Annotated in this window: 103 protein-coding genes, 4 pseudogenes and 1 other annotated feature (1 of these 108 only partly in view); of the genes and pseudogenes, 19 read left to right on the forward strand and 88 right to left on the reverse strand. The window is 50.9% G+C overall.

Features of this window, described 5'->3' with window-relative positions:
• The 13 genes from FPL14_RS00270 to FPL14_RS00330 all read right to left on the reverse strand — a co-directional run.
• Window positions 1-1773 carry the 5' end (the start) of a non-ribosomal peptide synthetase gene (locus FPL14_RS00270; RefSeq protein WP_182301145.1) on the reverse strand. It extends 8430 nt beyond the left edge of the window, so only the first 1773 of its 10203 coding nucleotides appear in the window; its start codon is at window positions 1771-1773; the stop codon falls past the left edge of the window.
• Between the two features lie 53 nt (window positions 1774-1826).
• Window positions 1827-3455, reverse strand: coding sequence for a type II CAAX endopeptidase family protein (locus FPL14_RS00275; RefSeq protein ID WP_182301146.1), 1629 nt, complete (start codon window positions 3453-3455; stop codon window positions 1827-1829).
• Window positions 3455-4744 (reverse strand): ACP S-malonyltransferase, encoded by a 1290-nt coding sequence (fabD, locus tag FPL14_RS00280; protein ID WP_182301147.1) that lies wholly within the window; start codon window positions 4742-4744, stop codon window positions 3455-3457. Before fabD ends, FPL14_RS00275 begins: the two co-directional genes overlap by 1 nt.
• Window positions 4741-13770 carry a non-ribosomal peptide synthetase gene (locus FPL14_RS00285; protein WP_182301148.1) on the reverse strand — a complete coding sequence of 3010 codons (9030 nt, stop codon included), beginning with the start codon at window positions 13768-13770 and terminating at the stop codon, window positions 4741-4743. Before FPL14_RS00285 ends, fabD begins: the two co-directional genes overlap by 4 nt.
• 19 nt (window positions 13771-13789) lie before the next feature.
• On the reverse strand, window positions 13790-14509 hold the full coding sequence (locus tag FPL14_RS00290) for a thioesterase II family protein (protein WP_182301149.1): 720 nt from the start codon (window positions 14507-14509) through the stop codon (window positions 13790-13792).
• Window positions 14506-16365 carry a cyclic peptide export ABC transporter gene (locus tag FPL14_RS00295; protein WP_182301150.1) on the reverse strand — a complete coding sequence of 620 codons (1860 nt, stop codon included), beginning with the start codon at window positions 16363-16365 and terminating at the stop codon, window positions 14506-14508. Before FPL14_RS00295 ends, FPL14_RS00290 begins: the two co-directional genes overlap by 4 nt.
• Window positions 16362-17135, reverse strand: a complete 774-nt coding sequence (locus FPL14_RS00300; RefSeq protein WP_182301151.1) for a 4'-phosphopantetheinyl transferase family protein — start codon at window positions 17133-17135, stop codon at window positions 16362-16364. The genes FPL14_RS00295 and FPL14_RS00300 overlap by 4 nt, the downstream gene beginning before the upstream one ends.
• Entirely contained in the window at window positions 17122-20532 is a 3411-nt protein-coding gene (locus FPL14_RS00305) for a non-ribosomal peptide synthetase (RefSeq protein WP_182301152.1), read from the reverse strand. Before FPL14_RS00305 ends, FPL14_RS00300 begins: the two co-directional genes overlap by 14 nt.
• The gene (locus tag FPL14_RS00310) at window positions 20532-21599 is read right to left on the reverse strand and encodes a hypothetical protein (protein ID WP_182301153.1); all 1068 of its coding nucleotides are present in this window, start codon (window positions 21597-21599) and stop codon (window positions 20532-20534) included. The genes FPL14_RS00305 and FPL14_RS00310 overlap by 1 nt, the downstream gene beginning before the upstream one ends.
• Window positions 21596-22636, reverse strand: a complete 1041-nt coding sequence (locus FPL14_RS00315) for a hypothetical protein (protein WP_182301154.1) — start codon at window positions 22634-22636, stop codon at window positions 21596-21598. Before FPL14_RS00315 ends, FPL14_RS00310 begins: the two co-directional genes overlap by 4 nt.
• A gap of 17 nt (window positions 22637-22653) precedes the next feature.
• Window positions 22654-26538 carry a non-ribosomal peptide synthetase gene (locus FPL14_RS00320; RefSeq protein ID WP_182301155.1) on the reverse strand — a complete coding sequence of 1295 codons (3885 nt, stop codon included), beginning with the start codon at window positions 26536-26538 and terminating at the stop codon, window positions 22654-22656.
• Window positions 26539-27698: 1160 nt separating this feature from the next.
• Window positions 27699-27992, reverse strand: a complete 294-nt coding sequence (locus FPL14_RS00325) for a hypothetical protein (RefSeq protein WP_229263727.1) — start codon at window positions 27990-27992, stop codon at window positions 27699-27701.
• Window positions 27993-28093: 101 nt separating this feature from the next.
• Window positions 28094-28873, reverse strand: coding sequence for a nuclear transport factor 2 family protein (locus FPL14_RS00330; RefSeq protein WP_182301156.1), 780 nt, complete (start codon window positions 28871-28873; stop codon window positions 28094-28096).
• A gap of 191 nt (window positions 28874-29064) precedes the next feature.
• Between FPL14_RS00330 and FPL14_RS00335 the strand changes: the two genes are divergently transcribed.
• The gene (locus tag FPL14_RS00335) at window positions 29065-29679 is read left to right on the forward strand and encodes a TetR/AcrR family transcriptional regulator (RefSeq protein WP_182301157.1); all 615 of its coding nucleotides are present in this window, start codon (window positions 29065-29067) and stop codon (window positions 29677-29679) included.
• Here FPL14_RS00335 and FPL14_RS30645 read toward each other — a convergent pair.
• The 7 genes and pseudogenes from FPL14_RS30645 to zwf all read right to left on the reverse strand — a co-directional run.
• Window positions 29669-29830, reverse strand: a pseudogene (locus FPL14_RS30645) (IS3 family transposase); the annotation flags it as partial. The gene FPL14_RS00335 and the pseudogene FPL14_RS30645 overlap by 11 nt on opposite strands.
• A 70-nt stretch (window positions 29831-29900) precedes the next feature.
• Window positions 29901-30106: pseudogene (locus FPL14_RS30650) on the reverse strand (IS3-like element IS655 family transposase); the annotation flags it as partial.
• Between the two features lie 191 nt (window positions 30107-30297).
• Entirely contained in the window at window positions 30298-31383 is a 1086-nt protein-coding gene (asd, locus tag FPL14_RS00345) for an aspartate-semialdehyde dehydrogenase (RefSeq protein ID WP_182301158.1), read from the reverse strand.
• Between the two features lie 139 nt (window positions 31384-31522).
• Window positions 31523-31792, reverse strand: a binding site (T-box leader).
• A 74-nt stretch (window positions 31793-31866) separates the two neighbouring features.
• On the reverse strand, window positions 31867-33285 hold the full coding sequence (gene gndA / locus FPL14_RS00350) for an NADP-dependent phosphogluconate dehydrogenase (RefSeq protein ID WP_182301159.1): 1419 nt from the start codon (window positions 33283-33285) through the stop codon (window positions 31867-31869).
• Between the two features lie 39 nt (window positions 33286-33324).
• Entirely contained in the window at window positions 33325-33990 is a 666-nt protein-coding gene (gene fsa, locus FPL14_RS00355) for a fructose-6-phosphate aldolase (protein WP_182301160.1), read from the reverse strand.
• Window positions 33991-34023: 33 nt separating this feature from the next.
• On the reverse strand, window positions 34024-36018 hold the full coding sequence (tkt, locus tag FPL14_RS00360) for a transketolase (protein WP_182301161.1): 1995 nt from the start codon (window positions 36016-36018) through the stop codon (window positions 34024-34026).
• Window positions 35996-37531 carry a glucose-6-phosphate dehydrogenase gene (zwf, locus tag FPL14_RS00365; protein WP_182301162.1) on the reverse strand — a complete coding sequence of 512 codons (1536 nt, stop codon included), beginning with the start codon at window positions 37529-37531 and terminating at the stop codon, window positions 35996-35998. The genes tkt and zwf overlap by 23 nt, the downstream gene beginning before the upstream one ends.
• A gap of 121 nt (window positions 37532-37652) precedes the next feature.
• Here zwf and FPL14_RS00370 point away from each other — a divergent pair, with 121 nt between their 5' ends.
• The gene (locus tag FPL14_RS00370; RefSeq protein WP_182303775.1) at window positions 37653-38531 is read left to right on the forward strand and encodes a LysR family transcriptional regulator; all 879 of its coding nucleotides are present in this window, start codon (window positions 37653-37655) and stop codon (window positions 38529-38531) included.
• Window positions 38532-38587: 56 nt separating this feature from the next.
• Here FPL14_RS00370 and FPL14_RS00375 read toward each other — a convergent pair whose 3' ends face one another.
• The 5 genes from FPL14_RS00375 to FPL14_RS00395 all read right to left on the reverse strand — a co-directional run bounded on the left by FPL14_RS00375 (window position 38588) and on the right by FPL14_RS00395 (window position 43073).
• Window positions 38588-40063 (reverse strand): protein adenylyltransferase SelO, encoded by a 1476-nt coding sequence (locus FPL14_RS00375; RefSeq protein ID WP_182301163.1) that lies wholly within the window; start codon window positions 40061-40063, stop codon window positions 38588-38590.
• A 361-nt stretch (window positions 40064-40424) separates the two neighbouring features.
• On the reverse strand, window positions 40425-41054 hold the full coding sequence (locus tag FPL14_RS00380) for a copper resistance CopC family protein (RefSeq protein ID WP_182301164.1): 630 nt from the start codon (window positions 41052-41054) through the stop codon (window positions 40425-40427).
• 89 nt (window positions 41055-41143) lie between these two features.
• Window positions 41144-41785 carry a TVP38/TMEM64 family protein gene (locus FPL14_RS00385; protein WP_182301165.1) on the reverse strand — a complete coding sequence of 214 codons (642 nt, stop codon included), beginning with the start codon at window positions 41783-41785 and terminating at the stop codon, window positions 41144-41146.
• Between the two features lie 50 nt (window positions 41786-41835).
• Entirely contained in the window at window positions 41836-42396 is a 561-nt protein-coding gene (locus FPL14_RS00390; protein WP_182301166.1) for a 5' nucleotidase, NT5C type, read from the reverse strand.
• Complete coding sequence (locus tag FPL14_RS00395) at window positions 42393-43073, reverse strand: hypothetical protein (RefSeq protein WP_182301167.1); 681 nt, start codon at window positions 43071-43073, stop codon at window positions 42393-42395. The genes FPL14_RS00390 and FPL14_RS00395 overlap by 4 nt, the downstream gene beginning before the upstream one ends.
• A gap of 184 nt (window positions 43074-43257) precedes the next feature.
• Between FPL14_RS00395 and FPL14_RS00400 the strand changes: the two genes are divergently transcribed.
• Entirely contained in the window at window positions 43258-44250 is a 993-nt protein-coding gene (locus FPL14_RS00400) for a cation diffusion facilitator family transporter (protein ID WP_182301168.1), read from the forward strand.
• A 61-nt stretch (window positions 44251-44311) separates the two neighbouring features.
• Here FPL14_RS00400 and FPL14_RS00405 read toward each other — a convergent pair whose 3' ends face one another.
• The 3 genes from FPL14_RS00405 to FPL14_RS00415 all read right to left on the reverse strand — a co-directional run bounded on the left by FPL14_RS00405 (window position 44312) and on the right by FPL14_RS00415 (window position 46447).
• Complete coding sequence (locus tag FPL14_RS00405) at window positions 44312-44680, reverse strand: hypothetical protein (protein ID WP_182301169.1); 369 nt, start codon at window positions 44678-44680, stop codon at window positions 44312-44314.
• Window positions 44681-44735: 55 nt separating this feature from the next.
• Entirely contained in the window at window positions 44736-45533 is a 798-nt protein-coding gene (locus FPL14_RS00410; protein WP_182301170.1) for a DUF2935 domain-containing protein, read from the reverse strand.
• Window positions 45534-45601: 68 nt separating this feature from the next.
• Window positions 45602-46447, reverse strand: a complete 846-nt coding sequence (locus tag FPL14_RS00415) for an MBL fold metallo-hydrolase (RefSeq protein ID WP_407644634.1) — start codon at window positions 46445-46447, stop codon at window positions 45602-45604.
• A 154-nt stretch (window positions 46448-46601) separates the two neighbouring features.
• On the opposite strand from FPL14_RS00415, the gene FPL14_RS00420 reads away from it, so the two are divergent.
• Window positions 46602-46985 (forward strand): hypothetical protein, encoded by a 384-nt coding sequence (locus FPL14_RS00420; protein WP_182301171.1) that lies wholly within the window; start codon window positions 46602-46604, stop codon window positions 46983-46985.
• A 104-nt stretch (window positions 46986-47089) separates the two neighbouring features.
• Here the strand turns inward: FPL14_RS00420 and FPL14_RS00425 are convergent, their stop codons facing one another.
• Window positions 47090-47608 carry a DUF3231 family protein gene (locus tag FPL14_RS00425; protein WP_182301172.1) on the reverse strand — a complete coding sequence of 173 codons (519 nt, stop codon included), beginning with the start codon at window positions 47606-47608 and terminating at the stop codon, window positions 47090-47092.
• Window positions 47609-47778: 170 nt separating this feature from the next.
• On the opposite strand from FPL14_RS00425, the gene FPL14_RS00430 reads away from it, so the two are divergent.
• Window positions 47779-48267 carry a hypothetical protein gene (locus FPL14_RS00430; RefSeq protein ID WP_182301173.1) on the forward strand — a complete coding sequence of 163 codons (489 nt, stop codon included), beginning with the start codon at window positions 47779-47781 and terminating at the stop codon, window positions 48265-48267.
• 62 nt (window positions 48268-48329) lie between these two features.
• Here FPL14_RS00430 and FPL14_RS00435 read toward each other — a convergent pair whose 3' ends face one another.
• The 17 genes from FPL14_RS00435 to FPL14_RS00515 form a co-directional block, all read right to left on the reverse strand.
• Window positions 48330-48743, reverse strand: coding sequence for a MarR family winged helix-turn-helix transcriptional regulator (locus FPL14_RS00435; RefSeq protein ID WP_182301174.1), 414 nt, complete (start codon window positions 48741-48743; stop codon window positions 48330-48332).
• Window positions 48744-48840: 97 nt separating this feature from the next.
• On the reverse strand, window positions 48841-50010 hold the full coding sequence (locus FPL14_RS00440; RefSeq protein ID WP_182301175.1) for a murein hydrolase activator EnvC family protein: 1170 nt from the start codon (window positions 50008-50010) through the stop codon (window positions 48841-48843).
• Between the two features lie 218 nt (window positions 50011-50228).
• Complete coding sequence (locus FPL14_RS00445; RefSeq protein ID WP_182301176.1) at window positions 50229-50996, reverse strand: ABC transporter ATP-binding protein; 768 nt, start codon at window positions 50994-50996, stop codon at window positions 50229-50231.
• 15 nt (window positions 50997-51011) lie between these two features.
• Window positions 51012-53351 (reverse strand): ABC transporter permease, encoded by a 2340-nt coding sequence (locus FPL14_RS00450; protein ID WP_182301177.1) that lies wholly within the window; start codon window positions 53349-53351, stop codon window positions 51012-51014.
• A 9-nt stretch (window positions 53352-53360) separates the two neighbouring features.
• The gene (locus FPL14_RS00455) at window positions 53361-53996 is read right to left on the reverse strand and encodes a TetR/AcrR family transcriptional regulator (RefSeq protein ID WP_182301178.1); all 636 of its coding nucleotides are present in this window, start codon (window positions 53994-53996) and stop codon (window positions 53361-53363) included.
• A gap of 150 nt (window positions 53997-54146) precedes the next feature.
• Window positions 54147-54614 (reverse strand): NUDIX hydrolase, encoded by a 468-nt coding sequence (locus FPL14_RS00460; RefSeq protein WP_182301179.1) that lies wholly within the window; start codon window positions 54612-54614, stop codon window positions 54147-54149.
• Between the two features lie 208 nt (window positions 54615-54822).
• Window positions 54823-56337 carry an FAD-dependent oxidoreductase gene (locus FPL14_RS00465; RefSeq protein WP_407644635.1) on the reverse strand — a complete coding sequence of 505 codons (1515 nt, stop codon included), beginning with the start codon at window positions 56335-56337 and terminating at the stop codon, window positions 54823-54825.
• A gap of 42 nt (window positions 56338-56379) precedes the next feature.
• On the reverse strand, window positions 56380-58440 hold the full coding sequence (locus FPL14_RS00470) for an MMPL family transporter (protein ID WP_182301180.1): 2061 nt from the start codon (window positions 58438-58440) through the stop codon (window positions 56380-56382).
• A 7-nt stretch (window positions 58441-58447) separates the two neighbouring features.
• Complete coding sequence (gene fabF, locus FPL14_RS00475) at window positions 58448-59704, reverse strand: beta-ketoacyl-ACP synthase II (RefSeq protein ID WP_182301181.1); 1257 nt, start codon at window positions 59702-59704, stop codon at window positions 58448-58450.
• A 13-nt stretch (window positions 59705-59717) separates the two neighbouring features.
• Window positions 59718-60857: an NAD(P)/FAD-dependent oxidoreductase gene (locus FPL14_RS00480; protein WP_182301182.1), complete on the reverse strand. Its 1140-nt coding sequence runs from the start codon at window positions 60855-60857 to the stop codon at window positions 59718-59720.
• Between the two features lies 1 nt (window position 60858).
• Window positions 60859-61536, reverse strand: coding sequence for a methyltransferase domain-containing protein (locus FPL14_RS00485; RefSeq protein ID WP_229263728.1), 678 nt, complete (start codon window positions 61534-61536; stop codon window positions 60859-60861).
• A gap of 44 nt (window positions 61537-61580) precedes the next feature.
• Window positions 61581-62681, reverse strand: coding sequence for a type III polyketide synthase (locus tag FPL14_RS00490; protein WP_229263729.1), 1101 nt, complete (start codon window positions 62679-62681; stop codon window positions 61581-61583).
• Between the two features lie 201 nt (window positions 62682-62882).
• Window positions 62883-63800 carry an aldo/keto reductase gene (locus FPL14_RS00495; RefSeq protein WP_182301184.1) on the reverse strand — a complete coding sequence of 306 codons (918 nt, stop codon included), beginning with the start codon at window positions 63798-63800 and terminating at the stop codon, window positions 62883-62885.
• A gap of 117 nt (window positions 63801-63917) precedes the next feature.
• Entirely contained in the window at window positions 63918-64268 is a 351-nt protein-coding gene (spoVAE, locus tag FPL14_RS00500; protein ID WP_182301185.1) for a stage V sporulation protein AE, read from the reverse strand.
• Window positions 64265-65281 (reverse strand): stage V sporulation protein AD, encoded by a 1017-nt coding sequence (spoVAD, locus tag FPL14_RS00505; RefSeq protein ID WP_182301186.1) that lies wholly within the window; start codon window positions 65279-65281, stop codon window positions 64265-64267. Before spoVAD ends, spoVAE begins: the two co-directional genes overlap by 4 nt.
• A gap of 2 nt (window positions 65282-65283) precedes the next feature.
• Complete coding sequence (gene spoVAC, locus FPL14_RS00510; protein ID WP_407644655.1) at window positions 65284-65715, reverse strand: stage V sporulation protein AC; 432 nt, start codon at window positions 65713-65715, stop codon at window positions 65284-65286.
• Between the two features lie 64 nt (window positions 65716-65779).
• Entirely contained in the window at window positions 65780-66640 is an 861-nt protein-coding gene (locus FPL14_RS00515; protein ID WP_182301188.1) for a DUF421 domain-containing protein, read from the reverse strand.
• 158 nt (window positions 66641-66798) lie between these two features.
• Between FPL14_RS00515 and FPL14_RS00520 the strand changes: the two genes are divergently transcribed.
• Complete coding sequence (locus FPL14_RS00520; protein WP_182301189.1) at window positions 66799-67005, forward strand: DUF1657 domain-containing protein; 207 nt, start codon at window positions 66799-66801, stop codon at window positions 67003-67005.
• 320 nt (window positions 67006-67325) lie between these two features.
• Here the strand turns inward: FPL14_RS00520 and FPL14_RS00525 are convergent, their stop codons facing one another.
• From FPL14_RS00525 to FPL14_RS00545, 5 genes and pseudogenes are all read right to left on the reverse strand, one after another.
• On the reverse strand, window positions 67326-68240 hold the full coding sequence (locus FPL14_RS00525; protein WP_182301190.1) for an NAD(P)/FAD-dependent oxidoreductase: 915 nt from the start codon (window positions 68238-68240) through the stop codon (window positions 67326-67328).
• A gap of 56 nt (window positions 68241-68296) precedes the next feature.
• Complete coding sequence (locus FPL14_RS00530; RefSeq protein WP_182301191.1) at window positions 68297-68728, reverse strand: RrF2 family transcriptional regulator; 432 nt, start codon at window positions 68726-68728, stop codon at window positions 68297-68299.
• A gap of 127 nt (window positions 68729-68855) precedes the next feature.
• Window positions 68856-69335, reverse strand: a complete 480-nt coding sequence (locus tag FPL14_RS00535; RefSeq protein WP_182301192.1) for a hypothetical protein — start codon at window positions 69333-69335, stop codon at window positions 68856-68858.
• Between the two features lie 72 nt (window positions 69336-69407).
• Window positions 69408-70279: pseudogene (locus FPL14_RS00540) on the reverse strand (NAD-dependent epimerase/dehydratase family protein).
• Window positions 70276-71211 (reverse strand): DMT family transporter, encoded by a 936-nt coding sequence (locus FPL14_RS00545; protein ID WP_182301193.1) that lies wholly within the window; start codon window positions 71209-71211, stop codon window positions 70276-70278. Before FPL14_RS00545 ends, FPL14_RS00540 begins: the two are co-directional and overlap by 4 nt.
• Window positions 71212-71343: 132 nt before the next feature.
• Between FPL14_RS00545 and FPL14_RS00550 the strand changes: the two genes are divergently transcribed.
• Window positions 71344-72684, forward strand: a complete 1341-nt coding sequence (locus FPL14_RS00550; protein WP_182303779.1) for an aminotransferase-like domain-containing protein — start codon at window positions 71344-71346, stop codon at window positions 72682-72684.
• A 69-nt stretch (window positions 72685-72753) separates the two neighbouring features.
• On the opposite strand, the gene FPL14_RS00555 is transcribed toward FPL14_RS00550, so the two are convergent.
• Together FPL14_RS00555 and FPL14_RS00560 are read right to left on the reverse strand one after the other, a co-directional pair.
• On the reverse strand, window positions 72754-74097 hold the full coding sequence (locus tag FPL14_RS00555; RefSeq protein WP_182301194.1) for an MFS transporter: 1344 nt from the start codon (window positions 74095-74097) through the stop codon (window positions 72754-72756).
• A gap of 38 nt (window positions 74098-74135) precedes the next feature.
• On the reverse strand, window positions 74136-74804 hold the full coding sequence (locus FPL14_RS00560) for an ArsR/SmtB family transcription factor (RefSeq protein WP_182301195.1): 669 nt from the start codon (window positions 74802-74804) through the stop codon (window positions 74136-74138).
• 95 nt (window positions 74805-74899) lie between these two features.
• Here FPL14_RS00560 and FPL14_RS00565 point away from each other — a divergent pair, with 95 nt between their 5' ends.
• The 3 genes from FPL14_RS00565 to FPL14_RS00575 all read left to right on the forward strand — a co-directional run bounded on the left by FPL14_RS00565 (window position 74900) and on the right by FPL14_RS00575 (window position 78028).
• The gene (locus tag FPL14_RS00565) at window positions 74900-76093 is read left to right on the forward strand and encodes an oxalate decarboxylase family bicupin (protein WP_182301196.1); all 1194 of its coding nucleotides are present in this window, start codon (window positions 74900-74902) and stop codon (window positions 76091-76093) included.
• A 130-nt stretch (window positions 76094-76223) separates the two neighbouring features.
• A complete protein-coding gene (locus FPL14_RS00570) occupies window positions 76224-77111 on the forward strand; it encodes a permease (RefSeq protein ID WP_182303780.1) in 888 nt (295 codons plus the stop codon).
• Complete coding sequence (locus tag FPL14_RS00575) at window positions 77108-78028, forward strand: TIGR03943 family putative permease subunit (protein ID WP_182301197.1); 921 nt, start codon at window positions 77108-77110, stop codon at window positions 78026-78028. The genes FPL14_RS00570 and FPL14_RS00575 overlap by 4 nt, the downstream gene beginning before the upstream one ends.
• Window positions 78029-78036: 8 nt before the next feature.
• On the opposite strand, the gene FPL14_RS00580 is transcribed toward FPL14_RS00575, so the two are convergent.
• Window positions 78037-79224, reverse strand: a complete 1188-nt coding sequence (locus FPL14_RS00580) for a GTP-binding protein (RefSeq protein ID WP_182301198.1) — start codon at window positions 79222-79224, stop codon at window positions 78037-78039.
• A 181-nt stretch (window positions 79225-79405) separates the two neighbouring features.
• Window positions 79406-80842, reverse strand: coding sequence for an MFS transporter (locus FPL14_RS00585; protein ID WP_182301199.1), 1437 nt, complete (start codon window positions 80840-80842; stop codon window positions 79406-79408).
• A 192-nt stretch (window positions 80843-81034) separates the two neighbouring features.
• Here FPL14_RS00585 and FPL14_RS00590 point away from each other — a divergent pair, with 192 nt between their 5' ends.
• Window positions 81035-81457 carry a hypothetical protein gene (locus FPL14_RS00590; protein ID WP_182301200.1) on the forward strand — a complete coding sequence of 141 codons (423 nt, stop codon included), beginning with the start codon at window positions 81035-81037 and terminating at the stop codon, window positions 81455-81457.
• 58 nt (window positions 81458-81515) lie between these two features.
• Here the strand turns inward: FPL14_RS00590 and FPL14_RS00595 are convergent, their stop codons facing one another.
• From FPL14_RS00595 to FPL14_RS29695, 7 genes are all read right to left on the reverse strand, one after another.
• A complete protein-coding gene (locus FPL14_RS00595; protein ID WP_182301201.1) occupies window positions 81516-81785 on the reverse strand; it encodes a hypothetical protein in 270 nt (89 codons plus the stop codon).
• Window positions 81786-81790: 5 nt separating this feature from the next.
• Window positions 81791-82354 carry a GNAT family N-acetyltransferase gene (locus FPL14_RS00600; protein WP_182301202.1) on the reverse strand — a complete coding sequence of 188 codons (564 nt, stop codon included), beginning with the start codon at window positions 82352-82354 and terminating at the stop codon, window positions 81791-81793.
• A gap of 47 nt (window positions 82355-82401) precedes the next feature.
• The gene (locus FPL14_RS00605; protein WP_182301203.1) at window positions 82402-83049 is read right to left on the reverse strand and encodes a 3-oxoacid CoA-transferase subunit B; all 648 of its coding nucleotides are present in this window, start codon (window positions 83047-83049) and stop codon (window positions 82402-82404) included.
• Between the two features lie 37 nt (window positions 83050-83086).
• On the reverse strand, window positions 83087-83791 hold the full coding sequence (locus FPL14_RS00610; protein ID WP_182301204.1) for a CoA transferase subunit A: 705 nt from the start codon (window positions 83789-83791) through the stop codon (window positions 83087-83089).
• A gap of 153 nt (window positions 83792-83944) precedes the next feature.
• Window positions 83945-84598: a FusB/FusC family EF-G-binding protein gene (locus FPL14_RS00615; protein ID WP_182301205.1), complete on the reverse strand. Its 654-nt coding sequence runs from the start codon at window positions 84596-84598 to the stop codon at window positions 83945-83947.
• A 234-nt stretch (window positions 84599-84832) separates the two neighbouring features.
• Window positions 84833-85597 carry a stalk domain-containing protein gene (locus FPL14_RS29690; protein WP_229263730.1) on the reverse strand — a complete coding sequence of 255 codons (765 nt, stop codon included), beginning with the start codon at window positions 85595-85597 and terminating at the stop codon, window positions 84833-84835.
• Between the two features lie 74 nt (window positions 85598-85671).
• Complete coding sequence (locus tag FPL14_RS29695) at window positions 85672-86832, reverse strand: RCC1 domain-containing protein (RefSeq protein ID WP_229263731.1); 1161 nt, start codon at window positions 86830-86832, stop codon at window positions 85672-85674.
• A 178-nt stretch (window positions 86833-87010) separates the two neighbouring features.
• On the opposite strand from FPL14_RS29695, the gene FPL14_RS00625 reads away from it, so the two are divergent.
• Both FPL14_RS00625 and FPL14_RS00630 read left to right on the forward strand, forming a co-directional pair.
• Window positions 87011-87613 (forward strand): acetylglutamate kinase, encoded by a 603-nt coding sequence (locus FPL14_RS00625; RefSeq protein ID WP_220471198.1) that lies wholly within the window; start codon window positions 87011-87013, stop codon window positions 87611-87613.
• Between the two features lie 189 nt (window positions 87614-87802).
• A complete protein-coding gene (locus tag FPL14_RS00630; RefSeq protein WP_182301206.1) occupies window positions 87803-88261 on the forward strand; it encodes a CBS domain-containing protein in 459 nt (152 codons plus the stop codon).
• Window positions 88262-88353: 92 nt separating this feature from the next.
• On the opposite strand, the gene FPL14_RS00635 is transcribed toward FPL14_RS00630, so the two are convergent.
• The 9 genes from FPL14_RS00635 to FPL14_RS00675 form a co-directional block, all read right to left on the reverse strand.
• On the reverse strand, window positions 88354-89559 hold the full coding sequence (locus FPL14_RS00635; protein ID WP_182301207.1) for an MFS transporter: 1206 nt from the start codon (window positions 89557-89559) through the stop codon (window positions 88354-88356).
• Between the two features lie 25 nt (window positions 89560-89584).
• Complete coding sequence (locus FPL14_RS00640) at window positions 89585-90613, reverse strand: ROK family transcriptional regulator (protein WP_407644636.1); 1029 nt, start codon at window positions 90611-90613, stop codon at window positions 89585-89587.
• A gap of 168 nt (window positions 90614-90781) precedes the next feature.
• Window positions 90782-91243, reverse strand: a complete 462-nt coding sequence (locus tag FPL14_RS00645) for a MarR family winged helix-turn-helix transcriptional regulator (RefSeq protein ID WP_182301208.1) — start codon at window positions 91241-91243, stop codon at window positions 90782-90784.
• Between the two features lie 89 nt (window positions 91244-91332).
• The gene (locus tag FPL14_RS00650) at window positions 91333-91794 is read right to left on the reverse strand and encodes a DMT family transporter (RefSeq protein WP_182301209.1); all 462 of its coding nucleotides are present in this window, start codon (window positions 91792-91794) and stop codon (window positions 91333-91335) included.
• A gap of 15 nt (window positions 91795-91809) precedes the next feature.
• Window positions 91810-92508, reverse strand: a complete 699-nt coding sequence (locus FPL14_RS00655; RefSeq protein ID WP_182301210.1) for a Crp/Fnr family transcriptional regulator — start codon at window positions 92506-92508, stop codon at window positions 91810-91812.
• A 23-nt stretch (window positions 92509-92531) separates the two neighbouring features.
• Window positions 92532-92957: a DMT family transporter gene (locus tag FPL14_RS00660; protein ID WP_182301211.1), complete on the reverse strand. Its 426-nt coding sequence runs from the start codon at window positions 92955-92957 to the stop codon at window positions 92532-92534.
• A 124-nt stretch (window positions 92958-93081) separates the two neighbouring features.
• Window positions 93082-93606 (reverse strand): GNAT family N-acetyltransferase, encoded by a 525-nt coding sequence (locus FPL14_RS00665; RefSeq protein ID WP_182301212.1) that lies wholly within the window; start codon window positions 93604-93606, stop codon window positions 93082-93084.
• Window positions 93607-93767: 161 nt separating this feature from the next.
• Window positions 93768-94232 (reverse strand): GlcG/HbpS family heme-binding protein, encoded by a 465-nt coding sequence (locus tag FPL14_RS00670; RefSeq protein WP_182301213.1) that lies wholly within the window; start codon window positions 94230-94232, stop codon window positions 93768-93770.
• Window positions 94233-94309: 77 nt separating this feature from the next.
• Window positions 94310-95077 carry a spermidine synthase gene (locus FPL14_RS00675; RefSeq protein WP_229263732.1) on the reverse strand — a complete coding sequence of 256 codons (768 nt, stop codon included), beginning with the start codon at window positions 95075-95077 and terminating at the stop codon, window positions 94310-94312.
• Window positions 95078-95189: 112 nt separating this feature from the next.
• Between FPL14_RS00675 and FPL14_RS00680 the strand changes: the two genes are divergently transcribed.
• From FPL14_RS00680 to FPL14_RS00695, 4 genes are read left to right on the forward strand one after another with little or no spacing between them, the layout of a single operon-like run.
• Window positions 95190-95786, forward strand: coding sequence for a bifunctional transcriptional activator/DNA repair enzyme AdaA (locus tag FPL14_RS00680; RefSeq protein ID WP_182301215.1), 597 nt, complete (start codon window positions 95190-95192; stop codon window positions 95784-95786).
• Entirely contained in the window at window positions 95770-96303 is a 534-nt protein-coding gene (locus FPL14_RS00685) for a methylated-DNA--[protein]-cysteine S-methyltransferase (protein ID WP_182303783.1), read from the forward strand. The genes FPL14_RS00680 and FPL14_RS00685 overlap by 17 nt, the downstream gene beginning before the upstream one ends.
• A gap of 5 nt (window positions 96304-96308) precedes the next feature.
• Complete coding sequence (locus tag FPL14_RS00690) at window positions 96309-97022, forward strand: 2OG-Fe(II) oxygenase (protein WP_182301216.1); 714 nt, start codon at window positions 96309-96311, stop codon at window positions 97020-97022.
• 22 nt (window positions 97023-97044) lie between these two features.
• Complete coding sequence (locus FPL14_RS00695; protein ID WP_182301217.1) at window positions 97045-97863, forward strand: SPL family radical SAM protein; 819 nt, start codon at window positions 97045-97047, stop codon at window positions 97861-97863.
• Between the two features lie 9 nt (window positions 97864-97872).
• Here FPL14_RS00695 and FPL14_RS00700 read toward each other — a convergent pair whose 3' ends face one another.
• The 9 genes and pseudogenes from FPL14_RS00700 to FPL14_RS00740 form a co-directional block, all read right to left on the reverse strand.
• Window positions 97873-98559, reverse strand: coding sequence for a DNA alkylation repair protein (locus FPL14_RS00700; protein WP_182301218.1), 687 nt, complete (start codon window positions 98557-98559; stop codon window positions 97873-97875).
• A gap of 24 nt (window positions 98560-98583) precedes the next feature.
• The gene (locus FPL14_RS00705) at window positions 98584-99201 is read right to left on the reverse strand and encodes a DNA-3-methyladenine glycosylase family protein (protein WP_182301219.1); all 618 of its coding nucleotides are present in this window, start codon (window positions 99199-99201) and stop codon (window positions 98584-98586) included.
• Window positions 99202-99366: 165 nt separating this feature from the next.
• Window positions 99367-100218, reverse strand: coding sequence for a hypothetical protein (locus FPL14_RS00710; protein ID WP_182301220.1), 852 nt, complete (start codon window positions 100216-100218; stop codon window positions 99367-99369).
• 39 nt (window positions 100219-100257) lie between these two features.
• Window positions 100258-102701, reverse strand: a pseudogene (locus FPL14_RS00715) (heavy metal translocating P-type ATPase).
• A gap of 151 nt (window positions 102702-102852) precedes the next feature.
• Window positions 102853-103485, reverse strand: coding sequence for an NAD(P)/FAD-dependent oxidoreductase (locus tag FPL14_RS00720; RefSeq protein ID WP_182301221.1), 633 nt, complete (start codon window positions 103483-103485; stop codon window positions 102853-102855).
• Between the two features lie 113 nt (window positions 103486-103598).
• Window positions 103599-103967 (reverse strand): thioredoxin family protein, encoded by a 369-nt coding sequence (locus FPL14_RS00725; RefSeq protein ID WP_229263924.1) that lies wholly within the window; start codon window positions 103965-103967, stop codon window positions 103599-103601.
• Between the two features lie 49 nt (window positions 103968-104016).
• The gene (gene tatA, locus FPL14_RS00730) at window positions 104017-104193 is read right to left on the reverse strand and encodes a twin-arginine translocase TatA/TatE family subunit (protein WP_182301223.1); all 177 of its coding nucleotides are present in this window, start codon (window positions 104191-104193) and stop codon (window positions 104017-104019) included.
• A gap of 27 nt (window positions 104194-104220) precedes the next feature.
• A complete protein-coding gene (locus tag FPL14_RS00735) occupies window positions 104221-105414 on the reverse strand; it encodes a ZIP family metal transporter (protein WP_182301224.1) in 1194 nt (397 codons plus the stop codon).
• Window positions 105415-105434: 20 nt separating this feature from the next.
• Window positions 105435-106478: a multicopper oxidase domain-containing protein gene (locus tag FPL14_RS00740; protein ID WP_220471199.1), complete on the reverse strand. Its 1044-nt coding sequence runs from the start codon at window positions 106476-106478 to the stop codon at window positions 105435-105437.
• Window positions 106479-106829: 351 nt separating this feature from the next.
• Between FPL14_RS00740 and FPL14_RS00745 the strand changes: the two genes are divergently transcribed.
• Complete coding sequence (locus FPL14_RS00745) at window positions 106830-107468, forward strand: rhomboid family intramembrane serine protease (protein ID WP_182301226.1); 639 nt, start codon at window positions 106830-106832, stop codon at window positions 107466-107468.
• Here FPL14_RS00745 and FPL14_RS00750 read toward each other — a convergent pair.
• The 6 genes from FPL14_RS00750 to FPL14_RS00775 form a co-directional block, all read right to left on the reverse strand.
• A complete protein-coding gene (locus FPL14_RS00750; RefSeq protein ID WP_182301227.1) occupies window positions 107416-107847 on the reverse strand; it encodes a universal stress protein in 432 nt (143 codons plus the stop codon). The genes FPL14_RS00745 and FPL14_RS00750 overlap by 53 nt on opposite strands.
• 32 nt (window positions 107848-107879) lie before the next feature.
• Window positions 107880-108374 (reverse strand): hypothetical protein, encoded by a 495-nt coding sequence (locus FPL14_RS00755; RefSeq protein ID WP_182301228.1) that lies wholly within the window; start codon window positions 108372-108374, stop codon window positions 107880-107882.
• A 185-nt stretch (window positions 108375-108559) separates the two neighbouring features.
• A complete protein-coding gene (locus tag FPL14_RS00760; RefSeq protein ID WP_182301229.1) occupies window positions 108560-109393 on the reverse strand; it encodes a sulfurtransferase in 834 nt (277 codons plus the stop codon).
• A 19-nt stretch (window positions 109394-109412) separates the two neighbouring features.
• A complete protein-coding gene (locus FPL14_RS00765) occupies window positions 109413-110717 on the reverse strand; it encodes an LLM class flavin-dependent oxidoreductase (protein ID WP_229263733.1) in 1305 nt (434 codons plus the stop codon).
• A gap of 214 nt (window positions 110718-110931) precedes the next feature.
• Entirely contained in the window at window positions 110932-111204 is a 273-nt protein-coding gene (locus FPL14_RS00770) for a hypothetical protein (protein WP_182301230.1), read from the reverse strand.
• 140 nt (window positions 111205-111344) lie between these two features.
• Entirely contained in the window at window positions 111345-111911 is a 567-nt protein-coding gene (locus FPL14_RS00775; protein WP_182301231.1) for a hypothetical protein, read from the reverse strand.
• A 223-nt stretch (window positions 111912-112134) separates the two neighbouring features.
• Between FPL14_RS00775 and FPL14_RS00780 the strand changes: the two genes are divergently transcribed.
• Window positions 112135-113067, forward strand: a complete 933-nt coding sequence (locus tag FPL14_RS00780) for a cation diffusion facilitator family transporter (protein ID WP_182301232.1) — start codon at window positions 112135-112137, stop codon at window positions 113065-113067.
• Between the two features lie 78 nt (window positions 113068-113145).
• On the opposite strand, the gene FPL14_RS00785 is transcribed toward FPL14_RS00780, so the two are convergent.
• A complete protein-coding gene (locus FPL14_RS00785) occupies window positions 113146-114210 on the reverse strand; it encodes an ABC transporter permease (RefSeq protein WP_182301233.1) in 1065 nt (354 codons plus the stop codon).
• Window positions 114207-114932, reverse strand: coding sequence for an ABC transporter ATP-binding protein (locus FPL14_RS00790; RefSeq protein ID WP_182301234.1), 726 nt, complete (start codon window positions 114930-114932; stop codon window positions 114207-114209). The genes FPL14_RS00785 and FPL14_RS00790 overlap by 4 nt, the downstream gene beginning before the upstream one ends.
• Between the last annotated feature and the right edge of the window lie 411 nt (window positions 114933-115343).

Consider the following 115343-nt stretch of genomic DNA (forward strand, 5'->3'; position numbering starts at 1 on the left):
CCCGCTTTCCGAGAGTTCGGCAGCCTTAACGCTTTCGCTCGTTGCCTTGGAATCGGCTTTGCCGAGCCATATCCCGGTCGCAAGCCCGTTATTGTCCGTCAGCATGGCGACATCCTTCCACCGCTTGCTGCCTGTCTCGTCCGCGGCTTTACTCAGTTCGCTTTCAAGGCGCAGCAGCTTGTCCCTCAGTTCCCCTATCGATCGAACCGTTAATACCGCTCTGAATTCGTAATGTCCCCTCCCCGTATTCGCCGTATAGCAGAAATCGCTCGCATCCGCCTCAAGATCCGTGCATCGTTCGGCATATTCGCGATAGCTCGCGGCTATCGCCAGCAGCGCGGTCGGGCTTTTGGCCGACAGCGTTAGCGGCTGCGCTATACCGTCCCATGCTCCCGCCGCAACCATCGACCGCGGCGCTTCCTCGAGCACGGCATGGGCGTTCGTGCCGCTCATGCCGAACGAACTGACTCCGGCACGCAACGGCTCGCCGCTTTCCTCCGGCCAAGGACGGAGTACATCGCTTACGTATACCGGAGAATCCGCAAAAGGGATCTCCCGGTTCGGCTGGCGGAAGTGCAGCATCGGCGGCAATTGGCGATGGCGAAGGGCAAGCGCTGCCTTGATTAAACCTACGATCCCCGCCGCCGTATCCAGATGCCCGTAGTTCGTCTTTATCGAGCCGATCGCGCAAAACTGGCGGCGATCGGTATATCGCCTGAACGCCTGCGTAATTCCTCCGATCTCGATCGGATCGCCAAGCTTCGTTCCTGTTCCATGCGCTTCGATGTATCCGATCGTGGTCGGATCTACCCCGGCGTCCTGCCAAGACTTCACGATCGCTTCTTCCTGCGCGCGTCCGTTCGGCGCGGTAATGCCGATCGAAGCGCCGTCCTGATTAATCGCGCTCCCCTTGATAACCGCATAGATGGCATCCTTGTCGCGGATCGCCTTGCCAAGCGGCTTGAGCAGCACGGCCGCGGCGCCTTCCCCGCCTCCGGTTCCAGCGGAGCCGTCATCGAACGTGCGCGCGCGGAAATCCGGCGATTCAATTCCGATCTTGATGCCAAGATCGACGGGCAACAAATAGGTTTTGACTCCGCCGACGAGAGCTTGCTCGCACTCCCCCGCCCGAAGCGCCTGAACCGCGAGGTGCAGCGCTACCAGCGAGGATGAACAGGCCGTATCGACGGTCAGGCTCGGCCCCTTGAAATCCAGCAAATACGATATCCGGCTAGCCGCGATCGATGACAAATTCCCGGGAATCGCAAGGGACAAAGACTCCGGTTCCCGTTCCGCGATCAGCCGTTTATAGTCGTGGAACGAGTCGCCGTTGTAACCAAGGTATACGCCCGTCGAACTGCCCGCGAGCTTGTTCGCCCCGTATCCGGAATCTTCGATGGCGTTCCATGCGACTTCCAGCCATAGGCGCTGATTCGGGCTCATGAGCGCTGCTTCCTTTGGCGACAAACGGAAGAAACGAAAGTCGAACTTGTCGATTTCGCTAAGATACGCCCCATCGTAATACGAAATTTTGCCGCCGGGAAGCTTCGTTCCGGCCAGCAGCGACTCCACGTCCTTCCTGCGTTGCTCGGGGAACGGACCTACGGCGTCATGCCGCGTGGAGATTTTGTCCCATAGGGCGGTGACGTCTTCGGCATCCGGAAGCCGGACTGCCATTCCGATAATGGCGATATCGCGGTTGGACGTTTCCTCCACCGCAACCGGCAGCTCCTCTTCCCCCTCCGATTCCCACCATGCTTTTTCTGTCGCCATACTGCTCTCTCCTTTGCTTTCGTTTCCGTCTCCGTCCCCAGGCTATTCGCTGCTTAAATCGCCTCGGCTCTGGCGGATTCCTGCTGCTGGCGGCGAACCGCGGATGGAGCCGTTTTGCTTTTCCATAAACCGTACAGCAGCGCAAGGATGGCGATCGAGCTGAATCCGAGCAGCGAATACTGGATCGCGCCTTCCGGAATTCCCCCGCTGTGGCGGATAATATAATACGCGGAGAACAAGACGAATTCATTGATGATCGTGAGAACAATAGACCGGTACCACACGTAGATCAGACCGAAAATAATCGCTCCTGCCGTACCGTAAAGCATCAATGGAATATCGCCCGAGAAGAACAGAATGCCGTACAAAATACCCGTAATAATCATTGCCGCCGTCAGCGGCAGCGCTCTTTTTAACTCATTGAAGATCAAGGCGCGGAATAAAATTTCCTTGTACACCGAATTGATGACGAAAAAGGAGAAGAATACCCAGGCATTGTGCGCGAGAAAAAAGCCGACGATATTCTCGAAGCCCGGCGCGACTTTGATGACTTCCGGGATGCTGAACAGCGTCATCACCCATACGGCCATGCAGACGGCGAGCAACAAGTTCAGCACGTGAACCTTGCCGCTTGCTTTGCGGAACTGCGCGATGGCGATCAAATCTTTCTTATAGAAAACCTTCAGCACGAAATAATAGAGCGGCATCGCTAGAATCGCGTTCGTATACAACCCGATAATGCCGTGGGAGGCCAAGCTTGGATATTTGGGCAGTACGGCTTGCTCCCAGATAATGACCAGCACCTGCAGCAGCCCGTAATAGATGCCGACGTACACGGCCAAATTTCCGGCCATCACTGCGTACTTTTTCATCGCCGAAGCGCCTTTCCACATCCAGACCAACGTGCCGACGATGATCAGCAGACCCGCCGCCGCGAACAGAACCAGCAGGACGTCCGACAATTTGGCGAACGCATCCACCAACCCGGCCTTGTCCGCGATCATGATCAAACAGTTCACGAAAGCGCCGATGCCGATCGAGCCCCAAATCGAACCCAGCCGAATATAGACGAGACAATACAACACGCTAAGGAAGAAAGATGTGACGCTAATCCAGAACGATGGCTGAAAATAACTATAAATAAGCGAAGTGAGCGGCACCGTTACCCACACGGGCATTCCTTTGCGGAATGCATTGAAGACGATGCCCCGGAATAGCAGTTCCTCGAAAGCCACGGCGAAAAACCCAACGCCCAGGATGACGTAGACGAAAGACTCCGCCGTGCCGAATACGTTGATGTAATCCTCGAAGTCCTTCGTATTGTCGCGTACGCCCGACAGGTTCATCACCGCGAGGAACAGCAGCGCCCCCCCGAAAGCCATCAGCGCTAGCTTGACCCAATCGTTCATCGATAACCGGGCGAAGTTGGCCGTACGGATAATTCCGGGGATTTTTCCTTTGGACAAAATCTTCTGCAGCTTGGAGATCAACAAAAACAATAGGAATGCGATGCCGAAAACGGTACAGAGGAAAATCGGGATATTACGCTCCATGAACGCTCGGTAGTCTGGGAAATTTTGCAACAAAAGCGTTTCATGCAACACCGAGACAAGCCAGAAAGTGAATAAATAAACGGCGATATGCGCGATCGAACGCGCGACGGTTAACAGTTTGGCTTTCATTACGCAACCCCTCCATCGTTTGGTTTCGGCACCGCGAATAGGTTCTCCGTGCCCGTTTCATTGATTAATGTCGTTAATCTTAAGATCCTTTCGGAAGCCTCCGTGCCTTTCGTCTCGAACACGCTCAGCAGCATGTCCCATCCTTGGCGCAGTTGGTCCTCCGAAGGCAACTCTGCGCTCTCCCGGCTTGCCGCAACCAGACGCTCTACCGCGCGATAAGGTTCAAGTACCCCTGTCCGATAAGTTTCGGTTTCAGCGCGGTTATTGCGGGTAGATACGGCGATTCCGAGACATCGGGGGAGAAAATCGGCGATCCCCCCGCGTCCTTGTAGCGCTTGCGCCGTTCCGGAGAGACTCGTTCCCGACTGTTCGTACAACCGCGGATCGTCGGAATACTGCGAATCGGCATCAGGTTGGAAAGACTTCCAAAGTCGGGTCAGCACCGACCCTGGCCCCAGTTCCACGGTACGCTCGATCCCGTAAGCCTGCATAGCCTCCATGCAAGCGACCCATTGTACGGGCCATGTCATCTGAAGCGTCAGCCGTTCGATTAAAGAGGCGGTGTCTCTTTCGGCAACGTGCTGCGTTCCGGTTACGTTGGACAGTACAGGCCAACTTGGGGCGTTAAAGACGCAGTCTTCCAATCGGACCTTGAGTTGCGCGGCGGCATCCGCCATGAATGGACTATGAAATGCCCCGCCGACGTTCAGCGGCGTATACTTGGCCGTACTCCCTTCGATTCGACGGGCCAATTGCTCCAGCGCCTTACGATGTCCGGATACTACCCGTTGCCGGGCTGAATTGATGCCTGCGACGACCAATATCATGTCCTCGCTCCGAATTTCCTGAAGCACCCGTTCTAACCTATCGTCATCCATCCCGCTAATCGCGGCCATGCCTCCGTCTGCCGTCCCGGCTGCGGCCTGCATCAATTCCCCCCGATACCGGACAAGCCGAACGGCGTCCGCGAAACGGAAGACGCCGCTGCACGCGAGCGCGGAAAATTCCCCTAAGCTATGTCCTCCGCCAACGGCAGGCATCCCTTCGTAAATCTCCGTCCAAACCCGGTAAGCGGCGACGCTGTGGGTCAGTATCGCCGGTTGGGCGTTGGCGGTCGCAGTAAGCGTCATCTTGTCCCCTTCCAAACATAGCCTCAGAACGTCCCATCCGAGATAGTCCCCGGCTTCCTCGAACGTCCTTCTAGCCGACACGTACCGCTCCGTCAACGCTTTGGCCATGCCAACGTATTGGGAGCCTTGTCCGGGAAACAGCAAACCGGCCTTCGTCATTCCCGTTCACTCCTTTCCTGTACGCCCGCCGCGGCGGTCTGTTCCTTGGCCTGCCCTTCGACGGCCATGCGCCGACACCAGATCGGAAACGACTGCAGCAGCTCCTTCACTTTGTCCTTGCTTATTTTGCCCGCGTCGTATTCGGCTTGCAGCGTCTTCTCCGTACCTGTTCCGCTTAACCCGACCGTTAAATCCGCTGCGGTCAGCCACTGCTCGGGCGCGGCGGCGGAATAGCTTCCCCGGTACAACGGCAAAATTGCCGTCGGCGAGTCTTTTCCTTCCGGTTTGACAAGCACGGGGTAAGGAGGCGCAGGTTGAAGCCTTGTCTCGCGAATGGATCGAAGCAGCTCCGGATATCCCTTCACCGCATTCAGATCGACCGACGCGATACCCGCGCCGTCGCTTAAGCCGCATAACAACAGATCGTACCGGGGCTGACGGAACGCCTGCGCAAACATAACGGCCCAGATCGCGATTGCCGCAAGCTCCGGATCTACGCCCTCAAGCTCGCCGATCCGCTCCAACTGCCGAACGGTCTGGCTATTCAGCGGCAATCGCAGTAAGTCTCCCTGCCGCGCATGTCGGTCTAACGGTCTCGCTTGTTCAGGAACCCGAATAGGAACGACGGTTAGGTTCGTCATAGCCGATCCTTCTTCGGAGAGTCTGACGGCCAGCTTCGACACGGTAGGATAGGCGAACAAATCTGCTACCGTCAACATGCCGGGATACGAGGTTTCGAGCTCCTTATGCATGCGGAGCAGCAACAACGAATTTCCACCCAGCTCGAAAAAGTTATCGTCGATGCCGACTTTGTCCCGTTGCAGCAACTCCTCCCATAACGCGGCCAATCGTTGCTCCGTCGCCGTGGTCGGCTCGGCGTACGCCACCCCAGTGTCCATCTCCGCTTCCGGCGCCGGCAGCGCCTTCCGGTCGGCCTTTCCGCTCGCCGTCAGCGGCATCCGCTCCAGCTGCGCGAACAGCGCAGGGATCATATAGTCCGGCAGCCGCTCTCCGCAATGCTTGCGCAGCTCGCCCGACGTGCAGGCGCGGTCCGCCACGATGTACGCCACTAGACGTTTGCCGCCCATTCCGTCATCCGCCGCCACGACCGCTGCCTCCGACACCGCATCATGCGCCAGCAGCGTTCGCTCGATCTCGCCAAGCTCGATCCGGTACCCCCGGATTTTCACTTGGTCGTCGATTCGGCCCAAGTATTGAATCTGTCCGTCCGCCGTCCAACGGGCCAAATCGCCCGTCCGGTACATGCGCGTCCCCGGCACGAACGGGTTCGCCACGAATTTGTCCGCCGTCAGTTCCGGCTGGTTCGCATAACCCGCCGCCAGCTGCACGCCCGCGATGCACAGCTCCCCGGGCACCCCGATCGGCTGCGCCTGATCGCTTTCGCCGACGATATAGATCGCCGTGTTGTCGATCGGCTTGCCGATCGGCACGTAATCGAGTTCGCTGTCCGGCTCGCAGACGTAAGCCGTCACGTCTACCGTCGCTTCCGTCGGGCCGTACAGGTTAACCAGCTTCGTTTCGGTCAATCCAGCTTGGCGCATTAACGCGTAGAATTTCTCGACGTGCGCCTTATGCAGCGCTTCACCGCTGGCGAACACGTGCCGCAGCGTGCCCAGCTTCTCCCGCAGCCGCTCCGGCTTCTCGCCCTGCGCCGCTTCCAAGAACGCCGCCAGCATCGACGGAACGAAGTGCATCGTCGTGATGCGGTTTGCTTCAATGGCTTCCAGCAGTTGTCCCGGGTCTTTCTCCGCGCCCGGGGCGAGGAATGCCACGCTCGAACCGGATAACATCCACCAGAACAGTTCCCACACCGACACGTCGAAGCTGTACGGCGTTTTCTGCAAGATGACGTCCCGCTCGCCGAGCGAGTAAGCCTTCTGCATCCAATGAATCCGGTTAATAACGGATCGGTGCCGGATCATGACGCCCTTCGGCCGTCCCGTCGAGCCGGACGTGTAAAGAATGTATGCGTTTTGCTCAGGGGAAACGGCGATATAGGGTGCTTCGCTCGGCTCCGCCGCTAAAGACTCGCCGGTCACTGTCGATCCCGCAGGCTTGAGGCATTCATCTAGGTCGAGAAGCTCGGCACCCGGGCAAACCTCCGCAGCGGCGTCTAACCAACTCGCTTGCGCGCAGACTTGGCGAATGCCCGCATTGTCGGCCATATAGCGCAGCCGATCCGCCGGGAAATCCGGCGGCAACGGTACGTACGCGCCTCCTGCCTTCAATATGCCGAGCAGCCCGGCCATCATCGCCGGAGAACGCTCGGTCATGAGTCCGACCGGCTCGCCCGACCGAAGGCCATGCGCGAGCAAACGATGTGCGACGCTATTCGCACGCGTTTCCAGCTCGCGGTACGTGAGCCGCTCCGTTTTTCCGAACACGGCGGCAACGCGATCCGGCGACTTCTCCGCCTGACGCCGGAACAGCTCCGGCAACGTCATCTCGTCCGGGAACGGCGTTTCCGTGGCGTTAAACGTCTCGACCACTTGCCGCCGTTCTTCCTTTGTCATTAAGCTAATATCGTTTAGCGCGCTGTCTGGGTAACTTGCCGCCTGTTCCGCTAGACGCAGGAAGTGGCGAGCCATCCGCTCCACCGTTTCCCGGCGAAACAAGGACGTACGATACTCGAAGCGACAGACCAATTCGTCGTTCTTTTCTACGACTTCCAGCGTGAGATCGAACTTCGCCGTCGTTCTGCGATGGTCGAGCGGTTCGAAGCGCGTTCCGCTCGAGCCGACCTCTCCGGCTCCCGTGTTCTGAAGGACGAACATCGCGTCGAACAGCGGATTGCGGCTTGTATCGCGGCGCACGCCCAGCTTGTCTACCAGTTCCTCGAACGGGTAACGATCATGGTCCAATGCGCCGAGGACGCTTCCTTTTACGTCCTCCAGCAATTCAAAGAACGTCCGGGAGCCGTCGATTCGGTTGCGCAAGACGACCGTATTGACGAACATCCCGACAAGATCAGCAAGATCGGCATGCGGCCTTCCGGCTACCGGGGAACCGATCCAGATTTCCGCTTGGCGGGAATACCGATGCAGCAGCGTCGAGAAAAGCCCAAGCAAAGCCATGTACAACGTCGTACCGGTACGCAAGCCCAACTCCTTTAGCTCCCGAGTCCGTTCCGCGCCAAGAAAAACGGTAACCGAATCCCCCTCGTAATCCAGTCGTGCGGGGCGCGCGTAATCTGTCGGCAAATCCAGCGTCGGGACTGCTCCCGACAGCCGTTCCAGCCAGTAACGCTCTTGCACGAGGCTTTCATCCGTGCTGAGCCAATTTGTTTGCCATGCTGCGTAATCTTTGTATTGAATCGGGAGATCTTCCAGCCGTTCTCCCTCATATAGCCTAACGAATTGCTCCGCAAGCACGGCCGTCGACACTCCGTCAGCGATGAGATGATGCATATCCATCAGCAGCAAGTGGTCCTGCGCCGATCTGCGAATGAGCTTCACCCGAAAGAGCGGCGATTCGCCCAAGTCGAACGGCTTGACGAATTCGCGCAGGCAGGCGTCCGGATCGGCATCGCGCTCGACTTCGTACTCGATTTCCGCGATCGGTTCGCTGGAAATTCGTTGCATCGGCGTTCCGTCGAGCCATTCGAACGAGGTGCGCAGCGTCTCATGACGCTCCGACAGAGTTCTCACGGCTAGAAGCAGCTTCGCCCGATCAAGCGGACCGGCAATTCTAATCGCCGTCGGCAAATGGTAAGCGGTGCTTTGCGCATCCATCGCCTGAAGAACGAATAATCGGTTTTGCGCCGAGGACAACGGATATCTCGCGCGAGGGGCGATCGCCGGAATCCGTTCATGCTTAACGTCCCCTCCCGAAGCAACGGATTGTTCCATGCGTTGCGACATCGTCCGTAAGGTCGGATATCGGAAAATATCTCTCATGGACAACTGTAGGTGAAATTCCTTATGCACACGCGCAGCCAACGTAGCGGCTTTCAACGAATGACCGCCGATGGCGAAGAAATCGTCGTCGATGCCGACTTTGTCCCGTTGCAGCAGCTCCTCCCATAACGCGGCCAATCGTTGCTCCGTCGCCGTGGTCGGCTCGGCGTACGCCACTCCCGTGTCCATCTCCGCTTCCGGCGCCGGCAGCGCCTTCCGGTCGGCCTTTCCGCTCGCCGTCAGCGGCATCCGCTCCAGCTGCGCGAACAGCGCAGGGATCATATAGTCCGGCAGCCGCTCTCCGCAATGCTTGCGCAGCTCGCCCGACGTGCAGGCGCGGTCCGCCACGATGTACGCCACTAGACGTTTGCCGCCCATTCCGTCATCCGCCGCCACGACCGCTGCCTCCGACACCGCATCATGCGCCAGCAGCGTTCGCTCGATCTCGCCAAGCTCGATCCGGTACCCCCGGATTTTCACTTGGTCGTCGATTCGGCCCAAGTATTGAATCTGTCCGTCCGTCGTCCAACGGGCCAAATCGCCCGTCCGGTACATGCGCGTCCCCGGCACGAACGGGTTCGCCACGAATTTGTCCGCCGTCAGTTCCGGCTGGTTCGCATAACCCGCCGCCAGCTGCACGCCCGCGATGCACAGCTCCCCGGGCACCCCGATCGGCTGCGCCTGATCGCTTTCGCCGACGATATAGATCGCCGTGTTGTCGATCGGCTTGCCGATCGGCACGTAATCGAGTTCGCTGTCCGGCTCGCAGACGTAAGCCGTCACGTCTACCGTCGCTTCCGTCGGGCCGTACAGGTTAACCAGCTTCGTTTCGGTCAATCCAGCTTGGCGCATTAACGCGTAGAATTTCTCGACGTGCGCCTTATGCAGCGCTTCACCGCTGGCGAACACGTGCCGCAGCGTGCCCAGCTTCTCCCGCAGCCGCTCCGGCTTCTCGCCCTGCGCCGCTTCCAAGAACGCCGCCAGCATCGACGGAACGAAGTGCATCGTCGTGATGCGGTTTGCTTCAATGGCTTTCAGCAGTTGTCCCGGGTCTTTCTCCGCGCCCGGGGCAAGGAATGCCACGCTCGAACCGGATAACATCCACCAGAACAGTTCCCACACCGACACGTCGAAGCTGTACGGCGTTTTCTGCAAGATGACGTCCCGCTCGCCGAGCGAGTATGCCTGCTGCATCCAATGAATCCTGTTAATAACGGATCGGTTCCGGATCATGACGCCCTTCGGCCGTCCCGTCGAACCGGACGTGTAAAGAATGTATGCGTTTTGCTCAGGGGAGACAGCGACATCGGGTGCTTCCGCGCTCCCTTCTCCGTCTAAATCCAGGTCGATAAGCGCGGCATCCGAGCAAGCCTCCGCGGCGAAGCCTAACCAGTTCGCTTGCGCGCAGACTAGGCGAAGGCCCGCATTGTCGGCCATATAGCGCAGCCGATCCGCCGGGAAATCCGGCGGCAACGGTACGTACGCGCCTCCTGCCTTCAATATGCCGAGCAGCCCGGCCATCATCGCCGGAGAACGCTCGGTCATGAGTCCGACCGGCTCGCCCGACCGAAGGCCATGCGCGAGCAAACGATGTGCGACGCGATTCGCACGCGTTTCCAGCTCGCGGTACGTGAGCCGCTCCGCTCCGAACACGGCGGCGACGCGCTCCGGCGTCTTCTCGGCCTGACGCCGGAACAGCTCCGGCAGCGTCAGCTCTGCTGGGAACGGCGTTTCCGTGGCGTTAAACGTCTCCACCACTTGCCGGCGTTCATCCTCGGTCAGCAAGCAGATGTCGTTCAGCACCCGTTCCGGTTCGTTCGCCGCCTGTTCCGCCAGGCGCAAGAAGTGGCTTGCCATTCGTTCCACCGTCTCCCGGCGGATGAGTTGATCGTTGTATTCCCATACGCAGGAAAGAGATCCCGCCGGCTCCGGGTAAACGTCCAGCTTCAAATCGAGCTTTGCCGTTCCCGTCTCCAGATTAACTTGCTCGAATCTACAGCCTGCCGCTTCGAAGCGCGCACGGGCTTCCTGAGATTGGTTATGGTAGACGAGCATCGTGTCGAATAGCGGGTTCCGGGATCGATCGACGCCCCGGCCGGACATTTCTATTAGTTTCTCATAGGGAACGTCCGAATGGCTCAAAGCGTCCCATAGTTTATCCCCCGTACGTCGCCATAGCTCATGAAAGTCCAAAATCCCGTCGACGGCGACGCGAACGGGAACGTAATTGTTGAACATTCCGACCATATTCAGCGTCTCGGGATTGGTTCTTCCCGCAAGCAGAATCCCGACGGAGAAGTCTCGATACCCGCTGAACCGACTGACAATCGCGGCATGAAGAGTCAACAACAGGGAAGCAACCGTACCTTTGCCCTGCTGAAGCTTCTTCTGCCACTTCCGCATCAACTCGGGCGGAAGCTCCAGCCGGACCGTACTTCCGCGGAAGCTTCGCTTGTCCGGTCTGACCGCAACGTCCGGCCAATCGATCGGCGGGGACGGGAGCTCCAGCTCCTTGCGCCAATACGCTTCGCTATCCGGCTTCGCGTTCCGGTTTTGCCGTTCCCATTCGGAGAATGCGGCATACGGCTTGCCTAGAATAGGCAAAGCTTCTCCGTTCAATAAAGCGGAAAACTCTCGCATCAACACGTTCATCCCGATTCCATCCGAAGCGATGTGGTGAACGTTCAACAGAAGCAAATGTCGGTTAACCCCGTCCGTCCACATCCCCGCTCTTAACGGAAGCGGTTGGCCAAGGTCAAAAGGGGCCAGCATCGCTTTGGCTTCCGCGTTCGCGAACGAAACCGCATCTGCCAAGAGCTCCGTTCGTACCGGAAATACGCTGAGCTCAAATCGGACGGATTCCCCGGAACTCACTTTCTGAACGAGTTCATCCTCCTCCCAATGGTAAGAGGTGCGAAGCGTAGCATGTCTGCGGATCAGCTGTTCGATCGCGGTTTGCACGGCATCCGGCCGCAACGGGCCTTCGATCGATAGCGCTACGGGAATGTGATAAGCGCAGCCGATATCCTCGGTCTGATCGACGAACGCCATCCGAGTTTGGGCGACCGATGCCGGATAACGCGCGATTGCCGCTTCGTCGAATTCTGGCAATTCCGGCAACGCCGGCGCAGACGTCGCTTCCGCCGTTCCCGCGCTCAACCGGATTTTTTCCAGGAGCACCCTAGGCGTCGCGTAGTCGAACAATTCGCGGATCGAAAGTTCTATCCCCCATTGTTGCCGAATATTCGCCAGCAACCGGGCGGCTTTCAACGAATTTCCTCCCCTTTCCAGAAAATGATCGTCGGACCTTACCTCCGCAACGTCGAGCGCTTCCCGCCATATTTGCTTAAGCTTGGCCATCTCGGGAGTATCGTCTTCCGGCTGCTCGACGGCAGTCTCTACGTCGGAATTAGCGCGAATCAATTGTGCCAGCTCGCGCAACGTTTCGTCCCATTCTCCCGACCTTAATCGCTCGGACAGCTTATAACGTTGGATTTTGCCGCTCGTCGTCCGGGGGATATTCCGAATCGGCAGCACGAGACCGATATCGAAACCGGTTTCTCTGGATAGCTGGCGTTGGACTTTATCCGCGAGTTGGGCGAATTTCTCCAATTTTCCTCGATGCTGGACGAAAATCACGATTTCCTCTTCGCCCGATTCCCGATTCGGGGCGCCGCATGCGGCCGCTTTGCCGTACCCGATTCCTTCGATCGACTCTACGCGTTTCTCCAGGTCGTGGGGATAGACGTTCTGCCCGCGGACGAAGATGATGTCTTTATATCTTCCGGTAATGACCAGCCTGCCCCCGCGCATGAAGCCTAGATCTCCCGTTCGAAGCCATCCTTCGGAAGCGAACGCTTTCAGCGTCTGCTGCGGTGCATTGTAATACCCCTTCGTTACGTTCAAACCGCGAATGAGAATATGACCCGTTAGCCCGTCGGCCAACTCGCCGTCCGCCTCGTCGCGAATGGAAACCTCGCAATCCTCGACCGGATAACCTACGTCGACGAACTCGATTGCACCGGCGTCTCCCTGCTCCGCAAGCCAAGCTTTTTCGCCTACGAGCAACGTACGCGGATCGACCCGGACGGGAACGAGCGGCTCTCCGACCGGCGGAAAGGTGACGGCCAGCGTCGCTTCGGCCATTCCGTATACCGGGAACATCGCTTCCGCGCGCAAGCCGCTCGGAGCCAGAGCGGCGACGAATTTGTCGGCCCATTCCGCGGAAATCGGTTCCGCGCCGTTAAAGATCAGCCGGATGCAGCTCAAATCCCACCCCTCGGCATCTTTGGGCTTATAACAGCCTAGAAAATGCTTGTATCCGAAATTGGGAGAAGCGATTGAAGTAATCCGATGCTCGTTCGCTTTGGATAACCATAGCATCGGATCGAGCATGAACTGGGCCGGCTGCATGAGGTATTGCTCCATTCCGGCATAGATCGGCGCAAGATGGAAGCCGATCAGTCCCATATCGTGGGTGAGCGGCATCCAACTCAAGGAAGAATCGTCCGCGGTCGTTCCCGAGTTGGAGACGATGGCGTTCATGTTCGACAACAGATTGCCGTGCGTGAGCATGACGCCCTTCGGCTCTCCTGTCGAGCCGGAGGAAAATTGCAGGAAAGCGAGATCGTCGCCCGCAGCCCGGTAAGGCAGTTCTTTTCGGCGGCCTACGGCGGAATCCAACGGCGATCGTTCGAGTTCTAGACAATAGGATGATCCATTTAACCGATCCGCCCCAATCGTCTCTTCGGCATCCGCCAATCCTGCCGGGTCCGCCAATAGTCTTGGCCGGTTCAAGGTTCCCCACACTTGCAGCAGCTTGGCCCTGTTTTCATCGCTGCCCCCCGCCGTCACGGGAACGGGAATCCATCCTCCGAGCAAGCATCCCCAGAACGCCGTGACGAAAGCGCGCGGATCATCGATTCGGATGACTACCTCTTCCCTCGCTTGCCAGCCTAGATCCAACAATCGGGCAGCCAATGCCAACCCTTCTTCGTACAGTTGTCGATAGGTCAACCGGGATTCCGATTTCTTATGTATAAACACGATGCCTTTCCCGCTACCCGCCGCGCTATCCAGCATTTCCGCCAAATGGGTGAACGGCTTCATCGCGCGCCTCCTTCTATGATTAAGTCGATTTGATCATCGGTGATGCCAACAATTCCTGTCGTAGCAGCAAATGCAACGCGTGCAGCGATTCGGGGCGATCTTGCCAGTAGAAATGGCCGCCCGGCAGTCGCGCGACGCGGCAATCCGCGGACGTATGGCTCTTCCAGCCCTCCACCTCCGCGGCCGTCCACTTCTCTTCTTCCCCCGCAATGGCCGCGATCTCCCATGGCAATGGTTTTTTTGCTTCGTACTTGTATGTTTCCACTAGCCGAAAATCCGCCCTTAAGATCGGCATGAATACGTCGCGAAGCGGCTTGCTTGCAAAGATCTCCTCTGAAGTAGCGCCCATGTCCAGAATTCGCTCGGCAAACTCCCCGTCCGGCAGACGATGGATCGGACTTTCCGGGGCCGGCGTCTCCGGCGCCGGACGTCCGGAGAAAAAGAGCTTAACGGGGGCCGGCAGATGACGATCCCGAATTAACCTCGCGGTTTCATATAGGATCATTCCCCCCATGGAATGGCCGAATAAAGCGTAAGGAGTTCCGTCCATTCGCGCTTCCAGCAGGCGAAACACGTCCTCGCGCGCTTCCTCCATGCCTTCGTAGAACCGTTCTGCCGAGCGAGTCCCTCGCCCGGCCAATTCTAACGGAATGCAATCCAAATCCGGGGCAAGGCACTTCTTCCATTTGAAATAGATCGCTGCCGATGCGCCCGCGTAGGGCAGACAGTAAAGTTTCATGCGATTTTCCCCATTTCGAGTTTGATCAGCTTATCGGCCATCCCGAAATAGCGGTCGTCATGGGTAATGACGATAACGCACTTGCCCTTGCCCCTCAGCTCGGGAAGCAGCGTCGTGTAGAAATATTCCCGGTATTCCGGGTCTTGGTCCGCCGCCCATTCGTCGAATAGGCAGATCGGCTTATCGTCGAGATAGCTAACCAGCAGCGCAAGCCGTTTCCGTTGTCCGGTTGATAGCCGAGTCGTGCTGAATCGTCCGCCTTCGATGGCGACCTTGTCCTGTAAACCCAACACGTTCAAATAATGCCGGGCTTCTTCGGCTTTAGCCTCGAAATCGATACCGTACAAACGATCGAATAAATAAGCATCGCTGAAAATCGTCGACACGTAGTCCCCTATCGCGCCGGCGCTAATCCTGTCGCCGTTGAGGGTAACCCGACCCTCGTTCGGCTCGTAGAGCCCCGTGACCAGCTTCGCGAGCGTGGATTTTCCGCTGCCGTTGCCGCCGATGACGAAAACGAGCTCTCCGGAACGAAACTCGTAATCTATCGGTCCGACGGAGAAGCTTCGATCCGAGCCGCGGCTGTACTCGTAAATGGCTTGCTCCAGACGAAGCATGACATCCGATGTATCTTTCGATTCCGGTTCCGCGTCGACTCTGCCGCCCAATTCGGAGAGCTCATCGGTAAACTTGCGAATTCGTCTCCAGCTTATGCGAGCTTGGAACAGATCCGGCAACGTATTCAGAATCGAGGTAAGCGGTCCCGCCATATACAGGAACACGAATACGAAGCTCCGCAATTCCCCGTTTCCGATACCCGGCAACAAATGCGGGAAAGCGAACACGACCGTCCCGATGACGGAAGCGAACAACAAGTCGCCGATGACGACGACGTTCGCCACTTTAACTTCCGCTTGAGAACGTTTGTCGCGATATGACGCGCAGCTTAGCTCCATATCGTCTCGGAAATCGCGCGCCTTGCGACGGTTCAAGTACAGTTCCTTGAAACCGTGGATCAAATCTTGTATGAACTTGAAAAAAACATTTTGGATATCCCTCGTTTGCTCCCATAGGCGGTTAGCGGAACGAAGAATAACGAAGAAAGCCCCGGATGCGACAAGAACGACCGCTAGCGAGAAAAGAAATCCGGGCAAGCTCAGCGCAGCCAAATACGCGAATCCCGCTATGATGGTGACAGACCACGTCCCGACGCTGACCATCCGGTTAGCGAAGCTGCTCACCGTCTCCGTATCGTTGTTCAAGCAAGCTTCGATCTTCCCTCTTTCCATCGCCTCCACGTTCGCATACGGGGCGTTCAAGACGACGGAGAGCACTTCCATTCTTTTGTCGTACACGATGCCGTTCGTCATGCGGATCAGCCGGGATCTAAGCAACTTCTGTCCGCAGACGAACCCCAGCATGCCGAGCACGAAAAACGGCAGCAAGCCGGTGCTGAAATTCCCGCTGCCCGCGATTGCCGCATTGACGACGAAGATCATCGAAGCATTTCCAACGCCGCTGGCGACGCTTAGCAGCAACATGGATCCGTAAGGTCGTTCCTTTGGCTTCGGATAAGCCGCAGTCAGAGTCAGATACGCTCCGAACAATGCAAAAGCCGTATACGTCTCTCCCAGCACGAAACGTTCCGTCATGGAAGCCTCTGCCCATAATCGCGCAATGCAGTAACCTAACCAGCCGTAGAATACCGTCGCAAAGACGAGCTGTACGGTGACCGTCGCGCTTTTCTGCTTCTCCTTGAACCGTTTATTCTTGCGAATGCCGCGAAGCACCCAGCCCAACCCGATCAAATTTCCGACAATGGCCAGCCCCGGTAATCCGATCCAAAGAGCATTCACTCCCTGCATTCTCCTCTCATCGCTTCAATATCGTTGACCAACAAGTTCCCGACGCCATTAGGCGACAAGATGGTCCATTGTTGCGGAATGGCCGCCAGCGCGCATACCGCCGCCGGATGGCGGTCGTCCAGCCAATATCCGGTTACCCGATATGGCTCTAAACGGCTTACGGATGTCTTCGCTACGGAGAACGTATTCAGCCCGTGCGAGAGTCCTTTTCCCAGCGCCTTTACGTAGCTTTCCTTTAAAGTCCAGATTTCGAAGAACCGTTTTAGTCGCTCTATTCCGGCAGTCGCATGCAGCTCGATTTTCTCGTCTTCGGCAAGCAATTTGTCCGCCCAGCCGAGCTCCTGTTGCCGCACCTGTTCCACGTCGACTCCGATTGGCGATTCCGAGACCGCGCAGGCGCACCAATCCCCGGAATGCGACAGATTGAAATGCACGCGGGGAACGCCCGTCAGGTTCGGTTTGCCGTAGGCGTTCTCTTCGAAGACCAACGGAACCCCATCGCTTCGCTTAAGCCAATCCTTACGCAACGCGGCTCTCAGGAGCATCTCGGCCATCAGGGAACGTCTTGCGTCTTCTTCCCGTACATAGCGCCGAAGCTTGTCCCGACGGAACGGGGAGCATAGCGCAAGGAATTGCGCGTGCAACTCGCGGGGGAGCGGGCGCTCCGCCTTCACGGCGTACAGCTTCACCCGCTCATCCGGCCGATCCGGCTCGCATGCGGTTTCTGCCGCATGCGCAACCTCATCTCTAGGAAGCCTCATCGCAGGCCCGCGTCGTATATTGGCTCAGATCGCGTATCGTATAACACTGTTGGAAATCTTCCGGCGAGATGACCAAACCGCGTTCCTCCATTTCGATCTCCAGCTTGACGGCAAGCAAGGAATGGCCTCCCAACTCGAAGAAATTGTCGTTGACGCCGACGGTATCGATCTCTAGCAGCTGCTTCCAGAGCTCCACGAGTTCCGCTTCGATATCATTGGCCGGCGGTTCGTAGGCCGCATCGGAGCGAACTTGGGATTGCGGCGCCGGAAGCGCTGCGCGGTCTACCTTGCCGTTCGACGTCACCGGGATGGCCGGCAGCCTTACGAAATAGGAAGGAATCATGTAGGCCGGCAAATCCGTCGCCAGGAAATCCTTAAGAGAGCGTGCGGAAAGATCTTCGGAAGCCGCGTAATACGCGCATAACGCTTTTTGTCCCGACCCATCCGCGTTGTCGATGACGACGCATTGCGAAATGTCCGGGTGGCGCAGCAGCTTCGCCTGAATTTCTCCGAGCTCGATTCGATAGCCGCGAATTTTGACCTGATGATCGACGCGCCCTAGAAACTCGATGTTCCCGTCGCGTCCGTATTTGGCCAAGTCCCCCGTTCGGTACATACGGGCCGTCGGCTCCGAACGGAACGGATCGGGAATGAATCTCTCGCGGGTAAGCGCCTCAGCGTGATAGCCGTTCGCCAAACATTCGCCTCCGATGAACAGCTCGCCTCTGGCACCGATCGGGCAGGCTTTCATGTCGCGGTCCAGAATATAATACCTGGCATTCCGTATAGGTTTGCCGTAAGGAATGCTGAGCCAGCTAGGATCGGTCTCGCCGACCTCGTAACAGTTCGACCAGATGCACGCTTCCGTCGCTCCACCGAGCGCGGCGATCGCGCATTCCGGAAACAACTGGCGCAATTGTCCCGGGAGCGGCACGGGAATCCAGTCTCCGCTCAACAAGAACAAGCGGACTCGGGCTTGCGGACCGGCATGCTTCTGGAAGAACGGAATACTCTGCGCGAGCGCGGCCGGCGCGGAGTCCCAGATCGTGATTCCGCTGTCTGCCATGCGTTGCGGCCAAGTTTCGGGCTTGCGAACGTCTTCCTCCGTAATAATGTCGATGGCGGCGCCCGAGGACAGCATTCCGAACACGTCGTACACCGACAGATCGAAGCAGAACGACGTAATGAAGAATAAGCGATCTCTCTCGTTCACGCCGAACCGGCCGTTTACCCAGTCAATAACGTTAACGACGGGGCGATGGGACACGACGACCCCCTTCGGAGTTCCCGTCGATCCGGACGTGAATAACACGTAAGCGGTACGCGAAGCATCGTCGGCGACATCCGGCTCGCGGCTTCCGTCTTCCGCGTTCAAATGTGCTCGTGTCAAGATCTGCTTAATCGCGGACGATTCCTCTTCCGCTTGGATTTCGGCCGTCTTGGAAATGACGACGTCGTAACGGTAACGCAGCTCATTCTTGAAGCCCTTCGTGCGTTTTCGTACCTCAACCTTTAATCCGGGATATCGCGTCTCCAGACCGGCGAAATAATCTTCATGGCAATACAAATGTTGATCAAGTTGAATGCGCGTCTTGTAGAATGCACCGTGATTGCGCTTGAATTCCTCGAGCGAAGCGCGGAATTCCTCCTTGGCCGCTTCGTCCGGTACATCCGATACGATTAGCGCCCCGCCTGGCCGAACGAGCCGGATTGCCTCTCTCAGTACGTTGTCCAAATATAGATAATCGGGGAAAAACTGTATCGTGCTCGGCAGAAGAACGACGTCGTACGCTCGATCTTCCATGCTCGCGATCTCGTCGGCGAACCCGGTCAATAGCTTGACGTTAGCTTGTAGATTGTTTTCCATCACGCGTTGCAGGTTGCGTTCCTGAGTGATTCGGGAAGCGTCCAAGCCGGTATATTGACCGAAAGCGTCGGCAAGCTCGAATAGAACAAGTCCCGAGCCGCATCCGATTTCGAGAGCGGATTTTCCTTCTCCCGCGAACGGCTGGGCCAATTCGACAACTCTGTCGCGGTATTCATCAACTTCCGCTTCGGTGAAGTACAGCCCCGTATAGGTACTGATGAAGCCGCCCGCGGAAATCCGGTCCGTCGCGGATTCGGCTAAGTCGTCGAACATTCTGACCATAGCCTGCCGGTCAAACCGGGAAGCGGTCGGATCGATCTCGTCCTCGTCGAGCAAAACGACCTGACGCAACGAATCCGATCTCCACAGCAGATCGGCGATAGGAGCGAACAGCTCCTTTTGCGTGACCAAATGGGTAGCCCCCACTTCGTCCAGCACGGTCTGAATGCGACGTTTCGGCCATGATGCATCCATCGGGACGTAAGCGCCTCCGGCCTTTAGAATGCCGATCGCGCCTACGACCGGATCGAATGAACGTCTACACAGCAGCGCGACCCGCACCTCCGGCCCGACCCCGCTGTTGCGAAGCGCATTCGCAAGCCGGTTGGACCTTTCGTCCAACTCTCGATAGGTCAACGTTTCGTCCTTGTACATCGCGGCGATCCCATCCGGAGTCCGGGCCGCCTGTTCAGCGAACAACCGGTGAAGCGTCTTGTCCGCCGGGAATTGCCCGTCCGTCGCATTGAAGCCGCGGACGATCTTCTCCCATTCGGCAGGGTATAGCAAATCAATAGACGACAACGGGGCATCCGGGTCGTTCAATAAGACGTCCATCGCGCGCAGCCAATGGGAGGCTACGGCCTGCGCGAATTCACCCGTATAACGCGATGCGTTGCAACGGAGGCGCAAGTCCCATTCGCCGTCGCGTTCTTCGAACCAGAACAGGAAGTCGGTTTTCGTCCCCTCGAACGACTCGGCCGCATGAATACGGCTGCACCCCATAGCGAGCGGAACGACGAATTCTTCGGCGTTGTCCGCGCCTCCCCATCCCCGATCGAGAACCAACTGAGAGAACGGATAGTTCTGATTCTCGGAGATATTCGCGATTCTTGATTTTAACGAATTAAGATAATTACGGTAGGAGGCGCCCGCGTCCGGCGCGAACGGAACGACCAAATAACGGTTTATTCGTCCTTCTTCTTGTTTACGGGTGTCTAATACCGGCGTGACCACGAGCGTCTCTGCGGCGTGGGCGTACTTCTGGGCTACGATCTGAACGCCGCTCAGCAATACAAGAAAGGCAGCTAGATCGGAAGCTCCTGTAAATGCATTGATTTTGAGCGACAAGCTTGCGCCGCATTCGATTTGTAATTCTTGGTATCGCGTCTGCTCTGAATCCGCCGGTCTGCGGTCTTCGGGAATCCGAGTTAATTCGCGGTCTCCCTCCAGAAGAGCCGACCAGAAGTCTTTTTCCTTATTCAATCTTCCACTGGCCAATATTTTCTGGATTTCCAACGCTTCCAAGCTCATTATGCTTCCTCCTTTAGAATATTCAGGTATCTTTTGCCGCCGCTGCGCGCATAGTCATCCAGCACTCGCTCGATCGCGAAGGACTCTTCCTTCTTCAACGCCGCCAGACGATCTTTCAATTGCTCCAGGAACCGGTTATTGAAGCTCATCAAGTATTTCAACTCCAAGTTGCGCGCGAGCAACGCCGATTGTTCAATCTTCAGCCACTCCTCCTTCGAACGATCCGAAAATTGATAGAATCCGTTCTCCTCCATATAAGCGATCCGACGATTCATCATTCTTTTGTGTTCCCATAACACGTAGAAAGGCCGATGGTCGACTATCCCCTCCTTGGCGATATGCCGGTCAATCTGCAATTGAAGTCTCTCGTACACGTCCGAACCCCATATTTTCGGTAAAGTCGTCGTCTCCTCGTACGCTTCCATTCTCCTTGAGGAGGGCTTCGCGAGCCAGTATTCCTCCAGTTGCTCCATAACCCAGTGCGTCTTGAACTCGTACAATTTTTTGAAATAGCTGTTAAGCTTCAGCATCCGAACGAAATTCGTCCAATGAATGTGATCATTCGGTTCGAAGCCGTAATAGGCTTTCTCCATGTCGGCGTAACTGGCTTCGGCTTCGCCATAATGCTGATTCTCGAAATAACCCGTTAACAGAAAAGCGCTTCTGGAATCGTCATAACCATGAATCAATACCGCATGCGGATTCGAACGATTCTGATATGCGGAAGTCCCGGGGATAAAAAATTCGTCCACGCATACCCATACGTAATAACCGTCCTCGATGCTTTCCCGCGCAAAGTTCACGAAGCCGCCGGGATATTTCTCGAGCGTCTTGCGCGTCAAAATTTGCGAGCCGCCAAGACAGGGAATAAGATGGTGCTCCGCCGTCTGGGTATAATGATCGACTTGGATTGCGTGGCCCCAATCCCACGTGAACATCTGAACGTAGTTGCTGTACACCCAACGGAGAGCGTCGCGATCCGTATGCATGACAGACAGCGCGTAGGTAACATGGGTGTACGATGTGATATCGGGAACGGCGAGCGGCAGTATTCTACCGGCGGTCATACTTCCTTCCTCCTTCGGTTGCTATTCCATTCGTATTGCGCCAACATCTGTTCGATCGTCTTCGACTCCGCTTCTCTCAAACCGTCAAGACGATCGATGATCTGCGTCAAATAGCGGTTTTCCCTGGTGATTAAATATTTCAGCTTCAGGTTTAGAATCGTCTTCGCCTTCGTTTCGATATCCCTGTAGCCGTTCCGGACCGCGTCCGAAAACACGAAATGACCTTTGTCGGCCATATAAGCAAGCCGTTTGTTCATCGTTTTTTTATGTTCCAGCAAAATGAAAAACGGACGATGATCGACGAACGTCTCTTCTCTCATGTGTTGACGAAGCTTTTCCTGCAATCCGTCGATTACGTCGATTCCCCAATAGTAAGGACAATCCTTCCGTTCCTCGAATACTTCCATTCGGACGTCGGAAGGTTTGGCGCCGCCGTAATCGGAGAGCTGCTCCATGATCCAATGCGTTTTGAATTCGTATCCGTTCGGGCTTCTTGTAAGCAAATGCGTGTTGTTGGCAAAGTGAATTTCCGGAACCCGCATCTCCGTAAAGGCAAGCTCAGCCGTATCGTAGGCGATCGTAGACTGCTTGTAACGCTGACTCTCCAAGTAACCGCTAATATGGATCTCGCGGCGCTCGTCGTCATATCCATGGATCATGATGGCGTGTTCGAACGATTGATTCCGATAAGATCGCGTCCCCGGAATATAGTACTCGTCCACGAATGTCCACACGTAAAATCCCCGATCGATGCTGAATCGGACGAAGTCGGTAAAGCTCGGGCAATAGTGCAGAATCCAGTCTCTCCGTACGTGCTGGGTGCCGAACAATCCAGGAAAATGGAACAAATCCGCGTTAGGGACGAAATAGCGCATTTCGACCGTCGACCCTTGATCAAGCATGCAAAGCTGCACGTAATTGCTGAACACCCAGTCGATTCCTTCGGGAGCTAGCGACACGACGGACATGGCGTAAGAAATATGCGGATAGGAGACGATCTCCGGTACGGCCAACGGAAGAATCCGGCTAGCGGCCATGAATTCTCCTCCTCGCATCAAAATTGAAAATCGAAGGCCAATCCGGTTGCCGTAATCGGGCGATAATCGACCGTCAGACCGACTTCGGACAACGGAGTATCGGGGTGTTCGGATAACATCGCGAGCAGCTTGCGATAGTCTTCGGCAATCGCCGCCGCCGTTTCCGGACGGAACAGCGAGCTGGCGTAAGTGATCCACAACAACATGCCTTCCTCGTTCTCCCAAGCCTGGAATACGAGATCGAAACGCGAGAGCTTCTCTTTAAGAATCACCGGAAGCCAGCGCGACGTTCCAATCGCCGTTGGCGCGGCGTCCAAATTCTGCAGGACGAACATCGTGTCGAACAGCGGGTTGCGCGCGGCGTTGCGGACTTTCTGTTTGCGCGCCAAAAGTTCGAACGGGTAGTCCGAGTGTTCATAATCTTCCAGCACTCTTCTCTTCACCAGAGCGGCGAATTCTCGGAATGTCAGTGATCCGTCCGCACGATTGCGGTGAGCTAGCGTATGAACGAACATTCCGACCATCCCCATGGCGTCCGGATGGTTTCTTCCGGCATGAAGCGAACCGACAACGCCGTCCTCGGACCCGGTAAGCTTGGACAAAAGCGTATAATAGGCCGCCAACATCGTCATATGCACCGTCGCTTGGCAAGCCTCCGACAGCTTTCGAATGCACGCAGCCATCTCGCGATCCCACTGAATCGCTAACGTATCGCCTTCGGGACGGCGAACGGTGGGACGAGGATAATCGATGGGCAAGTCCGCCGTCCCTTCGTAATCCGCGAAGCGGTTCGTCCAGAAGAGCTCATCCTCTTCACGGACTTCCCTCCCGTTCAACCATTCGCAATAATCTTTGTACTGCAAGGGAAGCGGTTCAAGCGTCTCCCCCGATAAAATCGCGTTCAGGTCATGGAGAAGAACGCCAAGGGAAAGACCGTCGGCGATAATGTGGTGGAGCTGCAAGAACAACCGAACGGAGCCGGCCTCCTCGTCGATCCAAGCGATTCGAAGCAACGGCGCCCTGGCCAAGTCGAACGGCTCGATTAGCCGTTCGGCTAATTGCTCCGGCGTTTCCCCGCGCCCCGCGACCCGCGTGATAAGGAACTCCGCATCGGATGCCACTAACTGAACGGGCTCGTTTCCTTCCCAGCCGAACGATGAACGAAGCGGTTCGTGACGTTCGATTAATTGGCGGAATGCCGCTTCCAACCTTGCGTAATCAGGCGTCGGCTCCAGTTGAAACAGGAATGGCAACACATAGAGCGTATTGTCGGGGCTTGAGCTTTCCGCAATGAAGACGCGGCTCTGCGCCGGCGATAGCCGATAAGCGGCTTTCATAGGCGCTTGAGGAATTACGGTCGCCAGACCAAGACGTCCAATATCCGTAATCCAACTCGCCATCTCGAAAAGCTTGGAATGACGAAAAATCAATTCGATAGGCATATTAGCGCCGAATGCTCCGTAGATTTCCGCCGCAAGCTTGGCCGCTTTCATGGAATGGCCGCCAAGCATGAAGAAATCGTCCTCCCTGCCAATCCGTTCCACGCCGAGAACCTTATGCCAGATGTCCGCAAGTTTCGTCTCGCATTCGCCTTGGGGTAATTGCTCGTCCGATTGCTCTTGATTCGCAAGCCATGCCCCCGGTTCGGGGAGCGACGCAAGATCGGGTTTACCGTTGGAGGTTAGCGGTATAGTCGAAAGCTTGATCAGAAACGCCGGTACCATATAACCCGGCAGGCGATTCGCTAGTTGGTCGCGCAGCGCCGCCGATCCGTCCTCGCCGGCGTAGTCCCCAACGTAATAACCGACTAGCGCCGGTTCCTCCTGAGGATCGGGTTTCACGGTGACTATGGCATCCTTTACGCCTTGCAGACCTGCCAGTACGTGCCGAACTTCCTCCGTCTCGATCCGATACCCGCGAATTTTGACTTGACGGTCGATTCTTCCAAGAAAGATGAGATTGCCGTCCGCTCCCCATTTGGCTAAGTCGCCCGTGCGGTACGCCCGCGTTCCTTCACCGGGTAAACTCACGAATTTCTGTTCGGTCATCTCTTCCTTGTTCCAGTAGCCTCTCGCGAGTCCGGTTCCGGAAACGACCAACTCGCCCGGGATGCCGGACGGGAGCGTCTGAAGATATCGGTTGACGATGCGAATCTGCGTATTGGGCAACGGTTTGCCGACCGGTACGGGAGCGGTCGTGACGATCCGGTCCGGCTTCCCGGTCCAAGCCGAAGCGCATACGGTCGTTTCCGTCGGACCGTATGCATTCACGTATTCGACATGCTCTGCCCATATCGCCAGTAGTTCGCGATTAGACTCGGAGCCGGCCGTAATCAGCATTCGTAATTTGTCGAGGTTCCGGGGAGCGAGCTTATCCGCATAAGTCGGCGGCAGCGTGGCTATCGTAATTCCGCTATCCGCAGCCCATCGTTCGAAACGAGTCGGCTCTCCGATGATTTCCGGCGTTGCGATATGCAATTGAGCGCCTGTAAGCAACGCCATTGAGATTTCCCATATCGAAGCATCAAACGATGCGCTGGCGAATTGCAGCACGCGGTCGGCTTCTCCGACACGATACGCGGACATAAAATAATGCCGTAAATTCAGGACCCCACGATGTTCAACCATTACTCCTTTGGGCGCGCCCGTAGAGCCGGACGTATATAACAAATAGGCGAGATCGTCCGGCAGCGTCCGGCAAGCGGAGCTAATAACGTTTTCTACTCCGACATGCAGAAACAAGTCCTCATTATAGTTAAACCTTATTCCGCTGTAAGCTTGGCTTGCTTCGTTATCATCCCGTAAAATCAATGCCGATGCCTGGCTGTCCTTGAGCATGTAATCGATGCGTAAATTCGGATAAGCCGGATCGATCGGAATGTAGACGGCGCCGGATTTAAGCACGGCGAGCAGCGAGACGATCCAAGCCGAAGAACGTTCCATCATGACGGCTACACGATCTCCTTGCCTGACTCCCCGTTCATGCAAGCAAAGCGCTAATTGTTCCGCTTTGGCGTTCAGCTCGCCATAGCTTAAAGTTTCGCTGCCGCAGACGACGGCAATCGCGTTCGTTCTGGCCGTAGCGACTAACGCGAACATGCCATGAATCGTCTGATCCGACGCGAATTCGGCTGCCGTATCGTTCAAGATCGCTTGATTAGCCACCTCTGCGAGCGAACGCAGCTCGAAAGCGATCAGTTTGCGCTCAGGTTGTTCAACGGCCTGCTCCAATACGGCAACGCAGCTCTCGGCGATCGTCTCGGCGAGGTGGCGGCTATAATGTCCGGAATCGTAAACGATGACGAGGCTCCATATCCCCTTGCCGTTCGCACTTATTCGGCACTCGATTAAAGTTTCGTTCGTCTCCGCGAACGTTGTCTTCATTTCCCTCCTTTGCGGGTTGATATAGTGAAATCTAAATCGTTCAAATCCGGCCGGCAGCTCCGAAGCGTCGGATCGGGCTAACCAATAAGCGAGATGTTTATCGTTATTCTTGAAAGTCTCCAGAAGATGAAGTAGCAAATCCTTAAAGCTCGTCTGCTTCTCTGGCCGATCGAAGGTGATTGGAACGACTCTACTGTCGTAAGCTTCTTCATCGTCGTTGCCTCGGCTGACAGGAACGGCGATGGCAATCTTGCTCTCCGACTGGGTAAACGCGAGCAATACGGTCGCCCATGCCGCCAGGTAAAAAACCATCCTCAAATCTTCACGCCCGTTGCAATATTTGTCCATCTTTGCAACTAGGCTATCCGGTACGGCAATCTCGACTTGCCGTTTGTCTCCTGTCTTTCCGTAACCGTCAGGCTGCAACGGCGGTTCGCTTCCCCACCCCCTCATGACGCCGGACCAATAAGTTTCTGCCTGGCGATCTAATGATCGTTCTATTAATTTACGGGGTGACACGAAAGCATCATCTCCTTAGTGAAGATCAAATCCTATGAATCTCCTCTTCCTCTTTTCTCCATCGTTCGACAAAATTCGATATCAGTATCCAGTAATAGAAATTTATGTATGTTTTCATCATAACGAGTATTCCGGGATTTGGTCAACAGCGATTATTGTAAAAAAACTCGAAAAATATAAAAACACAGAATAGGAAGAGTTGAACTCCGCCTTTCCTGCGTTTTTATTTCGGCTAACCCGTGATCCATATTGATCTTTTTATTTCTCGTTATTCCGTTCGGCTATTTTAGCTTTCTATTCTTAAGTTTCGATGCGGCAGCATTCGAATCAGTCGGTTTGATCGGCTTTTTGATTGGCTTAGCTTCAACTAATCTTGCGTTATAAAGAGAGGATTCCCCGGTAACGCTTTCGCCTGATCCCTCATTGTCATTCGACATGTCGCTTGTGGAGATGGTGTCGACATTTCCGACAACGACCGTTCCTTCGTTGTTTACGATAATAATCCTACCGATTTGACATGACATGAATAGATCAACTTCCTTTTCACTCCTACTTGTCGGTACATGCCATTATTTTATGCGGAAATGTCGGTATCCGCATTGGCTTTTCCAATAGGAGCACGAGCCCTATAAACGGATAGCAAGGAATATGAGATCAATTGGAAGAGTTTATGAAAGTTATGTATGTTTCCAGAGGATATGTCTTTGATCCTGAAGGGTCGCATTCAGATATTAGAAGTATTGAACTGCTATATTTTGAAACGGGAGGCGGATTCTGGTTATTGTAGAATTTGCAAGACAAGCCGGATTAATAAAGCTGAGGTTGGACACTGAGAAACAATCTTATAAAGCGATGTCAGTGTTTCGAAGTTTTGGCTTTTATGAGATACCAAAATACAATCATAATGATATTGCTGAAATATTTATGGAATTATCCGTTGTGTCAACTCAACATCAGAATTTAACATAGCCTTTAAATTAAAGGGTATTCGGATTTTATGGTGGAAAAGGGCTTATAATTCGCCCTTCTCCCATTTTTCAATCAAGGTGGAAATGTCGATACCAAGAGGCAACTCGCTTCGCTCACGAACAACGCTAATCGGGAACATTTTTTAACCGCCTGTAACAGAAGTAGGTGCAGCATTTGTCGCTCGACCGGCCTTAAATCCGGAAGCGAGCAGCAGGACCAGAAATCCCCCGACGACGCCCCATAAAACGAAGGTGTTCGAGCCGACCGCGTCCAGTCCATATGATGAAGCCCGACGCTATGCCGACGATCGCAAGTCCTACGATCGCTTGCAGCGCACTGACCGTCCATCTTCTTGAACCCGCGGCCACCGCTTTCTTGCTAGCCAGGAACAAGACTATTCCGGTCACCAGGCTGCCGATCCACATGATCTGGGTCAACAAAGCCGGCGCATTCCCCGACGCATCGTTCACCCCCGGCGAATGCATGACTTCCTCCTGAACGTTCAAGGTCAAGTACATTCGCGATGCGAAAGACATCACCGTAATTCATTTCGGTGATGTCTTTTCGTGATTCAGTTGCACCAAACTCAAAACCTGCTGTTCGAATTCTTTCGTTTTTCTTCTGGCAGTATGCCCTCGATGACGTCCCAATGTTCGGCGATCTTTCCATTCTCCACGCGGAACATGTCATAGAAAGCAGTAGGCTGACCGTCGAAGAGACCTTCACTCACTGTAAGTACAAAATCGCCTTGTCCAATCACCTGATGGACATGAGTATATTCAAATTTAATATTTTTCTTCTTCAGCGCCTGCAATGCAGCATGGAGGCCGGAAAGGTCATCTGCTATATGTGGACTATGCTGAATGTAGTTATCCCCATCAAAGTAAGCGTCAAGCAACTCGGGGTTCTTCCCAAGTAAGATGTTTTCAACATAGCTTTTGACAAATTCTTTGTTGGCATCTGTCTTGTCGATATCCTTTATCGTGACCGGTCCGTCAATCATCGTATGATTGCTTGGTGTCTTTTCAACCATTTCTTGCATATTGTCCCAATGTTCAACAATCAATCCATCCTCAAAACGGAAAATATCAATGATGATTTTGGGGCCGAAAAACTCATATACGGAATGAAGTACCACATAATCTCCGTCGACCAAAACACGCTTAATACTTACCTTCGTACCAATTTCCTTTAAATGATCAAGTGCACCAAGCATAGCCGCACGACCATCGGATAAGCCTTGGTTGTGCTGAATATATTGATTTGGATGAACGTAAGCCGTAATCGCTTCGGGATTGCCGCTCTCAAAACTTTCCAGCACGGCGATTGCCTTAAGGACAAGCTCATTTTGGTTTTGTGATGACATTTGTTATCCTCCTTGGTTTTTAAAGACATGAGATAAATAATGATCGTCGTGTTGTTTATTTATCTATCGCTCATTATAATAAAGGTTAATATCACGCTCAATATTCAATATTTTTAGTTTTGAAGGATAACAGACAAGTCATCAAACTTTGTCGCTTAACTGCTCTAAATAAATTAGGGGGACCGAAAATAATGAACAAGAAAACCGACCTAAGAATACTTCGCACAAAACAATCGATTCGAAAGGCTTTTTATGAGCTTATTCAAGAAAAAGGATATGGAGCGATAACAATCCAGGATATTGCCGATCGGGCTATGATCAATCGAAACACTTTTTATCTGCACTACCAAAATAAACCTGATTTATTGGATAGGTGTATGAATGAATTGTTGAGCGAACTAAAAGATACCGTTGTTCTTTGTCCCATCAGCATGAATCCTTTCAGTATTTCTATACTTGAGACCGTCATGCAAACTGTACTGGAACATATTTCTCTCAACACTACCTTTTACTACGCCATGTTAATTGAAGAGAATAGAATCTATCAGTTTCGAGCAAAAATGGAAAATATCATTAAAGATAAATTAAATGAGGGGTGGAATCCTGCTCAGGGACATTCCCCCTTAGCGATATCCAAGGAATTGCTGCTCGAATATCTCGTATCGGCTTTCATGGGGATTGTAATTTGGTGGATTAAAAACGATCGGCCTCTTCCTGCGGATGAAGCTTCATCTCAGTTTAGTAGAATCGTTACCTATGGGCATTTGAAAGCTGCCGGCATCGCTGTCGAAGAAAGGAATCGTTAAAGGTCGACACATTTGGTTTATACTGGGCAACCGGGGCAACCGTATAAACCGATACAAGGCCATTATTCTTCATCAAACGTCCAATACGCCGTCTGGAAACCACCATTCCTTCTTTCCGGAGAATGGCCTTGATCTCTCTTGCTCCATAAACGCGCTGATTCTCTTAGAAAACACGGTCGATCGCCACTTCGTCATCAGTAGAGGACTGCTGCCTACTCTCAGGTGCTCCGATTGACTTTGAGGATGTTGCACATGGCCGACACAGTGTACTTATGTGCAATTTGCCGGATCACCATTATCTTCGTCCGAAGATCAGCGCCGCTTGCTTTAAAATATCGTTCTCCATCTTGAGACGCTGATTTTCCTTACGCAGCTGAATCAGCTCATTCTGCTCATCCGTACGATAGTCACTTTCTTTGAAACAACCTGTGACCCTGCTTTGTTTTATGACTGGCTTTCAACCAAAAAATCCGATTTTACAATACCGAATTATAATACAGTGTTCAACCGCATTTTCCGAAGAGCCAAATTAAAAAACCGCTAAAAGCCGCAAGCCCCTGAAAGATCGGAATGCTTGCATGCTTTATAGCGGTCTTTAACTTAAATCGTATATCGCTTTTACTTCGCCTGAATGTAGCCTTCCGCTTTGAGCAGTTCCGCGATCAGCACGGCTCCGCCGGCAGCTCCCCGCAACGTATTATGCGATAGTCCAACGAATTTGTAATCGTACAACGAATCCTCGCGCAATCTTCCCGCGGAAACGCCCATGCCGCGCTCGATGTCGCGATCCAATTTCGTCTGCGGTCTGTTCTCTTCTTCGAAATAGGTGATGAATTGCTTAGGAGCGCTAGGCAGTCCAAGCTCTTGCGGACGTCCTTTGTATTGCGACCAGCGTTGAAGAATTTCTTCTTTGGAAGGTTTATTCTCGAACGATACGAATACGGTCGCCAGATGTCCGTCCGTTACCGGAACGCGAATGCACTGGGTCGTAATTAAAGGCGCGCTTGCTTTTACGATTTGGCCGTCCGCGACGCTACCCCAGATGCGCAAAGGCTCCTGCTCGCTTTTTTCTTCTTCGCCGCCGATATACGGAATGACGTTATCGAGCATCTCCGGCCAGTCGGTGAAGTTTTTTCCGGCTCCGGATATGGCTTGATAGGTAGACGCGACGACTTGCGTCGGCTTGAAATCAAGCAACGCGTGAAGGGCAGGCACGTAGCTTTGAATAGAACAGTTCGGCTTCACGGCAATAAATCCGGTCGAAGTTCCGAGACGTTTTCTCTGGGCGGCGATCACTTCAAGATGGCTCGGGTTGATTTCCGGAATGACCATCGGAACGTCCGGCGTCCAGCGGTGCGCCGAGTTGTTGGAAACGACGGGCGTACCCGTTTTGGCGTATGCTTCCTCCAACGCTTTGATTTTATCTTTTTTCATATCTACCGCGCAGAAAATAAAATCGACTTGGGAAGCGACCTCTTCCACTTTCGAAGCATCCAGAACGACGATTTTTTTCACGTCTTCCGGAATCGTGCCGGTCAGCTTCCATCTTCCTTGTACGGCCTCTTCATAGGTTTTGCCGGCCGAACCGGCGCTGGCTGCTATTGTCGTTACTTGAAACCAAGGGTGTTGATCCAATAATTGAACGAAGCGCTGGCCGACCATGCCCGTTCCTCCGACGATACCGACTTTCAATTTAGCTGACATAGCTGTTCAATTCCTTTCGAAAAAATATGATTAATGGCATTAACTTATTTATGGCTTCACATCTGCTGTACCGTATGCGCGATGCGAGCCGAGTTTTCCTTCGCGGCAATAAAAAAATCCCACCCCCAAGACCTTAAGTCTTAGGGACGAGATTGTATGCTCGTGGTACCACCCCAGATTCGCCGATAGGTCGCCCAATCAGCCTCTTCAAGTACGGCATTACTAAGTAATGCTTATACTCTAGCTCTGTAACAGGAGCTCCTGTCACACCATCGCCTATTCGTGATTCGTAAGGGTCCGATGTGCTGCTCGGAGTCTTTGTTCAATAAGGAACTCTTTGCTCCTTTTCAGCTATCGGAGCTCTCTGTGAAAGAATTCATTTATTTACTCGTCTCGTCATCGCGTTTGATATAAAAATGATTTTATCAAATTTCCAATCCGGCGTAAATATCTGTTTTATAATTTCTGCCGAGATTCGTTCTGTTACGCGTTATTGTCCATCCATTGGAAGTGAAAGCTTCCTTTACGATCAAGCCGTTCGAACGTATGCGCTCCGAAATAGTCCCTCTGCGCTTGAAGCAAGTTAGCCGGCAGACGTTCCGTGCGGTAGCTGTCGTAATAGGCAAGAGCGGAAGCAAACGCTGGAACGGGAATTCCTCTGGTCACGGCGATCGCGATGACTTTTCTCCACGCCTCTTGGTAATTTCTTACGACTCCGCCGAAATAATCGTCCAGCAACAGGTTTTTCAATTCCGGATTGCTGTCGTAAGCATCTTTAATATTTTGCAGGAATCTCGCGCGGATAATGCAGCCCCCGCGGAAGATCATCGCAATGCCGCCGTAATTGAGATTCCAGCCGTACGCCTCGGAAGCCGCTCTCATTTGCGCGAAACCTTGCGCGTACGAAGCGATCTTGCTGGCATAGAGAGCTTTGCGAACGGCCTCTACGAACTCGCGAGGATCGCCGTCATAGCCGGAAACCGCAGGACCGTCCAACTTCTTGCTTGCGGCAACGCGTTCTTCTTTCATCGCGGAGATAAACCTCGCGAACACGGATTCGGTAATAATGGACAACGGAACTCCCAGATCCAGTGCGCTCTGACTCGTCCATTTGCCTGTCCCTTTTTGTCCGGCCGAATCCAGGATAACATCGACCATCGGCTTGCCCGTTTCAGGGTCCGTCTTCGAAAAGATATCGGCCGTAATCTCGATCAGATAGCTATCCAACTCGCCGTTGTTCCATTCGGTGAAAATGTCGTGCAGTTCGCTTGTTTGAAGGCCCAATACATCCTTCAGCAAGTGATACGCTTCGCCGATGAGCTGCATGTCTCCATACTCGATGCCGTTGTGCACCATTTTGACGTAGTGGCCTGAGCCGTCTTCGCCGATATAAGTCGAGCAAGCATCGCCGTTCACTTTGGCCGATATGGCGGTCAAGATCGGTTCTACGAGTTCATACGCGTCTTTCTGTCCGCCCGGCATAATCGCAGGTCCGTTCAACGCTCCCTCTTCGCCGCCCGATACGCCGGCTCCGATAAAACGGAAGCCTTTGGCTTGCAGATCTTTGTTTCTTCTTTGGGTGTCGGGGAAATAGGCGTTACCGCCGTCGATGAGAATATCCCCTTGACTCAAGTAAGGCACTAGTTGATCAATAGTATCGTCGGTCGCTTGTCCCGCTTTGACCATGATCAATATTTTACGCGGCGTTTCGAGCGATTGGACGAATTGTTCGACGCTGTATGCGCCGACTAAGTTTTTGCCTTTCGCTTCCTCCAATAGCTCATTCGTTTTCTCTGGCGAACGATTATACAGGGCTACGGAGAATCCTTTGCTTTCGATATTCAAGGCAAGGTTCTTCCCCATGACGGCTAGCCCGACGACGCCGATTTGCTGCTTGCTCATAGTCCGTTCTCCCCATCCTCTCCAACTTGATTCTCTATATTATTGAACTGCCTTTTTCCAATCCGCCGCGAATTTTTCCATTCCTTGATCCGTAAGCGGGTGCTTCGAGATTTGTTCGATAACGGAGAATGGAATCGTCGCGATATGCGCGCCGGCCATGGCCACGCGAGTGACGTGATCCGGATGACGAACGGAAGCCGCGATAATTTGCGCATCCAGATTGTGCGTACGGAACAATTCAGCCACTTTGGCTACCAGTTGAACGCCGTCTTCCGAAATATCGTCCAAGCGGCCAAGGAACGGCGATACGTAAGTAGCGCCAGCGCGAGCTGCGAGTAGAGCTTGGTTCACCGTGAAGATCAACGTTACGTTCGTTTTCACGCCTTTTTTCGTCAGGTAACGGCAAGCCTCCAAGCCTGCAAGCGTCATCGGTAGTTTGATCGTGATGTTTTTGTCGTTGTTGTTGATTTTGATCAGTTCGTTCGCTTGGGCGATCATTTCTTCGGCCGTTAATGCGTCTGGCGTTACTTCTGCGGATACGGACTCCACCTCGGGCACTTCCCGCAAAATTTCCGCGATGCGGTCTTCGAATTTAACCCCTTCCTTGGCAACCAAAGAAGGATTCGTAGTTACTCCGGATAGAACGCCGATTTTATACGCTTTTTTGATGTCTGCCAGATTAGCCGTGTCGATAAAAAATTTCATGTTAACTACCTCCGATTTTTTGGGGTTATATGTTTATTTCAGTAATTCTTTCGCCAGGCGAACCACGTTGCTTACCGAGAAACCGAAGTATTCCATCACTTCGCCGCCCGGACCGGAAGCGCCGAACGTATCGATCGACAACACTTTACCGTTAGGTCCCGCGTAACGATCCCATCCTAACGAAATGCCGGCTTCAAGCGTGACGCGCTTAGTCGCGGAATCCGGTAATACGCTCTGCTTATAGGCAGCGGATTGACGTTCGAACAGCTCTCTGCTCGGCATCGCAACGACGCGAACGGACAAATCGTCTTTCTCAAGCTCCGCTTTGGCGTTCACGGCCAAGGAAACCTCAGAACCGGTACCGATAAGAATGACGTCCGGTTGATTATTGGTTTCCGTCAGGATGTAAGCACCTTTGGCTACCTCTTCCTTATTCGCTTTAGTCGCTTCGTATACCGGAAGATTCTGTCTGCTCAGCACTAGGGCTACCGGGCCTTCTTTTTGCGTGAGCGCATATGCCCATGCGCTTGCCGTTTCGTTAGCGTCGGACGGACGAATGACCGTAAGACCGGGAATCGTGCGCAGCGCCGCCAAATGTTCAACGGGCTCATGCGTAGGTCCGTCTTCCCCGACGGCAATGGAATCATGGGTGAAGACATAAGTAACAGGCAATTTCTGCAACGCGGCCAAACGGATGGACGGGCGCAAATAGTCGCTGAATACGAAGAAAGTACTTACAAACGGATTGACGCCTCCGTGCAGCGCCATGCCGTTGCCGGCAGCGCCCATTGCATGCTCGCGGACGCCGAAGTAAATGTTGCGGCCCGCGTAGGATTCAACCGCGAACGTTTGCTCGCCTTTGATATCCGTCATCGTCGAGTGGGACAGATCCGCGCTTCCTCCGAAAATGGAAGGAACGGTTTTCACGTAATGATTGATCGCTTCGCCGCTCGCTACGCGAGTGGAGACGGTTTTCGAAACATCAAATGTAAGGATGTCGGAATGATCAAGGGATACGGTACCGTCGATGGCTTGCGCGAGCTGCTTCCCTTGTTCCGGATACTTTGCCGAATAAGTTGCGAGTAGTTTGTTCCACTCTTCTTCTTTGGCCGCGCCCTGCTGCTTGAGTTGCTCGAAATGCGCTTTCACTTGATCCGGAACGGTGAACTCTTCCTCGTAGTTCCAGCCGTACACGGCTTTCGTCGCTTTAGCTTCTTCTTTGCCGAGCGGATTTCCGTGTACTTTGTTCGTTCCCGCAGCTTTGCTGCCGAAACCGATAATCGTCCGAATCTCGATAAGCGTAGGCTGCGAGTCGTTTTGCTTGGCCGAGGCGATCGCTTCGGCGATTGCCGAGACGTCATTGCCGTCTTCCACTCTTAAGTATTGCCAATTCGCCGATTCCGCTCTCTTTTGCACGTTTTCGCCGAAGGAAAGGTTTAACGCGCCGTCTAACGAAATGTCGTTGGAATCATACAGCACGATTAATTTGCCTAGCTTCATATGTCCAGCCATGGACATCGCTTCGTAAGAGATTCCTTCCATTAAGCAGCCGTCTCCGACAAGCGCATACGTATGATGGTCGACGACCGGGAAACCGTTTTGATTGAATTTCGACGCCAAATGCGCTTCGGCCATTGCCATTCCGACCGCCATTGCGATCCCTTGTCCCAACGGACCAGTCGTCGCGTCTACGCCATCCGTGTGTCCGTATTCGGGATGTCCCGGCGTTAGGCTGTTCAGCTTGCGAAATTGTTTCAAATCGTCGATGGACACCCGATATCCGGACAAATGCAAGAGGCTGTACAACAAAGCGGAACCGTGCCCCGCCGACAGAACGAAGCGATCGCGGTTAAACCATTTGGAGTTGCCCGGATTGTGATTCAGATGCCCCGACCATAGGGCGTAAGCCATAGGCGCCGCTCCCATAGGCAATCCCGGATGACCGGAATTGGCTGCGTTAATGGCATCAATGGACAAAGTACGGATCGTGTCGATCGCTAACTGATCAATGGTTTGAGTTGTAGGCATACTGTTGTTCTCCTTCTACGTTAGGGATTTGTTGTTCGGGTTTGGCATCGAACCACCAATGGAAGCCGTCTTTCGCAAGCAGCGCGTCGGACTCGGCAGGACCGTACGAACCCGCTTCATATAGATAAAGAGGAACCAAGTTCTCCTCGAATGCTTCTAACAGGGGTTGAACCCATTCCCAAGACATTTCGACCTCGTCCCAATGCGCGAAGAACGTCGGATCTCCGAGCAATGCATCGTAAATCAGATTTTCGTAAGCCTCGGGAACGTTGTCTTGACTATCTTGAAGGTCGATATCGATATGAACGGGTTTGAACTCCCCTTTGCGTTCGGGATCCTTCGTGTTAAGTTGCAACGTAATGCCTTCGTTCGGTCCGATGTCGAATACGAGCAGATTGGGAGCGATGTTATCCTCGTTACTCGAAGAAACCGGTTTTAACGGTTCTTTGAACTCCACCACGATTCTCGTGGATTTCTCGTTTAACCTTTTGCCGGTACGGATGTAAAAAGGAACTCCCCGCCAATAAGAATCGTCGATCTCCAATTTAGCGGCGATAAACGTATCGTTCATGGAGTCGGGCGCGATCCCCGGTTCGGAAGTATAGCCGACGACCGGCTTCCCTTGCATGCTTCCCGCTTTGTACTGCCCGCGAATCACGTTGGCGCTGACATCTTGTTTTTGCAACGTTCTGAGGGATTCCATGACCTTCTTCTTCTTAAAGCGCACCTTATCGGGGGCGCTGTCGTGAGGAAGGTGAATCGCCGTCATCATGAACAACTGCAGCAAATGATTTTGGAACATGTCCCTTACCGCGCCGATATGATCGTAGTACCCCGCTCTTTCCTCGACTCCGACCGTTTCATTGGCCGTGATCTGCACGTTGGCAATGTAACGATTCGTCCATAACGCTTGAATAACCGGGTTGGCTTGTTGCAATGCGCCTAGCTTCTGTACCATCGGCTTGCCGAGATAATGGTCGATACGGAATACTTCCTGTTCCGCGAACGATTTGCTCAGATTCCGATTAAGATCCCGTGCGGATTGCAGATCATGGCCGAATGGTTTCTCGATGACGAGGCGTTTCCAACCGTTCGCGGAACCAAGCCCGCTGTCTTGGATGTTCGCTGCGATCGTCTCGAAATATTCCGGTCCGACGGACAGGTAGAACAGTCTATTCGGCGCAACGTTAAGCTCGTTTTCACGTTGCTCGATCATCTTCAATAGCTTCTGGTAGTCTTCTTTACGGCCTATATCCAGAACGCAGAACCGGAATGCGTTCAAGAAATCTTTAACGAGTCCGGCATCATCCGCTTCGCGTCTGGAAAACCGACGGATGGATTGCTCGACGTTCGCTTGAAAAGACTCGTCGGTCCATTCCCTTCTACCGAGGCCAATGACGGAGAACGATTGCGGCAGTTTGCCGTCGACGAACAAATTATACAAAGCAGGGTATATTTTTCTTTTGGCTAAATCCCCTGTCGCTCCAAACAATACAAACGTAGTAGGCTCCATCTTCCTTCTCCTTCCGGCAGAGCGCTCGTAAGCTCTGGTTTCTTATTCGTAATTTCACTATAATACGAATAACAGCCATATACGTAATCAATATATTTGACAGGAGATATAGACCGTGTCTATGACCAATAACTACGAGTTGTACAAAGTGTTCTATTGGGCGGCGAAAACAGGCAGCTTGACTCAAGCGGCCAAGACGCTGTACCTCACGCAACCGAGCGTCAGCCACGCTATCAAACAGCTTGAAGACAGCGTCGGCATGACTTTGTTTTATCGGAATTCCAAAGGCGTCTCCCTAACGCAAGAAGGCGCCATACTGTACTCCTATATTGAACAATCTCAGATCTTGATCGCGTTGGCGGAAGAAAAAATGTCAGCTCTTAAAAATTTGGACAGCGGCGAACTGAGAATCGGCGGAAGCGACTCGCTCTTCAAGCATTATGTGCTTCCGTATTTGGAAGACTTTCACCGGAAATATCCCGGCATCAAGCTGCACTTGAATCACGGGACGACTCCGGAAGTCATTTCCTTCTTAAAGGAAGGAAGAATCGATTTGGGCGTCGTGCGGATGCCGATCGTCGATTCCCAGCTAGAAGTAAAGGAAAGCTTCATGCTGCAGGATTGTTTCGTAGCGGGTGCGCGTTACGCAGAGCTTAAGGACACGGCTCTATCGCTCCCTAAGCTGCTCGAGTATCCCGTCATCCTCTTCTCGCGGAACAGCCGGGCCCGAATGGCGATCACGGAATTATTCCAAAGCTACGGTTATACGATCAAACCGGAAATCGAGGTAGGCAGCGTTGACCTTCTGATCGAATTAGCTCGGAGAGGCCTTGGAATCTCGTACGTAACGAGGGAGTTCGTATCCAAAGAGCTCGAAGAGGGTTCCCTCTTCGAGATCAAACTTGATGTGCAGTTGCCTCCCTCCCGCGTAGGAATTATGACGATGCGCAACATGCCGCTTACAAGCGCGGCAAGCAGGTTTATTGAATTAATCCAATAAGTTTGCACGCAAAAGAACCCTGACGGATATCCGTCAGGGCATTTACAAGTTGTATATCAAGTACCGCAATAAGTCCGGTAAGGTCTGTTGGAATGTTCCGGTAGCGCACAGTATTCGAGCTGTTCGGGGATGTGCGCGAAGGGGTTCCGAAGGACATCGACAAGCCGCTCCATCACGCCGTAATCGTCTCGTATTGTCGCGGCTTCCAGCGCTTCTTCTACCCGGTGGTTGCGCGGGATTACCGAAGGATTGCTGCTGCGCATCAACTGATGCGAAGATTCTTTGGTTTCCTGCTGTCTCGTTAATCTCGCCTGCCATAGTTCGTACCATTGAACAAATTCTCCGGAACCGTACAAGGGATTGTTCTCCGGCGTACCGAAAGTTAAACCGCGGAAAGTATTGGTGTAATCGGCACCCTGCTTCTGCATCATGCCAAGGAGATCATTGACTAGGGATTCATCTTGCGGCTCTTCGTTGAAAATGCCCAATTTCCCCCTCATTCCCTCTAGCCAATTCCGTTGATAAACTTCGGCGAAATTCCCCAGCGCATCCTCGGCTAATTTGATAGCTCGTTCCTCGTCGTCATGCAGAAGAGGCAAGAGGGTTTCGGCAAATCGCGCAAGATTCCAAGCTGCAATACGCGGTTGGTTGCCGTAAGCGTAGCGGCCATGAGTATCAATGGAGCTGAAGACCGTAGCCGGGTCATAAGCATCCATGAAGGCGCATGGACCATAATCGATCGTTTCACCGCTAAGAGCCATATTGTCGGTGTTCATCACTCCGTGTATAAAACCGACAAGCTGCCATTTGGCAATGAGAGATGCCTGACGCCGTATCACCTCCCGAAGGAAATCAAGATAGCGGCTCTCATTCGTTTCAACTTCCGGATAATGCCTCTGCAAGGTGTAATCGGCCAATGCCTTGAGTTCCTCGAGCTTGCCGAATTGCGCAGCGTATTGGAAAGTCCCGACGCGAATATGGCTGGCAGCCACGCGAGTAAGAATGGCGCCGGGTTGCTCGGTTTCGCGTTGTATCGGTTGGCCTGTCGTCACCACAGCCAAGCTCCTAGTAGTCGGGATTCCGAGCGCATGCATCGCTTCGCTGATGATGTATTCCCGCAGCATCGGCCCAAGCGCCGCTCTGCCATCGCCTCGGCGGGAATACGGAGTGATACCCGAGCCCTTAAGCTGAATATCGAATCGCTCGCCTTGAGGAGTAATTTGTTCGCCGAGCAGGATAGCGCGACCGTCCCCTAACATGTTGAAATAACCGAATTGATGTCCCGCGTAAGCTTGAGCCAGAGGCGAAGCGCCTTCGGGAATTCGATTGCCGGCGAATACCGCTACATTATCGTTGTTTATTAGCGCTTGGACATTCAGACCTAGGGATGTTGCCAACGGACTATTCGCAATGATCAATTTCGGCGAGCGTACAGGAGTTGGATTGAGCTTGGTATAAAATGTTTCCGGCAGACGAGCATAACTGTTGTCGAAGTTCCATCCTGTTTCCGTTATTGCTTTATTGTCCGTCATCGTATCTCTCATTTCCTTTTGGCTTTATGTATATGATCGTGCTTCATTATAAGCTGGTCTTCCGTTCATTAAGTATACCCTTGTTTGCTTAAAACTCCTATTTGATAAATCAAAGATGATATCTCGATTAATGTTTTGCGGGGATGTATCTCCTTCCGGTTGCTGCTCCACCCCACAAAGTGAAGAAGACGCTATCGAAGCCGATTCCGATTACTTTGCGGGGACCCCGGGTTGAAATCGTGAAATCTGATTCATCTAAGCCTACACCATAAAACGCAAAAGAAACCGCGCTTAGATAAATGGAAGAGCCCCCCCATTTACGAAAGTTACGGTTCCTTTAATTCCCTTCGTTTCTTCATCGTTACTTCTTTTTCTTGAAGAAGACAACGTACACAACTGCGATAACAAGAAGTACGGCAGCCAAAACGAGAACGATGTTCGAGATCAGGTTGCTCGTGTTAAGGGGCGACGACGTTGAATCCTCGTCTACTTCCGTAGGCGACTCGACCGTTGTCGGAACAGGTGTCCCGGCCGACGCATCGGAACCTGTTGGCTCGGAACTCCCCTGCCCCACCGCTTCCGATGCGGAAGGCGATGGCGAAGGAGCCGTTTCCGTAGGCACAGGCTCCGGAATACGAACTACGAATGAATAACTGCCTTTGATCGCATGTCCGTCTTCGCCGATTATTTTCCAATCGACCGTGTATTTACCGTCGGTTAGCGGCTTTTCCAGCACGCCGGTCAAGAATTTGCCATCCGTGTTGGTTTCCTTTAGGGGTTGTAAGCTTCCCGCTTCATCCTTAACTTTAATGCTGCTAAGCGGTTCGATCGGCGTATTAAACTCCAGCTTCAGTTCCGACACCTCCGTCGTGGCGGCTTCCGAATAGGAAGGCACAGCGGATACAAGCGCGGAGTGCGCCAACACGATATTCGGTATTACAATCAATCCCAATAGAATTACGGCGAATATAGCTTTGATTTTTAATTTCAATCCAAAACTCTCCTTCTTTAACGACGAAATAACAGACATAATAACACACTACAAAACTAACGCCCTATCGTGAGGACGATTCTTTGGAGCTATGAGGCGTTGTCATTCGCCCGTTTAGAAAAAACATATCTGTAGGTTAACGCAACAAAAAGCAGAAAAACGCCATAAATCATCAGGACGGGTAACGTGTCACTCCATTGGAACGAGACTAGAACGCTTTCTCCTAAAAGAGTAGTCGCAACCATGAATGGGATCTTTCCAACGATCGTGGCAACGGCGAAAGGGAGCATTTTCATACGGGTAAGCGCAGCATAAACGTTAATGGCTTGCGCCGGGATAACGGGAAGCAACCGCGCGACCATGACGGATAAGAAAGGATTGCTCTCCGTTATCGCGGTCAATCGGGTAAGCCCTCTTATTTGCGCTGCTTTGGTTCTTTGTTCTGCATTGAACGCATAACGGACGATTAAGAACAAAACGATTGCAGCCATACTGGACAAACCCAGATTAATGAAGCTGCCGGCCAACGCTCCGAATTTGGCCCCGAACAAAGCGGCAATTAATCCATAAGGGATAGCGGGAACTAGCGCGATGATAAAAGCGATCGCGAATAAGATCAGATAATCATTCCATGATGACTCCGCATGAATCCAGCTCATGATGGAATGCCGCTTCAGGAGCAACAATCCGGCTGTCGCCATGTACACGGCAACGATGATCCACTTTTTCAACGGCTGTCCCCTTTTCCTCTTAACGGATATCGATCGCATGAACGTTGGTATTAACGATCATTCAGGAGTTGGTCGATCCGTTCCTTAGCGTTGTGCCAATCGGTCAGCAACGGAAAGTCGTATTGTTCTCGCGCTTTCAGATTCCATGGATGCGGAATGCAGAGCACTTGTTTGCCCAGATTCCTAGCAGGCACTAAATTATGCGGTCCGTCGTCGATAAGCAGATCGAAATCGATCAAGCTTTTGCGCTTGCACGCGAAGAAATTTTCGATAGGGATGAACGGCATATGCTTTTGAAGCCAGTTCCACTTCTCGACCATCGTCTTCGGTTCGCCTGCCGTTACGATTATCACGTCGTATGCGTTGTGAAGTTTCTCCATTTCCTCTACGACATGTTCGTCGAACAATTCAAGTTCCTCGAACAGACCGGGTCTGCCGTAAAATACGTCATGCGTGCTGTCCGGATGACGCAAGTGTTCCGTGTTCCAATCGAACATCTCTTCGTATCGAAGCGGATGAGTCGGAAATTCGATGTTATTGTGGTATATGGCTCGTTTGACGAGATGGCAAATCGTATCGTCCATGTCGACCGCGATTATGGATTTCCTCACCTGCACTCCTCCGTTTGTTCCCTCAGATCGCCTATATCATAAGCAAATAGTTGCTCAATCGGCTTGAAGTATAAATACCCGTCATCTTCCCACGGTTGAAAATGTAAATCCATCCGCGAATCGTTCCAGTTGTCCGGCGTTCCGTTCGTGCTCAATCTTCCCGGCACGACCGGCTCTTCGATAACATTCGGAAATTCCTGATAACCGAACAGCAAATTCTCGTGCATCGCGATTATTTCATATTTGTCCCCGGAGAAAGCCCGCTCTTCCTGAAGCTGATAATGAAAGTAGACGTAACTGCTTATCCTCTCCGGTTTCAAATGCGCTACCCTTCCCACCCGTTTCTCGACAGGCGTCTTTCGCATCCAATGCTCGTAACTGGCCGGCTCGTTGAAGTGGAACACATCGACCATCGGAATCCATTTTCTCGGCTCCGATTGTCCCGGCCATTCCTTCAAATAAGCGACCGCGGCTCCGGCGATTTCATCGGCCGCAACTTGACGGTCAACGCACTCGTAGTACAGAAAAACATTGTTCCTCCAACTGAAAGCCGCTGCAGTCATTAACGCGCCCTGCTCGACTAACATTTTAGCCTGATCGCCTTTTCCTAATGCTTGCAAGCCGTCAGTCTCCATCCCTTGACGCCATTCCGCACGATATATCATTCGTTTGATCATTCGATTCGCCTCGGATTATTTCATCATTGAGTTCGAACACAGGCAGCGCCAAGCACAACTCTCGTTCATTATAACGAACAGAACTCGAAACCGCATCAAGATTTCCCCGTATATAGAATGACCATCTTGTCCATGTATAGGATGGCAATCATATTCGAAACAACACTAGGAGGAAATTCACAGAATGGACCCAGAGGGAAGTCGAAACGGTTTTTGGCAGTTGGTTAAGAAAGGCAATACATCTTCGGGAGTCGCGGCAATCGGCAATACGGTCATAGCAATCGTTAAAGGAATAGCTGCTTTTATTACCGGCAACGGCGCCATGTTCGCCTCGACGATGCATTCGATCGCGGATGCGGTCAACCAAATGTTCGTATTCGTAGGAAGCGTGCTCGCGGAAAAAAAGCCGACGCGAAGATTCCCTGCCGGGTTCGGCAGAGTCATTAATATATTTTGTATGGTCGCGGTTCTCGTCGTCACTTTGATGGCGTACGAAACGATACGCGAAGGGATTCATCTCGTTCAACATCCCGTTGAATCTCATGGGTTCTGGCTCAACTTCGGCGTTCTTCTCGTATCGATCATAATCGATGGATACGTCTTGATTAAAGCTATGAAAGAAATCGTTAAGGAATCCAGGGTTGAAGCCAAAGGATGGTCGGTTGTCAGCGCGTCTTTCCGCAATGTCAAACGTGCCGCTCCCCCCACCAGACTCGTATTTTACGAGGATCTTGTCGCTACGCTTGGCGCGGTTCTGGCTCTGGTCGCGGTCATCTTTACGGCATTTGCCGATGCGAGCGCCCTGGATGGCACGATGACGATCGTTATCGGATTATTGATGGTCGTCGTGGCCTTTAGAGTCGGATACGATAATATGGTCGGCTTGATCGGCGTCTCGGCCCCGCCCGACGTGGAAGACAAAGTGGCCAAGATTATTTTCAGCGAGCGGCAAGTGACGGATATTTTCCAGTTACGGGTACTTCAAGAAGGCCGTTATTATCACGTTGAAGGATTGATAGAATTGAAACCCGGTTTAACGCTCGCCGACGCGGACGATATTAAATTCAAAATTCGCGACCGCCTGTTGAACGATCCCGACATTACGGACGTTACGCTGGGAATTGTGGAAGACAACGGCGTGCAAGATTGGATACCCATCGAGAAAAGGTTAAATTAACCCGCAAAATGAAACGAGCAGTCTCCCCTTACAGGGAACTGCTCGTTTTTTTGCCGGTCAGTCAGAGTGCGCCGCATTCGCGAGCGATCTCCATTGCCCTTTCGCCGTCCTGTTCTTGGACGATCGCTGTCAGAATAATGTCTACGCCGGAGATCATGTTGCCCGGTCCTCCGGAACTGTAGCCGCTGGCGCTAACGCTTGAAGCCGCCAATATTCCGGCATCCCTGCCGAAGTTTCCGCCTAGCGTCAAGGAGCCAAGACTTGGGATATCGCCAGTAATCGGATTGTTGGGATTGTATCCCTCGCCTGGGTAACCGTCGAAACGGTCGATCGCGGACTCGATCACTTCGAATTCGCTTTTCATTTTCTCCAGCGCTTTGTTGGCTTGGTCCGGAGAGTTGAAGTAAACGATAACCGGTTTTTCGGGCATTCCGCATTCTCCTTTGGTGCTAATTGTATTACGAAAATATAGCTTACCCGTTTAGTTATTCCGCTATCCTCGGTCTTTCCGCCTGACATTCCGGGTTAGGGACCAATCCGAGTTGTGCGAGTTTAGTCAGATAGTAGCATTCTTCCCTCATCATATGATCCGGCATTAACGGGCTGATTCTGTCCAATACTTCGGCGGTCAATTCCATCTCCAAGAGTTCGTTCTGGAACGCTATGAATAGCTTCATCTCTAAGTCGACTTCCTTGTGAAGCCTGCGAAACGCAGGGAAATCGGTAAGTTGCGTTCTCATATATCCGGCCATTTCTATGCTTTTTAAATATAACTGCTGGAAATGCTTCTCGAATTGTTCGCTTCTGGCCAACAGCCTCTTCTCAACGGAATCCAAATCCGACGCGATTGCCGCAGCATGGCCGGCTGCATCCGGCAGCCACAAAAAATCATGATGCAAAGCATCGAATAGTGGTACGGGTTTTCCCGCGGCCAATTCTGTCAAGATCCGCAAATATTCCTCCAATTCATTGATCATATGATTAAGGAACGTGGGCGTAAGCCCTATCGATACTTTACCCAGGATAGCCCTTCGAAGAAGCTCCAGTTTGAACTTTCGGAACTCGATCGTCAATTCATAAGATTTTTTGCTTATCGGCATGGTTTCGGATTCCGAATTCGCTCGCCTTGCTTGTTCCAGAAGCCGGTCGTAAGCCTGAATAAAAGATCCGGCGGTTTGAATAAACTCAGTTTCTTTCGGCGAAAGCGTATTAAATATGAACCGGGCATGGTCCCCCATAATTTGCAACCAAAAACGATGCTCATACAATGCGGACTGAACCAAAAACGATTCCCCCTCTCGAAATAAAGCTCATTCCGAAGAATATGAAAGAAATCGCGGATTTAATCCTGCTACACATATTTCCCTTCGCTCGGCATGGCAATGCTATCGAAATCGCTGACTAGTCGGCGTAGGTTCTTCGACAAGGTTTGTCCGCTCATAGGCATTCCATGACCAGTAACGGCGATTGCCGGTTTTAATGCTTCCAACTTGATTACGGATTGCCTGGCCGAAGTCCAATCCGTCGTAAAATATTTCGGCGGACCGCTAATTTCCGGTTCCTGCGTAAAAACTTTATATACGGACTCTTGTTTGACGGTAACGAATGCGTCGCCGGCAATTAATGAACGATTGTTTTCGTTAAAAAAAGAAACATGACCTGGCGTATGTCCACCGGTATGGATCCATTTCCATCCGGGCATAAAGGGAATCGTCCCATCCGAAGGCAGCATTTGTATGCGACTTCCGAGATCGATAGGCTCATTAGGGAACCAGGACGACATTTTCGCAATTAGTCCTCCCTCTACGGACGGATCTGGAGGTAAATAGGCTTGCAAACCCGTCAAATAGGGGATTTCCTCATGATGCGCATAGACAGGAGCGTTCCAATGGTTTATCAATTCGATTACCGAACCGACATGGTCGAAATGCCCATGCGTCAACACGATGGCTTTGGGAGGAGTGCCTGTTCCGAAACGTTCTTCCGCTGCGGAAATAATATCGTCGGCGGCCTTGGGCATTCCCGCATCTACGAGAACCCATTCCTTTTTCTCCGGGATGCCGACAAAGTAAACATTCACGATCTGGACCGTTAATCCGAACAGCTCGGGCGTCGCTTCATGTCCGGCACCGCTTTGGATCGAAGTGATCGGCAAATAATGATAATCGCTTCCGTACGACATCGTTTGTTCTTCCATTGAAACCTTCCCTCGATAGCTATTTGAAATACGCGCTAAGCATTATTCGTTATTATCCGCTTCTTTTATTCCTCAATATTCCGATGATTACGCACATATTTCCCCTCCAGATAGGAATCCTAATTCCGTTCTTCAAACAAAAGGAGGAAATAACGTGAATTTCGCTAACAATCAATTGAATCAGAATTTGCACCAATGCGAACAAATTATCCAACAACTGGTCAACCAAACGCAGCAGGCTAGCCAAAATTACCAACAGCTGCTTCAACAAGAACAACAGAACGCGCAACGGCTCGAGGAATTGGCGCATAGAGAGCAAAGAGCCGCTCAGATGATTCAAACCGCGCTGCATGGCCACCAAACCGCGATCCAACAATTGCAACAAGTTGCTAATCTTTGCAGGCAAATCGAGCAAATGGCACAAGTCCAGTTCAATTCGTCGATCACGCATGCTAATGTTAATCCATATGCTCAACCGGCAAACGCCAACTTTGCTCAACCTATCGGGATGAATACGAATTATAGATCCATGCAATAACGCAATGAACATAGCCCCGGTTTAAGCGACTTGCCTAGGTAGCTTGATCCGAGCAAAAGAAAAAGCAGCAAGGTCTAGCCTGCTGCTTTTTCTTTGACGTCATTTTAAGCTTTCACGGGTTCAGGCCGTTTAAGATGCAGCGGCGGCGGGATTAGCCATCCTTTTTCTTTGAGCAATCTAAGAAGCCTTCCGGATAGGATCGTTTTGGCCGCGTGATATTTGGCGAACAACGCCCCGATGTCTTCGCGAATGCACATGGCCATCGCTTGGCTGCAATAGACGAGCCCTCCTACGGAGTCTGCCGACAAAGCCGCCGCGATTTCTTGATCCGCAAACCGCGCGCCTACCGGGATATCTTCGAGTTTAACTTTAGGTCTATCCGGCATCATTGGCGCTGGCGCAATGCCATTGTCTTGAAGCAACACGTCCAACTCCTTGACTTCTAGTTTTGCCTGGTCGATATAGTCGTCAATCAGCTTTTTCAAGTCGCTGTCCCCGGCGTGATTGAGATAGGCTTGATAACAAGATATGACTCCTTTGGCCATCGTCGAGGAGCCCCAAACATTGGATACTTCTCCATAATGCATAGGCTCGTCCTTCGGATTTCCGCTTAAAATCCCCACAGCAATACCTCTTTTCTATTGTTCGGATTATTTTTAATCCACTCTAATATGCGCCCTCGTGCTCGCTGTTATTCAAAGCAAAGAAGGCATCCGCGCAATCACTCGTTCGAATATATGAATATGGTAACTGTGACCCTGATTATGAGAAAACCATTCATGTAGAGGGCGTGGTGCGTATTAAGAAGATCATTCCGAAAAAAAAGCCGATAGCCAATAAAAGACCTTCTTCAGCCGTCGCGAAACAACCGAGTTTTTACCTGTACCGCGATCCCAAGTTTGGATTCACCCTGCGACTTCCGCAATCTTGGAAAACCTATACCGTCGTTCGAAGAAGAACTAATCTTGACGATGCGGAATACGGCGCTTTTTTCCTCTTCAAGTACCAAGGAAAAGTATATGAAGACGTGTTATCGATTCTTGTGTTCAGGATGACCAAGAAAGAATGGCTCGCGATTTATGAAGACTCCCCAGTCATCTTCCTTGCCGAACGCAATGGCTTGGTTTATGCTTATACGGTTCCGGGAGAGCTTCCGAGCGATTTTCTGGATCCGACCGGAAATGACTACGATTACAAAAAGTACGGCAAACAGATTCGATTGCTTACCCGAATGGTAAACGACGATGTCCCGAAAATCGTTAAAACGCTGCGATTTACTTGAATACCAAAAAAAACTCGAATGTCGATTATCGACTTCGAGTTTTTTATTTAAGTTATCGATCATTAACGGGATTTCTCGGTGAGCGTCACTTCAAGCAAACCCGCCCTCTTTAACTCATCCCGATGAATCTCCGATAAATCCTCCAACAATCCCATTCCGTATTCGGTCAAACGCACCAACACGCTTCGTTTGTCCTCCGGATTCGGAATTCGTTGCACCAATCCCAGCGCCTCGCAGCGCTTAATAAGCTCCACGCATGCGTGCGGAGTTATTTGCAACCGTTCCGCAAGCTCTTTAGGCGTGGCGTGCTCCCGCTCCTGAAAACCCATGATGGATAACATCAATTGATGGTACTGAGGAGTAAGTCCTTTTGCTCTGGCCGCTTCCTCGCTGAATCGAATAAATTTCCGGATTCTATAGCGAAATAAAGCTAGTTGCTCATAAACCTCCTTAGGCAATCGTCCTTGATGATTCATATCCATTCCCTCTCGATTTCTAGAATACTCCCAGTGTACGCCATTCTTCCGCTCGGGACAATCAATCCGTTACCAAATCGATTCGATTTACATGATGTTATTTAAGGTAAGGAGCGGGATCGACGCGTTCGAAGTTTTTGCGAACTTCAAAATGCAAATGATTACCGGTAGATAAACCGGTTGAACCTACGAGCCCTATCTTTTCGCCTCTTTTGACAGTCTCGCCTTTTTTCACCTGAATAGCGCTTAGATGACCATATAAAGTCAACAAATCTCCGCCGTGATCGATGATGATCGTATTGCCGTAACCGTTCGTTGTTTGGGCGACGGTAACTACGCCCGACTCGGCCGCGTAGATAGGCGTGCCTTTCGGGGCAGCCATATCTAACCCCCCATGGAGCTTTTTCTTTCCGGTGATCGGATGATCCCGAAAACCGAACTCGGACGAAAGTCTATATTCGGATTTTAACGGCATGCCGAGCTTACCGCCCTTGTAGTAGTTTTTGATCCGGTTCTTTTTCGCTTCCAAGGCCGAAGCTTGCTTAGCGAGTTCCGTTACCTGTTTCTCGGATTCCTCGCTGATCTCTTCCATGGATTCGATCTGCTTGTTTATGTTCGCGATCAACACTTCTTTATCCAACTCTTCTTGCTGGAGTTCCGCTTTCTGGTTTTCCAACCTGTCGTAGAGCTCCTTTACTTGTTTCAATTCTTTTTCCCTTTGCGTTTTCTTCTTAACGACGGCTTCCGAATATTCTTTTTTCTCCAGAGCAATGTTGCGATCCTGGGTCGCGATCGATTCCACCGCATCGAACCGATTCAAAAAATCCGAAAAGCTTGACGAGCTAAATAAGACGTCCAAATAAGAAACGGGACCGGCCATATAAGCCATCCGAACTCTCGAATCCATCAGTTCTTTATGGTTATCCAATTGCTTAATAGCTTCTTCAAGTTGTACGCCCGTCGCGAGAAGCCTCTCTTCCGCTTTGTCAATATCCCCTAAAGTCGAATCCAGCTTTTTCTGAATTCTCTCGATTCGTCCTAGAATGGCTTCTATATCTTCTTTAGTGGCCTCTTTCTTGCCCGTTAACTCAATGATGCTCTTGGTTGCATATCTTTGTTTATGTTGCTCCCTTTCCATATCGTCTTGAAGCTTTTTCAAGTCTTGATTGATTTTATCGATTTCCGACAAAGCCTGTCCATTATAGGGTTGGGCAACCAATCCGCTCGTCAACAGCAGAGCTGCCAACAGCAAGAGCTTCCTTCTCACGACATTTCTCCTCCGCATCGGTAATCTCTCGACATAATACCTTATTTTTCTTGTTTTGTAGATGTTTACACAAGCGTATTTTTCGTTTCATTCCACTGGAAACCTATATAGGAATTGGGATTTGGTCCAATTCTTATAATTTTATCATTAAAGAAACCGCATCCTAAGGACGCGGTTTCTTTATTGAACTTTTACTAGCCGGTAATGACATCGCGAACCTAGAATCCCATCTTCTTCAACCAAGCGGACAGCAGTTCTTCCCGATCCTTACTATCGTCGTTATCTCTTCTATATTTGCCAAGATGTTGCTCGGCCACGATGCTGCCGTCGAGCATAAACAGTACTCGATCCGTCTTAGCCGCAACTTTAACGTCATGCGTCACTAGAAGAATAGTCGTCCCCGAAGCATTGATGTCCGCTAACATATCCATGATTTCGCCGGCGGATTTGGAATTGAGCGCGCCCGTCGGCTCATCGCCGAAAATCACGTCCGGATAGTTGATGAGCGCCCGGCAGATCGCCACTCTTTGCAGTTGTCCGCCCGACGCCTGCGTGATGTCGTTCCCCGCGAGCTCTGCAATGCCGGCTTTCCCCATTAACTCCGCCGCTCTTTCGTTCACTCTTTTACGGCTGCTTTTATTAGCCAAATATGCGGAAAGAATAATATTATCGATGACGGACAGATTTTTTAAGAGATGCATGTGTTGAAAAATAAAACCCATATTATTCAGACGCAGTCTGGACAATTCCTTCTCGGTTAACGCGGATATCTCTTGGCCGTTGAATACAACTGTTCCTCCGCTCGTCGCATCCATTCCGCTGATGCTATAGAGCAATGTTGATTTACCCGAGCCGGATGGCCCCATCACGGATACGAATTCGCCTTTCTTGATTTGCAGATCGATATTTTTCAGAACCTGTTGTTCGTTTTTATGCCCGACCGCGTACGTTTTGCTTAATCCCTTCGCTTCCAATACGATTTCCATCCCATAATCCCTCCTTTATTCCGCATTCATTTTAGCGACGCTCGTATTTTTGATTGAAATCAAGTTTATTAAGGCCGTAACCGCCACTACGATCATGAACGCAATCGGAAGCAACATGTAAGATTGAATAGGATCGATCACGAAATCGATTCGCGAAGCCCCCATGAAAGACATGAGAACCCCTGCCATGCTCTGCCCCATCGTGTTAGATAGCACGGTTCCGGCGACAATGCCGATTCCCAATATGAGAATCGCCCTAACGACATACTGCGCTCGAATCTGGCGAAGGGAAAATCCGATGCTCCTCATTATTGCGATTTGAGCGTTATCTTTGGCTACGGCCATCTTCAGGAACAATGAGGTAATCAATATGGATACGAGGAATGCAACGACAATGGCCGCTATCGTAAGAAGCTTTAATTGATCGATCGTATTTCCCAGAGTTTGACCCAGATACCCTTCTAAATCCGTAACTTTCGCCGGATGGAGAGCAGTTGCGTATTGTTCCAATTTCTCGCTGACGTCGATACCCGGTTTAAGATCTATGCTCACTTCATAGCGAAGTACGGTTTCCGGGTCGAAGGGCAATACCGCTTTGGCCGTGCGTCCCCCATTGGTGACATCCTGATAAATCCCGCTTACCGTCATCTCGCTTTCCTTCCCTCCCACGACCAGCCGGACTTGATCGCCAACGGTTTTATTCATTTCTTTGCCGTTCAAGTAGGATAGCGCGATTTCATTGTTCCGTAACGGTGCTGCTCCGTTAAGATAATCTAGCGGAAATTCGGAAAAATCCCCCGATTCGACCGTCAAATTCTCCAGTACGCCATCGCTGTTCACCATTTTGAATTGGCTGACGTACATCGGAGAATACCGTTCAATGTCCTCATCTTTGTTAAGGTAGTTAATTATTTGCCCGAAGTCGCTTTCGATAAGGTCCGATTGCTGCAAGTCCACCCGCAGATCGCTTCGTTCGATTCCCATATACGTGTTGAAATCAGGTGACTTAACGGTGTTCAAGAAATTGACCGGAACGATAATCAGAAAGGAACAGATCAAGAAAACGAACAATAACAATCCATACGATTTGAACCGCCCTAGCACATCCCTTATTCCAAGGAAAATAGGGATGTTTAACCATCTGTTTCTGTGCACCGCCAAAAAACGTTTATTATTGCGCGCCTCGCCGATATTGCCAGACCGCAATGCTTCTACCGCCGATATTCTATTAAACCTTCGGAGCGTTAACATGCAAGAAAATACGACGATCATATAGATGAACGCAACCGCTACGAACGGGATAAGGTTCAACAGTAAGCTCTTCGGAACTGTCCCGATATAGAGCAATATATTGGCCGTGAACATTCGACCGAGTAACAACGTTCCCGCATAACCGGCGACCGATGCCAGAGCGGCCAACACGATATATTTGAACAAATAGATCCGTTTAATGTCCCGCTGACCGATTCCGATCGCTTTCATGACGCCGATGTCCCTATAGTCTTCTTCCATCGCCGCAAGAATGGTATATCTTAGGCAAAGCATCGCAATGATACTTAGCAATAGGCTTGCCAAGATGATTACCGCTGCGACAATGCCGTCCGTTAACGCATTTAAGGTTTTGAACAAAGGAAAGTCGATGCTCGGACCTAGCTTAGGCAAGGTTGAAGCTTGATAAGCATTTCTGAATTCGCTTAGCTTGCTTGTATCGGCAAGCCGAAATTCTATCAGATATTCCGCTTCGCCGATGTTGGCCTTGAGCCGATCCAAATCAAGTTCATTCACGACAAAACGCTTGGAATGAATGATGGACGGGTTCATTTGAGCATCCCTTACGAAGTCGACGACTTTGAACGCCATCCGGAAATCCGAGCCGGCAATCTCTACGGCGTCGCCTATTTCCATGTCGTTACGCTGCATGTAATAGATGGGCACTGCGATTTCGCCTTGCGCGACGTCGATGGCTTGGCTATCCAGATTTAGCAAGCGATCGAATGACGGATTCTGTTTGACGAAATAATGATCCATAACGCTGTTATTCTCTTGTGTAGAGACATTGCCTATCGTGAGATTCAAGCCGTCGATCTTGATCATCTCGGCCGTTTGATAATCTTCAACGAGTTTGTTGCCTGCGGCAAATCGGTCTATCTCGGCTTCGTCCAAAGGTCCGGCATGCATTTGGACGAAATGCGGCACGCTCGATTTCGTAAATAAGGCGGTTAACGAATTCGTTAATTCCGTAATCATGTTCGCGCCGCTGGAAACAAGGAAAGCCGACAGCGATACAAAGATGAACAACGTTATCGAGATGCTTTTTTTTCTGAGCAAATCTTTTTTCAATATTCTGAATAGCATCTTGTCGTCCTAGCTCCTCTCTCTCTTGCCGATGGCCTCGAGCATATAACCGAAGCTGCCTTGTTCTGCGCCTAAAGTCTTTTCCATGACTGCAGTAAAAGCTACGGCTTTCCGCATCAGTTCCTCTGGCCGCCACTGAAAGATGCCATCATCGAATAAAAATGACGACGATACCAACAGAAATTCCACCGTTTCTCGAGGATAAGCCGTATGAAACGTCCCTTCCTCTATGCCTTGTTCAATGACATCCGTCAATACGGGGGTCAGTTGAAGTATCGTTTCCACCAAGCTTTTCTGATGCATCTCCGCATTATGGACTTGGTGCAGCTGCTCGATCATTCGTTCTTTTCCGTCATCCGGCTTTTGCGCCATTACGATCCTAAATATTTTCTCATGTGCCGTAAGGGCGATATCCGAAGCGATCAATCTGGCGGCATCTACGCCTGCTGCGATAAAACGCATGACGATCGCATCCATTACCTCTTCCTTGGACTGGAAGTGGTAATAAAACGTGCCTTTGGCGATCGCTACAGCCTCCAAAATGTCATTGATCGTCGTATGGTTGTAACCTTTTGTGGCGAATAGTATTTCTGCAGCGTCTAATATTTCATTTTTACGTACATCGGGGTTTTTGGATATTCTCAACGGTACTCCTCCCTTCCGATCGACCGACGGTCGGTCAAATAGAATCGTAACACTTTTCCAATTCATCCGTCAAGCGTCATGCGAAATAACCCGGACCAAGATTTATCCATCTCGGACCGGGTAGTATTTTCTAGAATAGCCACTCGCGAATCAGAACATTTCCGAGAAAATGACTTGCTCCACGTTCGCTAAAATAAGATCTTTAATCTTCGGGCTGAAAGCTGCAGGCAATTCGGATAGCGGGAAGAATCTAACTTCCGTACCTTCCTCCCCGTCCGCCTTTAAGCAGCCACCCGTTATCTCATTGGTCACGAAAGCGATCGTCACCGAATAATATTCGTCCCCATTCGCAAGCTTTACGAAATGTTCTTCGCCGGAAAATACCCCGACTAACCTCATATGGCCAAGCCGAAGACCTGTTTCCTCGGCGATTTCTCTTCTCCCCGTATCCTCCGCGGATTCCCCCAACTCCATGAATCCGCCCGGAATAGCCCACGTCCCGTCCCGTTTCTTCTGAAGCAGCAGCTCATACTCATCGTTAATGACAAGAACCGCCACTCCCGCGAGAATGACCGGCCGGTTCCCTATCCTATCTCTAAGCTCCTCGATATAGCCCATTCATTCCCCTCCTCCATATCGATCATCGAATCCGTCAACATATTCATTATGCGATTCGATAATAGGAAGATAAATAGAAATGTTCGATTCGTTTATTTCCTATTTTTCGGGCGCTATGGATTGAGAGTCTTATGGTAAGAGTAAAACAAGGAAACGGCCATAATCATTCTTCACAGATTTTCTATTCAGACGGCAACGGCGGGGACGGCTATTCGATCTTACCCAAGGGTGCTTTAGCCGGTCCTTCGACGACTTCCCCGGTATAGGAAAATCTGGATCCGTGGCAAGGGCAATCCCAAGTTCGGTCCCCATCGTTCCAGTTCGTCTCGCAACCCATGTGCGTGCATGTCGTATCGACCAAGTGCAAAGTTCCTTCGGAATCGCGGTATGCCCCTGCCCGTTTGCCGTTAATGCGAACTAGAGCTCCTTCGTTGTTAGCCACGCTGTCCGGAGAGCGATAGACCGACTCCAGTTTTCCCGAAATTAAGTTCTTTGCTACGTCTACGTTTTCCTTCATGAAGGTTTTAATGTCCGGATCCGCATGCAGCCGCGAAGGATCGAACACATCGCGATACCGGTCCTCGATTTCTAGAACCCTGTTTTTCAGAAGATGGGCGGCCGCCGTTCCGTTCGTCATCCCCCATTTGCGATAACCCGTCGCAACGAAAATGTTGGTTGCGCCGGCGCTGATCTGTCCCACGTAAGGCACTTTATCCAAGGTGACCAGATCCTGCGTCGACCAACGATAAGCGATTTCCTTCACATCGAACACGGATTCCGCGAACGACTGCAACGCTTCATAATGATTAATCGTGCATGCGCTCTGCCCTGCCTTGTGGCCTTCTCCGCCGACGAGGATCAACGGCTCGTTACCGCTCTGAACTTCCCTGATCGAACGCTTTGGTTGATCCACGCCGAGGTACATCCCGCCGTTATAGGGCTGCCCGATGCGTACTCCAAGCACATAAGAGCGTTCCGCATGCAATCTCGCGAAATAAAAGCCTTTCCAATCAAGAAAAGGGAAATGGGAAGCGGAAATGACATGCCGGCAGACGATGCGATTACCCGATTCGGTAACAACGACGGGAGACTCGCCCTCTTCCACCTTTATCACGGTCGTATTTTCATAAACTTGAGAACCCAGTCGGCTGAGTCTTTCGTTTAATGCCGTTAAATAAGCAACCGGGTCAAACCTGGCCTGACTTTTCATGATTAACGCGGATTTAATGCCAATCGGAATATCGATACGATCGGTAAGCTTCCCTTCGATTCCGAGCTTCTCATACGCGCGAAGTTCTTTCTCAAGCTTTGCTATCTCATTATCCGATTGAGTATACAGATAGGCATCCTCATCCGATAAGTTGCACGATATCCCTTCTTCTTCGACCGTCTTCCTGATGAAATCCAAAGCGTCGCGATTAGCTTCGTAATACAACCGCGCTTTCTCTTCGCCAAAATGCTGAATAAGCTCGTCATAGATGATGTCGTGCTGGGCCGTGACTTTCGCGGTCGTATGCCCCGTGGTGCCGTGAAGGATGCGCCCGGCTTCCAGAATGACTACTTTTTTGCCTTCTTTGGAGAGTAAATACCCTGCGGTAATTCCGGTGATTCCCGCGCCGACGATAACAACGTCCGCTTCTATGTCTTTTGCAAGCTTAGGGTACTCCGGTATGTCCGCCGACGATGTCCAATACGATTGAGGAAATTGAGGAAGCTGAATCAATGGAATGGCCCCTTTTCTCTGGCTAGGTGATCTTCATTCGCGTTAGTTTTTACCAAAAGGCAGCCACCAATTCCATTTACCGAACAATTTCATTAAGGAAGGAACCAGGACCATCCTCATAATGGTTGCATCCAAGAACAATGCCGCAGCTATTCCGATACCCAACTGCTTGACTCCAGTGACGTCGGCGTAAGCAAAAGGAACCGTTACGGCAATCATGATGGCTGCCGCCGAAGTGATGATTTTGCCCGATGCCGCAAGTCCTTCCCGGATCGCTTCGACATTGTCTGCCGTTTCCCTATAGCGTTCGTAGATTCTTGACAAGAGGAAGACGCCGTAATCCATGCTGATCCCGAAGGTTAACCCGAAGATGAATACGGGAATCATAATCGCAATGTCGGTTGGCTCCATTCCAAAGCTCCCCTGTTGAAAAATCCAAGTCAAGATCCCGAAGGAAGCACCGATACTAGCGAGATTCATCGCTACGGCCTTCAACGGAATGATTAGCGAGCGAAACGCGATGGATAGGACGATGAAATTCGAAAAAAGGACAAAAATCAGCACGTATCTCATTCGGTTAAACACTTCATCGTGCACTTCTTGATGGTATTTCGGCTCTCCTCCGATTCGAACGTCAAATTGGGAGTATAGATCGGAACGATCGCGTACCCACTGCATCGATTCAGCGGACGACTCTTTTCCCCGAAGCCATACGGTTAAGTAATAAACCCCTTCTTCAACGGACGATCTTACCGTATCTATGCCAATAACTCCGGGATCGCGTGCAAGATGATGCCGAATCGGGTCTACGATATTTCGGTTCCGTTCTCCCGTAACGTCCCTCTCTTCCTTTACTATCATCAATACTTGCGATACGGAGTATTCTCGGAACCGTTCCGCCATCCTCTCCGCCGCGACGCGCGATTCTTTATCCTTCGGCAACGACTCGGAACCGGGAATGCCGACTTCCATCGCGCGGACGGGGTACAAGCTAATGAACAGCACGAATAAGGCCAATAGCGCGGATGCCAGAGGCCGCCTCAATACTACGGTTAGGAAGAACATCCACAATCCGTTTCTCCCACTACGGTTATCCTTAGCTCGTGTTGAGAAAATAGGGTTACGAAGACGATAGAGAAGCGCCGGAACGAAAGTCAAATTGATCATTAACGAAACGAGGAGAACGACAAGCGTCCCAAGAGCAACCGAGTTAAAAATAGGCATGCGAATAAAAAAGGTTCCGATTAACGCCAGGATAACGCAGCCGACGGAAACGACGATAGCTCTGCCGGATGTAGCCATCGTTTTTAAGATCGCCTCGTCGGCGGACAAGCCTTTTCTTTCCTCTCTGAACCGGCTGACCATCAGCAGCGCGAAGTCTATGACGGCCATCCCTACCATCGGGATGACGTTATAAACAAACACGGACAAAGACGAATGTCCGTAAGCGCCTATCGCATACATCATTCCCATTGCAATGAATACGGACATGGCGCCGGCGATGATCGGAATGATCGCGGGTAAAAGCCCTCCCAAAGCAACCGCCAAGATGACGAAAGCGATCGGAATGCCGATCCTTTCCGCTGTCTTCAGATCCTGCTTGCTTAACCGGTTCACATCTTCTTGAATGACCGGTTTGCCGGTTGCGGCAACCTTGAATTCGCGTTCCTCCGATATCTTTTCGCGTATTTGCCCGATAGCTTTCTTTCTTTCCAGAGCGGAGCCCGTGACGGAAACGAGGGCATAGGCGTAGTTTCCTTGTTCCATCTCCTGTCGTTCTAACGGAGAGGCAGCAACGGACACGCCTCTCACTCTCTCGAGTTGGTTCAGCTTGTACGCGATGAAAGCATGGAAGACGCGTTTCGGCCTGCTATTGTAATTATCGAATAGAATAATGACAGGCTCGTCCGGCATACGAAGCTCGCGCGACCAAACTTCTTGCACTTGCTCATATTCTCCGTGGGTCTTCAGGCCGTGATCTCCTAGAACGTTGGATAGTCGAATAGCGAACGGAACGGAAACAAGCGTCAACAATACCCAGAAGGTAATGACCCAGGAACGATTGCGGATTGAAAAAGAAGCCATTCGACGGTATATCGTCATAACGGACTCATAGGGAGATCCGAGGACGACGATCGCCGAAGATCAATACCGCATTATGGCCCCCGAAAGCAAAAGTATTGGAAATGACCGTATCCAATTGTCTTCGTCTCGCGACGTTCGGCGTGTAATGCAGATCCAGCTCTTCATCCCGCTCCCCGTAATTGATCGTCGGGGGAATGATTCCATCTCTTAACGCGAGGATGGAGAAGATAGCCTCCACAGCCCCCGATGCCCCAAGCAGATGGCCTGTCATCGATTTCGTCGAACTAATGCCGATGTCGCGAGCAGCATGTCCCAACGCTGACTTTATCGCTCTGGTTTCCGTCAAATCATTCAGAAGCGTGCTAGTCCCATGCGCATTCACATATTGAATATGCTCCGGCGAAATCGTAGCGTCTTCCATCGCTAGAGCGATAGCCCTTGCCCAATCGCTACCGTCCGTTCGCGGGGCAGCGATATGGTAACCTTCCCCGGACGAGCCGTATCCGAGCAATTCTGCATGGATAGCCGCACCGCGAGCCTCGGCATGTTCCCATGATTCCAAGACGAGTATCCCCGCGCCTTCGCCCATCACGAAGCCGTCGCGCCTCTTGTCGAACGGACGGCTGCCTTGCGAAGGCTCCGTTTGGGTAGACAAGGCTCTCATAGCAGAGAACGAGGCCAAGCCGATCTTGCACACCGGAGCTTCCGCGCCTCCGGCAATCATGACCTCCGCATCGCCTCTTCTTATCGCTCGGAATGCTTCGCCGATCGACTGCGAGCCCGAAGCGCATGCGGTTACCGTGCAGCCCGCGATCCCTCTGGCACCATATCGGATCGCCACGCGGCTTGCCGCCATGTTGGGGAGGAACATCGGCAAGGCAAACGGCGAAACCCGGCTATAACCATGGCGAACGACTTCTGTCATTCCCTTCTCGAACGTCATGATTCCTCCGACTCCGCTTCCGATCCAGACGCCTGTACGCAGCGGATCCGCAAGATCGCCAATCGCAAGCCCGCTATCGCGTATCGCTTCATCGGCTGCCGCAATCGCCAGTTGTACGAACCGGTCGGTTCTTCTGGTCTCCTTGGCTTCCATATACCTTGTTGGATCGAACCCGTCGATAACGGCGGCAAGTTTCACCGGCAATCCTTCCGTAAGTTCGTCCGGCAAACGCCGAATACCGGAAACTCCTTTGATCGCATTGACCCAAGAGGTCTCCTTGTCCATTCCGATCGGCGTGACGCATCCCATTCCCGTAACCGCAACCCTCTTCATCCTCATCCCTCCGTCCGCATCATCCCCGCAGCCTCGTCGCTCTTACCATTCTTTCCGCCGCTCCCGGCGCAATCGAACCTAATCGAAACAACCATGTGGAAAGATGGATATGCGTCAGGATCCGTTCAAATCTGCTGCCCCATCTAAGAGCGCCTGTAAACTGTTGTTCGATAAGCCTGGTATAAACATTTTTCCATTCCGTTCTGGTGCAATAGCCTCTCAGATAGTCATCGGCGAGCGGAGCGCACAGCTCCACCGACCGAAGAGCCATAGACATGCCGTCCCCGCAAAAAGGAGGAATAACCGCAAGCGCGTCGCCGATACAAGGCAGCTCGTTCCATGCATTCAAGCGAGGCGTGACGTTTACCGGGAAAGTCGACGCATGGGTTCCAGGTATGCTTGTTGCATGCTCCAATCGTTTCCGAAGAGCGGGAATACGAGTTGCTGCGCTCTCCAATACGGTTTGAACGGCTCCGGATCCTCCCAGCCTGCGAAAAGACGCGCGAGTTAGCAGTGCCGCAACATTCATCCGTCCGCCCTCGACCGGAGATAGACCGATATATCCGCCCCGAAAAAAATAAAGATCGACGGCAGCGTCCGAGTCGGATCTTGTATAGTGCGATTTAATTCCCACATAGGAGCTGTCTTTCGCAATGCTCCCATGTGGATGAAACCCGTGCAATGATCGACGGCCCCAAGCGGCAATTACGGTACGGGAGAAGAACCGGGTTGTTCCTCTATCGGAAGCGATATCCACCCGGTATCCGTTGGAAAATGGTTTCACCGCCGACACCGGGCTCCCGGAAAACATGCTGCCCCCTTGTTGCGCAACGGACAACTGCAGCCTCGCATCCAAGGAATAGCGGCTTATGCCCATGGCGGTCCCGGGTAATGGAATTTCGAGCGATGCTCCGCGTTCCGTATGCAGACGTACTGTCGTGATGGCCGCGGGTTGCAAGGAGGTAACAACCTTGTCTAGCCCTAGAGCTTTCAATGAGCTAACGGACTCAGGCGACAGAAACTCTCCGCAAGCCTTATGCCGAGGATAAGTCTCTCTATCGACGAGAGCTACATTCCAACCACGCTTGCTCAACGAATAGGCGATACCGCTCCCGGCAACCCCTGCGCCGATTACGACCGCATCGAATTCATTATCCACCCTATTCGGCCTCCCGTTGTTTAGGAACGACCACGGCGTATCTAAACAGCGGTCTCCAACTGATGATGATATTCGCGATCCCAAGCCGCCCGGCTAGATTTCGAAGGTCCGCGTTTCGGAATCCCTTAGCTACGGACAGAGGGCCGTCATGACGGATGTAACGATTCCGCGAGATGAAGCGGGTCGCGATCCATACGGCTGCCCATGGAAGCCAATGCCTGTGAATGTCATTCAATACGACGCCGATTCGAGACGCATCCAGCATCTTCTCCATCATCGACGGTAATTGCTCAGTAGGAAAATGATGCGCGAATTGGGAAGCCGTCACGATATCCGCTTCGAAGTTCCGCAAGCGAATCCAATCTTGTTTGACGAACAACACTCTCGGGTCATCCCGGAATAGCCGTTCCGCTTCAGCCCGGGCTTCCTCGGTCACATCGGCCAATACGACGCTCACCCTTATGCATTGTCTGTCCGCCCATTTCAAGATTCGGCGATTAATGTCCCCGGAACCGGAACCGACATCAAGGATCGTTAACTTGTCCGGCTTCCCCGCGCTTTGCCACAACCTCTTAACTCCGTATAGCGCCGGTCCCGATGCTCCGAAAATCGCATTAAGCCTGCGCAAATGCCGCAACGCTTCCCGAAGCTCTTCTCCGCCTTCCGTAAAATCATCCATGAATTCAAGCTTCGACGATCGATGGCGCAATCCATGCCCCGATCTCATGGATGATAGGAAAAACGGACAAACTCGGCGGTCATTCCCGGTCCGAACGCGAGAGCGATTCCGTCTTTCGTTTCGGTATCCGACAACGATCGCAATTGTTGCCGTAATTCGGCCAGCACGAACAATATCGTAGCCGAAGACATGTTGCCGTATTGCCGAAGAATGAATCGACTGGCTGCCGTTTGCGAATCCGATAGATGAAATGCCGTTTGCAAGGAGTCGATAATTCCTCTTCCTCCCGGATGAATAGCCCATAATTCCGGCAAAACGTCTTCCCCCCAGAAGGCTTGGAAAGCGGCGGGAACTTCTTTGGCGATTAGCCCGGGTATTTCCGGGGAGAGGAATAACGGGAATCCGTAATTTCCGATCTCCCACTTCATATAGGATGAGGTATTAGGAAACAGCACCGCGCGGGATTGGTGCAGGGCAAATCCTCCCTTACTCGCCAAATTCTCCGTCCCGATAACGCATGCGGAAGCGCCGTCGCCGAAAAATGCCGTGGAAAAGAGGTTCTCCTTATCGAACGAAGGTTGGATATGAAGGCTACACAGTTCGAGCGCGACGACCAGCACCTTAGCCTTCCGATTTTTCCGAACGATCTCCTCCGACATTCGAAGAGCGGACAAGCCGGCAGCACATCCTCTAAAAGTTAACGGGATTCGATCGGCATCGGCGCGAAGATCGAGACTCCACACGAGCTCCGCGTCCATTCCCGGAAGGGACAAGCCGGTGCAGGTAACCGTAATTACGTGGGTTATTTCGCTTGGTCGAATCCGGCTATCAAGAAGCGCCTCTCGCGCGGCTTCCGTCGCGAGGTTGATAGATTCCCGCCGATAAGTCTTCATTCGTTCTTCGGTAGTCGGAATATTCAAACCGGGCAATGAAGGAAGATACCTGCAAGCATTCGCCGGTTCTAACAGGTTAGGTTCGCAAGTGTAACGCGAGTCCACTCCGCAATGGGAGAAAACGCGTTTCGCCCACCTTGCCGTCTCCGGGCGATCCTTTAGAGCTTCTCCCAGACGTCGCGCGACGTCTTCCTGCTTCAAGCAATAAGTCGGAACGGCCGTGCCAATGCCCATAACGGCTATTTTATCCAATGGTTAGGCGCCTCCTAAACGGATCGAGATTGGACGATAGGGAAAGATCGGACAAGAAATGATACTTACAATATATGAAAGGCTCGCGATGGCCATTCCTCCATTCCGCGGCTTACATCGGATCGAGCCGCAAAAAAGAACCCTGCCGCGGCAGGGTTCTTACGGGTTATCGGATTCTGTATCGCATGAGGGCACAGTGAATTAAGGAAGTACATTACCTGCGGCACGATAGATGTCGTACCATTCTTGACGCGTCAGGCGGACGTCGCTTGCCTTCACGCAATCGAGCAGACGTTCCGTATTCATCGTGCCCGTAACGGGCTGCATGCGCGCGGGGTGACGAAGCAGCCAAGCAATGGCGATCGTCGTGTTGCTTACTTCGTATTTGGCGGCAATTTCATCGATAACCCGGTTTAGCTCAGGAAACTTGTCGCTGCCGAGGAATACGCCTTCGAAGAAACCGTATTGGAACGGAGACCATGGCTGGATAGTAATATCGTTCAGCCTGCAGTAATCGAGAATGCTGCCATCCCGGTTCAGAGCGGAGTCGTTCTCCATGTTCACGTTGATTCCGTTGGAAATCATGTTGGCGTTCGTGATGCTGAGCTGGAGTTGGTTGGCCACGATCGGCTGCTTCACCGCTTTCTTCAACAGCTGGATTTGCAGCGGATTCTGATTGGATACGCCGAAATGGCGTACTTTGCCCGAACTTTCCAGCAGATCGAACGCTTCGGCGACTTCCTCCGGCTCAACTAGCGCGTCCGGCCGGTGCAGGAGCAGAATATCCAAATAATCGGTTTTCAAACGTTTCAAGATGCCGTCCACCGATTCTAAGATATGTTCCTTGGAGAAGTCGAACATTCCTTTGCGAATGCCGCACTTCGATTGCAGGATGATCTTCTCGCGCACGCCGTCGTTCATATGTATGGCATCCGCGAATATTTCCTCGCAAGTGCCGTTGCCGTATATGTCCGCATGGTCGAAGAAATTTGCCCCTGCTTCCATAGCCGACTGTACGAATCTTTCCGCCTCGGCAGCGGATAACGAGTTAATGCGCATGCAGCCGACCGCGATAACCGGGATTTCTAAGCTGCTCGTTCCGAGCTTGATCTTTCTCATAACGAAGTACATCCTCCTCTAAGATGTTCTATTATGACTACGCTTATTTAGTTGCCTTTAATATTCTCCCACAAATACAGGAACGGTTTCAACTATTAAAAGCTCCGGCGGATGGTCTTAACCTTTCGGCTTGGCGACCAACGCGGCCAGGAAAGAGAAAATGATCGCAGCCGAAATTCCCGCGCTTGTGACCTTGAAAATTCCCGTAATTATCCCAATCCAGCCATCCGTTTTTAGTTCTTCCAAGGCTCCATGAACAAGTGCGTTCCCGAAGCTGGTGATCGGGATAGTTGCGCCTGCACCGGCAAAGTCGATAAGCGGATCGTAAACTCCGATGCCATCCAATGCCGCCCCAAGCACCACCAACAAAGTCATCGTATGAGCAGGAGTAAGCTTAAAAACATCAAAACAGATTTGCCCGAATACGCAGATCGCTCCGCCGACAACAAAAGCCCATAAAAAGATCATGCTCTCCCTCCATTCTCAATGGAAACCGCGTGTGCGATACATGGAATACTTTCCCCTTGTTGATAAGATATCGGAGATAACAACGCTCCGGTTGCCACAACCAGGATCCTTTTCCATTTGCCTTCGCGCATTTTATTGAGCAAATGTCCGTAGGTAACGACCGCAGAGCAGCCGCAACCGCTCGCTCCTGCTTGCACGGATTGCTTATCGAAATCGTAGATCATCAATCCGCAATCGCTATACTCGGTTTGTCCGATGGGAATCCGATGTTTATCGAACAAATCCAGGGCTAAGTCGTAACCGACTTTGGCGAGATCCCCGGTAACGATCAGATCGTAATATCCCGGCCCGATTTCCAAGTCCCGAAAATGGGCTTGGATCGTATCTACAGCTGCCGGTGCCATCGCCGCTCCCATATTAAATGGATCGGTAAGCCCCATATCCACGACCCTGCCCATTGTTGCGGAGGTCACGACCATGCCTTCGCCATCAAGCGATACAACAGAAGCACCGGCTCCCGTAACTGTAAATTGCGCGGTTGGCGGTTTTTGCGAACCATATTCCGTCGGATATCGGAATTGCTTCTCCGCCGTCGCATTATGACTGCAAGCGCTCGCCAGCGCAAACTTGGCATTTCGCGAGTCCACCATCATTGCCGCTAATGCCAAGCTTTCCATCGAAGTCGAGCAAGCCCCGAACACGCCGAGATAAGGAATCGCCAAAGTCCTGGCCGCAAAGCTGCTGCTTATGATTTGGTCCATCAAATCTCCGCCGATGTGGACATTGATCTGTTCTTTCGTTAATCCCGCGTTTTCGATCGCGATTTTCGCGGCTTCCTCTAATAATACCCGTTCCGCTTTTTCCCAACTGTCCTGCCCAAGCATTAAATCGCCATGAATAATATCAAAGTCGTTCGCAAGAGGCCCCTGACCTTCGAAAGGGCCGACGACCGTTGCCGCGGATCTGATTCTTGGCCGGTTTTCGAAGATCATGCTTTGATGTCCCTTAATCACTTTTAATGTCCCCCCGTTGCATTTGGGTTAAAGAGAAAATGAAGAATTCCCACAATAAATGCCGCAACGACCCCGAAGACGATAACCGGGCCGGCAAGCTTGAACATTTTTCCTCCAACGCCCAATACCAACCCTTCGCTGCGGTGTTCGATAGCAGACGAAGCCATAGAGTTTGCGAAACCGGTGACGGGTACGGCCGAACCCGCGCCAGCCCACTGCCCGATTTTATCGTACACGCCAAATCCGGTTAGGATCACGGAGAGGATAATCATGATAGCAACGGTCGGATTACCCGCTTTTTTCTCATCGAAGCCCCCCCAATGCATAAACATCTCCTGGACGGTTTGGCCCAAAAAGCAAATCAGACCCCCAACGAGAAAAGCACGAACGCAATTTTTAATAACCGGTCTCGCTGGCTCTCTGTGATCGGCCATTTTTTTATAATCCGTTTGAACCGGCGTCAATTTCTTCGTCTTGTTTGCCAATGGAATGGCCTCCTTATCGTTTAAGTACAGGTTCCAGATCCCGAATTATGTTTTCCATTTGACGGACGCAACGTTCGTACATATCTTTTGCTTTTTTATTTCTTGTGGTTAGCCCGAATAACATTAAATCCGCCTCGCATTTTTTCATTGTCGAGAAAAGAACGGCCTTCTTCTGGGGCAGCGGGACTTTAATCTGATCGTCGTACAAATCTACATACAACTGGCTGTACGAGTCGACTTGACCTAAGAAAACATTGTCAACGTTTACTCCGAGTTTTTCCAACTCCGTATTCAGCCATGCCCGATTCAATCCGATCGTAGCCAGAGGCTCGTCCATAATTTTTCCGTCCATAATAACCGTTTGCGGTTCTTGCTCGGGCCCGACTTTAATGCCTAGATGTTTGGGCGTAAGCGGTTGGTTTTCCTTAGTTAACATCACGCTAACATCACCGCTTGGCTCCATAATCGCAAATTCGACATCCGCCACTTTAAAGGCCATTTTCTTCCGCAGTTGTTCCATCAATTCATCCGTCGTTAACCTTTCCTTTTTCATATTATCTTCCAATATTTTTCCATCCTTGATCAGAACTCTTCCTCTGCTGTCTATAAAATCGCGCATTTTTTTACTTTTCATTTGTAAATAGGCGATTCCCAAAGAGACGAGCGCCCAAACCGAAATGGCAATTACGCCTAAGTACCAGTTTCGATCTGTATCCAAAGAAATGTAGCCAATCAAATTCCCGATCGTAATCCCCGTAATGTATTCGAACATGGACATCTGCGATACTTGCCTCTTACCTAACACTTTCGTGAAAAGAAATAAAGCGATGACCGCCATTAACGTACGATAAACAATTTCGATCCAGGTCGGCACTGCAGCGTTCCTCCTATTGTCAACTTTGGCATTATTCCAAAAGGTTTTGCCAAATTCGAGCTAATTATGAGCGCGGGCTTTTTCCAATTTCTGAACGATGCATAAAGATTGTCCGCTCATTCCATTCTAATATTAGTCGTGGACAGGGGGTGATTTCATTGACAGTCGCATCACAAGTAAAAACATGCGTCGCTTCGCTTAGAAGCGTACAAGCCAGCCTAGAGCAATTCGCTCTGGAAACTCAGAATCAAGAAGCCAAGACGCTCTTTACGAATGCCGCTACGCAAACTGGACAGATCCTTCAGCAAGTTGAAGGCAGAGTCCAACAACTAGAGAACGAGGAACCGCAATATAAAGGATTTTAATTTCAAACAGCCTATAGCAAAAGCCGCGCTAGGCGCGGCTTTTGAACAAACCCTATTTAATTGTCGGTATTCGCACGTATTCCTAGAGAAGCTTTCCGCTAGCGAGGCATAATAGGCAGCCAGCATGTAAATGTCGTTCCTTTGCCGAATTCGCTCTCTACTTCGATAACTCCGCCCAATGGACGCATCCGCCTGGGTAAAGGGCTGGAACAGCTTGCCGATCTGAACCTAAATGTGCGTGATGTCTTTGAGCTCCGTTAACATCTACTACCCCTAACCAGCTTGAGAATATTCGCTGAGTTGTTTAATCTATCGCAAGGCTAAATGTTGCTGCTCCATGCTTCCATAAGCAACTCGGTGTTAATACCGACGGCGGCCAAAGATCCCATCGATGCGGCGGTTATCGCTTGATACAGCTCCGTGGCGGCATCTCCTGCGCTATAGACGCCCGGTACGTTCGTTTTGCCGAAGGCATCGACGATAACGGTCCCCGCTTCCGTAACCTTGCAGCCTAAATCTTGTGGCAAGTTGGAGCCGGCAATTAGCTTAGGCGCAAAGAAAATTCCGCTGCAAGGCAGGAGATTGCCGTCTTCCAGTACGACTCGCTCTACCATGCCTTCGTTAGACTCGATGCGCTCGATCGGCGAGTCGTAGATAAGTACGTTATGTTGCTTCAGTTCCTCGCGTTGCTCATCCGTCAATTCATCAGGTCCATTGCTGCAAAGAATATATCGGCTCGTCCAGCCGGATATCATTTTGGCCATGTGCAGCCCCCTCGCGCCTTTGACGATCAAGACGAGCGGCTGATCCCTTAATTCCCAGCCATCGCAATAAGGGCACACGAAAGCGCTTTTGCCGTAAACTTCCGCCAATCCGTTAATGTCCAGCGGGACATCCTTCATTCCAACGGCAAATAACAGTTTCTTGCATCGATAGGACGATCCTTGCGCTGTCGTGAGTTGAAAATCCCCGTCGGCCCCCGTGATCTTCACGGCCGAATCTTCCACGATTCGAACGGAAGGGTATTCGCTGATCTGCTCTCTCGCGACTTTCCTGAATTCGCTTGGAGGAGTCCCGTCTCTCGTAAGAAAACCATGGGTTTCCCGAGTAACTCGATTACGAGGTTTCCCCTCGTCGATCAAGACCACGCTTTTCCTCGCCCTTCCCAGCACAAGAGCCGCATTCATCCCTGCCGGTCCGCCTCCTATGATCCCTACATCGGTAAGTTGTTCCATAGATTAACCGCCTTTCGAATTTTTTTAATGTCATTAACAAACTTGGGATATTAATTCTAGTTATCCGTGTTTGCGTCACAGCTGAACGATGCGCCGTCCAACGCGGTTTGGATCGTATGCTGCCGCAAGTAATCATGCATAAGCCTTTCGGCTCCGGTCATCACCTTATCGACCTGACATTCGTTATGGCCGGAATGCGCGCTCTTATTAAAACACTCGTACATTTGCTGCCGGCCTTCGACAACTTGGATAACTTCCAAGAACGTGATTTGATCAGCTGGTCGCGCAAGCTCATACCCGCCGCTCGCCCCGGTTACCGCGCGAACGATTCCATCCTGCCGAAGCTTAGACATGATCTTGGACAAATAGCTTTCGGATACGCCGAGCCATACGGATAGCTCCTTGATCCCAACGTTCTGCCCGCGTTCCGCACGGGCTAAACGAAGCAACGCATGCAGCGCGTAACCCGTGCTTTTGGAATATTGCATAGGCAATACCTTCCTTCCACTCATATTAATCTATTATGGATCTCTAATGTCCATAATAACGAATAGTATTCTTGAATTCAACTGCCTATACATAAAAACACCCCTCTTGGGGTGTTTCATACTGTCTTCAAGCATGCTGTTGGCGTAGCAGATTCATCATGCGAGTGACTGCCTTTTCTGCTGACTTTTGTTTGATGAGACCTTCCTTAGCGGATGCGTAAAGATGAATTTCGGTTGAATGCGAATCTACAGGGATGAATTCCAGACCGATAATCGTTGGATTCATGTTTCCGAATCCGCTCCCGATTAGAGCTGATAATAGAGGATTATCGGAATGATCCGAGGCGTCTATCATTTTCCCCATACGCGACAAAAGCTGATAAGCATGTTGGATTGCCGTCTTTGCGTCGCGTTCATATAACAGGGTACTCTTGTAATCGATTGTTCGAAGCTTTTTCGCAGCCCACTCTGCCCCCAGTCTTCCGGCTAGAGAAGCACCAATTGAGTTTCCGGTAAATACGCTGCCGATTCTGGAAGAAGCAGCACCAATCTTGCCGAGTTGTTTCTCTAGAATATGATTTGTCGCATCTTCATTCGGATTGTTCATGAGATTATCCCACCTGTCCAATGCTTTCTCATCAGACTGTATCCTGTTAACGAAATGGTTGTCAATCATTTCCTAATCGGCGGGCATAGAATCAGATCCAAGCACTTGGAGAAATCCTTCCCGCCAAGAAGCGAATCGGGGGTTCCAGCCATGCAGAAGCGCTTTGTCGTTATACGCGCCTCTCTCTCCCCTTCCGCTTCCTTGTTGAACGATCGGCGCTGAAGCACCTAATGCCCTGCAAACGCTGGCAACCACTCGGTACCGGCAGCCGGTTCATTGTCGACGATGTTATACGCTCCGGAAGGCCAGTGCAGCGCAACAATCGCAGCGCGTGCCGCATCCTCCACGTGCACGAAAGAAGCAACCCCGTCCGTTGCCGGCAATCGCCGCTCTCGCGCCAGTTCCGCCATTAATCCCTCCCTGGAATACCAAGTTCCGGCTCCGTAGAATAAGCCGTAACGAAGGATGACGTGCTCGGGGATTTCCGATACGGCGCTCTCCAACGCATGAACGCCTTCGATCGTCGTCCGCCGCGGGAGAGGCGCACTGAGATCAAGCGGACAGCTTTCCGACGCAGGCCCGTTACCTGGCTCATATGCCCAAGCAATGCTTTGCGCAATCATTCGGCTTACGCCGGCTGCCAGCGAGGCGTCCACGAGATTACGTGTTCCTTCCTTGCGGATTTTGGCATTGTCGGCGAAGTTCCGGGTACTTAACGACGTGAGCTGATGGATCACAATATCCGGCTTAGCTTCGCGGAGAGCGGTAAAAACCGCTTCACGGTCATACGCGTCCAAACATACCGCGCTTACGCCCATGTTGCTCAGATCGACGGAGTGACTCGGATTGCGGATTAATCCGATCACGTCATGTCCAGCCCCGACTAACATAGGCATAAGAGCTTTTCCGATAACCCCGCCTGCGCCCGCTAGTACGATCTTCATCCGGCTTTGACCTCCAACGCGCGATTGCCGATTCTTTTTCTTTTCCGGGACGTTACCCCGAGCACTCCTCCAACGATGAGCAAAGCACCTACGATATGATAACCCTCTAATCTTTCATGCAAGAATAGCACGCCTGCCGCAATTGATACGAAGGTTCCGAGATTTACGAACATGCTCATTTTGAAAGCTTCCATCTTGGACAACAAATAATTGGACAACAACGAAGAAACAAGAGACGACATTATTCCGATATATAATAGAGGTAAAATAAAATCGAGTTCCGTCAACGGCTCCCATAATCTGTTCATCGTTCCCTCGTACGAATGTTTGCCGATCGCCAGAGCATTGAACACTAGGCACCCGACCAACATCATGACGAAGCTCATTTGAATCGAAGTGTATCCTTCTTTGAACCGGCGGACGTAGACGCCATACAGCGATAGAGAAACGGTCGAGACCAGCAACAAAACCACCCCGACAATACTCGTATCGTGCACGGATGCCCCGCTTTGAGCCATGATGTAGATAACCCCGCCAACCGAACACATGACGGACAGCTTCTGTGTCCAAGTCGCTCTTTCCTTGAGCAGAAGCGAAGCCAAAAATAGCGTAAAAATCGGTCCGGTCGCTTGGAAAATTCCCGCCTCCGATGAACTCATCAGGTCAAGTCCATAGACTTGAAATCCGAAAAACAGGGTCGGATACAATAATCCAATCGGCAATAAACGCCACCACTTCCGTCCTTGCCAATCTATCTTAATCCACCCTGCCCAGGCAGCGACTCCCATGACGAGGAATGACAACGTAAATCGGTATGCAAGCGTATCGATCGGATCCGCGAATTGCAAGGCAATCTTCGTAAACAAAAAAGAAAAGCCGATAATTATCGCGTATAATAGAGCAAGCAAATAAATGCTCCGTTGTTTCGTCATTCCCGTTCCCCCCTCTGTTCATGCTTTTAACCGGCCGGCTATAAGATCAAGCATAGGGGGTGCATCGTGCGGATTCAATCTAAGTTTTTACCAACTGTACCGGTACAGTCGAAGAGGGTGAAAAAGATGGAATTGAGAAAATACTCCGAAGTCATGAACGAGATCGAATCCCGGATCATAGACGGCACGTTTCGCGGGGGCCAGAAACTGCCTTCCATTCGCGAGTTGTCCAACCGATACGCATGCAGCAAGAGCACCGTGATTCGTGCTTATACGGAGCTGGAAAAACGCCATCTCGTCTATACCGTTCCGCAGAGCGGGTATTACGCGGTATTGATGAAACCCGATCCGGAACACGACCCGAATCGAACGGTGTTGGATTTCTCGTCGGCATCTCCCGATCCGAAGCTGTTTCCTTACTTGGATTTTCAACATTGCCTCAATAAGGCGATAGATATGTACAGAAACGATCTATTCAATTACGGAACGCCGCAAGGACTTCCCTCGTTGCTGCATGTTCTAAGAAAACATTTGACCGATCATCAAGTGTTTGCCCGCACCGATCAGCTGATGATTACGACAGGCGTGCAGCAGGCGTTAGCGATTCTATCCACGATGCCGTTCCCGAGCGGCAAACATACCGTCCTACTGGAACAGCCATGTTATCATCTGTTGATCCGGCTATTGGAGACGCAAGGCGTTCCGGTTCAAGGCATAACAAGAACGGAACACGGAATCGACCTGAACCAATTGGAACATTTGTTTCGTACCGGGGAAATCAAAATGTTCTACACGATACCCCGATTTCACAATCCGCTCGGCACCTCCTACTCGGAAAACACCAAGAAAGCCATCGCCGAATTGGCAAAGCGTTACAATGTATACGTCGTGGAAGACGATTATTTGGCCGATGTGGAAACCGACGCCAAATCGGACCCGATCTATTCGTATGCTCCCTCGCACGTCGTTTACTTGAAAAGCTTCTCCAAAATTTTATTTCCCGGTCTACGGCTCGGCGGGGTAGTCCTTCCTCCCGCGCTTTTCGAAACATTCAGTTTGTATAAGCAGCTAGCCGATATCGATAGTTCGATTTTGTCGCAAGCCGCTCTGGAGATCTACATCCAGAGCGGGATGTTCGAGAGGCGCAGACATAAGATCGTGTCTACCTATCGCGATAGAATGCTTCTTCTGAACCGGGCGCTTAACGTCTTTAACGACACGGAATCCGTCCATCATGCACCCGATTGCACCGGAGTGCATACGCACATCGTTTTACCTGAACGTCTGCATATCCCTACCTTGCTTAAACGATTGAATCAAAAGAAGATTATCCTGAAAAATATCGATCATAGCTTTATTGCTACTTTTGACAAGCTGCCGATTCTAAAGCTCAGCATTACAAGAGTCGAGGAGGATCAGATAGAAGAAGGCATTCGGATTCTGTTCGAGGAAATTAAAAGAATGCACCGATAGGTTGGAGACGACGACAAAACAAAACCCGCGATCGCCGCGGGTCGAAGAAGAACAGCAACTACGCCCTTTCTAGAAGTCGCTATCGATTGAACTTTGATTGCCCAATCGCGCTTTTTCCTTACTTTGCGCGCTGCGTTGGCTGAAGCGAGACCAGATCACGACCGGGATAAGCAACAAGGACAAAATGCCCCCTGAAAGGGAGAGCGTAGCGAAGCTGGAATTCGCCATCACCATCCCGGATAACGCGCCTCCCGAAGCTCCGCTCAAAGCGATCAAAACGTCAACGGTTCCTTGCGTTTTGGCCCGGCTGCTTGCAGGCGTTGCATCCACGATAAGCGCCGTTCCGCTAATTAATCCAAAATTCCAACCTAATCCGAGCAACGCCAAGGCTGCGATGAGCAACGGCATAGAATCCGCGGGAGCAAAGGCGGCCAGAAGCCCCGCGCAAAGCAAAGTGACGCCGGAAGCATAGGACATAACCGTACGTCCGTATTTATCGACAAGTATACCGGTTAAGATGGAAGGCAAGAACATCGCGGCGACATGGATGCCGATGACTAGACCCACCGCGCCCAAACCGTGTCCGTGATGCTTCATGTGGACCGGCGTCATCGTCATGATCGCGACCATTACGATTTGGGTCAAGATCATGACGGCCGCGCCGACTGCGATTTTTCGGTGATTGGTTACCGAAGCCTGCTCTACTCCTTTCGCGTTTTGAATGGCATTCTGTGCCCGGGCTATCGCCGTAGCCACGATAAATGGATCCGGGCGCAAGAAAACGAAAAGCACCGAACCCGCAAGCAAGTAAGCCGCAGCGCCTAAAAGGAACGGGCCCGCCAAAGGAGGAACACCGATAGATACGGCGAAACGTCCCATCACGTCAACCAGGTTAGGCCCCGCAACGGCACCGAAGGTAGTCGACATAAGCGTAATGCTAATGGCTCTCGCCCGCTCGGTCGGTTTTGCCAAATCCGTACCCGCATAACGCGCCTGCAAATTGGTAGCGGTGCCGGCTCCATAAATCAATAGCGATACGAAGAGCAGCGGAATCAGATCGTACACTGCGGCAAGCACGACTCCGATAGCTCCGATCCCCCCGGCTAACGTACCGGCCGCCAATCCTATCCGACGCCCGTAACGTTGGGAAAGGCGACCTACAATTAGAGCGGCAGCCGCAGAACCAAGCGTAAGAAGCGCCGCGGGAATCCCGGCATAGCTTTCCGTACCCAACATATCTTGAGCAAGGAGCGCTCCGACGGTGACGCCTGCGGCAAGACCCGCGCCGCCGAATAGCTGCGAAATCACGACGATAACCAATGTCCGTTGATGGAGCTCGCGTTGTTTTTCAGGAAAATCAACGTATTTCTGCAACGTATTCTTTTTGCCTGTCTTAACATCGATATCCGACATAACCTGTCCCACCCTTTCGTTTTGCCATGAACATGACCTTATTGTTCTATTGCCTCAACGCTATACCCCGCCACTATGCTGTTATCCAGACGGTATGCCGTGAATCCCTCGCTCTGCATTTTTTCAACGGCTTGCGCCGAATAGATGCAAAAAGGCCCTCTGCAGTATGCAGCGACTTCGTAATGTCGCGGAAGGTTCCGAAGGTAAAGATCCAACTCCTCCATCGGAACGGAAATCGCTCCGTCGATATGCCCAGCATCAAATTCATCCTTCGAACGAATATCCAATAAAATAATGCTTCCTGCTTCCATCTTCTCTTTCAGTTCATCTCCGGAAAGCGTCTGCATATTCTCGTAATGTTGGCGAAAATCATCTTGAATGCGTTGGATGTCCGCGAGCTGGCTTTCGCAAATGCGCCACAACGACGTTAAAAAATGATGGATGGCCGGATCGGCTAACGAATAAATAACAAAAGTTCCTTTTTTGCTGAACTTCACCAACCTCGCATCTAACAGCACTTGAAGATGGCGCGATACGTTTGCGACGCTCATGTCCGTTTGCTGTGCCAGTTTTTCCACTGATTTCGGGCTTTGGGCAAGCAAGTTCAACAATTCAAGCCTTTTGTCGCTGGACAGACATTTTCCGATCCGGGCGTATTGTTGATACAAACTATCTTTGAAGGCTTTTGCCGACGGTACGTTTTCCATATCCCCCACCCTTTTACTATTCAATTGATTAATTGAATTATAGGGTCGAGAAAAGGATAAATCAATCTTATGTTATTAGAAAGGAGCGTTTCTTCGTGAAAAATCCACAACAACGGCAAGTAAACTATACTTCCGTGCCGCAACCCCTTAGAAGCGATGGCGCCGGCGGAATAGATCGGGGTCCGCGAGACGTGATGCGAGATCTGGAAAATCCGAACATGCTCGTCCCTCCCGTCACGGACGCCGGTCTGCTGCCGAACTTGAAATTTTCTTTCTCCGATACGAGCATGACGTTAAATCACGGCGGATGGTCAAGAGAGATAACCGTTCGGGAGCTGCCGATCGCGACGACTCTTGCCGGCGTTAATATGAGCTTAACGCCGGGAGGAGTGCGCGAATTACACTGGCATCAGCAAGCGGAATGGTCTTATATGCTGTTAGGCAGCGCGCGAATTACGTCGGTTGACCAGAACGGGCGCAATTTCATCGCCGATGTCGGACCGGGCGATCTCTGGTATTTCCCTCCGGGTATTCCCCACTCCATTCAAGGTCTGGAAGAAGGCTGTGAATTTCTGCTTGTCTTCGACGACGGCAACTTTTCCGACCTGAACACCCTCTCCATTTCCGACTGGTTTGCGCATACGCCCAAGGAAGTGCTTTCGGCCAACTTCGGAGTTCCGCAGAGCGCTTTTGACACCATTCCTTCCGAACAAGTATATATTTTCCAAGACAAAGTTCCTGGTACGATAGAAAGCCAAGAAGTCCGATCTCCTTACGTGACGATCCCGTTAAGCTTCAAGCATCGGTTGTTAGCGCAAAATCCCTTGAAAACGCCTGGCGGCAGCGTGAGAATCGTCGATTCCGCTAACTTTCCGATATCCAAAACGATCGCGGCCGCGCTTGTAGAAGTTGAACCCGGAGCGATGAGAGAGCTTCATTGGCATCCCAATAACGATGAATGGCAATATTACCTTACGGGGCAGGGTCGCATGACGGTATTCGCGGGTAACGGCACGGCGCGCACCTTCGACTATAGAGCCGGAGATGTCGGGTATGTCCCCTTTGCGCTCGGTCATTACATTCAGAACACCGGGAATCAGACGTTATGGTTTCTGGAGATCTTCAAGAGCGACCGGTTTGTCGATATGTCCCTTAACCAATGGATGGCGCTTACGCCTCGCGAGCTTGTCCAAGCCAATCTCCGCGTCGGACCGGAACTGTTGGACGCGCTGCGCAAAGAGAAATGGCCGGTCGTCAAATATCCGGGATTTTCTATTCGACCGAAATAAACCAAGTCTGGAATGCCCTAGGGGACGTTCCAGGCTTTATTGTGTATACTAGATTGTGAGTTGAATGTCCGTTCCGTGAATCCAGTTCCTATTAAACTTAGCAGGTGCATTCGTGAAAACTTTTCTTCAGATGAATACGATATTCCTAAGCATGATCATGGAAGCGATCCCGTTCGTGCTTCTCGGCGTGTTAATTTCGGGATTCATCCAATCGTTCGTCACCGAACGATGGATCGCGCGAATTATGCCCAACAACCGGTTCCTCTCCTCCCTGTTCGGCTGTAGCGTGGGCATTCTGTTTCCGTCATGCGAATGCGGCATCGTGCCGATTACCCGTCGCTTGCTGAACAAAGGCGTACCTCTTAACGCCGGAATCGCCTTCATGCTCACCGGGCCGATCGTCAATCCGATCGTTCTCTTCTCCACGTTTATCGCGTTCGGCAACGATTGGAGAGTGGTAGCCATCCGCGCGGGGATGGCTTTCGCAGTGGCGTTGGTCGTGTCGATGACTATCGCATTCTTCTTTCCGGTTCTGCCGGTGAGAACAGCCGAGCACCAAGTGGCCGCAACTTCCGAGCACTCCGTCAAAGCTATTAAACGCATATCTTGGATCGCTAGATTAGGTTCCGTTCTCCGGCATGCCGTCGATGAGTTTTTCTCCGTCGGCAAATATCTCGTACTCGGCGCGTTCATCGCTGCAGCTATGCAGACTTACATCCCGACGTCCTCCCTGCTTCATATCGGAAGCAATCCCGTTACTTCTTCGTTGGTAATGATGGGACTCGCCTTCACGATGTCGCTCTGCTCCGAAGCGGATGCTTTCATCGCTTCCTCGTTCAGAAGCACGTTCTCTATGGGATCTATTTCGGCCTTCCTTGTTTTCGGACCGATGATCGATATCAAAAATACGTTGATGCTGCTAGGCACCTTCCGCACGAAATTCGTTGTCGCGCTTATAGCGCTCGTGACGGTCTGTACATTAGCTGGTTCGCTTATCGTAGGGAGGTTATTCGGATGATACGTTTTTATATTTTGTTCGGCTTCGCGCTCATGTTCGCCTATATTCATATCGAGGGCCAATTAAACAAGTTCATTAATACGAAATACGCGTACTTGTCGATTAGCGCCATTGCCATTCTAGCTATGTTATGCATCGTTGAGATCGTAAAGATGTACCGCCTTGAGCAAGCTGAGAAAAAGAAATCAATCGACAATGAAACGCGATGTTCGCATGAACAAGAGCACGATCATCAACATCATGGTCACGAACATGAAGACCACGACGATCACGGACATTCCCATGAATCCTCTTCCAAGTGGAAGCGCGCTATCGGGTATTTAATCCTGATCTTCCCCATTTTTACGGGCTTATTCATGCCGGTGCAAACGCTGGATTCCAGCTTTGTGAAAGCAAAGGGCTTCAGCTTCCCTTCCGCGAAAGAATCGATGTCCGACAAAAATCCGGGGCAGCACCAATTTTTAAAGCCGGATTCCAGCGTGTTCTACGGCAAGGATAGTTACGAAATCATCAAAAACGAGGAGTTGGCCGAGTTTCGGAATGCTCCGGTTATTTCGCTGGACGACGACAATTATATGAAAGGGATGGAAGTCATCTATAACTTCCCGGGCGACCTTATGGGCAGAACGATCTCGTTCGACGGGTTCGCATACAAAGGGGAGCAGGTTGACGGAGATCACTACTTCGTTTTCCGGTTCGGATTTATCCATTGCGCAGCCGATTCGGGCGTGTTCGGGATGTTGGTTGATTTTCCGAAAGGGACGCAACTGAACGATGACGATTGGGTTCGCGTTACGGGCAAGCTCTCGTCCGAGCTATACCAACCGTTTAAGCAGACGATCCCCGTGCTTCGTGTGACTTCATGGGAAGCCATTCCCGCGCCCGAGGATCCATACGTGTATCGGATTTATAACTAAGCTACGTTCTATAGAGCGTTGGGCAAACCATCCTTAAACTGCATCCAATCTTGTCGCAACTCGTCTTCGGTAAGAAGGCAACCGTCAAGCGACGATACGATAGTTTCGCGATCCATCTCGATACCGATGAAGACGACTTTGTTTATTCTGTCTCCGTACTGCGGCGACCATTGTTTGCTAAGCTCTGGATCCTCGCTAAGATACATTTCCCGCTCGTCTTCGGGAAGCGCGGCAACCCAATAGCCGGAAGGCCCGAATTGAATGGATGGTCCCGCTTGGCTGAGGCTTTGCCCCATCTCGTTCCGGGTAGCGACCCACATGATTCCTTTGGCGCGGACGATCTCGATCGGCCAGTTCTCCATCCATCTTAACAACCTGCCCGGATGAAACGGCTTAACGCGTTCATAGACGAACGAGGAGATCCCGTACTCTTCCGTCTCCGGCGTATGAGCCGGCTTCTCCATTTCCCGTATCCACCCTGCAGAACGGCTGGCCGTATCGAAGTCGAACAGCCCTGTATTCAGAATGTCGGCAGGCTCGATTCTTCCTTGTACGGTTCTAATCAGTTTAGCTCGCGGTTGAAGCTTCCGTATGACCCCTTCCAATTGAGCCAATTCATCTTCCTTGATCAAATCGCATTTGTTCAGCAGCAACACATCGCAAAACTCGATCTGGTCAATAAGCAAGTCTACCACTTCTCTAGTATCGTTCTCTCCGATCGCTTGGCTTCTATCCAGCAGCGTTTCCCCGGACGAGAAGTCGTGCCAGAACCGGTAAGCATCGACGACGGTGACCATGCAATCGAGCCGGCAAATTCGAGACAGATCGATTCCCTGATCTTCGTCGACATAAGTAAACGTCTGCGCTACGGGCACAGGCTCGCCTACGCCGGTCGATTCAATCAAAATATAATCGAATCTGCCTTCGTTCGCGAGTCGCTCTACTTCGCGCAATAGGTCTTCGCGAAGCGTGCAGCAAATGCATCCGTTGGACATTTCCACGAGCTTCTCGTCTGTTCGCGACAACCCGCCACCGTCCTTAATGAGAGAAGCGTCGATATTGACTTCGCTTAAGTCATTGACGATAACGGCAACCTTCAAGCCCTCGCGGTTGTTCAGAACATGGTTCAACACGGTTGTCTTGCCGGAGCCTAAGTATCCGCTTAATACGGTTACCGGTATTTTAGTCTTTGTCATTTCACCCTTCACCCTTATCGTAATTATTACGAATAGACACGGAAAATGAAGCCGGATCGTCTCCGGCATCATTCGTCTATTCGTTTGACGAGCTTTAATCGTAATTGTTACGTATAAGTTAGAATATCAGAGTCCGCTCTTAACGTCAACTATCGAAATGTTACAAATGAAATCGTTTGTTTTATCCAGCTTTTTTTTCTTTGCGGATCATGAATATGGCGATTAATGCGCCGACGATCGCGATGATTGCAGCTCCAATAAAGGCAGAATGAAAACCTATGTTTAATGCAGCTGTTTGTTCCAATCCCCTATCCAGCTTCTCTTTCGTCCATTGCGACGATACTGCCACCATAATAGCCAAGCCAATCGCGGAACCGATCTGATAACTTGTATTGGATAGACCAGAAGCTAGGCCCGACTGTTCCGAGTTTGCCCCCGATACGGATGCAATCGTTGCCGGAATATAAGCGAGAGCCATACCTAGTGCACCGAGCAAAGAAGCCGGAAGTACGTTCGTTGCGAAGTTTCCTCCTTCCGGCGTATTAACGGCGAATAGCAGCAAGGAACCGGATAATACGATCATTCCGATGACTAGCGGGCCTTTCAAGCCGAATTTTCCGACAAGCTTACCCATGACTCCTACCATCAGGATCATGATGAGAATAGTCATCGGAACCAAGGCAAGCCCGCCTTTGAATGCCGAGTAGCGCAGCACTTGTTGTAGATATAAGTTCAAGAAAAACCAAAGCGGTATCCATGCGCCTGCAAGGGCTGCCAATATGAGATTTCCGGCGAGCAATTTCGGTGCTTTGAAAATTCCCAGAGGAACGAGAGGATCTTGTTTCTTCATTTGCACGATCAAGAAAAGTAAGAACAACAAGACTGCAACAGCTAGCAGAACGAATGTCCTGGTTCCCCATCCGCTATGCTCCGAAGTGACGATCGCATATACCGCCAATACTAATGATGCCGTTACCGTCAATGCTCCGAGAAGATCTACGCTTCCCTTGCTTATCGTGCCTTTGGGCAGTACGCGAAGACTATACAATACGGCGAATAACCCTACCGGAATATTAATAAGAAATGTCCAGTTCCAACTTAGCCACTCCGTAATGACCCCGCCTAGAAAAACACCGGCGGTTCCGCCTGCCGCAGCGGATGCTCCCCAGAATCCGAATGCTTTGTTTAACTCCTTCGGATTCGCAATGAAGAGCTGCATAATTATCGTCAATGCGGAAGGCGCGATAAGCGCGGACCCCAACCCTTGCAAACCGCGGCCAACGTTCATCGCTTCCTCCGACCAAGCCAATCCGGCCAACAGCGAAGCGGCCGATAAGATCATGAACCCCAGGTTGAACATTTTGCGTTGACCGAATAGATCGGAGAGTCGTCCCCCTAACAACAACAAGCCTCCGAAGAAAATGACATAAGCATTGAACACCCATTGCAAGTTGCTTTGCGAGTATCCTAATGCTTCCTTGATCGCTGGCAGTGCAACACCGATGATGGACGTATCCATGATAACCATGAACTGGGCTAGACAAAGCAAAAATAACGCTTTCCAACGCAGTGGATTCGCAGTTTCCGTTGCGGATAATTCGTTCGAAATACCTGACATTTTGTATTCCTCCTTATATTGGATTTCGTTTTATATAGTATACCCCCCTACCCTATAATGTCAACATCTTTTTCCATTCATTATGGCCTAAATGATCATAGAAAGATCACACGGGATAAACGTACAAGCAATACGCCCTCTTCGGAATATATTATTGCCTGAGGATAGTAATTCGAGAGGAGCCGCCAATCCATGAGGAATAATCGTAAAGCGATTAGAGAACAAGCTAAACGGATGATCGGTCAGCCTGTTTGCATTGAATTAACGAACGGAAGCTATTATGTCGGACGGATCATGGGCATCGAGAACGGACAATTGATTTTGTCGGGGAAAAAAGGGCGAGGCAAATTGCGGAGAACTTCGTTGCAACGCACGAGTAAAGCTAGGGTATCGGGTTTGTTCGACGGCCTTGGCGCCTTGATGGGCAATCCCGGCGGAGCAGGAGCCCCCATTGCTGGCGCCGCTGCCGCGCAAGGCGGCACGGGCGGTTTGTTCGGCGGTTTAGGAGGGATAGGCGAATTTATGGGCTTTATCAATAAAGCGATGCCGATGATCCGCATGGGAATGGGAGTCGTTAAAGCGATTATGCCGTTATTAGGCGGTCTAAAGGCGTAATCGGTTGGAGCCGTCTTGAAAGCTTAGGCTTTCGAGACGGCTTTTTGATTATAAGAGCTCATTTATTCTCTTTTCTTGCAGCTCGCTTATACAAGTTCATCGAAACCCATACGACCGACCCGACGAGATAAATAGGAATGACGATGACGATCAACGTCGTGAAATCCGCTAAATCGTTCCACTCCCCATTATCTCTGACAATAGCGTAGATAAAGACCATCAACCCTACTGCATAGATCAATAAAGGCCACCAACTTCTTCTCCATAAAGCGCATATCGGCAAGAGGACAAGAACTATCCAGGCGATAATATAGCCAGGTCCGTGCATGATCCTTACCCCCTCCCCTTGTTGCGATACGCTTGCTCATGATACGCCGTTATCGCCTTGAATAACCACTTGCCGTCTTCTACCCCTACCGTATCGGAATTGAAGCTTAAGTACATGGCTCGATAAGTTTCGGGTACCCAAATATAGGAATGGATGTACTCCGTCAAAACGAATCCGACCTTCTCCCAGAAGCGAATTCTGTCCGCATTCTCCTTAGTCTCTTCGGCTTCGACCTCGATCACGATCCCTCGGCAATCCGGCATAATGGCCAAAGCCCGATCCCGAATATTTTCTATGCACAGTCGTCCGATTCCCTTGTGCCGCCAAGCTTGGCGAACGGCAAGATAATCGATGATCAGCACTCCGGCCCGCGCGTTGAAAGCGGTTAGAGCCATCGCGACGACTTCATCGTCTTCGCTCCAAGTATTCAGCGTACACAAACCTCTATCGAACATGCGGCGGACGATCGCGCGGGTTTTCCTTCCGTGCTCGGGGAAAGCCTCGTGATAGACTTTCTCCGCCTTGGACCATAAGCGCTCGTCCCATTGATCGGTGGATTGGAATTCCATGCTGTAATCCTTCTTTCGTTAAGACAAATGATCTCCTCTTCATTATTTTACCCCGATTCTATGCGCTGAGCTACCGTGAATGCAGCTTCCGTTTTAGCCCGGACTTCATCCAACGTCGTTTGATCGATAAGTTCTACCAATTCCATTCTACCCGCCCAAAAATCGAACACCGCCAAATCGGTGATTAAGCGATGTACGACGCCTTGCCCCGTTAGCGGTAACGAGCAACTGCGCTTGACCTTGGATTGCCCGTTTTTGTTGACATGTTCCATTACGACGATGACTTTCCTCGCGCCATGTACGAGGTCCATCGCGCCTCCCATGCCTTTCACCAGCTTGCCGGGAATAATCCAATTGGCCAGATCTCCTCGCTCCGATACTTCCATCCCGCCCAGAATGGCTAAATCTAAATGTCCTCCTCGTATCATCGCAAAAGAATCCGCGCTATTGAAATAAGATGCGCCCGTCAACGCCGTTACCGTTTCCTTGCCGGCATTGATCAGATCGGGATCCACGCCGTCTTCCTCCGGATAAGGTCCGAGCCCGAGCAGACCGTTCTCGGAATGGAGCATGATCTCATAGTGCGCGGGAATTTCGTTCGCTATTAACGTAGGCATGCCGATCCCTAGGTTGATGTACATCCCGTTCCGGATTTCCTGAACGGCACGCCTGATGATTCGTAAACGCGAATCCATCCTTTCACCTCGTTTCGCTCAATCTCGGTTCATAGGGTCAATGCGTCGTACGGACCGTCCTTCGCTCGATTCTCTTTTCATTCGTAGAACACTTTATCATTCGCTGCACGTAGATTCCCGGGGTATGAATGGAATCCGGGTCAAGCTCGCCAGGCTGGACGATTTCCTCCACTTCCGCGATCGTTATCTTTCCAGCCGTTGCGGCGATCGGGTTGAAATTTCTAGCCGTTTTACGGTATACGAGATTCCCTAGCGTATCCGCTTTCCATGCTTTTACGAGCGCGTAATCTCCGACGATCCCTTGCTCCAGAACATACTTTCGATTGTTGAACATGCGCTGTTCTTTACCGTCGGCGACGGGCGTCCCCACCCCCGCGGGCACGAAAAAAGCCGGAATACCTGCCCCGCCTGCGCGTATGCGCTCCGCAAGCGTTCCTTGCGGCACGAGCTCCACTTCCAATTCTCCGCTCAAATATTGCTGTTCGAATATTTTGTTTTCCCCGACGTAAGAAGAGATCATTTTCCTAATCTGTTTGTTCGCTAGTAGAATCCCGAGCCCCCAATCGTCCACTCCGCAATTGTTGCTCACTACCGTCAGCTCTTTAACCCCTTTGTTCTTCAACGCCATGATGCCGTTTTCCGGAATGCCGCATAAGCCAAAACCGCCCACGATCAAGGTACAGCCGTCCCTAACGTCCTCCACCGCCTCCGTGAAGGATTGCATCACCTTGCGCGTAGTCATGATGCATTGCTCCCTATCCCATTTTGTTTTATCGTATGATTTCTCGGTTGCCGGCTCTTGGGTGACTGCCTTTCTTATCGTACGTTTAGTTTACGAACAAGAAGAAGACTGCCCTATTCGGCAGTCTCCCTCGGTTAAATCCTATTCTCGTACCTACTCTAGAACCGTGCGAATGAATTTCTCCAGCGCGTCAACATCCGCCGTGTTCTTATTGCAATCGTGGCCGTTCATGCACAAGTAATTGCCAAGCGATTTGTAGTAATCCGGCGAAGCGTTGGGCGGCTTCTTCTTGAATACCGCAGAGAACAACGCCAGCTCTTCGTACTTGTTGCACACGAAGCAATAGCTTTTCTTGTTCGTAGGCGTATATCGGCCCTCGATGCCGACGAACTGTCCGTTTAACGGATAAACGATGAACAATTTGTTCGCGGCGATATCTTGCCAACTTAGATAAGTTACGTAACGAAAATCGATCGAGGCAAGATCGGGAAACTTCAGCTTCTTACTTTTCGGGAAAAGCTTCTTAATTTGTTCCTTCGTTATCGGCGGAAATTCCGTCAAATAGGGTTCCAGCGAAACGAGATACTTGTGAAAATCATCCGCTGTCTCAAGCGAGGTGACGGCTCCTAGCAATTCGGCCTGGTTATCCGTGATGTCCGGGAAAAGACCCATGATTTTCGCTTCGGTGTCCGATCTTACCGAATCCACGATCTTACGGTCGGCTACGGTTCTAAGCGCATTCAGCAGCACTCCGGTCTGCTTCTTAATGAAATTATAGTGATGGTTTCTAATAAATGGTTTATTCATGGCATTCAGCCCCTTATTATTAATGTTGCGAATAAGGCGCAAAGCCAAATATTAGAAACGATATCATTCTAAAGGGGCGATAGGATTAGTCATGATCGCGCCTCACGCAAAGTATCGCCTCCATATCGGGCTTTGCATGAGTCAAGCCATTCCGACAATCGATGATTGCCATCCCTATCGACCTCCTTTTCCCCAAGATTCGAATATTATAAAAGATATTCGCAGGGATTTCAATTACGTTAAAATAAACGCTGCTTTTCCGTTAATGAATGAAACGGCGTCGAAGTCGTAATATACCCACGTCTCTATTGTATTGCCCCGTGCGGTCGTGATGCTCTTGCTGACCGGATAGCCCCAGGACAGTTTGACTTGATCCTTCGTCATTCCAAGCGTCACGTTACCCGCTTTGATCTGTTTCCATGTCGCTTCGGACCAGCGGTACTTTTTCTTAGGATCGTAACTAAACAAATAATGCTCGTCCGAAAATTGCTCGCTTACGAAAGAGGAAATCGTCGCGGAACTCTTGATCGTTTTGCCGGATGCGGATTTGAATACGACGACGAAATTTCCGGAATCTTCAGGCAAAATATCGGTAACCGTTACTTTCGAGAAGCGATCCCAGTCTTCGTAATGGTTAATCCAATAGGTTCTCCCGATATATCGGGCCAGACTGCCTTGCTGAGCCTTCTTGACGAGAGCTGCCGTATCGGTCGATACGACCGTCATCTTCGCGTCGCCGAAAGAGATGACCGCGGTTTGCCATTTGCCGTCCCATTGAACTTTCGCTCCCGTAGCGTTCGTCAGCAGAGCCCCCGGGACGTAGGTTTCGCCTTTTTCAGTCAGTGGAGCAACCTTCAGCGACACAGCCTCTCCATTCAACGTTGCGTTCGGGTCCCCCGATTTAAATGAGAATGTCGTATCGCCGATTCTTGCTTCGAATATGCCGTTCGCGGCAGAGACGGTCCCTCCCAAAGCTTGGATGACGGCTTTTGCGGGCACGAAAACGTTACCGTTAACTTGCTTGGCATATTTCAGGTTATTTTGCAGGCTAGCGGATACGGTCAGCGATTTGGTTACGCCGCCCGTCGTAACGGTTGCTTGCGCTTGGCTACCCCCAGCACTTTCAACCTGCCATCCGGCTGAATCGCCAGCAAATGCGGTTTATCTATGGAGACGTTTGCTGCGGTTGGCGCGACTTTGATCTTCGCGCCGTTGGTATACGTCTCCTGAATGTTGATTTTAAGAGATTCTCCTACGAGAGGTTTGAGCTCCGATAGAGATACGTCCACTTGCTTAACCGTTGGAACGTCGACGGGTTTGATCTCTTCGTCGTCATAGAATATCCAGCTTCCATCGCTGCGCATGACATAGAATTGTTTGTAATCGGAATATGTCGCGGTTTTCGCTACGGTTCCGAGACCGGTAACTTGATGATCCAGCTTCCACCGCCCCTGGTATTTGCCCGTTTGCCAAAGAGTCCCGTCTTTACGCGTGACTAAGAGAATGTCGGGAGTATCAGGATCTCCGGCAGTATAAACGATATGAGCCGCATCTTGCGCTACCGTGACCGGAATAATGGTTCCGTTGTCGTCGAAGTTTACCGCGTCATACACAATGACCTGTCCACTGTCGTATAACAGCGCAGCCCTACCGTAACTCACCGTCATGGACTTTACGGAATTCACATCCGCAATCGTACCTACTTTAACGTTTTTGCCGCCGGAATAATGGCCTACTAAGATCAACTCCCCGGTTTGAGTCAAGACGGCTAAACTTTTTGATGCAAGACTGTCTCCGTTGCCGCCTCCATAACCGATCATCGAGATCCCTTCGAGCCCTTTCAGCTTTTTCGAGCCCGACTGCCAGACCGTCCCGTCCGTCTTAAGCCAGTACCCGTCTACAACCTGCTTAACGCCGGTCTGTCCGGCGACGGGACGAGAACCGCTCCCGTCAACGCCCCATTCCATTAACTGGCCATCTTCGGATAAGGCCAATCCGCCATAATCATCATTTCCTGCAATCGACGCGAGACTACCCGGCGTTCGAATGATCCGATAACCATCCACTTGCGACCACAACGTGCCGTCTTCCATCAGAAACGTATATTTGCCGATAATCTCCTTGATTTTGGACTCGCCGCCGGAGGCTGTCGCTTTGTTTACGGATTGTCCCCCCATAAAGCTGAACCCCGCTATGAGAGCAATTGCTACGACGATTTGAATCAGCTTTCTCATTGCTTGACCTCTTCCCCTGTTGGTTACTTTTTCCATCGTGTAGGATTCGACACAAATCGACGCTTTCCTCCTGGAGGGCGGGCAAGATATCCGGATCCCGTTTAGAATCGATGCACCAAAGCGGGATATCGCCTATATGCTGTGAGTAAGCGAGTATAAAGGAGAGTGCGAATGATTCATGTACGGATACGTGTCACCCTATCATTATTACTTCAGGCAGAGCCCGCCTAAATATTGGACGCCTTCGAAGGTCGAATTAAACCGCAAGTTGCGATCGTTGTGGGAACAGCACGTTTTCTGGACGAGATTAACGGTTAACAGTATCGTCGGACGCCTTCCCGACGATAAGGAAACGACGGCAAGGCTTCTGCGCAACCCGAAGGATTTTGCCGCGCTTCTAAAGCCCTTGTACGGGGCGGAGATTGCCAATACGTTCGATAAGTTGCTCACGGAACATTTAACGATAGCGGCGGAGCTCGTCAAAGCATTGCAAGCAGGCAATTCCGCGGCGGCTAGCGACGCGCAGAAACGTTGGTTTGCCAATGCGGACGCGATCGCGGTTTTCCTCAACCGGATTAACCCTTACTGGTCGACGGAGGAATGGAGAAAAATGCTCTATGAGCACCTCAGGCTTCTGAGCGCCGAGGTCGCATCCCGCTTAGCCGGAAATTACGCCGAGAACGTCGCCGTTAGCGACCAAATCCAATCGCAAGCCCTCGAAATGGCCGACGTGATGACATACGGAATTATTCAGCAGTTTCCAAACGCGTTTATGGGATAACGCATTGCCGACTGCAAAAAGAGCAGTCCATGACCAAGATAACTTAGTCTTGACTGCTCTTTATGGTTATTTTGAGACGTCTACTATCCAACTACAGCCGAAGACTAACGTTATAGTTAGGTTGTCAACCTATTTTATGTATGCTATAAATAGTTTAGCTTTGATAATGATCAGGAGGAGATGTTCTATATGATCGCAAACGATATGATGATTAGAAACGTATACAAAGTCAAAGAAGACGACACGATCCGATCCGTGCTCGAGAAGTTTATCGATCACGGCATCAGCGGACTTCCGGTCGTCAATGACAACAATGAGATCGTCGCTTTCATCAGCGACGGAGATATTATGAAGTATATCGGGAAACATAATGATATCGTCTTCGATTTCGTCTTTATTGTCGGTTTCATTAAAGGAGATCAAGATCAATACGAGGAACGGATCCGCAAAATTCTCGATCTTAACGTCATGGCTATCGCCAACAAAAAAGTCATGAAAGCGAAATGGGATGAGCCTGTCGAGAATATCGCGAGCATCTTGGGCGGCAAACAAATCAAAAAACTGCCGATCGAGCGAAACGGGGTCCTAGTCGGCATTATTAGCCGGGGCGATGTCATCAGAAGCTCGTTCAAGGATCTTCTTAAATAAGACCACTCGAGTTATTATCCAACTAAACGAAGGACGTACCGGCATAGCCCTCCGGTACGTCCTTCAACATCTGCCGTTGACTTCGACCTTTCCTATTTTAATAACTCCCTCCCTCTCAAAAGCACGTTTAATTTTTCCGAGAACAACAAGATAGCAACCGCGCAAACGACGATAAAAACCGGAAATATGCCGATTGTCGAATAAGAAGCCATGAAACCGAGCAAAGGAGGCAAAAACGTACTTCCCGTATACGCCACCGCCATTTGGTAACCCATTATCGTCTGGGAGTGTTTTTTCCCGAAGCGCACCGGAGTTTCATGCAACATGCAAGGGAAGATCGGTGCCAATCCCAGTCCCACGACCATAAAACCCGCTAAGGAAAATTCCGTCGACAAGGGCAAGATCATCAGAACCGCGCCGGCCAAAGCCGTGATTTGCCCTCCCCTAATGAGTGTACGGTTACCGACCTTGAAAGTAATGAATCCGGTAAGGAATCGGCCTATCGTAATGCCAGCGAAAAACAAGGAAACCCATTGCGCTGCTGCAGCCGCGGACAATTCCTTCACGTTTACGAGAAAGCTGCTTCCCCATAGTCCCATCGTGGCTTCTATACCCGAATACATCAAGAAAGATAGGAGTGCCATTTTTACGCCCTTAATCTGCAACGGTTTGGAATGATCGGACGGTTCTTCCTCTCCGTCCCCGTCTAGCTGTTCTCGTCCTCCGCTTGAAGCCGCTTGGCTAAGCTTAGCGACCCGATTCCATAATGGAAGCGCGAAGATCAGGATGACCACTAGAGCAAACTGTATAACGGCAACGGTTACATATCCGTCTCTCCATGTGCTTTGCCCCGAAATATACTGAGCCATGATAATGGGTCCTAACGTGGCTCCGACTCCCCAGAAACAATGCAGCCAACTCATATGGTGCGCTTTGTAATGAGCGGCAACGTAATTATTGAGACCGGCATCTACGGACCCTCCGCCTAATCCAAGCGGAACGGCGCATACGACTAACCAAGCCAGCGATGGCGCAACGGCAAAGCCTAGCAAAGCTCCAGCCGTCATGATACAGCTAGCCAGCGTCACTTTCCCTGTTCCGAACCTTCCAAGCACGGCTCCGCTTGCCAAACTGGACACGATCGTTCCAGCTGCTATGGTCATATAGAGCAATCCTGCGGTTTCGAGCGGCGCGTCGTACTGCAATCGCATGACGGGCCATGCCGCTCCTAACAACGAATCGGGTAAACCTAAGCTTATAAATGCCATATAAATAATAAATAAAAAAAATGTAGCCATATCGTTTCTTGCGCTCCCGTATCTTCTATATTCTCGTTCCCTTGATCATGAGGCTAAGCCCTAAAGTCTGTAATCCATATAAGTAATCTTGTTTCCAATCGCTCTCCGTAAGCTTCGGGAGATGTTCTTCAGGAATATAAGCGGCGCATCGTGATGCGATCCGGGCCGTGATGGAATCGTTCACTTCATCGCGGCAAAAGATAACCGTGCCGGGATTTAGGATTGCCGTAAATGTAACTACCAACCGGCTTATGGCATCTATCTTTTCCTCAGTAATAGGTTTACCCGTTCCTTGTTCGCCTTCCCGAGTCAAAGCTTGCAGAAAATTACGGTCATTATAGAGCGGGACGAATGAAACTTCTCCCGAGAAAAACGTACTTCCCCTTACCACGTCTCCATTGATCATAATCCCGGCTCCCGGACCATTCTGACCGAAATAGAGATAAATCAAGGAGGAATGAATATTATTCCGCTTGTGGTAATAACCGATAACGGCGGCGTTCATATCGTTCTCTACGACGACCGGGATTGAAAAACGCTCCTCGAACAATCCCTTCAAATCAAAATCATAAAAATGCTCATAGTTCGGAATATAAATAATCTTCCCCTTGTTGACCGATCCCGGTACGCCGATTGCCATGGAACCGATTTGGGGATATTTCCTTACGATCTCTTCTACGCGCTTCGTTAGGCTCTGAATATCATCCATAAGGACGCTCAAAGTTTGACCTTGCTCTTTCACTTCTCCAACGCAATTAAAAACGATGTAATTCGTTTCCGTTTTCTCCAAAAAGATGGCCAAACCTAACGTATGCTCCGGATTGTACCGATATCTATTCGCTCTTCTCCCGCCGCTTGAATCATCTAACCCGACTGAGATCAGTTCTCCGTCTTTCTCCATTTCCGTTATGAACTTGCTGATCGTCGGAAAACTGATATCTAGCTTGCGGCTCAGTTCAACCTTCGTGGCGCTTCCCGATTCAAGAAGAGCAACGCGTATTCTGCGAAAAATCGCTTTTTTCATTTCTTTTGGAGTTGCCGTCAACTCATCCACACGGATACACCTCCTCCTGCTCCCGCACACTTATTAAACATCTTTAATAAGTTACAACGATAATAACAGAAATTCCAAACCGTGAAAAGCGAAAAATAGCCCGCCCCACCGCGCCGCCGCAATCGGGTTGGCTTGGTAGATTGAGCTATTTTATCGATATGCCCTATATTAATCAAAAAGGTATTTAGCGTCTTTATCGAAGTATTCAAACACTTGATCGAGCAGCGAGATTAAAGTTTCGCTTTGCTCTTTGCCTAATTTCTCGATTAGACCGGTGAATGCTTGTTCTATGCGCTGCCCCATCTTTCGCACGATTTCTTCGCCGCTTGCCGACAATCTAATATCGGACACTCTCCGGTCTTTGGCGTCTACTGCTTTCTCGATATAACCGTTATGATGCAAGCTTTTGATAATCTGAGTAACCGTCGGCGAAGTGATGGCCAGCCTTCTGCTGATCTCGGACACCATGACCCCTTGATCGCTCTCGCTCGCAATCTCCTTAATCCGCATCAATACTCTGATCTCGCTTGGTTTTATTCGTTGAATGGATTGCCTGCGCCAATCGGCTCTGGCGAATTTCTCGAAAGTTTCGATTAATCTTCTGGTTTCCGGAGTGATTTCGCTATCCATTGCTTCTCCCTCATTTCTAAAGTCAGTTTACATGAATTCAGAAAGAGGTTCAATGAGACGAAGCATAGCTCTCCGAAAATATAACTTAGCTAATTATGTGCGGCTCCATTCTTGAACGACCCGCCGAATTTAAATAAAACGATCCCTCCGACGATAACGAGCACTCCGATCAACTGCTTGAAAGTAAAAGGGATTTGTTCAAGGCCTAACCAACCTAACGAGTCCCATAATAGAGCAAATCCAAGCTGCGAGCTCAGAGCGATGGAAATGGCGTAAGTAGGACCAAGCAGCTTTATCCCCTGTACGAGGCAGACGACCACACCTACCCCGATCATTCCGCTGAACCAATACCACGTCTTCATATTTTGCATTGCAAACAATTGATTGCCTTCAAAGAGCAAACCAAAAGCCAAAGAGGCGAGAAACCCTAGTCCCAACACGAGCGCGGTAGTGGTCCAAGTTCCCGCTCGTTCGTTCACCTTGCTGTTGAAAATATTTTGCAAACCCACTAACGAACCTGCGACGATCGATAACAAAAGTCCTTGAACCATAGCCTACACTCCTATTTATTCATAGATGTTCTGGCTGGCCAGCGCGCTTAACCCTTCTCTGTCCTTAATGAGAATAAAACCTTTCTTGCGCTCGATCAGCCCATCCGAACAGAATCGTCGGAGCACCCGATTCAAATGCCGATAACTCGTTCCGATTAAATTCGCGGCGTCCGTTAGACTAGAAGGGCTTATTTGATCATTAAGCAATCGATCGGTATCGTCAAAGAAAATGGATAATAGATAACTCGCCAACCTTACTTCCACCGGATACATCAAATTAAACCGCATGGAATCGGATTTAATGGCAAACTTGTCGGTAATGATATTCAGCAAAAATTTCAGCAGAGCCGGATCGTCTTTGGCGTATTGATCTAACCAACGATACTGGATCCCGATCATGCGGACCGGCGATACGGCCTCCACCGTATTCATGATGTCCATTCCGCGTACGTATTCGATATCTCCGATCACTTCGAGTGGCGTCTTAAAGGAGAGAATGAGCGTTTTCCCCTCGGGAGACGTCGTATAAATCTTGAGCTTGCCCTTCACGAGGATGTATAAATACTGTGCCGGATCGTCTTGGGAACAGATGAGCTCGTCTTGATCAAAGTCGTACAGCGACAAATACGGCAATAATCGTTCATTAAAGACGGATTCTATGCGATGAACTCGCATATAGTCATTCAACAGTTCTCGATCTAATCTTTGTTTCATAACCCGATGTCACCTCCGCACAATCATACCCCCAGAATGATCACGCCGGCAATCATCATCCCTATGCCCAGATATTGCGGCAACGCTAACTTTTGCTTCGCCATTCCGAACCAACCGTACCGATCAATGATAAAAGTCAAACACAGTTGGGCAATGAGCAGAGCGGATATCGTAAGCGTGACGCCAATCTGCTGAATGGCTTTGACGTTGCTGAAGATGACGACCGCCGCGAAGGCGCCGCCGGACAAATAGATCGGCTTCACCTGCTTAAACCGTTGCAAGTTGCCGTCTCGGATAAGAACGAGGATAAGGAATGCCGTAATAAAACCGGTAAATTGGGTTATCGTCGCCGCCTGCCAAGTGCCGACGGATTGACTGATCCGGGAGTTGGCTACTCCTTGCAGCGTAATGAAGGCTCCGCCCATCAACGCAAATAGGATTCCTTTCATATTTACTCTCCCTGCATTTGATATCTCGTTTATTAAAAAATATTTCCTGATTGCTTGGAAAGGACATATGTCCTCAGATGGGAATCATAACAACAGCCTGCCGCATGAAGCGGCAGGCTGTTGTTTATGATGAACGGGACATCCACTCTTCTTCTAGAATCGCGTAGAAATACTCGTCCCGCCACTCGGCATCTTTTAGGATGCATTTTCTGAAAAAACCTTCTCTTCTCATCCCGCACTTCTCCATCACGCGATACGATGCCGTATTTTCGGGCTGGCAAGTCGCGATGATCCGATGGAGTTTCAATTCCTCAAAGCCATAATTCAATATAGCTTGCGCGGCTTCCGATGCATAACCTTTGTTGTGATAATCTCGATTGAACACCCAACCGATCTCATAAGTATGCTCTCCGAACCACTTATGAAAAACCATGTGACCGATCAAGATATTCCCTTCGTTTAGAACTACGGCATAATTCTCGGCATGGATTCCCGATTGCCGGGCAACGAATTCCTTGGCAGCCTTCTCCGTGAACGCTTCTGCCGGCATGTATTTCATCACTTGCTTGTCCGAGGAATAGCCGAGCACGGCTTGCCAATCCTCGTTCTTGAAGCTGCGTATCGACAATCTCCTAGTTCGGATATTCATTTGCGTTGTCCACCTTATCTTATATTGGTTTGTTTTATTGCCCCAATACAAGCTCAATGGAAAATGCCTGCTGTTTTCTATTCGGTATTACGTAGTCGACGCCCTTTCACCTCCTTTACTGTCCGGATAACAAGCCTGCCGCTCTCGCGACAGGCCGCGGTTCATCCGTTTAAGTGCATCGAACCGATTCGTCCCGTGGCAATCGTTGCGTTTCCGCGTGTATTTTCGAATGCTTGAACGGCTGCCGTGGCCACTTCGATGTCTTGGGCACTCGTCCCGCCGCTCACTCCGATCCCTCCGACCAACTTGCCTTCGCGCATGAGCGGAATGCCCCCGCCAAGAATAACGAGCCTGCCGTGATTCGTAGTATTGATTCCGAACGTCGCTCCTCCGGGCTGCGCGGATTGAGCCAGGTTGGCGGTCGGCATCTGCATGGCTACGCTGGTCCAAGCTTTGTTCTGGGATATGTCGATCCCGCCAATCCGAGCGTTGTCCATACGATAGAACGCTACGAGATTGGCCCCCTCGTCGACAATCGCGATATCGCAGTTAAGTCCCATGGAACGAGCTTTCTGTTCCGCCACGGCAAGCAACCGTTTGGCTGTTTCCAAGGTCAATTTATTCAACCAATCCACTCCTTTATATCCAACTCCAAGGTTAGAGTATGAATATCCAACCGGTTAGGTGAACGTCTAATCCGCCTCTATTTCCGGTCCGGAATGCCACGATCATTGTCCAGGATGAGATGACCCTCTTCCAACTCGATCTCTGACAGGCCGGCTTTATTTTTACCAGGAAGAACTATCGGTTTTTTGCTTGCCAATAGGATCATATTTCGAACTTCAGAGTCGTCTTTTGCCGGTAGACTATACGCTTTCGTGTAAGGATAGATTTCTCTTAGCGTCGAATAGATCGCGTTGATCAACCTATCTTTGTTCGGTTTGCCAAATACGTTCATAAACAGCGTTCCGCTCGAATTGAGCTTCTCGCTTGTCATCTGAAAGAAAGTTAAAGCCGTGAGGCGAAGCGGCGTTCCCATAGGCGTGAATGCATCCACGACGAGGTAATCATAGAAATCGGAACGCTCGTCGTTAAGGACATCCCGGCCATCTCCAACGACGACGTTATCTAGCCGGTAATCGAACAACCGTCTGCTCAATTCCACGACCTTGGCGTCGATTTCCGCTACCTTGATTTTCTTGTCCGAATAATAGGCGGCAATCGTTCCAATGCCATGTCCGATCACGAATGCTCGATTGAATTCCGGGTTAATTAATGTCATTAATTGGATCATCGCTTTCTGATACTCCAACACGATCCGCTTTGGATTTTTGAGGTCGATCGCTCCTTGCACCGCATCGTCGGAGAATTGCAAACAACGAAATTTGCCCAATTCTCCGTATAACCGAGTCGTCTCGAACACCTTGATCCTTACATTAAATTCGCTAGACTCTTCCGCTAGTAAATTCACGATGCGAGATCTCCTTCGAGTAAGGTTTACATTTCGATATCTTGCTAATCCATTCGAGAAAACGTACAAACGGATATCATTGCGGTTATACTGTTCGTGGAGGTGATGGTCAATGGGACATACCGTAAAATTAACGGAAGATAAATGGCAGGCCATTGTGAACAACGATGCATCCTTCGACGGACAGTTTTATTACGCGGTTAAGACCACGGGTATTTTTTGCAGGCCCTCCTGCAAATCTAGACCGCCCAAAAAAGAAAATATCGGCTTATTCCAAACCGCGGAGCAAGCTTTATCTGCCCGTTATCGCCCTTGCAAGCGATGTAAACCGACCGGGCAACGGCTGCCGGATGACGAATGGGTCGGCTTAGTTACGACTTATATCGAACATTACTATCGCGAGAAGCTAACCCTGCAGCATCTGGCCGACATGAGCCATGGCAGCCCCTATCATTTGCATCGGATTTTCAAGAAAGTCCAAGGCGTCACTCCGGTAGAATACATCCAACGGATTCGGATCGCCGCAGCCAAGGAACTGCTCGCTTCGACGGACAAATCCATTGCCGAGGTCGGCAAGGAAGTCGGATTGCCTGGCGCTCCCTATTTCATAACTTTGTTCAAAAAAAGAACCGGCCTTACTCCGGAAGCTTATCGCAATAACCGAATCGATCCAATAAAGGAGTCAAACGATGATGAACGATCAAACTAATATTACCGTCTACTGGACAACTTTAACATATCGGAATTGGAACTTGCACCTCTCGGCTACTAACGAAGGATTGTGTTACGTTGGTTCTCCCGATCAGCCATTGCAGCAATTAGCCGATTGGGTTCATGCCCGTTTCCCGGGCAGCCGGTTAATACGGGAAGACGAAAAGCTTAAGCGCTATGTTGACGAGATAATCGAGTATTTGGAAGGGAAGCGCGTAAAATTCACGATGCCCCTTGATTTCCGAGGTACTCCGTTCCAACTCGCCGTCTGGAACGCCCTAAGCGATATCCCTTATGGTCAAACCAAATCTTACTCCGATATTGCCGAACGGATTCGCAAACCCGCGGCGGTTCGAGCCGTAGGCGCTGCCATAGGGGCTAACCCGGTACTCATTACGGTTCCATGCCATCGCGTCATCGGGAAGAACGGAGCATTGACGGGATATCGGGGCGGTATGGAAATGAAAACGAAGCTGTTGGATCTGGAAAAAGCAACCTTACCGGAAAAGAGGTAGATTCCATGTCGGAGCAATTGGCCGAACGAATTGAACGGCTTGATTGGACATCGATTCAGTTCAGCTTGGACGAGAACGGTTACGCGAAACTCCCCTCATTGCTTAGCACATCTTCATGCGAGGAACTCATCGGCACTTATGGAGAACAAGAACGATTTCGCGCGACGATCGATATGGCCCGTTACCGGTTTGGCATCGGGGAGTACAAATATTACGACGTTCCCCTCCCTTCCTTGCTAAACCAGCTTCGCGAGGGATTGTATCCCGAGCTCGCGAAGACAGCCAACCGATGGCTCTCGCGGCTTGGACTATCTGCCCTGTACCCGTCCAATCTGTCACAGTTTCTGGAGCATTGCCACAAGGAAGGGCAGACGCGTTCTACCCCATTGATCTTGAAATACGAGACCGGCGGCTATAATTGTCTGCATCAAGATTTGTATGGGGATGTCGCTTTTCCCTTCCAAGTCGTGTTCGCCCTCAACCAAAGAGGCGAACATTACTCCGGAGGCGAGTTTCTGCTTGTCGAGCAGCGGCCGCGGGCGCAAAGCCGGGGACACGTCATTACGCTGGAGCAAGGCGAAGGGCTGATTTTCCCAACCCGATATCGCCCGGTATCCGGCTCCCGAGGTTATTATCGAACAACTCTTCGCCATGGCGTCGGTACGATCACTTCCGGGTCAAGATATAGCTTGGGCATTATCTTTCACGATGCGAAATGATGCTTAATTGAGGGAGCATACAATGAACACGCAATACTTATACAAAACGCCGAAAACGTTGCTAAATAAAGGAACCGGCTTCCTTAGCGGTTATAGCCACTCTCTTAATCCTTACACGGGTTGCTCTTTCGCTTGTTCCTATTGTTACGTTAGGCAGATGCCGGTATCGATATTCCGCGGCGCGGAATGGGGAACATGGGTCGACATCAAGCAAGATGCGGCAATTGTGTTCCGTAAGGAACTGCGGAAAGCCAAAACGAAAGGGCCCGTTACCCTCTTCATGTCATCGAGTACCGATCCTTACCAGCCCATCGAACACAAAGAACGAATTACTCGCTCTTTATTAGAGGTAATGGTCGGCGATCCGCCCGATTTCTTGCTCGTTCAGACTCGAAGCCCGCTTGTCAGCAGAGATATCGATCTCCTGTTACGTCTCGAGGACAAGGTTCGAGTAAGCATGACGATCGAGACCGACCGGGAGGACATTCGCAAAGTTTTTACTCCGGAAGCCCCTCCCTTAGCGGCAAGGTTCAAAACCCTACGATTGCTGGCCGAAGCAGGAGTTCCGACTCAAGCAACGATAGCCCCGCTGCTCCCTAGCAGCGAGGCATTTGCGGAAAAGTTGCGACCATTGGTTAATCGGGTATGCTTGGACGATTATGTTATGGGTGACGGCAGCGGAGGCAAACGAACTCGAGCTTTAGGATTGCATGCTTTGTATGAAACGATAGGATTGGAGAAGTGGAATGAACCGACGGCTTACCGTGTCGTGTACGAGAGGCTGCGGCAAGTATTTAACGAAGACGAGATCTTTATCAGCCAAGCGGGTTTCGAGCCCTGATTCCTCTTGTTATTTGCGTTTCATCCCGCGGATGATCGCTTTCGTAGGTTGATCGACTCGCGTTGACTCGGTAATTTTTTGCAAAGCTTTGTTATACGTGAAATCATCCAATGAGCAAGGGGATGTCAAATACGCCATGGTCGGCTCAGGCAAGATCACGTAACAGATCGAGATCGCCCAAGCGACCGCCATCTTGACGTAATAGCCGTCATGCTTGATCGCATCCAATCTTTGCAGCACCCGATCGATGTATTCCTTTTCCACGTAATAATCCAGTAGCATGACCACGCCAAACCGGATTTCATATTCTTTATCGGACGATAAGTAAATCTGCAGGAAATCCCACACTCGGTCTTTGTTCGTCTTCGTGAATTTAAGACCGATGCAGAAGCTGTCGCAGACGGACCAATTGTCCATTTTCGGCACAAAATCGGCGATCGCACGAAGCATTTCTTCAATGTCCGTTTGCAAGTATCCAATGACCATCCCCTGCAGCATCGCTTCCTCGAAGTACTCGCTCTCCGCATGCCGGAGATATGTGCGCCAATCCCCTTTCGCGATGGATCGCGCAAGCTTGCGCAGAGCGGGCAGCCGAACGCCTAACACATTGTCTATGTTCGGGATGAGCGCGGCGGCGAATTTCCGATACTCCGGCTCCGCTAGTTCCAATAACTGTTTTTTGATCGTATTTTCCATCAAGTGCTTTCTCCTAAACGATAATTATTGAAATGAAATTTCCCACAAGTAGATAGAAGCAATAGAACCTAACGGCGAGTACCCTCGACGATAGCGTTCAAATTGCTCCTTCGACAAATTATCAAGGCCGTACAGCTTCATCATTCCTCGGCGTATGGCGATATCTCCCCAGCTGACGACGTCCCGTCGTTCCATAGCGTTGATTAACAACATTTCCGCCGTCCATTTGCCAATTCCGTTTAATGACGATAATTTCTTGATAACCTCTTCGTCGGGTAACCTATGCAACTCATCCAGATCTAGAGTACCTTGGACTACGGACTGTGAAATTTGCTGAATACATACGGCCTTTTTCATCGTAATTCCGCAGTTTTGGATTCGGTCGGCCGTTATCTGTGCCATATTGCGAGCAGTAATTTCGCCTAGTTGCTCCTGCATTCTTCCCCATATCGTATGGACTGCCTTAGCCGAGATTAACTGACCGACGATGGCATGGACGAGCGCGGCGAACAAATCGGGAATGATGACCCGCTCCACCTTGCCCATTCGCTTTATTGCCGCTCCCAACCGAGAATCGGCGCGGGCTAACGATTCCATCTCTTCCAGCCCGTAATCGAAATACTTTGTCTTGACCGTCGGCACAACGATACCCCCCCGTCAGCATAAACAGTTCTCTTACTATACCGCAAAATAAGCAAAATGTACGGACAATCGAATATTAAGACAAGATAACGAAATCGATATACGAAAAAAAGCCGACCCTTAGCTATTGGCATAACTAAGGGTCAACCGCGGTAAATAACATGTTTATTCGACTTCTACGACAAAAGCACTGACGAACGTCTTCCCGTTGCGTTGGAATTGCCCCCAAATTTTATAGATGCCCGCTTGCGGGAAAGTCGTCATGAATTTCGCGTCGGGGCCGGACGCCTTCTCATCCATCGGGTGAACATGCAAGTACCGCTCCGTATCTTCGCTCAAGATAACGACATGTCCGACTGCGCCCAAGTAAGGCTCCAAATCCGTAATCGGTTGTTTATTGGACGCATCCGTGAGCTTAAAGTCCAATTCAAACTCTTCGCCCGCTTGCGGATGATCGTTCTCCAGCGTAACCTCAACCCCGTCTACGACGACGGAATGCGCTTCCGACGGCCTGATCGGAGCCTCTTCCCCGGAAGAGCCCGATACTTTAATCCACTCCGATTGAGTCGTTGCCGTATCGCCGGTCGGATTATAATCCGCGATGAGTTTGTATTCTCCTCCTGCCGGGAACTTCGTCTTCACCTCGAACTCGCCTTTGCCTTTGTATTCAGGATGGAGATGATCGAAATACGACAAATCTTTGCTTACGAGGATAAGGTGAAGCTTCTTCTCATGGTTGATATCGAATTGCTCGACCGCTTTCCCGTCCAACGTCTGAATTCGAGTCGTAATCGTTAGCTCTTCATTCGATTGCGGAGTTTCAGACGACCATGTCCATATCGCTTTCGTCTTGGACGTCTCCTCGCCTGCTTGCTCCCCGTTTTGCCCTTCATTATGCTCCTCGTTATGCTTCTCTTCATGCGCTCCATGACCGCCCGATACTTGAGCGTCTTGTTTACCGCAAGCGGTCAAAGCTAACATAACCGCCATCAAACCTATGAAAAATATTCGTTTCATACGATCCCTCCAACAACATCTTAACGCTTTTGCGTAATATTATACTTTTGCTCTTTGCAGGCGTAACGCGTTCAAGACAACGGATACGGAGCTTAACGCCATGGCCGCGCCGGCCAACCACGGAGCAAGGAACCCGAGCGCCGCGATCGGAATGCCGATGACGTTGTATGCGAGCGCCCAGAACAGGTTTTGCTTCACGTTTAACATCGTTTTTTGCTCATTGCGATAGCATCGGGAATACTGTTCAAATCTCCGCGCATTAAGGTGACGTCCGCGGCTTCCATGGCCACGTCCGTTCCCGTTCCGATCGCCATGCCGATATCGGCGGTGGCAAGCGCCGGCGCATCATTGATTCCGTCGCCGACCATAGCGACTTTCTTCCCGCTTTGTTGCAGCTTCTTAACCTCGTTAGCTTTGCCGTCCGGCAACACTTCCGCAAGCACGTGGTCGATTCCTACTTGGCCGGCGATCGCTTTCGCCGTACGTTCATTGTCGCCGGTCATCATCACGACTTGCAGGCCGAGCTGCTTCATTCTGGCGACGGCCAGCTTCGACGTTTCTTTGATCGTATCGGCGACGGCGACCATTCCCGCGTACTGTCCGTTAACCGCAACTAGCATCGCCGTTTTCCCTACGGACTCCAGGTTGCTCATTTCCTCGAAAGCCTTGTCCGCGTTCACTTGATATTGCGCCATCAATTTCCGCGTACCGACGAGCAATTTGTTTCCTTCGACGGTAGCTTCGATACCGTAACCGGGAATCGCTTGGAACGATTCCGTGGACGGAAGCGTGATTCCTTGCTCCACGATACCTGCCACGATCGCTTCCGCGAGCGGATGCTCGGAGTTCTTCTCCGCGGCGCCTACCCAGGACAACAGTTGTTCCCGATCATAGCCTTGTTCGATTCGAACGTCGGTCAGCTCCGGTTTCCCTTTCGTAACCGTACCGGTTTTATCCAATACGACGGTTTGAACGTGATGAGTCGTTTCCAAATGCTCTCCGCCCTTAAACAAAATGCCGAGTTCCGCGGAGCGGCCGGAACCGGCCATGATCGATGTAGGCGTTGCGAGTCCGAGAGCGCACGGGCAAGCAATGACGAGAACCGCGATCGCTTTCTCCAGCGCTTCCGCGAAAATTCCGGGTTCTACCGCGAAGTACCAGACCAAGAAAGTCAGGACCGCGATCGCGACGACGATCGGAACGAATATTCCGGAGATGACGTCGGCCACTCGTTGAATCGGTGCTTTGGAGCCTTGCGCTTCCTCGACGACTTTGATGATTTGGGAGAGGGCGGTTTCTTTGCCGACTTTCGTTGCTTTGACTTTAAGAACTCCGTTTTTATTCAACGTTGCCCCGATCACTTGATCGCCGGCACGCTTATCGACGGGAATGCTTTCCCCGGTCAGCATCGACTCATCGACTGCCGAGGTTCCATCGAGTATCTCTCCGTCTACCGGCACTTTTTCGCCGGGTTTGACTAGGAATACGTCCCCGGCAACTACATCTTCGACCGGAATGCTGATTTCCTGGCCGTCCCGAATGACGATAGCCGTCTTAGCTTGCAGGCCCATCAATGCCTTAATGGCTTCTGACGAACGGCCCTTCGCAAGCATTTCGAATACTTTGCCAAGCAAGATCAACGTAATTAGAACGGAACTCGTCTCGTAATACATTTCGACTTGGTGATGGCCGTGCGCGTTCAACGATTCGATCGTTAAGTATAAGCTGTAGAAATACGCGGCCGACGTTCCTAAGGCAACGAGTACGTCCATATTCGCGCTGCCGTTGCGCAATGCTTTATAAGCGCCGATGTAGAATCGGCTGCCGATAATGAATTGAACCGGCGTGGCCAGAGCTAATTGAAACCACGGATTCATGAACGTCTCGGGTACCCATATCCACTGAGTAAAGGAGAAGTGGCCAACCATCGCCCATAGAAGCGGCAAAGAAAGAATCGCCGATACAAGCAATCTCAGTTGAAGCCGACGAACTTCTTTTTTCTTGCGGTCGCCTGCGCCTTCGTTCGCTTTTTCGCTCTTCGGTTTCGCTTTATAGCCTAATTGTTCGACTTTCTTCATCATGTCCGCCGAACTGACTATCGAAGGGTTGTATTCAACGTGCGCGGTTTCGAGCGCCAAATTAACGGAAGCTTTGACTCCGTTTAACTTGTTAAGCCCTTTCTCGATTCTCGTTGCGCATGCTGCGCAGGTCATGCCTACGATATCGAAATCAATCGTTTCTTTGACCGTACCGTAACCTAAATCTTGAATTTTCTGCTCCAGTTGCGCCATATTGACTTGCGAAGGATCAAAGTTTACGGAAGCTTGCTCCATAGCGAAGTTTACGTTTGCTTGTGCGACTCCTTCTATTTTATTTAATCCTTTCTCGATTCGATTGGCGCAAGCCGCGCAAGTCATACCTGTAATTTGCAACGTAACTTGCTCGGTCGATTGTTCCGATACTGCTTGAGTAGCGCTGCTCATGATCCTCACCTTTTCCGTCGGAATTCCTTATAATTGATATATCACCATCATGCCCCAGTAACGGATTTACATTATGCGACATGATTTCCTATGCTGCATTACTTTCTCATTTAATCGATAACGCAATATTACTATACCCCCCTATAGTATGTCAAGGCGAAAATTTTTTATCCGACAGCTTCCTCAAATCGTCCAATCCGATCCTATTTATGAAACGATTGAACTTTTCTTTGCCCTTCGAATGAGCCCGATAATGTTGGATAATTCTTTGAATGGCGGGAATGACATCCTCTTCCGCGAGCTTAGTCAGCAATAACTCGGCAAAAACCGGCTTAATTCCTTTCACGTCCCCGCCTGCGTACAAGTCGAACGTATCCCGCATCTTCACGACGGAAATCTCTTTCGTTAGCGGCTCGCTCGTTCCGAGCGCGCATCCGGCATAACCGATCTTAAGCGGAACAGGCACCTCTAGACCGGAAATCGCTTCGTCCAGTCTCCGCGCGAAGGACAATCCCGCTTCTTCCGCTCCTTTGCAAAAGTTGCAGGCTTGCAAACTCTTCGTCACGAAACCAGTAGGCAACACCCTTAGGCCGCTTTGAATCAGTTCCTGCTGCGCGTCCTGTAATCGTGCCGTATCTACGGAGACGTATAATTGTTTGAAAGGCGTCATTTCAATCGTAGTGCCGGGTTCGGCGGCGGATCCAATCAGAACGAGCTGCTCGGGACGGAACAGGGTTCCGCCCGTATTCATTGAAGACGTAACCGCGATTCTGGAATGAGACATGCTAGTATCACTTCCTTTTCTTGATTGTTTTTATAGTATACCCCCCTACCCTATATTGTCAACATGATTTTAAGCATATAATTGCCGTTTTATCTAGTAACGCAATATAAGGGTTAAAGAATTAGCTGATCTAAGGCACCTGTTAACGTTTCTTTTGGCACGAACCCCGTCACTTTCCCTACTAACCGGCCTTGCTTGTAAATAAACAATGCAGGCAAGCTCATCACTTCCATTTTTTCCGTCGCATACGATTCGGAAGCGACATCAACCATAGCTACCGTCAACTTATCGGCATATTTTTGCTCGATATCCTCTAGAATAGGCTTCATTTGTTTGCATAGGGTGCACCATTCTGCCCAAAACTCCACTAAGACGGCATCCTTTTCGGCTACCGTTTGTTCATAATTTAGATCCGTTAAATGTAAGATCGACATCATTTTCACCCTAATCTTTCCATTATATACCCCTATAGTGTATACCATATCGATCAATAAAAAGCCACCTTCCGCTGAACGGAAGATGGCTAATCTCTTATTTGTTTTTCGGTACCGCTTCTTCTCCTTCAACGAGCTCCTTCGTCCCCGATCGGAATTCCCTGAGCGTCGTCCCGATCGCTCTCCCCAGCTGCGGCAGCTTCGCGGGACCGAAAATCAGCAACGCGATCAAAACGAGAAGCAAAATCCCCGTCCATCCGATGTTTAAAGGCATACGATTACCTCCTCTTCCGCTAACGGATTAAACGCTCACGAAAAGCGCCGTTACGTACATCAATACGATCCCAAGCGTTAAGCTGGCCAAGTTCGTCCAGGATACCGCGGGCTTACCGTTCTTTGCAGCCTCTTTGACGATCATTTTGCCGATAACGTAGATGACTTGAATGATCGCGCCAGCACCGATGCCGAAGAACATCGCCGCTAACGTATCGTTAAAGACGAATCCGCCGACCCAAGTTCCGACGATCGCGGGAGCGCCCGCCACGAGCGCTAATGCCAAGAACGTTCTCCACGTCGGGCTATCCTTCAGAAGCGGTGAAGCAATCCCGACACCCTCCGTAATATTGTGCAGCGTGAAGCCGATGATCAAGAACGTTCCAAGAGCCGCTTCCCCGGCCGCGAAAGCAGCGCCTATCGCTAGTCCCTCGCCTAGATTGTGAAGCCCGATTCCTCCTGAGATTTTGTATGCGACTTGTTTTCCGTTAGAATTGCTTCTCTTCTCGCTAGCCTGATCCAGCGCAAGCAAGAACAGGAAGCTTAGCAGCGCTCCGAACCAAACGAGGGCCGTTCCATGGAACACTCCCGGCGCTTCGGCTCCGAGTTCCAAGCCTTCTTGCAAGGTGTCCACGACAAGGAAGAACAATAATCCTACCGTTAGAGCAAGCACGCCTTGCATTCCTCGATCGGAGAACCTGCGCAGAAACGGGAACCACAATAAACCAAGTCCGATCGGTACGACACCGACGTAAAATCCGATTAAGGCGTATTGGGCAAAACGGTCCGCGTCAGCTACCGGGGTTAACGCCGCTACGGCCACGTCGCCGGTAAAAATGAGCCCGTTCGTCGTAATGAGCTTAATGGAATACGGATCGCCTTCAACCCAGCCGTAAGGAATGGAAATTTCCGTCTGACCGAGACGCCCGATCGTAGAACTCGGATGAAAATCCGCGTTCCAGAATGCGTCGTTCACGATTACCTGAGCAATCGTTACCTCCTCCGGTCCGGAGTTCAGCACCTTAACCTTGAACCCTTCTTCCGTAAGGGTAATCTTCTCCACGTTCAACGCTTCGATCGGAGCAACGGGTTCATCCTTGATCCCCGTTCCTAGGCTAGACAACATATAAATGATAACGGCAAGCAATACCAAGGGGATCGCTCCCCACAACCATACCATCCTTGCAGGCTTTGTTTTATGAATCGTCGCTTCTCCCTGCATCGGTACATCCTCCCTTCTTATCATTTGGCTTCGAAGAAGCCCATCCATCCAAGCTCGGCGAATTCGCTTTGATGCGCATGGAACATATATTTACCCGGTTCGGGGAACACGATCTCCAGAATGCCTCGTTGTCCTTGGCATTGCATAATCGTATCCGTTAGCACAGGCCTCGCGTCAGGATCTGCGCCGACTTCGTAATACTTAAAGAAGTTGGCATGCAAATGAAAGGAATTAATCAAGTCGAACTCGGTCAAATTGCTTAAATAAATGCGAACGAGTTCCCCCGCTTTGACTTCGATAGGCCGTGCTTGGAATGCGAAAGCATACCCGTTCACCGTGTATATTTCGTTCTCCCCATCCAAATCCAGATCGAAACCGTTCATGACCATGTTAAGCTCTCGCGCCTGAACTCTCGCTTTCTTCGGATCGATGATGAAGTTGCCGTATAATCCTTTGTGGATATGTTTGGCTAGCGGCGGGATGTGACAATGATAGATATGCAAGCCTGCCGGCCTCGCTTCGAACTCGTAAGTAAATTCGGAACCGGATTGTACAGGTTCAATACCGTCCATTGACGGAGGGTGAATGCCGTGGAAATGAATCGAGTGAGGATGCTTGGAGCCGTTCCAGAACTTGACGCGGACGATATCGCCTTCCGTACAGCGAATTGTCGGACCTGGGATCGTCCCGTTATAGGCCCAGCCGGGAAACTTAATCCCATTGGCGATCTCCACTTCCGTATCCATGGCGACGATCTCATAATCTCTAACCGTTCGGCCGTCGGCTCGGGTACTGACTTTCCCGTAATCGAACTCCGTCAACGCTCTTATCGCTGCTTCTAATCCTTTCGTTTTCTTCGTTCCGGGATCGTAGCCATGAGTTATCGTTTGATGCCGCTGGCTTTGCATCGCCGAATGGAGCTCGTGCTTATCCATCGCCTTAACCGTCTTGCCAAACCATGTGCTTGGATTTAATAACGCGCCGCCAATGACGCCAAGAGTACCCGCCGCCCCCCATTTCAACACTTCTCTTCTGGAAACCGGCTTTTGGGGATCGAATGTCATTCCGAGCATCCTCCATTCTTTTCTTAGGGCAAGTAATTTTACCTAATGCAACTTATTTGATAAAAAAATATATTATGGATGCGGGACAAAATGTTGCACAAGGGAAAATTCTGAAGTAACTTAACTATATTCCCTTTGACTAAATTTGTAAACCATATTTCTTATGAGTTCGCAACCGACAAAAAAAGCCCGCGACTACCGCGCAGCGACAGCTCCTTTGCCTTCCGCAACCGAACCGATGAAGCGAAATAAAGCGCGAAATCCCCATTCTTTCCTTGAAAATTCGTGTAAAATGATAAGGACTGTACCATAAGCGATTAACTATCGTTCTATTCTTGAGGAGGAGTTAAAATGATGTTTCTAAGGTACGAAAATTTCCGGAGCTACCTCCAGCTTTATCCGATAACGACAATCATTCTGGCCGTCAATCTCATCGTTTTTTTGTTGGACTTTCTTGTTCTCGATAGGCGGCTTACGATCTGGGGGGCGTTCTACCAAGAACCGGTATTAGATCGCTACGGGCTAAGCGAACCGTATCGGTATTTGTCCTCTATTATTCTTCATGCGGGCTGGGACCATCTGTTGTTCAATTGTTTCTCGACCTTGGTATTCGCTCCGCCTCTGGAGAGAATGCTGGGACATTTGCGTTATTTGCTTTTCTATTTGGCGGCGGGAGTAGCTGGCAACGCGTTAAGCGCTGCCATCCACGCGGGTACCGAGTATGGCTCGGTCGGTGCTTCGGGGGCTATTTACGGAGTATTCGGGGCGTATTTATTCCTTGCCGTATTCAGAAAAAACGATTTAGACGAAGCCACTCGAAAGACGATATACGGCACATTGGCTTTCGGTCTGATCTATTCCGTGTTATCCCCCGCCATTAACGTCTGGGCTCACGTCGGAGGCGGCGCGGCCGGGTTTGCGATGATGGGCGTCTTTCTCATTTTACGATCAAAACGGGGATCCGCGCTTGTTGAACGACGTGATGACTAACGCTGCCTAGCATCCATTCTTTCAAAGCTCCCAATCCGCGGTTGCCCATCACGATCAAGTCGCATGCGTGATCGTTCGCGTAATCCAAAATCGCCGTTGCCGGATGACCCTTCAATACCGCAACGTTCGCATAGGGTAAACCTTCGATTTGCCCCGTTGCCTGTTGAACGAGCGCATCCTCGTACTCTTTCCATTTTTCCTGATAGCTTTCCGGTAACACGAGTCCGTAGGATGCGATCGTGTATGCGGGACGGCTTGCGACATGCGCAACCGACAGTCTGCACGCTTGTTGGTTTTCGGCGATTTTGACCGCATGGGACAATGCTTTGACGGAAGCTTCGGAACCGTCGTAAGCGGCTAAAATATGATGATATTTCATGGCAATTCCTCCTAGTGTCGGCTGTGATTAGTTTATGTCAATTCCAGCATGATTTCTTCTTCCTCTTGAAAACGGTTTTTAAGTATCGCATAGGCTTGTATCAAATAAGAGGTCATCCTGCAGGCCTCGTCTTGTTTAATGGGGAAGGTCGCCTTTTCAAGGGTTTGAACGAAAGCTTGAATGGATCTTTCGGCTAGCTCATATTCTTGGTCCATCAAGGAATATAGATCGGGTTCCGCGCCCAGTAACCATGCGGCATGAGGAAACAACTCGGATTTCTCCCATAACGTGTGGTCATTCCAATCTTTAATGAAATGCTTCACATGTTCGTTTAACGCGATGATTTCACGATTCAAGAGCGATTCTTCTTTGCCCTTTCTTACCAAGCACGCTTGCTCGAAGATGTCCTGAAGCTCCTCTTTCAGCAAGCCATGCTCATGCTTTGCCCTATTAATAGAACATTCGAGCACCCTATCGCGGATATCGGTTACGGCTATGTCGGTCTCCATCGGGACGAATGACTTCACATCAGATCACTCCTATACCTGTATTGTGAATTCAGTGTAACTCTCGGATTCCGATTATTGTGTGAAAAAAATCACGATGTAACAAACTGCTCATAACTTTAATGAGAATTAGTGAACTTAAAAGGGAGCCGCGTCCGAAGATCGATCACCTTCTTCGTACACCGGCTCCCTTATGCGGGCTACACTTATGTCTCGATCTCCGTATCGTCCGAGTTGCCCCATTCGTCCCAAGAACCTTCATACGGGCGCACGTCGGAGTATCCGAGCAACCGCAGCACGAAATACGTATGCGCGCCGCGCTGATTCGACTGGCAATAAGGAACGATAGTGTGATTTCCGCTTACTCCGGCGGATTCGAAGTCGCGCTTCAAATCCGAATAGCTCTTAAAGCGGGTAACCCCCTTCTCGTCAACCGAGTCGAGCGCGTCTTTCCATTCCTTGTGTATCGCTCCGATTAGATGACCGCCCTTCCGATTGGAGCGCTTGTCTTCTCCGGAAAATTCCTCTGTCGAACGAACATCCAATATAATCGCGCCTTGAAGACCGGTTTGAAGATCGGTTTTGTAGATAGCGCCGCGTTCGTTCGAGACGACTTCTATTGAAGAGGGGCTGACGACGGGAGTATCGACAGAGGTCGGCTTACCTGCGGCGACCCACGCCGCATACCCCCCGTTCAGCAACTTCACCCGATCCTTCAAACCGAACACTTCCAATACGTAGAATACCCGAGCCGCGGCAACTCCTGCCCCGTCATCGTATACGATAACGGTACTCTTTTCGCTAATTCCCCTAACTTCCAAACCCTTACGAAGGTCATTCGCGGAAACGAAGCCATAATGCTTATCGTCCTTCAATTCCTTAACGTTAATAGCGATTGCGCCAGGAATATGCCCTTTCTCGTAACCGTTCCCTCTCGCGTCCAAGAAAACGACGTTCTGCGTGTCGAGATTTTGCTCCACCCAATCGATATCGGTAATTAAATGGCTGTTCGGATAGCCCTTATCGGTTGTCGTTGTCACATCTATTCCTCCTTAACGTCTATTGAACGCTAGCCAGCCCCAGGTTTTCGCGTAGCGTATTTCCTTCGTACGATTCGGGAAACAGTCCTCTGCGTTGCAGCTCGGGAACGACCGTCTCCAAAAATTCATCCGCCGACAATTGCGGCATAACGCTGAACCCATCCGCCGCGCCGCTCAAAAACCAATGTTCCATCAGGTCCGCGATTTGCGTCGGCGTACCCGCGATGCTCAGCTGCCCGCTTCCGATCCAGTGCTTCTCCAACAACTCCCTGATCGTCGGCTTTTTCTTTTCCACGATCTTCTTAATCATATGATTGAAAGTTTGATAGGCGTTTACTTCGCTAGAATCGGGCAGTTCGGGAAACGGATCGTCCAACGAATATTGGGAGAAGTCGATACCGAGCAGATTGGAGATGGACATGACCGCCCGTTCGATCGAGCCTAGCTTTCGCAGCTCTCTTGCTTTCCGTTCCGCCTCTTCTTGGGTTGCTCCTACGACGACGTGAAGACCCGGCAACACTTTGATGCTGTCCGGAGACCGCCCCGAAGCAGCGGTTCTCGTCTTAATGTCCTGGTAGAAGAGCTTAGCATCGTCTATCGAATTCTGAATCGTAAAGATGAGCTCCGCGTATTTAGCCGCCAAGCTTCTGCCCGAATCGGATGCGCCCGCCTGAACGAGCAACGGTCTGCCTTGAGGAGAACGCATCACGTTAAGCGCTCCGCGAACGGAGAAGTGCGTCCCCCGATGATGAATATCCCGTACCTTGCCCGGGTCCGCGTAGACGCCGGAGGCCTTATCCTGTACAAGCGCATCTCCGTCCCAACTATCCCACAGCTTGAGAGCGACTTCGGCGAACTCCGCGGCTCTCTCGTATCGCTCGGCGTGCGAAGGCAATGTTTCCAAACCGAAGTTATAAGCCGTACGTTCCACGCCGGTCGTTACCATGTTCCATCCCGCTCGTCCTCCGCTTATATGATCAAGCGACGCGAATAGCCTTGCCACGTTATACGGCTCGTTAAAGCTTGTGGATACGGTGGCGATCAGTCCGATTTTCTCTGTAACCGCGGCAATAGCGGATAGCAAAGTAAGCGGCTCGAACCCTAGGATCGGACCGTGCTGAACGGCTTTAGCCTCGATTGAAAGACCATCGGCGATGAAGAGAGAATCGATCCGAGCGGCTTCCGCTCTCCGGGCAAGCCGTTGAAAGTACTTTACGTCATGGAATTCCTCGACGTTGGTGCTCGAATGGCGCCAAGCCCCTTTATGGGAGCCTCCATTCTGCACGAACAGATTCAGAATCATTCTACGGGCGTTGTCGCTCAACTTCTTCACCTTCTCCGTAATGGAATGGAATCGTTTTTACTATTGTAATGATAGACGAGCCATTTTGTAAACTATTCTTAGTGAAATAGTCGGATTAAAATGAGTTTTCCGTCTATTCCCAATTCGTTGTCCATTGGCTAATGGTACAAGCAATCTAGGACGAGTTTACATATTCTGATTTCAGACGGAGGAAAAGGAGGTGGCGTGATTGAAACTAGTTAAGATCTCCAGCTACGACAAACAAAAATCCTGCGGGTGCGACAAACACAAATCTTGCGACAAACACAAATCTCGCGACAAGCACAAATCTTGCGGCCATGACAAATCCAAATCCCAACACAAGAGCAAATCCTGCGGGCATGACAAATCCAAATCCCAACACAAAAGCAAATCCTGCGGCCATGACAACAAATCCCGCAGCAAGCACCATGTGCTGTGCAAATGCTTCTATTGCGTGAAGAAGAGACAATCCCATCCTAGCGGACACTACCGCCCTCGTTCGTGGCTCTGAGTAAAAGTTAACGCGCAAAAGTCCGTACTTGGTACGGACTTTTGTCATAGCCGAAACGACTCTCGAACAAGGATAATGAAAAGACCAACCCGCGAAGGTTGGCCTCGTTCGGCCGATTACAACAGGCCGGACAGTCGAATGTTCAGCCTTGCCGCCACGCCCGCCGGATCGGCCGGAGAACGCGGTCCGGTAAAGTTGAAAGCGACGATAACGATGTCGTTGAATCCGCGGCGCAGGAAGCTTGTAATGTTGAAGTTGCGTCCGGGATTGAAAAATGCCGGAGTGTTCTGCGGAGCATCGTATACGACGATACGGCCATTGATGAGAACTACCGCGTAGTTGTCGACGGACAAGAACAAATTCCCGCTAATGATCGCTCTTCTGGTCGATAAGGTGAATCGTCTCGAAACGACGGCGAATTGACTGCTTGGATCGCGAACGCTCCATACATAGTCGGCGTCATTGACTTGAACCCACGCAGGGTCGCGAGCGATCGGCAACGCGTTAAACCACCTGTCGTCGGTTCCGATAGTCACGTTGCGTTGACTGATAACCGCCGTTCTTTTATGAAACCTTGCTACGCGGGATTTATAGATCGACATGATTCTGCTTCTCGCCATCCCTTTGCTTCTCGCTAATTTGATGACTTTCTTAGGGATAGCAGCGCTTCTGCGAACGACCATTCCATCCTCTCCTATCATGCATAAGTTAATCTTGCATAATAAGATATGTCCGAAACTAGAATCCGTAAGTGTACGAGCCTTGAGTCAAGTGCGTATTATTGCGAGTTAGTAATGATTATCACTTCCGTTATCCATACATTGTTCATTTGCCTATTCCTCAACGGTGTGCAATTATTTATATTAAGTATAATATTATAATTATTATAATTAGGAGGGTTCAAAGATGAACGCCGACTTCCATCACCTTGACCACGTCAAAGAGCAGAGCACGTCGAAGAAAACGCTTTGGATCACTTTAATTCTCACCTTGATTTTTACCGTTATCGAAGTGATCGGCGGCGTGCTGTCCCAATCTCTGGCTTTGATCTCCGATTCGGCGCATATGATTTCCGACGTTCTCGCGTTAGGCCTTAGCATGTTCGCCATCTACATGGCCACGCGCAAACCGAACGAGCACTACACGTTCGGCTTCCTGCGTTTCGAGATCATCGCTTCTTTCCTTAACGGTCTTGCCCTTATCGTCATTGCCGCATGGATCTTCGTGGAAGGCATCAAGAGAATGATCCATCCGCAGCAGGTCGATCTGACTATGATGCTCGCGATAGCGACGATCGGACTAATCGTGAACATTACGCTTACCCTCATTCTGTCCCGCAGCATGAAGGCTGAAAATAACTTAAACGTAAAGAGCGCGCTATGGCACTTCATCGGCGATTTGTTGAGCTCGATCGGCGTTATCGTATCCGCAATACTGATCCGCTTCACCGGTTGGCAAGTGCTGGACCCGCTCATTAGTATGGTGATCGGAGGAATTATTTGCGTCGGAGGTTACAAGATCATCCGAGAAGCTTATCTCATCCTAATGGAATCGGTACCGGAAAAGTTCGACTTAAACGAAATTCGCGCGGAGCTCGCCCTTATCGAAGGCGTAGAAGACGTTCACGAGATGCATCTGTGGGCCATATCGACGGAGCACTATTCGCTTACGGCGCATGTATTCGTCCGGGCGGATATTCAGCCCTTCTGCGTCATCCTGGCGGTGAACGAGATGCTTAAAAGCAAGTACGGCATCGGTCATTCCACGATACAGATCGAGCATGCGGCGATACACGACCACGGCGAGTACGGAAAGCGATTTTTATTGACTCATGGATAACGAAAAGGGGACCCCAGCGGGTCCCCTCTTTGGAATGGGCCAATTGAAATTATCGCGCGATCTGCTGCTGGACTGCCGTCAACTATGACGATAATCGGATTTACGGTACTTTTTCAAGGCTAACGCGTTTAGTACGATGAAGATAGCCGCAAATAACGCCAGAACGATCAAATCGCCAATGATCTCGCCAAAGCCCACCCCGCGGTACATGACTCCTTTTAACGCATCGGCCGCATAATAAAGCGGCATGATCCGGCTAACGGCCTGCAACCAATCCGCCATTCCGTCCATCGGCACGATTCCCGCGAAGAAGATCTGCGGAACGACGACGACGGGAATAAATTGCACCATCTGAAACTCGGAAGCCGCGAAGGTCGACAGCAATATTCCTAACGATAACGCGACCAAAGCGAGCATAAAATTAATAAGCAGTACATTCCAGATGGAACCGACAAGGGAAATATCCAATACGTTCACGGCAAACAAGACGACGATGACCGTCTGGATTACGGCGAATATCCCGTATCCGGCCAAATATCCGCTAATCAATTCTCCCCGGCGGATTGGAGTGGACATTAACCTCTCCAGCGTGCCGGTCGTTCTTTCGCGCAGCAACCCGATACCGGAGATCAGGAAGACGAAGAAAAACACGAAGAACCCGACAAGAACGGGACTGAGAACGTCGAAAAAAGTGGTCTCGCTGTCGCCGTACACATAACTTGTCTCTAAGGTGACGAGTTGGCTGCTCATTGATGGCAATGCGGCATGAATGGCTACGCCGGCGATTGCTTGGTTTACTTGCATCTGCAGAGCCTTCGCTCTGGACGGATCGCTATTTACAAGCAGCAAAGTTAGCTTGCCTTCCGAGGATCGCAGAACGCCGTCCAACTCATTCTTCTCGATCGTATCATTCTCATCGCTTTGAACTTCCACAAGCTTTATTTTTACTTGCTCCAGAGCTTGGGACAGAGGCCGTTCGACGTTGATTATACCCAGCTTAGGTTCAACTCCGCCTACATTCCCGTTAAAGACGAAATGCATTAGAGTCAGGATGAGTAACGGAGCAACGAACAATAAGGCTAACGTGCGTTTATCCCGCGCCATTTGCTGCATAATCCGCTTTATTAACGCGCCCGTTCTCATTGCCGTTTCCCCCCGGCGCTCAAAAATACTTCCTCAAGGCTGATTACGCCGTATTGCGCCATTAACTCTCCGGGCGAACCGGTTGTTAAAATCCGTCCTTCTCTAACCATCACGAGACAATCGCATCTTCCGGCCTCGTCCATGACGTGGGTTGTTACGATTATCGTTTTGCCTTCGGCGTTCTTCAGTCGCAATAACTCGTTCCAGATAGATAACCGCAGCTCGGGATCGATGCCGACGGTCGGCTCGTCGAGAATAAGCACTTGAGGATTCTGGATGAGGGCAATGGCGAGCGACAAGCGACGTTTCATTCCGCCCGAGTAAGCGGACACCTTTTTGTTCAACTCTCCGGATAAGTGCACCAAGTTGGCGGTATAGGCTATTCGCTCCTTCTGCTCCGTTCTGCCAAGCTTGAACATGGAAGCGAAAAACTTCAAGTTCTCCTCCCCCGTTAACTCCGCGTAGAGGGCGTCGGATTGGGCCATATAGCCCACTTCCTGCAACAGTTTAAGGTTGGGCATTCTCTGCGCCAATACTTGCACCGAGCCTGAATCCGGGATGTCCATGCCGACCATCATTTTGACCAGAGTCGTCTTCCCGGCTCCGGAAGGACCGATTAAGCCATAAATTTGTCCCCTTCGGATAGTCAGTTCGATACGGTCCAGCACGATTTTTTTCCCGTAGCTTTTGCTTACGTTTTGCAGGAGTACGGAGTTTTCCATGGCTTGGCCTCCATTCCTCGCGGAAAAAGCGAGTGATTACTCTCATAGTAGTAAAAGGGCGACTTTAACGTCAATCGAATATTCGCTAATACAAAAGGGGGTGTCCCCAAAGTCATTTCAAAATGACTTAGGGCACTCGGGGCATGTATCTCCTTCCGGTGTCTGTTGCCATTGTGAAATTTTGAATGGGTAAGCTCGCAGCGAGGAAATTTCACAATGGCAAAGGCCAACGCTCCGCTCCTACAGGAGATACATGCCCCTTCTTTTCCTCAAAACAGCTACAGTGGACCAAAATCGCGAAATGGCGACACTGGGACATCTTCCCCAGTATCGCCATTCTTCATTTTCACGTCGTTTTTTGGTTATGCGAGCGATCTCTTAAGTGTGCTTACTTTAGAGTCGGCCCCCTTC

This window comes from Cohnella cholangitidis (assembly GCF_014107495.1).
Lineage (GTDB): Bacteria > Bacillota > Bacilli > Paenibacillales > Paenibacillaceae > Cohnella > Cohnella cholangitidis.

Bases quoted from the DNA above. Each gene is read 5' to 3' on its own strand.
- FPL14_RS00275 (WP_182301146.1), bottom strand. From the start codon at position 3,455: ATGAAAGCCAAACTGTTAACCGTCGCGCGTTCGATCGCGCATATCGCC.
- fabD (WP_182301147.1), bottom strand. From the start codon at position 4,744: ATGACGAAGGCCGGTTTGCTGTTTCCCGGACAAGGCTCCCAATACGTT.
- FPL14_RS00285 (WP_182301148.1), bottom strand. From the start codon at position 13,770: ATGAAGCCGTTCACCCATTTGGCGGAAATGCTGGATAGCGCGGCGGGT.
- FPL14_RS00290 (WP_182301149.1), bottom strand. From the start codon at position 14,509: ATGAAACTTTACTGTCTGCCCTACGCGGGCGCATCGGCAGCGATCTAT.
- FPL14_RS00300 (WP_182301151.1), bottom strand. From the start codon at position 17,135: ATGAGGCTTCCTAGAGATGAGGTTGCGCATGCGGCAGAAACCGCATGC.
- FPL14_RS00305 (WP_182301152.1), bottom strand. From the start codon at position 20,532: ATGAGCTTGGAAGCGTTGGAAATCCAGAAAATATTGGCCAGTGGAAGA.
- FPL14_RS00310 (WP_182301153.1), bottom strand. From the start codon at position 21,599: ATGACCGCCGGTAGAATACTGCCGCTCGCCGTTCCCGATATCACATCG.
- FPL14_RS00315 (WP_182301154.1), bottom strand. From the start codon at position 22,636: ATGGCCGCTAGCCGGATTCTTCCGTTGGCCGTACCGGAGATCGTCTCC.
- FPL14_RS00325 (WP_229263727.1), bottom strand. From the start codon at position 27,992: ATGCATTCGCCGGGGGTGAACGATGCGTCGGGGAATGCGCCGGCTTTG.
- FPL14_RS00330 (WP_182301156.1), bottom strand. From the start codon at position 28,873: ATGTCATCACAAAACCAAAATGAGCTTGTCCTTAAGGCAATCGCCGTG.
- FPL14_RS00335 (WP_182301157.1), top strand. From the start codon at position 29,065: ATGAACAAGAAAACCGACCTAAGAATACTTCGCACAAAACAATCGATT.
- asd (WP_182301158.1), bottom strand. From the start codon at position 31,383: ATGTCAGCTAAATTGAAAGTCGGTATCGTCGGAGGAACGGGCATGGTC.
- gndA (WP_182301159.1), bottom strand. From the start codon at position 33,285: ATGAGCAAGCAGCAAATCGGCGTCGTCGGGCTAGCCGTCATGGGGAAG.
- fsa (WP_182301160.1), bottom strand. From the start codon at position 33,990: ATGAAATTTTTTATCGACACGGCTAATCTGGCAGACATCAAAAAAGCG.
- tkt (WP_182301161.1), bottom strand. From the start codon at position 36,018: ATGCCTACAACTCAAACCATTGATCAGTTAGCGATCGACACGATCCGT.
- zwf (WP_182301162.1), bottom strand. From the start codon at position 37,531: ATGGAGCCTACTACGTTTGTATTGTTTGGAGCGACAGGGGATTTAGCC.
- FPL14_RS00370 (WP_182303775.1), top strand. From the start codon at position 37,653: ATGACCAATAACTACGAGTTGTACAAAGTGTTCTATTGGGCGGCGAAA.
- FPL14_RS00375 (WP_182301163.1), bottom strand. From the start codon at position 40,063: ATGACGGACAATAAAGCAATAACGGAAACAGGATGGAACTTCGACAAC.
- FPL14_RS00395 (WP_182301167.1), bottom strand. From the start codon at position 43,073: ATGATCAAACGAATGATATATCGTGCGGAATGGCGTCAAGGGATGGAG.
- FPL14_RS00400 (WP_182301168.1), top strand. From the start codon at position 43,258: ATGGACCCAGAGGGAAGTCGAAACGGTTTTTGGCAGTTGGTTAAGAAA.
- FPL14_RS00405 (WP_182301169.1), bottom strand. From the start codon at position 44,680: ATGCCCGAAAAACCGGTTATCGTTTACTTCAACTCTCCGGACCAAGCC.
- FPL14_RS00415 (WP_407644634.1), bottom strand. From the start codon at position 46,447: ATGGAAGAACAAACGATGTCGTACGGAAGCGATTATCATTATTTGCCG.
- FPL14_RS00435 (WP_182301174.1), bottom strand. From the start codon at position 48,743: ATGAATCATCAAGGACGATTGCCTAAGGAGGTTTATGAGCAACTAGCT.
- FPL14_RS00445 (WP_182301176.1), bottom strand. From the start codon at position 50,996: ATGGAAATCGTATTGGAAGCGAAGGGATTAAGCAAAACGTACGCGGTC.
- FPL14_RS00450 (WP_182301177.1), bottom strand. From the start codon at position 53,351: ATGCTATTCAGAATATTGAAAAAAGATTTGCTCAGAAAAAAAAGCATC.
- FPL14_RS00460 (WP_182301179.1), bottom strand. From the start codon at position 54,614: ATGGGCTATATCGAGGAGCTTAGAGATAGGATAGGGAACCGGCCGGTC.
- FPL14_RS00470 (WP_182301180.1), bottom strand. From the start codon at position 58,440: ATGACGATATACCGTCGAATGGCTTCTTTTTCAATCCGCAATCGTTCC.
- fabF (WP_182301181.1), bottom strand. From the start codon at position 59,704: ATGAGGATGAAGAGGGTTGCGGTTACGGGAATGGGATGCGTCACGCCG.
- FPL14_RS00485 (WP_229263728.1), bottom strand. From the start codon at position 61,536: ATGGATGATTTTACGGAAGGCGGAGAAGAGCTTCGGGAAGCGTTGCGG.
- FPL14_RS00495 (WP_182301184.1), bottom strand. From the start codon at position 63,800: ATGAGAAAGATCAAGCTCGGAACGAGCAGCTTAGAAATCCCGGTTATC.
- spoVAE (WP_182301185.1), bottom strand. From the start codon at position 64,268: ATGATCTTTTTATGGGCTTTTGTTGTCGGCGGAGCGATCTGCGTATTC.
- spoVAC (WP_407644655.1), bottom strand. From the start codon at position 65,715: ATGGCCGATCACAGAGAGCCAGCGAGACCGGTTATTAAAAATTGCGTT.
- FPL14_RS00525 (WP_182301190.1), bottom strand. From the start codon at position 68,240: ATGGAACAACTTACCGATGTAGGGATCATAGGAGGCGGACCGGCAGGG.
- FPL14_RS00530 (WP_182301191.1), bottom strand. From the start codon at position 68,728: ATGCAATATTCCAAAAGCACGGGTTACGCGCTGCATGCGTTGCTTCGT.
- FPL14_RS00535 (WP_182301192.1), bottom strand. From the start codon at position 69,335: ATGAACAATCCGAATGAAGATGCGACAAATCATATTCTAGAGAAACAA.
- FPL14_RS00545 (WP_182301193.1), bottom strand. From the start codon at position 71,211: ATGACGAAACAACGGAGCATTTATTTGCTTGCTCTATTATACGCGATA.
- FPL14_RS00555 (WP_182301194.1), bottom strand. From the start codon at position 74,097: ATGTCGGATATCGATGTTAAGACAGGCAAAAAGAATACGTTGCAGAAA.
- FPL14_RS00560 (WP_182301195.1), bottom strand. From the start codon at position 74,804: ATGGAAAACGTACCGTCGGCAAAAGCCTTCAAAGATAGTTTGTATCAA.
- FPL14_RS00570 (WP_182303780.1), top strand. From the start codon at position 76,224: ATGAATACGATATTCCTAAGCATGATCATGGAAGCGATCCCGTTCGTG.
- FPL14_RS00575 (WP_182301197.1), top strand. From the start codon at position 77,108: ATGATACGTTTTTATATTTTGTTCGGCTTCGCGCTCATGTTCGCCTAT.
- FPL14_RS00580 (WP_182301198.1), bottom strand. From the start codon at position 79,224: ATGACAAAGACTAAAATACCGGTAACCGTATTAAGCGGATACTTAGGC.
- FPL14_RS00585 (WP_182301199.1), bottom strand. From the start codon at position 80,842: ATGTCAGGTATTTCGAACGAATTATCCGCAACGGAAACTGCGAATCCA.
- FPL14_RS00590 (WP_182301200.1), top strand. From the start codon at position 81,035: ATGAGGAATAATCGTAAAGCGATTAGAGAACAAGCTAAACGGATGATC.
- FPL14_RS00595 (WP_182301201.1), bottom strand. From the start codon at position 81,785: ATGCACGGACCTGGCTATATTATCGCCTGGATAGTTCTTGTCCTCTTG.
- FPL14_RS00600 (WP_182301202.1), bottom strand. From the start codon at position 82,354: ATGGAATTCCAATCCACCGATCAATGGGACGAGCGCTTATGGTCCAAG.
- FPL14_RS00605 (WP_182301203.1), bottom strand. From the start codon at position 83,049: ATGGATTCGCGTTTACGAATCATCAGGCGTGCCGTTCAGGAAATCCGG.
- FPL14_RS00610 (WP_182301204.1), bottom strand. From the start codon at position 83,791: ATGACTACGCGCAAGGTGATGCAATCCTTCACGGAGGCGGTGGAGGAC.
- FPL14_RS00615 (WP_182301205.1), bottom strand. From the start codon at position 84,598: ATGAATAAACCATTTATTAGAAACCATCACTATAATTTCATTAAGAAG.
- FPL14_RS29695 (WP_229263731.1), bottom strand. From the start codon at position 86,832: ATGAGAAAGCTGATTCAAATCGTCGTAGCAATTGCTCTCATAGCGGGG.
- FPL14_RS00625 (WP_220471198.1), top strand. From the start codon at position 87,011: ATGTACGGATACGTGTCACCCTATCATTATTACTTCAGGCAGAGCCCG.
- FPL14_RS00630 (WP_182301206.1), top strand. From the start codon at position 87,803: ATGATCGCAAACGATATGATGATTAGAAACGTATACAAAGTCAAAGAA.
- FPL14_RS00635 (WP_182301207.1), bottom strand. From the start codon at position 89,559: ATGGCTACATTTTTTTTATTTATTATTTATATGGCATTTATAAGCTTA.
- FPL14_RS00645 (WP_182301208.1), bottom strand. From the start codon at position 91,243: ATGGATAGCGAAATCACTCCGGAAACCAGAAGATTAATCGAAACTTTC.
- FPL14_RS00650 (WP_182301209.1), bottom strand. From the start codon at position 91,794: ATGGTTCAAGGACTTTTGTTATCGATCGTCGCAGGTTCGTTAGTGGGT.
- FPL14_RS00655 (WP_182301210.1), bottom strand. From the start codon at position 92,508: ATGAAACAAAGATTAGATCGAGAACTGTTGAATGACTATATGCGAGTT.
- FPL14_RS00660 (WP_182301211.1), bottom strand. From the start codon at position 92,957: ATGAAAGGAATCCTATTTGCGTTGATGGGCGGAGCCTTCATTACGCTG.
- FPL14_RS00665 (WP_182301212.1), bottom strand. From the start codon at position 93,606: ATGAATATCCGAACTAGGAGATTGTCGATACGCAGCTTCAAGAACGAG.
- FPL14_RS00680 (WP_182301215.1), top strand. From the start codon at position 95,190: ATGGGACATACCGTAAAATTAACGGAAGATAAATGGCAGGCCATTGTG.
- FPL14_RS00685 (WP_182303783.1), top strand. From the start codon at position 95,770: ATGAACGATCAAACTAATATTACCGTCTACTGGACAACTTTAACATAT.
- FPL14_RS00690 (WP_182301216.1), top strand. From the start codon at position 96,309: ATGTCGGAGCAATTGGCCGAACGAATTGAACGGCTTGATTGGACATCG.
- FPL14_RS00695 (WP_182301217.1), top strand. From the start codon at position 97,045: ATGAACACGCAATACTTATACAAAACGCCGAAAACGTTGCTAAATAAA.
- FPL14_RS00700 (WP_182301218.1), bottom strand. From the start codon at position 98,559: ATGGAAAATACGATCAAAAAACAGTTATTGGAACTAGCGGAGCCGGAG.
- FPL14_RS00710 (WP_182301220.1), bottom strand. From the start codon at position 100,218: ATGAAACGAATATTTTTCATAGGTTTGATGGCGGTTATGTTAGCTTTG.
- FPL14_RS00720 (WP_182301221.1), bottom strand. From the start codon at position 103,485: ATGTCTCATTCCAGAATCGCGGTTACGTCTTCAATGAATACGGGCGGA.
- FPL14_RS00725 (WP_229263924.1), bottom strand. From the start codon at position 103,967: ATGGTATACACTATAGGGGTATATAATGGAAAGATTAGGGTGAAAATG.
- tatA (WP_182301223.1), bottom strand. From the start codon at position 104,193: ATGCCTTTAAACATCGGATGGACGGGGATTTTGCTTCTCGTTTTGATC.
- FPL14_RS00735 (WP_182301224.1), bottom strand. From the start codon at position 105,414: ATGCAGGGAGAAGCGACGATTCATAAAACAAAGCCTGCAAGGATGGTA.
- FPL14_RS00740 (WP_220471199.1), bottom strand. From the start codon at position 106,478: ATGACATTCGATCCCCAAAAGCCGGTTTCCAGAAGAGAAGTGTTGAAA.
- FPL14_RS00745 (WP_182301226.1), top strand. From the start codon at position 106,830: ATGATGTTTCTAAGGTACGAAAATTTCCGGAGCTACCTCCAGCTTTAT.
- FPL14_RS00750 (WP_182301227.1), bottom strand. From the start codon at position 107,847: ATGAAATATCATCATATTTTAGCCGCTTACGACGGTTCCGAAGCTTCC.
- FPL14_RS00775 (WP_182301231.1), bottom strand. From the start codon at position 111,911: ATGGTCGTTCGCAGAAGCGCTGCTATCCCTAAGAAAGTCATCAAATTA.
- FPL14_RS00780 (WP_182301232.1), top strand. From the start codon at position 112,135: ATGAACGCCGACTTCCATCACCTTGACCACGTCAAAGAGCAGAGCACG.
- FPL14_RS00785 (WP_182301233.1), bottom strand. From the start codon at position 114,210: ATGAGAACGGGCGCGTTAATAAAGCGGATTATGCAGCAAATGGCGCGG.
- FPL14_RS00790 (WP_182301234.1), bottom strand. From the start codon at position 114,932: ATGGAAAACTCCGTACTCCTGCAAAACGTAAGCAAAAGCTACGGGAAA.